Genomic DNA, 113,541 nt, shown 5'->3' with positions numbered 1-113,541 from the left:
ATTGTTCGGCGGCCAGCTCGGCATCGTCGATCTCGATGTCGCCCGCATCGTGCATCGCCGCGAGCAGGGCTGAAAAGGCCTTCTTCATCCGCAACGGGCCGGCAGCGAGGAAGGCTTGGCCGACCGCCGGCTCGTGCTCGGTCTCGGCCGCGATACGCCGTTCGAACTGGACCATCCGGGGGCGCGAGAGGAAGGCGACCATCGCCTCGCCGATCGCGGTTAGGCGGTCACGCAGGCTGCCCGAGGCGATCTCCGGCACTTCGAGGCTACCGCGCAATTGCGCGCATTCCTGCTCCACGGCGGCGGTGAACAGCGCGCGCTTGTCGCCGAAGCGATTGTAGATGGTGACCTTGGAAACCCCGGCGTCCGCGGCGATCTGTTCGATCGAGCTGGCCGCGAAGCCGTGCTCGAAAAAGCTCGCCGCCGCGGCTGCCAGGATCGCCTCGCGCTTGGCCTCGTCCGTCGGGCGGCCACTGCGTTTGGGCGCGCTGCTTGACAATCTGAACGCCTCCGTTCATGTGAACTGCATCGTTCAATAATGAACGAGTCGAGGGAACAAGGCAAGCGCACGTGCTCTGGATCGCGATCAGGATGCTCACCGGCGATGCCCAGAAGTTCTACGGGCTCGTATTCGGAATTGCCTTCTCGACGCTCCTGATCACACAGCAGCTGACCATTTTCGTCAACCTGATCGAGCGCGGCGCCAGTGGCGTCTACAATGTCTCGAGCGCCGATATCTGGGTGATGGACCCGGTCAGCCGCACCACCGACATCGCCTATGCCATGCCCGCGACCGCGCTCGACAAGGTGCGCAGCGTTGAAGGTGTTGCCTGGGCGGTGCCGCATATCCGCGCGCAGGCCAGCGTCCGCACCGGAGACGGCGATCTCGAGGGCGTGGCCGTGATCGGGGTCGACGATGCGACGCTGATCGGCCTGCCCAAGCGCATGCTCGAAGGATCGACCGAGGTGCTGGAGCAGCCCGACAGCGTCATCATCGACGATGTCGGTGCGACGCGCATGTTCCCCGACCAGTCGCCAATCGGCGAGCGGCTCGAACTCAACGATCAGCGCGCAGTCATCCGCGGGATCGCCGATGCCATTCCCAGCTTCACCAGCACCGTGGTGCTCTACACCAAATACAGCCAGGCGCTGAACTATGTGCCCGGTACGCGCAACCGCCTGTCCTTCGTGCTGGTGGGAGCAGAAGAGCCCGCTCAAGCCAAGGCGTTGTCCGAGCGGATCGAACACGAGACCGGGTTGAAGGCGCAAACACGCGACGAATTCGCCAAGGACGGGATCGATTTCATCATCGAGAACACCGGCATCCCGTTCAATTTCGGGATTACCGTGGCGCTCGGCTTTATCGTCGGCGTGGCGATCGTCGGACTGACCTTCAGCCTGTTCATCCGCGACAACATCAAGCAGTTCGGCGCGCTCAAGGCGATCGGGGTCACCAATGCCAAGATCCGCCGGATGGTGGCGGTCCAGGCGGGGCTGGTCGGGCTGATCGGCTACGGCCTGGGCGTTCTCGGCACGATCCTCTTCATCTGGGGCTTCGCCAGCAATCCGACCTTCAAGGGCTTCTACATTCCCTGGCAAATTCCGCTGATCAGCCTGGCTTCGGTGGCGCTGATCCTGGCGCTGACCGGCTGGCTGGCCCTACGCAACGTACTCCGGACCGAACCCGCATCGGTGTTCCGTTGATGGGAACTTTGCTCGACACCAGCGCCATCGGCGGCTGCAATCCCGAAGCGGCGATCTGCACGCGCGGCGTGACGCGCGATTTCCAGGCGGGGCAGCAGACGATCACCGTGCTCCACGGCATCGACCTCGACATTCGCGCGGGGGAGATGACCTTCCTCGTCGGCGAAAGCGGCTCGGGCAAGACCACGCTGATCTCGATCATGTGCGGAATTCTCTGGCCGACGCTGGGCGAGGTGAAGGTCTTCGGGACCGACATCTACGACCTCGGCGACAGCGAACTGGTCGAGTTCCGCCTCGCCAATATCGGCTTCATCTTCCAGCAGTACAATCTCATCCCCTCGATCGATGCTGCCAGCAATGCTGCAGTGCCGCTGATCGCGCAGGGGATGGAACGCCACGAGGCACGGACGCGCGCCGTCGCCATGCTCGAAAAGCTCAATATCGGCGATCAGGCGAACAAGCTGCCGAGCCAGCTGTCGGGCGGCCAGCAGCAGCGCGTCGCCATCGCCCGCGCGCTGGTGCACGAACCGCGGCTGGTGGTCTGCGACGAACCCACCGCGGCCCTGGACGCTTCCTCTGGCCGGCGGGTGATGGACCTGCTGCGCGAGGTGGCCGTGGCCGAAAACCGTGCCTGCATCATCGTGACGCACGACAACCGCATCTTCGATCTCGCCGACCGCATCCTCGTACTCGAGGACGGCCGGATCACCCATGACGGCAGAGAAATGCCCGAAGGACACTGACATGGCCCTCGACTGGAAAAACCTCAGCTTCCCGCGCCAGATTCTCCCGACGATCGCCGTGGTCGGACTGCTCGGTGCGGCGGCCTTCATCCTTGCGGGCCTGCCCGACCGCACGCTGTCGGACCCTGCGCGCGAGCCGCCGCACGCGCCTGCCGATCTGGCCGCGCAGCCTCGCGTGGCAGGCTCGGGCGTGGTCGAACCGTCGAGCGAGACCGTCCAGATCGGCTCGCCGCTCTCGGGCCTCGTGACCCGCCTCCTGGTCGAGCCTGGCGACCGCGTCGGCGAGGGCCAGCTGCTGTTCGCGCTCGACGACCGTGCCGTCCGCGCGCAGCTGCGCGAGGCGCAGGCCGCGATCCTCGAGGCCCGCGCTGCGATCGCCGAGGCGCAGAGCGCGCGCGCCACGGCCGGCCGCCAGCTCGCGCTCTACCGCCAAGTCGAGGATCCCGCCGCGGTCAGCCGCGCCGAAGTGATCCGCGCCGAGGGCGATGCCAATGCGGCGAGCGAACGCCTGCGGCTGGCGCAGGCACGTCTGCAGGCGGCCGAGGCGCGCGCCGGATCGGCACGGACCGAAATCGATCGCCTGTCGATCCGCGCGCCGATGGCGGGCGAGATCCTGGCAGTGAACATCCGCAAGGGCGAATTCGTCAGCACCATGGGCGGGGGTGGATCGCAGCCCTTTATCGAAATGGGCCAGACGAGCCCGCTGCATGTCCGGATCGACATCGACGAGGAACAGGCTCCAAGGCTCAGGCTGGGCGCCCCGGCCACTGTCAGCCCGCGCGGCGCGGCGGACCGGCAGGTCGAGGCGGTCTTCGTTCGCGCGGAGCCGCAGGTGGTGCCCAAGCGCTCGCTCACCAACAGCGCGGCCGAACGCGTCGATGTGCGCGTCCTGCAGGTGATCTACCAGCTGCCCGAAACGAACGGGCTGTTCCGCGTCGGCCAGCAGGTCGATGCCTATATCCCCGCGAAGGGTGACGAAGAGTGAGGCGGCGCGCTCTGCTCCCGGCCGCCAGCGCGCTGGTGCTCGCCGCCTGCACGGCGGGCCCGCCGCCCGAGGTGGCGACGCCGTTGCCGGAGCTGCCCGAAAGCTTCCTCTTCGCGCCCGATGCCGGGACCGGGACGTCGCTGGCCCGGCTCATGCCGACCGAAGATGCGGGTTTCGCCGCGCTTGCGAGACAAGCGCTCGCATCCTCCCCCACGCTGGGCGAGGCGGCCGCGCGCGTCGAGCAGGCCCGCGCGGGTGCTGACCGGGCCGGGGCCGAGCTCCTTCCGTCGATCGGCGCCAATGCCTCGGTGACCGGGCAGCGGACCAACCCCAACTCCTTCGGCGGGAACCTGCCCGCGGGCATCGCCTTCGAGGCCGAACGCGTGTCCTATGCCGCCAATCTCACAGCGCGCTGGGACCTGGATCTTTTCGGACGCCTCAAGGCGAGCGAGCGCGCTGCGCTGGCCAAGGTCGATGCCGCCAGTGCGCAGGCGCAGGCGGTGCGGATTGCGCTGCTGTCCGAAATCGCCGCGAGCGTCATCGACTGGCGCACCCTCGAGGAGCGCGAGCGTGAAATCCGCAGCGATCTGACCGCGGCCGAAGAGCTGGCGCGGCTCGCCGGCGTCCGCGAACGCGCAGGGCTGGCTCCGGGGTTCGACCGCGTCCGTGCCGAAAGCTCGGCGGCGAGTTCGCGCAGCCGGCTGGCGGCGCTCGAGAGCGAGCGGACGCGGTTGCTGGGCCGCCTCGTGACGCTGACCGCGCAGGGCGGCACCGATGTCCGCGCCGCGCTGGCAACGGGTGCCACGACCGGCGAGATCCCCGCGCCGCCCGCGACCCTGCCATCCACGCTGCTCGCCAACCGCCCCGACGTGCTTGCCGCAGCGGCCTCGCTCGCCGCAGCCGATGCGCAGCTCGCGGCAACCGCGCGCCAGCGCTTCCCCACTTTCAGCCTGTCGGGCGCGATCGGCTTGCTGGCCTTCGGCCTGGGCGATTTGTTCGACGGCGACTCGCTGGTCGGATCGCTCGCCGCCGGCATCGCCGGGCCGCTGCTCGACTTCGGGCGGATCGCCGCCGAGATCGACGGCGCGGCGGCCGAGAAGAAGGCCGCTTTCGAGGCCTATCGCGGCGCCGTCTATACGGCGCTGGGGGATGCGGAGGCGGGCTACGGCCTCGTCTCTGCCGCCGATGCCGAGGCTGCGGCCGCGGCGAGCGAGGCGGCCAACCTCCAGCGTGCCGCGCGGCTGGCGGACACGCGCTATCAGGCCGGCCTCGCCGATTTCCTCACCGTGCTCGAGGCGCGTCGCGCTGCCGATGCCAGCGGCGAGCGCGCTGCGGCGGCGCTGGGACGGGCACGGCGGGCACGCGTGCTGCTGTGGCAGGCGTTGGGCGGGAGCGAGCTTCCCTGAGCTGCACGCCTAGATCGTCGCTCCGCCGTCGACCACGATGGTCTGGCCCGTGGTCCATTTCGCCGCGGGCGAGGCGAGATAGACCGCCGCCCCGGCGATATCCTCGGGCTCGCCGATCCGGCGCATGGCAAGCGCCTTCTCGGTTGCTGCGAGCGCCTGCGGATTGTCCCACAGCGCCTTGGCGAAATCGGTCTTCACCAGGCCCGGCGCGATGCCGTTGATACGGATACCATGCTTGCCGTTCTCCGCGGCGTAGTTGCGCACAAGCTGGAAATCGGCCGCCTTGGAAATGCAATAGGCGCCGATCGTGGTCGAGGCGCGCAGCCCCCCGATCGAGCTGATCACCACCACCGCCCCGTCGCCCTTGGCGCGCATGTCGGGCAGGGCGAGCTGGATCAGCCAGTGGTTCGAGATGACATTGTTGTCGAGGATCTTGCGGAACTGCTCGTCGGCGATCCCGTCCATCGATCCGTAATAGGGATTGCTCGCGGCATTGCAGACGAGGATGTCGACGGGGCCGAGCGCGGCCTTTGTCTGCGCGAAGAGGTCCTCGAGCTGTGCCTTCTCGGAAATGCTGGCGGCAATCGCCACGGCGCTGCCTTCGCCATGTTCAGCATTGATCGCGGCGGCGACCTCCTCGCAGGCATCCTGCTTGCGGCTCGAGATGACCACGCGCGCGCCCTGCGCGGCAAGCTCCTCGGCAATGGCGCGGCCGATCCCGCGGCTCGATCCGGTGACGATGGCGACCTTTCCGGTCAGATCGAATGACGACATGGCTGTTTCCCCTGGTTCAATGACGAGGGCCCGAAGCTTGCGCCCCGGGCCCCCCCGTTTGGTGTTGGCTCCGCTGCCCCTAGAAGCGGGTGCGCAGGCCGAGGCGGAAGTTGCGCCCGATGCCATTGCCGATGAAGGGATTGTATCCCAGCGGCAGATAGGCCTGGGCCGGTTCCTCGTCGAAGATATTGAGCACCGCCGCGGTCAGCTGGACCTCGGCGAACTGCACCGGCAGCGTGTAGTTCAACACCAGATCGTGCTGGGTATAGCTGCCGCTTTCGACGCCGTAATTGCTCCCTGCCGGAACACCGGCGATGGTGAAGCACGGGTCGATCCGGGCGCCCGATGCATCGAAGCACCGTTCGTCGGTGACGCCATCGATATAGTTGATCGAATAGCGGGCGTTGAGACCACCGGTGCGCAGGTTGACGTAGCCGTTGGCGCGCCATTCGGGCAGTGTGCCCGGATCGCGGAAGTAGTTGCCGAAGCCGACTGCATCGTAGGCCGAGCTGACCAGCACGTCGTTCACGAAGAAATCGTCGGTCTTGTAGGCCAGGTTCCAGGTGGCATTGGCGCCGATCGAGATCACGCCGAAGCCCGCCTCGATGTCGTAGTTCGTGGCAAAGTCGATGCCGCGGACCTTGACGTCGGGGCCATTGACGAACTGCGTCCGCACGCGGGCGATGTCGAGCCCGGTGGAGGTTGCCGTGCAGGCATTGCCCGACAGCGTGATCAGCCCGATCAGCGCGGCATTGCAGTCGATCAGCTGGGTCCCGTTGGCAGTCAGCGCCCCGGTGGCAACCGACGATGCGATCGCGTCGGCCGGGGTGATGACGATCTGGTCCTTGAAATCATAGGTCCAGTAGTCGGCGCTGAAGGTGAAGCCGCCGGTCTCGACGATGAAACCCAGATTGTAGGTCAGCGCGGTTTCGGGATCGAGGTTGGGATTGCCGTAGATATCGACCGACTTGTAGTTGCCCCCGGCCGCCGTGAGCCCCTGGAGCGCGGTGACGAAGTTGGAGTCGACATTGCTGGCCAGCGGCCCGCGGAAGGTCGTGCCGATCGAGCCGCGCAGCGTCAGCCAGTCGGTTGCCTCGAAACGGACCGCGGCCTTGGGGTTGATCGTGGAGCCGATCGGACTGCCGTAATCCTCGAAGCGCACCGCTGCGGTCAGCTCGAGATTGTCGAGGATCGGCAGCTGCACTTCGCCGAACAGCGCGTAGACGCTCTGGTCGAGCGATACGGGACGCGTGCCGCCAAGGAAGATGAACGGGCCGACACCTTCGGTTGCGGTGCCGACGCAGCTCAGATCGCCTTCGATGAAGCAGGGGTTGATATCGAGGTTCGACTCGTCGCGGAGCGGACGGCTCATGAAGTTGTTCTTGCGGAACTGTGCGCCCAACGCGAAGGCCACTTCACCACCGCCAAGCTCCCACCCGGTTCCACCGGACAGGACGATGTCGCCGACCCACTGTTCTTCCCTCTGGAAGGTGCCATTGGGGATCTGCAACCACGAAACCAGTTCCGGATCGTTCTCGAAGCCAGGCACGTAATAGGGATTGGTGATGCCGAGCGTCGGGTTGCTCGGACCGGCAAGGACGAAGGGGTTGAAGAACTGGCAGCCATTGGCGCCCGGCGTGGTGCCGGTGCAATTGGCTCCGCCCAAGCCGTTGAGTGCCGCCTGCAGGCGCGAACCGACGATGCCCGGGGCATAGGCGGTGCGCGCCGAGCGCCAATAGGTGCCGTCGACGTTCAACACGAGATTTTCGCTGAGGTCGAATTCGAGACCGGTCGAAACGCGCCAGGCGTTGTTCTTGGCGAGGCCGGTGCCCGAGCCGCGTTCCGGATCGAGCGGATTGCCGATGAAGCCGAACGGGCGGTAATAGACATTCGTCACCCGAACGACAGGGCCATTGACGCCGCCCGACGGCGGCAGCCCCTGCTGCGCGAGGAACGCGGCGACCGCCGGGTTGGCGGGCGATGTCGTGAAGGCCGAAACGAAGCCCGATCCGTTGGGGCCCTGCGTCGGCGGGAAGGCCGGCGAATAGTTGAGGCTTTCGAGATCGGTCTTGGCCCACAGCGCGCCGGCGTGCCAGCGGACGGTGTCGGACAGGTCGGCCTCGACCTGGGCATAGACCTGATAGCGGTCCTCATCTTCGGTAATGTTGTCGAAGGGGATGTAGGTGAAGCGGCAGACCGGTGCGGTATAGAAGCCGCCGAGCTCGTTACAGCCCTGGTCGGGTGCGAACACCGTGTTGAGGCCGCCGGCTCCGAGATAGGTCACCGCGAACAGGCCCGGGGTAGCGAGCGCCGAATAGCCCGATGCGTTCACATCGTAGGTCTGCGAGGTGTAGTCGCGGGCAGTGGTGGCGAGTTCCGAGCGGTGCTGCCAGCCGGCCCCGATCATCACGTTGACGTCGCCGAAGTTCTTCCCGATCAGGCCGCTGATGCTGTAATTGCCGTCCGACCCGTCGATGAAGGTCCAGTCGCCGGCGACTTCCACGCCATCGAAATTGGTCCGGGTGATGAAGTTGGCGACCCCCGCGATCGCATCCGAGCCATAGGTGGCGGCGGCGCCATCCTTGAGGATTTCCACGCGCTGCAGCGCGAAGAGCGGGATGAAATTGGTGTCGGTAAAGCCGTCACCGGGAGCCTGGATCATGCGCTTGCCGTTGAGCAGCACCAGCGTGCGCGTCTGGCCGAGGCCGCGCAGGTTGATCGAGCCATTGCCCTGGAACCCCTGCGCCGCGGTGGAAAACTGGTTGGTGTCACCCAGCACCGATCCGACCGAGGGCAGTTCCTTGATCAGTTCGAGCGGTGAGGTGATGCCCTTGTTCTGGAGCTCCTCGGTCGACAGCACGTCGACCGGCAGCGCCGCATCTTCGGGCGTGCCGCGAATGTAGGAGCCGGTCACAACGATGCGGTTATCTTCCTGCGCCGCGGCATCGACTCCCTCGTCCTGAGCGAAGGCCGGAGCCGCGGACAGGGCGGCGATCGCGAGTGCGCCAAGGGCGCAACTGTGACGTAAAGTCAATCTGGTCATGGTTCTCTCTCCCTCGGGAGCACGTCTCGGCGCGTACCCTCCAATCGAAATTCAATGCCCTCTTGCGCTTTATGTCAAGCTTTCGGGGGCATTTTGTTCGTTACTTGCGTGTGAATTCGTACCGCCAGTTCGAATGATGCAGTCCCGTTGAGCCGGGGAGGGAAGGGGGCGTCATCCATCGCGCGGGCGGCGAACGGCAAGAAAAAAGGGCCCGGCATCGTCGATGCCGGGCCCCCAATCGGTCGTTGGCAATGCGTCGTTAGAAGCCAGCGCGAACGGTGACCCCGTAAGTCCGCGGCTCGGCGAGGAAGGCCGAATAGGTCTGCTGCGGCGCCACGAACGGCGTGTTGAATGCGACCTGGGTATAGTCCACGTCGAACAGGTTGTTCGCCCACAGTTCGACGCCCCAACGGCGGTCGGGACCGGTGATGCCGATACGGCCGTTCACGATCGTGTAGCCGTCCTGCTCCTTGCCGTAGAGCAGGTCCGAGCCGGTGTTGTAGTCACCGGTGGTGCGGGCGTTGACGAAGAACAGGCCCGACAGACCAGAATTGCCGATCGGCGGGGTCCAGCTGAGCGAAGCGGTTGCCGCCAGTTCGGGTGCGTTCGACAGATTGTCACCCGGCAGCAGGCGCAGCGCGGGGTCGAGCGGCGAACCGTCATCCCGACCGACGAGATTGCTCTCGTAGCTGGTGTCCGAATAGGTGATCCCCATGGTCACGGTCAGGTCGCGGATCGGGCTGAGCGAGGTTTCGAATTCGAAACCCTGCGCGACGACGCCAGGTGCGACGTTGTCCGCGGCACAGGCTCCGGTTGCGGCACTGGCGTCGCGGTCGGCCCCTCCGAGGTCGGTATCGCAGCCGTTGACGTTCTGGACCAGGAAGACCGAGCCGTTGAAGGTGTTCAGCTGGAAGTTGCTGAACTCCTGACGGAAGGCGGCGACGCTGAAGCCCCATTTGCGTGCGGCGTATTTGACGCCGATTTCATAGGCGTCGACGGTTTCCGCATCGAACTGGAGGTTCGCCGTGTCGAGGTTGGCCGGATTGAGCGCAAGCGGGTTCGCCAGCGCCGAACGGTCGAGGTTGAAGCCGCCGGCCTTGTAGCCCTTCGAATAGGAGCCGTAGACCAGCCAGTCGGGATTGGGCTTCCAGCTCAGGATGGCCGTACCGGTGAATTCGTCCTCGTCGCGGCTATCAGCGACCGAAACGCCATCGAGCTCCGAGGTCGAATTGCCCTGGCACGACAGCGCGATGAGGCCACCCGCAAGGCCGGCCAGCGGCGCAAGGTCGGGAGTACCGTCGCCATCGGTATCGACCGAGGGAACCAGCAGCGGCGAGAGCAGCGTGCGGTTCGCCGGACAATACACGTTGTCGTTGCCGAAGGTGGCATCGAAATCCTTCGTTTCGTTGGTGTAACGAAGGCCGAGCGTCAGATCGATGGTATCGGTGATGTGGACGATGTTGTGGGTGAAGAGGGCGAAGTTCTCGCTTGTCTGGTTGTACACGTCGCCTGTGCCGCCGATATCGCGGATCTGCGCAAGGTTGTTGATGCCTGCAAGGATCAGCGGGGTTGCCGCGCCGAAGGCCGGCGTGCCGGTCAGCGTCCCGTCGAGCGCCGCGACATTGGCGCCGAGGCAGTTGTCCGCCGACGGATTGGCCAGCGCCGGATTGATCGCCAGGGCGATGCGGCAGTTGGCGAACGTGCCGTAGTCGTCGCCGAAGCGCAGGTTGTCGCGGGTCTGGAGCTTCTCGTTGGCGTAATAGGCGCCCACGAGCCAGTCGAGCCGGTCATCGAAGGCCGTTCCGTTGAGGCGCAGCTCCTGCGTGAAGGTCTTGAACTCGCGCGCGCCGGCATTCTCGCCCGGTGCGCGATAGAGGATATCGACCTGCGTGTAGTCGGTGTCCGAGGCCTGGTTGTTCGAATACTGGCGATAGCCGGTGATCGAGGTCAGCGTGACATTGCCGAAGTCCCAGTTGAGTTCGCCCGAGATACCCCAGTCCTCGGTCTCGCCGGCATAGGTGCGGCCGGGGGTGACGTAGATGTCGCGATTGAAGGTCGACTGCGTCAGAGCGCGCGGATCCTGGCCGAGGCCGAGCAGGATCGGAACGATCGGGTTGCTCGTGCTGGTCAGCGCCGGGCCGCCATCGGGGCGGGTGAACGGGTCCAGCCCGGGCGATACGCGGGCCAGCGGGGCGAAGTCGGGCTGCACGAAGGTGGCGGCGCAGCAGGCCTCGTCCTTCTTCGAATAGTCGCCGACCAAGCGGAAGCTGAGGTCGCTCGTCGGTTCGAACAGCAGCTGCGCGCGGACGAGGTAGCGATCGCGGTCGTTGACCTTCACGTCGTTGACCACGTCGTTGTAGAAGCCGTCGCGCTGGAAATAGACGCCGTCGATACGCGCTGCGACGGTCTCGCCGAGCGGGGCGTTGACGCCGCCTTCGACCTTGATCGCGTCGTAATTGCCGTAGGTGAAGGCGCCGTAGCCCGAGAATTCGAACTCGGGCGGGGCGGTGTAGATGTTGATCAGGCCGGCCGAGGAGTTGCGGCCGCCGAGCGTGCCCTGCGGGCCGCGGAGGATTTCGACGCGGTCGAGCGGACCGAGTTCGGACAGCGCATTGCCCGAGCGCGAACGGTAAACGCCATCGACGAAGACCGCGACCGAGCTTTCGAGGCCGGGGTTGTCGCCGACCGTACCGATGCCACGAATACGGGCCGAACCATTGGCTTCGTTGCCGGTCGAGGAGACCAGCAGCGAGGGGGCGACCTGGGTCAGGTCGCGAATGTCGGAGACACCCGATTTCTCGAGCATCTCGCCCGACACGGCCGAGACGGCGACGGGCACGTCGGCCAGAGCCTGGTCGCGGCCCTGGGCGCGAACGATGATGACGTTGCCGGTGTCCGCTTCGGTGTTGTCAACCGATTGAGCTTCCTCGGCATCCGCGCCTGTCGTATCCTGCGCCTGAGCCGCTGCGGGCGCGATGGCAAGCGAGATCGCGAGCGCACCGAAGGCGCATTGGTGGCGTAGACCGAACTTTCTCATAGTTTCTCCTCTCATCCTGGCCCCGGCTCATGCCGGGCCCATTTAAATGCGTCACAAGCGGCCTGCCCGACCCAAGTCAAGCGTAGCCAGACGAACGACTTCCACAGTCGACCGATTTACGTACCGGCGTTTCAAAAATGTCGCAGATCGGGGTCCTTGCTAGTCAAACTTGCCGCTGCCCTCGGCCTTCCCCCGTAGATAGTTGCTGACCGGCAGATCGTGTTTCTCAAGGCCGGCGACGACGGTGTCGAGACCGATCGTCTGCGCCCAGAACATCGGCCCGCCGGTATAGAGCGGCCAGCCGTAGCCGTTGATCCAGACGACATCGATGTCGCTGGCGCGCTGGGCCATCCCTTCCTCGAGAATCTTCGCGCCCTCGTTGACCATCGGGTAGAGCAGGCGCTCGCGGATCTCGTCTTTCGAGATGTCGCGCTGCTGCTTGCCTTCCTTGGCGGCGAAGTCGGCGATGATCTGCTTGACCTCGTCCGATGGCGTGCGCTGGCGCGCCGCGTCGTAATCATAGAAACCCTTGCCGGCCTTCTGGCCGAAGCGGCCGACCGCGCAGAGCGCTTCGCGGATCGTGGTGACCTTGGTCGGGTCGCGGTGCCAGCCTATGTCGATGCCCGCGAGATCTCCCATCTGGAACGGGCCCATGGGGAAACCGAAGTCGAGCAGCACCTCGTCGACCTCCCAGTAGTTTGCGCCTTCCATGATCAGCGCATTGGCTTGTTCCTGCCGCTTGGACAGCATGCGGTTGCCGATGAAGCCCGGACAGACGCCCGACACCGCCGCGACCTTGCCGATTGTCTTGGACAGCTTCATCACCGTGGCGAGCACGTCGTCGCGCGTTTCCTTGCCGCGCACGACCTCGAGCAGCTTCATCACATTGGCGGGCGAGAAGAAGTGCATGCCGAGCACATAGCCCGGCCGCTTGGTCGCGGTGGCGATCTCGTCGACGTCGAGATAGCTGGTGTTCGAGGCGAGGATCGCGCCCTGCTTCACGACTTCGTCGAGCCTGGCGAAGACCTCCTTCTTGACGTCCATGTTCTCGTAGACCGCTTCGATCACGAGGTCGCAATCGGCGAGGTCGTCATAGGACAGCGTCGGGGTGAGCAGGCCCATCGCCTGTTCGACCTGTTCGGCACTCATGCGCCCCTTCTTGGCGGTGTTCTCGTAATTCTTGCGCATGACGCCGGTGCCGCGATCGAGAGCATCCTGCTGCATCTCGAGAATGGTCACCGGGATCCCGGCGGACAGGAAGTTCATCGAGATGCCGCCGCCCATGGTGCCGGCGCCGATCACCCCGACCTTCCTGACCGGGATCAGCGGCGTGTCCCTGGGCACGTCGTCGATCTTGTTGGCGGCGCGTTCGGCGAAGAAATAGTGGCGCATGGCCGCGCTCTGCGTGCCGCTCATCAGCTTCATGAACAGCTCGCGCTCCTTCTTCACGCCGTCCGCATAGGACAGCTCGCCCGCCGCCTTGACCGCCTCGATCGCGGCATTGGGCGCATCGAATCCATGGATACGGCGAGCCTGCGACGCGCGGAAGCGGTCGAACAGGTCGGGATCGCGCACGCCGTCCTCATTGGCCTTGCCTTCCGAGGCGCGCGGAACCGGCTGGCCGATCTTCGATCTGGCGAAAGCGATGGCGTCGGCCTCGAGGCTGTCCTCGCCCACCAGCGCATCGACCAGCCCGATCGCCTCGGCCTTCTTGGCCGGGATCGGATTGCCGCCGACGACGAGGGGGAGGGCGGCTTCCGCCCCCACGAGGCGCGGCAGGCGCTGCGTGCCCGCGGCGCCCGGGATCAGGCCCAGCTTCACCTCGGGCAGACCCATCTTGGCCGAGGGCACGGCGACGCGGTAGTGGCAGGCGAGTGCGACCTCGCAGCCGCCGCCCAGCGCGGTGCCGTGGATCGCGGCGACCACCGGCTTGTCGCTGGCTTCCATCGCGTCGAGCGTTTCGGGCAGGTTGGGGCCGACCGGCGGCTTGCCGAATTCGGTGATGTCGGCGCCGGCGAAGAAGGTCTGTCCGTCGCAGCGGATCACCACCGCCTCGATCGCATCGTCGGACAGTGCCTGTTCGATCGCGTCCTTGAGCCCGGCGCGAACGGCCTGGCCCAGCGCATTGACCGGCGGGTTGTCGGAAATGACGACGAGGACGTTGTCGTGGCGTTCGGTGCGGATGGGGGAGGTCATGGGATTTTCCTCAGGCGTAGGTTTCGGTGAGGGCGGAATAGATCAGCGTCTTCAGCTGGCGCCGGATCGGATAGGTCGACGAGGGATAGACCTGCGTCATGAAGGCCATGGTGATGCGTTCGACGGGATCGACGAAGAAGGCGGTCGAATAGGCGCCGCCCCAGTAGAATTCGCCGAGGCTCGACGGCATCAGCGTCTTCGCCGGATCGATCACCATGGCGAAGCCGAGGCCGAAGCCGGTCCCGGCATTGTTGGCCTCGGAGAACAGGCTGCTCGACATCTCGGTGAGGTCCGCATTGTTCGGCAAATGGTTGGTGCGCATCAGCCGGACGGTCTTGGGGCTGAGGATGCGCGCGCCGTCGAGCTCGCCGCCGTTGAGCAGCATGGTCGCGAAGCGATGGTAGTCGGCGATCGTCCCGACCAGCCCGCCGCCGCCGCTGTCGAATGTGCCCTTCTGGTTGAGCTTGCTGGTCGCGCCGGCATTGATCATCCGCGGGGCCTGGCCCGGCCGATAGGCATAGGCATCGACCAGCCGCTCGCTCTGGCCTTCGGCGACGCCGAATCGCGTGTCGGTCATGCCCAATGGGGCGAAGATGTGCTTCTCGAAGTAATCGCCCAGCCGCATCCCGCTGATCCGCTCGACCGCGATGCCGAGGACATCGGTTGAAACCGAGTAGTTCCAGCCCTCGCCGGGCGCGAATTCGAGCGGTAGTTTCGACAGCTTGGCGATGAACTCGTCGCTGTCGAGATGGTCGCGGGCGAAATCGAAATTGTGCTCGCGATAGACCGCATCGATGTTGTTGCGGTTCTGCAGCCCGTAGGTGAGGCCCGACATGTGGGTGAGCAGATCGACGAAGCGCATCGGGTGCGCCGCCTTGCCCGGCGCGAAGGGGATCGAGCCGCCGCCGCCGGCATAGATCTTGAGGTCGGCGAATTCGGGGAAGACGCGCGTGACCGGTTCCTCCAGCGCGACCTTGCACTGTTCGACCAGCTGCATGAAGGCGACCGAGGTCACCGGCTTGGTCATGCTGGCGATGCGGAACAGGGCGTCGTCGCGCAGCTCGCGCTTGTCGTCGCCCATGCTGCCGAGCCGCGTGTAATGCACCGGCTGACCGTCGCGCGCGACCACCAGTTGCGCATTGGGCAGGCGGCCGCTGTCGATATAGGTCTCGGCCAGGAAGGGGGCGATCCGCGCCAGTCGGTCGGCGTCGAATCCCTGGGTCGCGGCCTCTGCCAGCTCGAACATTCCTCTCTCCTCTCCCGCGCATACCTATGCTTCGGTTTTGCACGAATAGCGATTTCATCTGTTCTTGCCACCCTCATACCTCAGCTTCGAAGGCGGCTTGCGCGGAAGGCGAAAGCAGGGTTAGATCGCCGGTGGAGAGAGTCGCCGGGACGAGCGGCTGCGGATTGGGGGACTGACAATGAACGACCTCGCACGGGCGATCGGGTTCGTGCCGCCGGCAAACTGGCCGGCGATGTCGCGTACCGAATGCGCCGCACGGCTGACCGCGCCGGGCGAACGCTTCGAGATGGAAATGGTCGATATCGGCGGCATATCGACGCGGGTGTGGAAGAACGCCCCGGCCAATCTGCGGCTGGTTGCCATGGCGGGCCGTGCCCACGGCGACCGGCTGTTCACCATCTACGAGGACGAGCGCGTCACCTACGATGCCTGGTTCCGGGCGGTGGCCCGGCTGGCCGCCGAATTCCGCGCCCGCGGCGTGGATAAGGGCGACCGCGTGGCGCTGGCGATGCGCAATCTGCCCGAATGGCCGGTCGCCTTCTTCGCCGCGGTGACGATCGGGGCGATCTGCGTTCCGCTCAATGCTTGGTGGACGGGGCAGGAGCTGGCCTTCGGGCTGGCCAATTCGGGCGCGAAACTACTCGTCTGCGACGATGAGCGCTGGGACCGCATGGCACCCCATCGGGCCGAATTTCCCGAGCTGGAAACCGTGTTCGTATCGCGATGCGATAGCGATCCCGATGGTGCCGAGCGGCTCGAAGAGATCATCGGGAAACCGAACGACTATGCCGCGCTTCCCGAAGGCGAATTGCCCGACTGCGACATCGCACCCGACGACGATGCCACCATTTTCTACACCAGCGGGACCACCGGCGAGCCCAAGGGCGCGCTCGGGACGCATCGCAATCTGTGCACCAATATCCTTTCCAGCGGATACAGCGCCGCCTGCGCCGCGCTGCGCCGGGGCGAACAACCGCCCGAGCCGGTGCAGAAGGTCGGCCTCACAGTCATTCCCCTGTTCCACGTCACCGCCTGTTCGGCCGGGTTGATGGGCTATGTCGTCGCCGGGCACACCATGGTGTTCATGCACAAGTGGGACCCGGTGAAGGCGTTCGAGCTGATCGAGCGCGAGAAGGTCAACATGACCGGCGGCGTGCCCACCATCGCCTGGCAGCTGATCGAACATCCCGAGCGCGAGAATTACGACCTCTCCAGTCTGGAAGCGATCGCCTATGGGGGCGCGCCTTCGGCACCCGAACTCGTGCGGAAGATAAACGAGGTGTTCGGCGCGCTGCCCGGCAACGGCTGGGGCATGACCGAGACGATGGCGACGGTCACCAGCCATTCCAGCGAGGATTACCTCAACCGCCCCGACAGTTGCGGCCCGCCGGTAGCCACCGCAGACGTGAAGATCATGTCCGAAGACGGGAAGACCGAACTGCCCGTCGGCGAAGTTGGCGAGCTCTGGGCGCGCGGCCCGATGGTGGTGAAGGGCTATTGGAACCGCCCCGAGGCAACGGCCGAGACCTTCGTCGACGGCTGGGTTCGCACCGGCGACCTGGCCCGCCTCGACGAGGAAGGGTTCTGCTACATTGCCGACCGGGCGAAGGACATGATCATCCGTGGCGGCGAGAACATCTATTCCTCCGAAGTCGAGAACGTCCTCTACGACCACCCGGCGGTGACCGACGCGGCGCTGATCGGCATTCCGCACAAGACGCTGGGCGAAGAGCCCGCGGCGGTCGTCCACCTCGCTCCGGGAATGTCGGCGAGCGAGGAGGAACTGCGCGCCTGGGTCGCGGAGCGGCTGGCGAAGTTCAAGGTGCCGGTGCGCGTGGCCTTCGTGAAGGATACGCTGCCCCGCAACGCCAATGGCAAGATCCTCAAGAAGGATCTGGCGGCCTTCTTCGCATGAGCCGCCCCGCCGCCACCCGCAAGTTTGGCGAGAAACGCGAGGAAATCATTCATGCCGCTTCGGTGCTGATCAACGAGGTCGGGGTGCAGGCGACCACTCTGGCCGAGGTGGCGAAGGCGATCGGGCTCAATGCGACGAGCGTGACCTATTACTTTCCGCGCAAGGACCAGCTGGTCGTGGCGGTCTACGATCAGACCCTGACGCTGATGGAGGCGATGGCGGAGGAGGCGCTGGAGCAGGCCGATCCGGCCGCACGGCTGCGCCATTTCATCGCCGCACATATCGCGCTGCGCAAGCGCATCCGCGCCGGCGAACGCGGGCTTACCACTGCCCTGTCGGAAATCCGCACGCTCGAACCCGAAGTGCAGGAACCGCTGATGGCGCACTATTTGCGCGTCGTCGACATCGTCCGCCGCTTCTTCGGCGAGTGGCACAACAATGCGCAACGCGCGCTGTTTTCCGCTCGCGCGCACATATTGCTCGAGGCGATGATGTGGTGGCCGATCTGGTCGCTGCGCTATTCGGTGCTCGATTTCGACCGTATCGAAGAGCGCCTGTTCGACATCCTCGCCAATGGCCTGCCGGCCCGGCGTGGGGCCTTCGAACCGCAACAGCTTATCGGCAACTGGCGTACGCCCGATGCCGAGGAACCAGGCCAGATCGAGGCCTTCCTGCGCGCCGCGACGGTGATGATCAACCGGCTCGGCTATCGCGGCGCCTCGGTCAATCGCATCGCCGAGAGCCTCAACGTCACCAAGGGCAGCTTTTATCACCACCACCAGGCGAAGGACGATCTGGTGCTGGCCTGTTTCCAGCAGAGCTACGACCGCCTGTCATCGGCGCAGATCGCCGGACGCGAGATCGGCACCGATTACTGGACCCGCCTGTCGAGTGTGCTCGCCGAACTGGTAGACCTGCAGTTCTTCGATCCGACGCCGCTCCTGCGAACCACGGCGCTGCAAGCCCTCGATGCAGAGCACAAGGTCGATGTGGTAACGCGTTCGAACCGGCTCGCCCGGCGCTTTGCCGGCATGCTGATCGACGGGATCGCCGACGGATCGGTCCGTGCGATCGACCCGCTGGTCGCCGGGCAGGTGATCATGTCGACGGTCAATTCGGCCTATGAGGCGCGGCACTGGGCGGCGCGCTTCGATCCGCCGGGCGAGGCCATCCGGACCTATCTCTCGGCCATGTCCGAAGGGCTGCTCGCGCCGTCAGGCTGAACCGCGCGGTTCGCGCACGCGCCAAAGCATCAACGCGAGGCTGGCGAGCAGCGAGGCGAAGGCGGCGACGATCAGTGGGGCGTAACCCAGCGCCGCGATGCTCAGCCCCACCAGGACCGGCCCGATCGAGGACACACCGCCCTCGACCGTGGTGGTCAGCGCGAGCCGCATCGGGATGTCCTCGTGCTCGCCGAATTCGAGCACCAGTGTGACCGCGGCCATCATCCAGCCAGAGAAGCCGAAGCCGAGGAAGGCGAAGCTGGCGTAAAGCAGCCAGCCGTCGCCGAAGACCAGCAGCAGCATGCCCGCAAGGCTGCTGGCCAGCGCGCCGAGATAGACTGCGCGGAAGCCCATCCGGTCGCCGAGCGAGCCCCACACGAGGTTGGACATTGTGTCGGCGGCCAGGAAGGCGAGGCTGAGCGATCCGATCAGCGCGCCGTCGAGGCCCAGCCGGTCACCGACATAGAGCGTCCAGAAGGGCAGGCCGACCCGGGCGATCGCGGCAAGTCCGTGCGCGAAGAGGAAGGCTCGAAAATCGCGGTGCTGGAGCAATTCGCCGAACTGCCCGACCCGTTCGCGTAAGGGCATCACCGGACGCAATCGCGGCGCATCGGGTTCGCGGATGCCCAGCCGCAGCACGAACAGGCCGACCGAGGTCAGCAGGAAGGCGAGCAGGAAGGTCGTCGCATAGCCGTTGCCGAACCATTTCTGCTCGATGAAATAATGCCCCGCCACCCAGGCGAGCCCGGCGGCGATCAGTCCGCCGGCCATGTTGCGGATGCCCTGCAGCCGTCCGCGGCGGTCGATCGGGATGAGCTTCGCCATCAGCATCTGGAAGGCGACGCGCTGCGCCCCGCTGAAGAAGCCGAGCAGGAGGAAGCTGGCGAGCGTGACGACCAGCAGCGTGGTGCCCTCGAGCGTCCAGGCGGCGATCGCCAGCGCGAGCACCATCACCCGCATCATCGAGCCGACGGCGATCGCATAGGGCAGGATGCGCTTGCGGCTCTCGACCTGCGCGCCCGACAATATGGGCGAGACCGTTCCGCCCAGCTGCAGCAGCGCGGTGCCGAGCCCGACCGCGGCGGCGCTGCCGGTCAGCAGGTAGAGATAGGCGGGAATGATGGTCGGGGCATAGATCAGGCGGAAGCCCGTCATGCCGAAGACGCCATGCGTCAGATTGGTCGCGTAATTGCGCCGGAGGTTCGCCTCCATGAAGGCGCGATGGCGCCCCCAGACATCGCCGTCCGGGGGCCCCGCATCGTCCTCGCCCGATGAGGCGAGCGCTTCGCTCAATAGCTGCCGAGCTTGGCGAAACGGTCCTTGAGATAGCTCGACGAGCCCCAGGCCGCTTCGAGCACGCGGGCGCGCTTGAGGTAGAAGCCGACGTCGTATTCGTCGGTCATGCCGATGCCGCCGTGGAGCTGGATGCCCTGGTTGCTGATCGTGTGCAGCACGCGGTTGGCTTCCGCCTTGGCGATGGTCGCGGCGCGGGCGACGCCGAAGCCGCCATCGACCGCCTGCAGGCCCGCCTCGACTGCGCTGCGCATCTGCGCGAGGTCGGCGAAGAGGTCGGCCATGCGGTGTTGTAGCGCCTGGAAGGTGGCGAGCACCTGGTTGAACTGCACGCGCTGCTTCAGATAGTCGAGCGTGGTGTCGAAGACCTGCTGCGCCATGCCGAGCATCTCGGCCGCGGTCAGTACACGCGCGCGGTCGAGCACATCGTCGAGCAAGGACTCGCCGCCGCCTGCGAGCTTGTCCGCGGCAGCGCCGTCGAAGGCGATGTCGGCATGGCTGCGCTGGTCGGTCAGCTTGCGCGTGGTGAGCGTGACCCCGTCACCCTTCTCGACCAGATAGAGCCCGTCCTTGGCCGCGACGACGAACAGGTCCGCGCCATGTGCCTCGTGGACGAAGGCCTTCTTGCCGCTCAGCTTGCCGTCCGAGACGCTGGTCTCGATCACTGAGGGATCATGATGCGCGCCTTCGTCGACCGCGAGCGTGGCGACGGTCTCGCCGCTGGCCAGCCTGGGCAGCCACTTGGCCTTCTGTTCGTCGCTGCCGCCGAGGATGATCGCGCTCGCCGCGACGGTCGTGGCGACCAGCGGGCTGGCGGTCAGCGTCTTGCCGAGTTCCTCGATCACGAGGCCGGCCGACATGAAGCCGAAGTCCGACCCGCCGTGCTCTTCGGGCACGATCACCCCGGCCCAGCCCATTTCGGCCATCGTGGCATAGGCGGTCGTATCGTAGGCCTGCGGCTCGCCGGCCGCGCGGACCTTGCGGAATTCGGTGACCGGGCTCTCGTTGGTCGCCCATTCGCGCGCCATGTCGCGCAGCATTTCCTGTTCTTCGTTGAGAACTGCCATGTCTGAGTGCTCCCCTCTCTTACTGGTGGTCGAGCATGCCGAGCACGCGCTTGGCGATGATGTTGTTCTGGATTTCGGTCGATCCGCCATAGATCGTCGTGGCCTTGCCGAAGAGCCAGCCGCGCACGGCCTCGAGTTCGCCGTCGGTGAACTCCTTGCCTTCCCAGCCGAGGCCCTGCAGCCCGCGGATCTCGATCAGCAGCTCGCTGCGTTCCTGGCTCAGCTTGGTGCCGACCTTCTTCAGCACAGAGCTGATTTCGGAGACGCCGCCCTGCGCCTTGCTCTCCTCGACCGCGCGGCGCGCGGTGAGCAGGAAGCTGTTCCAGCGGATCTCGAAATCGGCGATCTTGTCGCGCAGCACCTTGTCGGCGAGTTCGCCATCGGCGTCGGTCGTGCCATATTTCTTGGCGATATCGCCGAGGCTCTGGCCCATCATGCTCGCCAGGCGTCCGCCGCCCGAGATATTGGTGCGCTCGTGCTGGAGCAGGCGCTTGCCGATGGTCCAGCCCTGGCCTTCCTCGCCGACGAGATTCTCCTTCGGCACCTTCACATCGGTGAAGAAGGTTTCGCAGAAGGGGCTGGTGCCACTGATCATGGTGATCGGGCGCACCTCCACTCCGGGCGCGTCCATGTCGATCAGCATGAAGCTGATGCCCTTGTGCTTGTCGCTCTTGTCGGTGCGGACGATGGCGAAGCACTTGTCGGCCCACTGGCCACCGCTGGTCCAGGTCTTCTGGCCATTGACGAGATAGTGGTCGCCCTTGTCCTCGGCGAAGGTCTGCAGATTGGCGAGGTCGGAGCCGGCATTAGGTTCCGAATAGCCCTGGCACCAGCGGATCTCGCCGCGGCAGATCGGCGGGATGTGCTCGTTCTTCTGCTCTTCGCTGCCGTATTCGAGCAGCGTCGGGCCGAACATCATCACACCCATGCCGCCGATCGGATTGTAGGCGCCCGCCTTGGCGAATTCCTGCTCGATGATCCGGGCTTGCGCCTTGGTCAGCCCGCCGCCGCCATATTGTTTGGGCCATGTCGGCGTTCCCCAGCCGCGCTCGCCCACCGCCTCGCGCCAGGCCTTCTGCGCCGGCGTTTCATTGGTCGGCCCGTCGACGCCGGCAAGGGCGCTACCCTTGTTCTTGAGCTCGGTGGGGAAATGGTCGGCGAGGAATTGCTGTACTTCGGTGCGGAATGCATCCTCGTCCGCCCGGACATCGGGTTCTAGCTGGGTTGCCATGGGCCTCTCCTTAAAGTCATTCGGGTCCTAGCGGCTGGCGCCGCTTACGGGATTGTTACTCTGCACGCGGGCGTTCGCCTCCGCCTCGCGGGCGCGCAGCTTCTCGACATTCTCCAGGTGCTTCGCTTCGGTAATGGGATAGAACCACAGGACAAGGCAGCCAATCCCCCACAGCGCCATCACCATGGGTACGTAATGCGCGATCAGGCTGTCGGTCATCGCGCGGGTCACCGCCTCGGGCTTGAGGCCGACCGGGAAGCGCGAGGTTTCGAGCACGATACCTGCCGCGAGGATGCCCAGACCGGCCGCGCATTGCACGGCGAAGCTGTTCGCCGCGAAATAGATTCCGGCATTGTGGCGGCCCGATTTGACCGCGTCGTCCTCGACCACGTCGGCGAGCATCGACGAGGTCGTCATCAGGCTGATCGCCACCATCGCGCCATAGATCGCGTTGATGACCAGCAGGGTCGGCACGAGCAGAGGATGGCCGGGTTCGAAGAACAGGTCGAGATAGGTGAGCCACAAGGGGGCCGTGCCGAGCGTGACGCCGAAGAAGGCCATGAACATCGCCGACCTGCGCTTGCCCCACCAACGGGTGAAGCGCGGCGCGAGGGGGAGGGCGATGCATACCGCGAGGAACCCGTCGAGCGTAAGCAGTGCGAGCTCGAGCGCGGTGAGACGATAGACATAGGTCCCGAAATAGAGCGAGGTCGCCCCGTAGAGCCCGATCGCGGTCCATTTGAGTACCGAGAATCCGAACAGCGTCAGGAAGGCGCGATGGGTGAAGGCGGCACCCATCTCCTTCAGGTGGGTGAGCACACCTGCCGCCTCTTCGCGCTCTTCCGTCTGACGCAAATGCGGAATTCGGCTGGCAGTGCCGAAGCCGCAGATGAGGATCGTAACGAGGATCACCGCTGCCGCACTGAGGGCGAAGGGTGTGTAGCCCGCCGGGTTCAGCTGGCCTTGCGGATATTCGGGCGTCGCGCGGAAGAATACCGACAGCGCGAAAGCGGCGAAGGCGAAGGTGCCGGCATAGCCGAACCAATATCTCAGGCCGTAGATCCGGGTGCGCTCGGTATAGTCCTGCGTCAGCTCGGTCCCCATTGCGTTGGCAGGCACCTGGTAGGTGCTGATGCAGGCGCGGGTGAGCGAAGCGAAGGCGAAGATCCAGATGCCCATCTGGAAGTCGGTGAGGCCGGAGGGCGGAAACCAGGTCAGCGCGAAGCACACGGCGGTCGGGATCGCAGCGCCGACAATGTAGGGATGGCGCCTGCCCCAGCGCGAACGGGTGAGGTCCGATATCCGGCCGATCAGCGGGTCGACCACCGCGTCCACCGCCAGCGTCAGCGCAATCGCGGTCGAAACGATTGCCGCAGGCACGCCGAGCACCTGGTTGAAATAGAGTAGCAGATAGGTGGAGAACGCCGCATTCTTGATCCCGTCGGCGATTGCGCCGGTGCCGTAGGCGATACGGGTTGCGGTGGAGAGCTTTGGCGGCGCATTCACAGGCAGGGGATCGGCGCGGTTCACCGCAGATGCTCCCGGCTGGGATACCCGATGTTCGGAAAAGCCGATCGCACGGCGATGATCGCATGCCGGGGCCAGTGTTGCACCCAGTCACCCTCCTCTCTTGCCCCATGCGTTCGGCCATTTTGGGGAATCGCATGCTCTGCGGGCGGTGGGTAGCATACCGCACAACCGAAAGTGGGCAAGCGCAAGCATGTCGACGTTACGGCATCGCGCTTTGCCCTTGACGCGGACGACCGCATTCGCCTCAAGCACGCGGATGAACGAGACATCCAAGCCCCAGATCCGCATGCGCAGCTGGCTGTTCGCGCCGGGCGACAGCGAGAAGAAGATGACCAAGGCCGCCGAGGGCGAGGCCGATATCGTCATCTTCGATCTCGAGGATTCGGTGGTCGAGAGCGGCAAGTCCGATGCCCGCACGGCGATCGCGCAAATCCTCCAGGGCAAGAGCGAGGCCGAACGTGCCCGGCTGTGGGTCCGTGTGAACCCGCTCGACGGGGCGTGGACCGCCGACGATCTGGCGGTAATCATGCCCGCACGGCCCGGCGGAATCATGCTGCCCAAATCGCGCGGACGCCATGACGTCGAGGAACTCGATCGCCAGATGACCGCCCTCGAAGTGGAGAACGGAATCGAGCCCGGCTCGACCCCGGTGATCGCGCTGGTGACCGAAACCGCGGCGGCGATGTTCACCACAGGGGACTATGGCGGGGCCCCGCGGCTGGCGGCAATGACCTGGGGCGCGGAGGACCTCGCGGATTCGATCGGCGCGCAGAGCAACAAGGATTTCGAAGGCGACTTCGCTTTCACCTACAAGCTCGCGCGCAGCCTGTGCCTGCTCGGCGCGGCAGCGGCCGAGGTCGTTCCGATCGAGACCATCGACACAAATTTCCGCGATCTCGAGGCGCTGCGCCACCGCGCGATCGACGTTCGCCGCCAGGGCTATCGGGGCATGCTCGCGATCCACCCGGCGCAGGTCCCCGTGATCAACGAGGCCTTCACGCCGAGCGAGGAAGAGATCGCCGAAGCGCGCGAGATCGTCGATCTGTTCGAGGCCAATCCCGGTGCGGGGACGATCGGCTGGAAGGGCGGCATGCTCGACCGACCGCATCTCTCCCGCGCGCACCAGTTGCTGGCGCAGGTCGAGGGCTAGCTCAGGCCGAGAGTTTCGCGACCTCCGCCAGTACCCGCTCGGCCCATTCGGGGCGGCAGATGAGCAGGTCGGGCATGTAGGTGTCGGCATTGTTGTAGATGAGCGGGCTGCCGTCGATGCGGCTGGCGTGCAGGCCGTGCGCCAGCGCGACGGCTGCGGGCGCGGCGCTGTCCCATTCGTACTGTCCACCCGTGTGGAGGTAGATTTCGGCTTCGCCGCGGACCACCGCCATGGATTTGGCGCCGGCCGAGCCCATACCGACCAGCTCGGCGCCGATCGCTTCGGAGACGGCGACCGCTTCGGCTGCCGGGCGCGTACGGCTGACAACCATGCGCGGCTTGGCGGCGCTCGCGCGCATGTCGATCGGTGCGTCGGTGCGCAGGACGACGCCGAGGCCAGGCAGGGCGACCGCACCGATCTCGGGCCTGCCGTTGACGCAGAGCGCGACATGCACCGCCCAGTCGGTCCGCGCCTCGCCATATTCGCGCGTGCCGTCGACCGGGTCGACGATCCACACGCGCTCCTTCGACAGGCGCTCGTCGGTATCCTTGCTTTCCTCGGACAGCAGGCCGTCCTCGGGCCGCTGTTCGCGCAGCGCGTGGACGAGGAACTGGTTGGCGGTCTGGTCGCCCGCCTTGCCTAGCGCCTTGCCTTCGAACATGCCGCTCTCGCGGACCTCGATCAGGATCCGGCCCGCCACGTCGGCGAGGTGGGCGGCGAGTTCGGCGTCGGTCATGCTGGTATTGTCCCCGGTGTCCAAATGCTTGGGGGTTCGCATGGCAGACCGCAGCCGCCTTGCGAACCCCCGAATTGTTGCAGGTGCGAAATCAGGCGGTGGCGGGCCTGCGCGCGTAGATGCCGAATGCCGCGATGATCGCATAGCAGACGATGGGGAGGATCAGCGCCGTGCCCAGGCTGCCGCTGGCGTCGGCCAGCATACCGGTGAGCAGCGGGATCACCGCACCGCCGAAGATCGCGATGTTGATGATCCCCGACCCGTCGGCTGCCTTGAGTCCGAGCTTTTCGCAGGCGAGCGAGAAGATCGTCGGGAACATGATCGAGTTCATCAGGCCGACCGCTAGCAGGCTGTAGGCTGAGACCGTGCCCGTGGTGTTGGTCGAGATCAGCACCAGCGAGATCGCGCCCAGCGCCACGCCCATCAGGACGAGCCCGGGGCTGACGAAGCGCAGCACCAGCGAGCCGATGATCCGGCCGACGAGGGCACCACCCCAGTACATCCAGATCATGTTGCCTGCCGCCTGTTCGCTCAGCCCCAAGACGCCTTCCTGCATCAGGTAGTTGACGATGAGCGAGCCGATGGCGACTTCGGCACCGACATAGAGGAAGATACAGGCCGCGCCGAAGGAGAAGCGCGTGCGGCTGAGCAGGCTGTTGCCCCACAGCCAGATCGCCGGGGCGGCCACCAGCAGGACGATGCCGGGGATTTCGCTGCCGTTGATGACCAGCCAGCCGCCGATCGCGATCAGCACGATCCCCGCGAGATAGCGCAGCGGGGTGGTCAGCGCGGCGCCCTCCATCGAGGTCGTGTCGTGCGGCAGCTTGTTGCGATTGATCCAGACCACCAGCGCGATCACGGCGAGCGCGACGGCCAGGCCGATATAGGTCGAGACGATCGCCGCGCTCTCGGCGGTGCGATAGGCGTCGAGTTCGGCACCCGAAAGTTCGGCGGCGGAGACGCCAGCGATGCTGCCAAGGATCAAGGCCGAGCCGACGCGCGGGAAAACGGTCGTGCCGAGGCTGTTGAACGCCTGCGCGAAGGTCAGTCGACTGTGGACAGTCTTCTGTGGACCGAGCAGGCTGATCAGCGGGTTGGTCACGACCTGGACGATCACCACGCCGCTGGCGAGGATGAACAGTGCGCCGAGGAACAGGCCGTAGGTCGCCGTCTGGCTCGCCGGGATGAACAGCAGGCAGCCCGCCATCATGGTCAAAAGGCCGGCCACTGCGCCGCGCATGTATCCGATCTTCTTGACCAGTTGCGCGCCGGGAATGCCGATCAGCAGGTAGGCGGTAAAGAAGCAGAACTGCACCAGCATCGCCTGCGTGTAGTTGAGCGTGAACAGCTCCTTCAGCTTGGGCAGGATCACGTCGTTGAGCGAGGTGATGCCGCCGAAGATGAAGAACAGCGCGAAAACGAAATATTGCAGACCCGGCGCATTCACATGGGTGCCTTCGTCCTCGACCGGATAAGGATCGGTGCTCGTCGCAACATCGGGTGCGAGTGCCATGTCAGAATTCCTCCCTGGAGCCGGTGCGATTTATGGGTGCCCGGGCCGTATTTCTTTGTGCGTCGTGTGACACGCCATAACCGCGTCACAAGACGAATACGAATGCATTCGTTCAGAACGAGCAGGCGGTGCCCTCTGGCACGTCCTCGCGCGTTACGCTGGAAATCCGGAAACTTATGTCGCCTTCTGTCTCGAAGCGGATGCGCTGGCCCAGACCCGGCGCGCAGGCCTCGGTGATCAGCATCTCGCGCCAACCTTTGCCGTGGGCGAGCGCGAACTTGTCGGTCAGGTCCACCACGGCGTCCTCGCCGACCCGCAGGGCGATCGGCGCCGTCGGTCGCGTCATCACCTCGTAGGCGATACGATAGGCGCCGCCGCTGTCGCGATCCTGCGCGAGGCCGAAGCGCGATCCGGCACGCATCGAAACCTCGCGCGCGTCCTCCTGCGCATTCCGGTCCACGCTGCGAACGCTCACGCCAGCATCGGTGATGTCGCCGCGCATCTGCGCGAGCAGCTCGCCTTCGCCGGTGATGTTGGGCTTGGTGACGAAAGCGATTGCGCCATCGGCGAGCCGCCCGGATTCGAACAGTGCGCGCGAGGGTCCTTCGAGCAGCGGGGCGCAGGTCTCGTCGAGCTGCGGCGTGGCGGACGTATCCTCGAGCGAGCGGCCGTATCCGACGGGGAAGAGCGCACCCTGCGGACCGTTCAACGGGCCGAAGTCGCAGGTCGCAGGCCAGCTGAAACCGAGCTTGCCGGTCGCGGGCCGCGCGCCGGTCAGCGCGTCGGCGATCCCTTCGCCCTCGCTACCCGGCAGCCACGAGGCGACGAAGGCATCGGCGGCGTTGAGTTCGCGATTGACCCACATCGGCCGGCCCGAAAGGAACACGGCGACGGTCGGGATTCCCTCAACCTTGAACTTGCGCAGCAGGTCGAGCCCTTCCTCGTCGGTGAAGCCGAGATGCTTCCGGTCGCCGGCGAATTCGGCATAGGGCTTTTCGCCGAAGACGACGATCGCGACGTCGGGCTTCTCGCCATAGCTGCCGTCGGCCGAGAGCGTCGCCTTGCCGCCGCTTTCCTCGGTCGCCGCCTTGAGGCCGCTCCAGATCGAGGTCGCCCCCGGGAAATAGCTGTTGTCGAGGTCGCCGCCGCCCTGCCAGGTCAGCGTCCAGCCGCCCGATGCCTGCGCGATGTCGTCGGCGGCAGTGCCCGCGACGAGGATGTTCGCGCCTGCCTGCAGCGGCAGGACACCGTTGTTCTTGAGCAGCACCTGCGATTTCGCCACCGCCTCGCGCGCGATCGCGCGATGCTCGGGCGAACCGAGCAGTTCAAGCTGGCCGGCATTGGGGCGATCGGAAGGCTTCACGGCGCCGTCAAGCAGCCCGGCTCGCAGCTTGACGCGCAGGATGCGAGTGACGGCCTCGTCGAGCGTTGCCATCGGGATCGTTCCGTCTTCGACCTGCCCGACCAGTGTTTCGAGCAGGCCCTTCCAGTCGTCGGGCACCATGTAGATGTCGAGCCCGGCGAGCAGCGATTGCGGGCAATCGGTATTGGTGCAGCCGGCCACCTGGCCGTGTCCGTTCCAGTCGCCCACGACGAGGCCGTCGAAGCCCAGTTCGCCGCGCAGCACGTCGGTCAGCAGTGACTTGTTGCCGTGCATCTTCTTGCCGTTGATCGAATTGAAGCTGGCCATGATGGCCTCGACACCGGCGCCGATCGCGGCGGGGTAGGGGGCGGCGTGGATTGTCTTCAGCGCCTCGATATCGCCGGTGACCTCGCCCTGGTCGACGCCCTGGTCGGTGCCACCGTCGCCGAAGAAATGCTTGGCGGTGGCGATGACATGGCCGGCGCCGAGGCGGTCGGGATCGCCCTTGCGGCCCTGGAGCCCTTCGACCAGCGCCGCGCCCAGCGGAGCGACGATCCGCGGATCTTCCGAATAGCTCTCGTAGGTCCGGCCCCAGCGGTCGTCCTGCGCGACCGCAACCGTGGGCGAGAAATTCCAGTCGATCCCGGTCACTTCGATCTCGACCGCGGTCGCTTCGCCGATCCGGCGGACCAAGTCGGCATCGCGCGTCGCGCCGAGCGCGATGTTGTGCGGGAAGATGGTCGCGCCAACGACATTGGTGTGGCCGTGGACGGCATCGGTGCCCCACATGGTCGGGATCGCCGGCTCGTCGCCGGGGAGCGGCTTGACCGAGGCGAGATACATTTCGTCGGCCAGCCGCAGCCACTCGCTCGCGGGCGCGTATTCGTCGCCATAGGGGCCGCCGTTGCCGCCGTTGAGATAGCTCCCGAAGCGGTAGCGTTCCATGTCGGCGGCGGTGAAGGAATTGATCTGCGGCTGGATCAGCTGCGCGACCTTGCGCTCGAGGCTCATGCGCGAAATGAGATCGGCGACGCGCGCATCCTCGGTGGACTGCGGCGCCTGCACCGCCGGCGCATCCCGCAATTCGGCCGGGGCCGTGGTACACCCGGCAAGGCAGATGGCCGCAGCCGTCGACGTCAGAAACGCTTTCATTCCAATAATCCCCTCAGCGTCCCCGATTTGAATGAGAACGTTATCAATCGTGAGGGGTGCCATGCAATCGGAGGAAAATCAAGCGGTGGATCAACGCTCTTGCTTGTTGCCGTCGCACCCGGCGTAGGGCGGAGGGGGGCGCCGCAGGAAATCGGGCACCGGATGCGGCTCGGATGTGCTCAGTTCTTGCGTTCGCTCGGCGCCCGCGCGGTCGAGCCGCGGACGATCAATTCGCCTTCGACCACCACCGGTGCCTCCGGAATACCGTTGTTGCGCAGGTCGATGAGCAGTTCGACCGCGCGCGCCGCGGTCCGCGCGATGGGCTGGTCGAGCGCGGTAAGGGCGGGGGTGCAGAAGCGCACCACGGGCGTATTGTCGAAGCTGACGATCGAAAGATCCTGCGGCACGCGAAGGCCCCGCTCCTTGGCCACGTCGAGCGTCGCGAGCGCCATCTGGTCGCTGCTGGCGATGATCGCGGTCGGCGGCGTGGCCCGGTCGAGCAGGGCGCGGGCCGCGGGCAGCCCGCTCTCGAAGCTGAAATCCCCCTTTTCGAGCAGGCCCTCGCAATCGAGCTCGGCATTCTCCATCGCTTCGCGCCATCCGTCGACGCGCCAGCCGGCAAGGCTGTATTCGTCGGGACCGGCGATGAAGCCGATCCGCGTGTGGCCGAGTTCGATGAGATGGTCGGTCGCCTTGCCCGCCAGCAATTCGTCGCCCATCGTCATGCGGATGCCGGGGCCTTCCTCGGTCGAACCGATCCGCGCGAAGGGGATGCCGCTTTCGGCGAGGAAGCCGGTGATCTGCGGGTTTTCCGAATGCGGCGGGGTCACGATGACGCCGTCGGGCTGCAGCGCGGCGATCGCCGCGCCGAGCTCGCGTTCGACATGGTCGCTATGCGTGTCGACCAGTTCGAAGATCATGCGATAGCCGCGCTCCGCCGCGGTCAGCATCCCGCCGAGCAGCATCTGGTCGACCCAGTCGCGCCCATCGCGCGCCTGCCAGTCGGCAATCGTGCGGTCGCGGTCGTTGATCGCGAGGATCAGGTAGGAGCGCGAACCGCTCATCCGCCGGGCCGCGATCGAGGGGACGTAGCCGAGCTTGTCGATGCTCGCCTGGACCTTGGCCTTCATTGCCGGCCGCACATTGGGCTCGTTGTTGATCACGCGGCTGACCGTCTGCAGGGAAACCCCCGCATCGGCTGCAACATGCTTGATGGTGACTGACTGGCGCCGCCGTCCCATGAGTGTGACTAATCCCCCGTACTACCCGTTTCGCTAATAGGAACCTGCCGAGCTGAGAACCCCGGCCTATGCGGCCTGCGCCGCTTTTGCCCCGCAATATTGCGCCACATAGGCGTGGTGGTCGGGCAGGCTCGCCACCGTTCGCGCAACATTCTCGCGCAGTGTCTTGAGGAACAGCGCGAGCTCGTCGTCGCTCATCTTCTTGGCCACCGGGTGGAAGGCGCGCGGCATGATACCCTGGCCAAGCATGACCTGGACCCAGCTGTTCTCGACGAAGAGTTCCTCGTTCTTGCGGAACACCCGCCCGGTCTCGCGGAACAGCTCGATCTTCTGGGTCAGGCTGTCGGGTATGTCCATCGTCGCGCACTGGCGCCAGAACGGGCTGTCGCTCCGTTCGGTGGCCTTGTAGTGCAGGATCAGGAAGTCGCGCACCTGGACCATGTCGGTCAGCTGCTGGTCGTTGAATTCGGCCACGTCGCGCTCGCTGACCTCGCCCGCGGGCATCATCCTGAGCAGCCGGATAACGGCGCGCTGGATCAGGTGGATGCTGGTCGATTCGAGCGGCTCGAGGAAGCCCGACGACAGCCCGATGGCGATACAGTTGCGGTGCCACTGCTTGCGCCGCGCGCCGGTGGTGAAGGGGATCGCGCGCGGCTCGCTGATCGGCTTGCCTTCGAGCGTCGACATCAGCCGATCCTGCGCCGCATCCTTCGACAGGTAGCGGCTGCAATAGACGATGCCGTTCCCGCCGCGATGCTGCAGCGGGATCCGCCATTGCCAGCCCGCATCATGCGCGATGGCGCGGGTATAGGGGAGGGGCGGCCCGGCCAGCTCGGTCTGCACCGCGATCGCGCTGTCGCAGGGCAGATGGTGCGTCCAGTCGTCGTAACCGACGTGCAGCGCGCCCTCGATCAGCAGCGCGCGAAAGCCCGTGCAGTCGACGAACAAATCGCCTTCGAGCCGCTGGCCGTCCTCGAGCCGGATCGCGGCGATATTGCCCTTCTCGGCATCGAGTTCGACCTGCGCGATCTTGCCTTCGACGCGGGTGGCACCCGCCGCCTCGGCGATCCTTCGCAGGAAGGTGGCATAGGCGGTGGCGTTGAGATGGAAGGCGTAGTTCAGCCGGTTCTCGGGCAGGTGCGCGAACTTGCCGGCATAGGCGGCGAGCAGTTCGAGGCAATAGTCGTCATAGCTCTGCGTGTGGCCCCTCTGCAGGCCTTCGCCCCAGAAATGCTGGAAGCCGGCCGACCAGTGATCGCGCCCGGTCGAACCGAAGGAATGGAAGTATTTCTCGCCTTCGACCTTCCAGTTCTCGAACTCGATACCGAGCTTGAAGGTCGCCTGCGTCTCGCGCATGAACTCGGCTTCGTTGATGCCGAGCAGCTTGTTGAAGGCGATCAGCGGCGGGATCGTCGCCTCGCCCACGCCGACCGTGCCGATCGCGTCGCTTTCGACCAGCGTCAGCTCGATCGCGTCGCCCATGGTCTTGGCCAGTGCGGCGGCGGCCATCCAGCCGGCGGTGCCGCCGCCCGCCACCACGATCCTGCGGGGCTTGTAGTCGCTACTCATCGGTTCAGTGTCCTCAGGAGGAAGGCGCGGAGCTGGCCCGCGGTCTTGGCCGTCAGTGGGGCGAGCACGCCGCGCGCCTGCTCGGGAATGTGCTCGGCGACGCCGGGCGGGTTTTCGAACACATAGTGATCGAACAGCTTGCGCCACAGCGCGCGCTCCTCGGCGGGCAGGTCGCGGATCGCCAGGATGGCGTGGTTGAGCGCCTCCTGCGGCTGACCGAGAAAGGCGGGCGTGTCGCGCCACCAGTAGTTCACCAGCACGTTGAAGGCGGACAGCCCCTCCACATGGTGCCACCACATCGACGGGATATAGACCGCATCGCCTGGTTCGAGTTCGACCACCTGCGCATGGTCGAGCGCCTCGGCGAAGCGGGGATAGGTTTCGAAATCGGGCTCGTGGAAATCGACCATGCTGACCGCACGGCCCGCCGGGGTGTTTTCGAGCGGGCCGATATAGAGGTTTTCGAACTGCTCGGGCGGGAAGATGGTGAAGCGCCGCCGGCCCACCGCGCAGCAGGCGAGGTTGCGCGGGAAATCATTGTGCGCGGCGACGCGGGTCGAAGTGCCGATCCAGATGCTCTGGAGCGGATCGCGATCGCCGACTGGAGAGGGGTTGTCTTCGACGAGCCCGTCGAAGAACAGCTTCATGTCGACCGAGGTGAGATAGATCGCCGGGGCATCGGCGCGACCTTCGTTGTCGTCGAAGCCGCGGAAGATGTCGCCCAGCTTGCCGCGCGCTTCGCGGAAATTCATCCCGAAATCGTCGTCGTAGAACAGCCGCCCGTCGCGACCGGGCTGGCCGATGGTGACGGTGAAGGGCACCGGCCGCGATCGCTCGAGCAAATATTGCCGCGCGGCACGCGGGGATTCGAGCCCCGCCCGGACCAGCGGCCAGTCCTTGACGAGGCCGCGCACGACGAAGGGCTGCGGATGGCCGTCGAGCACGTCCGACAGGGCAGCCGCATCGGCCACATCGCGCACTTCCACCTGCTTCATCTGCGCGAAGATCGAGGGATCGGCTTCAGCCACGGCTCTCCTTCGCATCCTTGCGTTCGACGAGGGTGGAAAGGTTCGACAACGAGGCGACGGCCATGAAGATCGGCAGCAGGTGACCCTCGGCATGGAGCGCGCCGAGCGCGTCGCCGTCGAGCGCGCGCAGCTTGTCCTCGTCGATCATGTGGAAGCCGACCAGCGAATGCTTCGAGCCGTTCGACAGCGGCACTTCGAAGGTAAAGGGTTCGAGCAGTTCGTAGCGTGCCAGCGCTTCGTAGAAATCGGCGCTGGCCTGATACCCGGCATGGAGCACGCCGAGCTTGCCCGAGATATCCTCGAGGAAGGGCGTCGCCTTGCCGGTCTCGTCGAACAGCAGCGTGCCTTCGCCATCATTGGCGACACGCGGATGGTCCATGTCGATATGGACCTGGCCTTCGCTTTCGCCGCCGGGCGCCTGGCCGACGAGGAAGGGCTGGACCGCGATCGAGAGCGGACGGTAGCGCGCGGTCCATTCATTACCGTCGAGGAACAGGTTCTCGCCATTCTCGAAGCCGAACAGGGCGAGCGCGGTGAACTTGCCGCTCTCGTTGTCGCGCCGGAATACGATCGGATAATGCGCCTGCAACTGCCGGAACTCGTCGGGCACGACCAGCGCCGCCATGGCGGCGTCGCCGAATTGCGCACCGGCACCGGTATGGACCCGCAATTGCGCGTGATCGGCGGTGTTGAGGATCTGGTGATTGCTCATTGTCAGGCGTTTTCTCCTTGCGCGGCGCGGCTGTGGGCGCTCGCGATCAATGCATCGAGATAGGTTCGGTTGGAAGGCAGCGCGGCGGCGAGGGCGCGGCTGCGTTCGGCGATCTCGGCCAGCCGCTTGGCGGCGCCATCGGACGCTGCGCCGTTGCATTCGGCGGGGAGCGGAAAGCCCATGCCGTAGAGGACATATTGCTGGCTGGCGGCGGAGAAGATCTCGTCCACCTGGGGGAAGTCGGCTGGCGCGGGCGGATGGTCGCGCCAAAGTTCGAGCTGCGCCGCCAGCGAGGCGGGTACACTCGCCGCACCGCGCTGCGCCCGCCAATAGGGTTCCTCGCGCCGGCTGAGGACGTAATGCAGCTTGAGGAAATCGACGATCCGGTCCCAGCGATAGCGGAACAGCGCGTTGAAGCGGTCGGCAAGATGCGGAAGCGCGGCGCGGCTGTGCGGGTAGCCATCGGCAAGCGCCTTGGCCGACAGTTCGATCAGCACGATGGCCGAGGCTTCGAGCGGCTCGATGAAGCCGGCCGAAAGCCCGACGGAGAGGCAATTGCCCTCCCAGAACCTTTCCCGATGCCCGGTCGCGAATTGCAGCTTGCGCGGGGCGAGAGCGGCCATATCGGCACCCGGGACCTGCGCGGCGACGTAATCGGCGAGCACTTGCTCGGCCCCGGCGTCGTCGAGGAAGCGCGAGGAATAGACGCAGCCGATCCCGCGACGCGTGGGCAGCGCGATGTCCCACAGCCAGCCCGCCTCGTGTGCGGTGCCGATGGTCTGCGAGGCGATCGCGCTACCGGGCTCGACCGGTATCTGCACCGCGAGCGCGCGGTCGTTGAACGAAACGTCGGAGCGATCGACCCAGCCGACACCCAGTTCCCCGGAGATCAACCGCGCCGCCATGCCGGTGCAATCGACGAAGAAGTCGCCGGCAAGCGGCTCCGCGTCCCGCAGGTCTAGCTGCGTCAGCAGGCCGTCCACATCGCGTTCCACGCCGGTCACTTGGGCGTGCACATGCTTCACGCCGAGCCTGTCAACCGCATGGCCCGCCAGCAGCGCGGCGAGCTTGCCCGCGTCGAGGTGGTAGCCGTAGTTCAATGCCCCGGCATAGGCGGGCATGGCGCGTTGGCGCGGGGCGAGGTCGCGCTCGCAGATCGCGGCCTGCGGGCTGACAGCCGCGGCGAAGGAGGTGCCGTCGCCGCGCTGGGCCCAGGCGCCGAGCACCTCCGCCATCGGTCCTGCGACCGGCGGGGTGAAGGGGTGGTAATAGCTGTCGGAGGGCGCGCCATCGACCCAGCCGTCGAAGCGCGAGCCCTGCTTGAAGGACGCATCGCAGGCCTCGAGGAAGTCTGCCTCGTCGATCCCGATGGTGGCGAGCGTATCGCGCAGCGTCGGCCAACTGCCTTCGCCGACGCCGATCGTCGGGATGTCGGGGGCCTCGACCAGCGTCACATCCAGTTCGGGTCGGCGCGCCGCGAGCACGCAGGCGGTCAGCCAGCCCGCCGTGCCGCCGCCCACGATCACCAGCCTGTTGAATTCGCCAGCCATTATCCCCGGTCCCATACCCTCTCTACGCACGCGAGACAAAAAAGAGAGCCGCACTGCCCGGGCAGCGCGGCTCTCTCTGTCGCGTGGCGGGGGCCGCCGCAGCGGCCCCTGCCATGTCAGAAGGAGAAGCGAACGCCCGCCGCGTAGCGCGGAGCACCGCGGTACGAGAAGAAGGTCGTGTTGTCTCCGCGGCGATGTCCCTTGAGGTTCTCGCCGGTGAGGTTGATGCCCTCGGCGAAGACGGTCAGCCCCATGTCGAACTCGTACGAGATGCTGGCGTCGATCTGCCAGTATTCGTCGCGATAGAACGGGTTGTTGCCGTAACCTGCGAGGTATTCGTCACGCCAGTTCCACGCGGCGCGGGCCTGGAGGCCGCCCTTGTCGTAGAACAGCACCGCATTGGCGCTGTCGGACAGGCCGACCAGCGCGAACTGGGTTGCCGTATAGGGCAGCGTGTTGTCGTAGGTCGCGTCACCGTTGACGATGGTGTAGTTCAGGATGACGCCGAAGCCGGTATCCCAGAAGTTGTGCTGGAGAGCGAACTCCCAGCCCTGGATCGTGCCGGTCTGGTCGTTGTTGATCGGCGTGGTCAGCTGGAACGGGACCAGGGCATCCTCGGGCAGGCCGACAATGCCGAACTGGCCGTTGCCCAGGTCGACCACCGTGTCGGGATAGTTGGCGATGATGTACGCCCGGATATCGTCGAGCGGGGCATCCTGACCCAGTGCCGCCCGTGCCGCATCGGCCCGCGGACCGTTGTACGGATCGTAAAGCGGATTGGTGAAGGGCGTCTCGTTGCCGTCGACCACGACGGTGGACGTCACGCTGCCGATGAAGTTCTTCACGTTCTTGCGGAAGTAGCCGACCGACAGATAGCTCTCCGGACCGTAGTACCATTCCGCCGAAACGTCGAAGTTCTCCGACTTGTACGGCAGCAGGCCGGGGTTACCCTGGTTGGCGGTGCCGCCACCGACACGGAAGAGCGCGTCGAAGGTGCGTCCGCCCTGCAGCTGGGCATAGGTCGGGCGCGCGATCGTGTGGCTGTAGGACGCACGGACGATGACGTCGTTCACCGGCTCGACCTTGAGGTCGATATTCGGCAGCCAGAAGTCGTAGTCTCCCTTCTGGCGAGCGAAGGCACCCGGCGCATAGGTCAGGTTGAATTCGTTCGCCGCGACCCACTGGGTGCCGGTCGGGATCGGAACCAGCGCGCTCGAATCCACCGTGGTGGTTTCGTAGCGAAGGCCCGTGATCAGGCTCGCTTCGCCAGCACCGAGATCGAAGCCGAAGGTCGCTTCCATATAGGGAGCGAGCGTCTTTTCCGTGATGCGGCGATCGGTGTCCTGGACTGCGAGACAGGTTCCGGAGATCGAGGTGCCCGTGGCCGGGTTCGAACAGATACCGAACTGGTCCTCCAGCAGCGTGACCATCCGCTCGAGGTCGAAACCGTAGAAGCTCTGGATGATGTCGGGATTATCCACGCCTTCCATGCCGCGGAACGCTTCGGTGATGCTGATGGGATAGAAGATGTCGTCGGGGATGTCGGCCGCCGTACCCACGCCGCCCCAGGTATCGTTCTGGATGAAGCCGTAGGCCGATTTCACCTTGTTTTCCGTATAGGCCACACCGAAATCGAGGCTTTCGAGGAAGCCGAGGTCGGCCTCCCAGTGGCCGCTCAGTTGCGCCTGCTCGATATCGTCGCGGAAGTAGGCGTTGCGGAACGAGTTGCCGGTGGCGAAGCGTTGCGCGGGATCGTTCGAATCGAACCCGGGCGCGTTCACGTAAGAAATCACCGGCAGGTAGGTCGTGTAATCGATCTTCTGTTCCTGCAGGCCGTAGACCGCAGTGCCGACCGACATGCTCGAGCCGTACTGGTTGGTCGGCTTCGATTCGGCGCTCGAATTGTGGTAGTCGAAGACCCAGGTCAGGTCGCCCGGGGCTTCCCATTCGAGGTTGAAGCCGAGCGACTTGTTGATCGACCGGTTGGCGGTCAGCGAGCCGCTGTAGGAGAGGTCCGAGGGGGCGCCGCCGAAGTTTTCCGAATAGAAGTTCGGCGAAGTGACCGGACCGTCGGTGTAGGAGCTGGCGGTGGTCACGTGGTTGAACCAGATGCCGACCGAGCTCTGGCGCGCTTCGACGGTGTTCTGCGAGAAGGTGTAGTCCACCGTCGCGGTCAGGCCGTCGACGACTTCGTACTGGAGCACGGCCTGGCCGTTGATGCGCTCGCGCGAGACGTCGGTGATGTTGTACGAACCGTTCTGCGGAACGGCGTAGACGTCATCGGCGCCCGGGCGGTTTTCCTGGAGGTTGTAGTTGCCGCGCCAGTCGTTGTTCGGATCGCAGGGGATCGCGCCCCATTCGTTCTCGAAGCCCGAACCGCAGCCGAGGTAGCCGTCGCGGAACTCGCTGAAGAACTGGTTGAAGCTGGAATTGCGCTTCTGGTAGCTGCCGGTCAGCGCGATGCCGATGCGGTCGTCCATGAAGGTGGACGAAAGGATGCCCGAGACTTCGGGTGTGATGTCGACATCGCCGTTCTGCGAATCGTCATAGACGCCCTTGATGCCGATGCTGCCCTTGAAGCCCGGATCGTCGAGCGGGCGCGGCGTGCGGATGTTGATGGTCGAACCGATCCCGCCCGAGGGGATCGTGGCGCGGCCGGTCTTGTAGACCTCGACCGCTGCGACCGCTTCCGAAGCGAGATTGCCGAAGTCGAACGAGCGCGAGGAGGGCGCGCTGGCGCCGTCGCCGAGCGTCGAGGTCGGCATCTGGCGGCCATTGAGCGTGACGAGGTTGTAGTCGGCGCCGAAACCGCGAACGGTCACATTGGTGCCTTCGCCGTTGGTGCGCTCGATCGAGACGCCGGTGATGCGCTGGAGCGATTCCGCAAGGTTGGTGTCGGGGAACTTGCCGATGTCTTCGGACGAGATCGCATCGACGACACCCTGGCCTTCGCGCTTGATGTTCATCGATTCACGCAGACTGGCGCGGATACCCGAAACGACGATCACATTGCCGTCGTCCTGGAGGACCTCTTCGGCTGCTTCCTCGTTCGCCGTCGCGTCCTGCGCCATCGCGGCCGTGGCCGTTGCGCCCATGGCAACGACCGACGCGCCCGCCATGAATTTGATGAGCGAAGGCTTGCTCTTCCACTTCATTGGTGATTCTCCTCCCAGAGACATGCACTTAGTGCGCATGACAATCCAAATGTGAACGTTCACCTATTTGATAACGTTCACTTGGTCAATCGAGCGAGCGCAGGATTCGTCACAAAAATGCACGTGTGTGGCAAGAATGTTGCGATTTTTGCGTCAAGGCGATGGCTGGCGAACGCGCGGGCAAACCGGCACGGTTGCCCAAACGGCGGCGCATGACTAGCTGGAGCGACGATGTTCGACCCCCATGCTTTTCGCGACGCGCTCGGCAGCTTTGTCACCGGCGTCACCATCGTGACCGCGCGCGACGCGGCGGGGCGCCCCTTCGGACTGACCGCGAACAGCTTCAACTCGGTCAGCCTCGACCCGCCGATGGTGCTGTGGAGCCTCTCGCTGCAGTCGGGCTCGCTGCCGGTGTTCCGCGATGCAGAGGCCTGGGCGGTGCATGTCCTGGCGGCGAACCAGCAATCGATGTCGGATCGCTTCGCGCGCGCCGGGGCGGACAAGTTCGCCGAACTCGACGACGTCGACGGGCCCGAGGGTGCACCGCTGATTCCCGGCTATGCCGCGCGCTTCGGCTGCACCGCGCGCTTCGAATACGAGGGCGGGGACCATGCCATTTTCCTCGGCGAGGTCACCGATTTCGACCGCCGCGAGGTCGAACCGCTGATCTACCACGGCGGCCGCTACGGCAGGATCATGCGCAGCCCGACGGGCGAGGACCTGGAGCGCGAAGGACTGGCAGAACGCACCGGTTCGGCGCTTTCCCTTACGGCGAGCGGGGCCGAACTGCTCGCCGCGCTCGAGAGCGTGGCGAAGCGCTAGACTCGGCGCCCACGGGCCGATACCCGTTGCGAAAAGCAACTAGGGAGAGGCCAGGCATGAAGACCCGTATCACCGAAATGTTCGGTATCGAGCATCCGATCATCCAGGGCGGCATGCATTATGTCGGCTTCGCGGAAATGGCGGCGGCGGTCTCCAATGCCGGCGGCCTCGGCATCATCACCGGCCTCACCCTCGGCACGCCCGAAAAGCTCGCCGACGAGATCGCCAGGTGCAAGGACATGACCGACAAGCCCTTCGGCGTGAACCTGACCTTCCTGCCCAGCGTCAACGCGCCCGATTATCCGGGGTTGGTGCGCGTGATCATCGAAGGCGGCGTCAAGGCGGTGGAGACCGCGGGCAACAACCCGCAGGCCGTGCTGCCCTATCTCAAGGATGCCGGGATCAAGGTGATCCACAAATGCACCAGCGTGCGCCACAGCCTCAAGGCGCAGTCGATCGGCTGCGACGCGGTCAGCGTCGACGGCTTCGAATGCGGCGGCCATCCGGGCGAGGACGATGTCCCCAACATGATCCTGCTGCCGCGCGCGGCGGACGAGCTCGAGATCCCATTCGTCGCCAGCGGCGGTCAGGCCGACGCCCGCAGCCTCGTCGCCAGCCTCGCGATGGGCGCCGACGGCATGAACATGGGCACGCGCTTCATCGCCACCAAGGAAGCGCCGGTGCACGAGAACGTGAAGAAGGCGATCGTCGCGGCAAGCGAACTCGATACCCGCCTCGTCATGCGCCCACTGCGCAACACCGAGCGCGTCATGACCAACGACGCGGTCGAACGCCTGCTCGAAAAGGAGCGAAAGCTCGGCCCCGACCTCAAGTTCGAGGACATCATCGAGGAAGTCGCGGGCGTCTACCCGCGGATCATGACCGAGGGCGAGATGGATGCGGGCGCCTGGTCCTGCGGCATGGTCGCGGGGCTCATCAACGACATTCCGACCTGCAAGGAACTGATCGACCGGATCATGAGCGAGGCGGAGGAAATAATCCGCGGCCGCCTGACCGGCTTCCTGAACTGAAGGACGCGACCATGCTCGATACCAGCCAGCGCTTCGCCTATAACGAGGACCACGAGGCCTTCCGCGACACGGTGCGCAAGGTCTTCGCCGAGCACATGACCCCCTATCTCGACCAGCACGAGGAGGAGGGCATCGTCCCGCGCAGCGCATGGAAGGCGCTGGGCGAGGCGGGCATGCTGTGCCCGACGGTCAAGGAAGAGAACGGCGGCCTCGGCCTCGATTTCGGCTTCAACTGCGTGCTGTGCGAAGAGCTGTCCTATCTCGGCAGCTCGGCCGGCTTCACGCTGCAGAACGACATCACCGCCAATTATATCGAGCGGCTCGGGACCGAGGAACAGCGGCAGAAATACCTCCCAGGCATGGTCTCGGGCGACGTCATCTCGGCCATCGCCATGACCGAGCCCGGCGCGGGCAGCGACCTGCAGGGCATCCGCACCACCGCGATCAAGGACGGCAACCATCTCGTGGTGAACGGGTCGAAGACCTACATCACCAACGGCCAGAACGCCGACGTCATCATCGTCGTCGCCAAGACCGATCCCTCGCAGGGCGCAAAGGGCACCACGCTGGTGCTGGTCGATGCCGACACCGAAGGCTTCGAGCGCGGGCGCAATCTCGACAAGATCGGGCAGCACTCGGCCGATACCTCCGAACTGTTCTTCAACGATTGCCGCGTGCCGATGACCAATATCCTCGGCGGCGAGGGGCGCGGCTTCATCCATCTGATGGAAGAGCTGCCGCAGGAACGGCTCGGCATCGCCGTGGGCGCGCAGGCGGCGGCGCAGCGCGCCTTCGACGAGGCGGTCAAGTTCACCAAGGACCGCAAGGCCTTCGGCAAGACGGTGTTCGAATTCCAGAACACCAAATTCGTCCTCGCCGACCTCAAGGCCAAGCTCCAGGTCGGCTGGGCGCATCTCGACTGGGCGATCAAGAAGCATCTCGCCGGCGAGCTCACCACCGACGAGGCCAGCGCCGCCAAGCTGTGGCACACCGACCTCCAGTGGGAAGCCTGCGACAAGGCGCTGCAGCTGCATGGCGGCGCGGGCTACATGAACGAATACGCCATCGCCCGCCTGTGGCGCGACGCGCGCGTCACCCGCATCTTCGGCGGCACCAACGAGATCATGAAGGAAGTGATTTCGCGTTCGATCTGAGGAGGCCGCAGCGATGACCGATCCGCTCGACTTTTCCGGCCAGACCGTCCTCGTCGTCGGTGGCACGAGCGGTATCGGCAATGGCATCGCGCACGGCTTCCGCGAGCATGGGGCATTCGTCCATGTGACGGGGACACGCGGGTCGGCGGACGATTACACCCTGGAAGAAGGCAGCGATCTTGCCGGATTGCACTTCCATACGCTCGATGTGGCGCGGGCGGGCGCGATTGAATCTATTGTGCTGCCCGACAGGCTCGACGTGGTGGTCCTCTGCCAGGGCACGGTGCGCTATCGACGTGAGGAATTCGACCGCGAGGGCTGGGACGCCGTCATGGAGGTCAACCTCAACTCGCTGATGGATTGCGCCCGCGCGGTGCGGCCGAAACTGGCGGAGCAAGGCGGTTCGCTGATCGTCGTCAGCTCGGTCGGCGCCTATCACGCGATGATCGGCAATCCGGCCTATGCTGCCAGCAAGGCGGGCGCAGTCAGCCTCGTCGGATCGCTCGCGCAGGCCTGGGCGGGCGAGGGTATCCGGGTCAATGGCATTGCCCCGGGACTGGTCCCGACCAAGCTCACCAGGGTGACGACCGAAAACGAACAGCGCGCCGCCGGGGCGGTGGCGCGGATCCCGGCAGGCCGCATGGGCACGCCGCAGGACATGGCCGGCGCGGCGCTGTTCCTCGCCTCGCCGCTCGCCGATTACGTCGTCGGCCAGACCATCCGCGTCGATGGCGGCATGACGCTCTCGTGAGCGCAGGTGCCGAACTTTCCTACTCCACAGGCGTCTGCGATGAGGAGCACATGGATCGGGGGGACTCAGGGATTTTGCCGCGCACACCTCGTGTCACTTTTTCGGAATGGTAATGTAAACAGTAAGTTGGCGACGATTTGAAGGTGACGCGCTGTCACCTTTGTCACCCGGACCGGGAATGAAATCGGGCCGTCGCACAGGAAGGACCTAGCCATGGACTACGTCAATCTCGGCCCCAGCGGCCTCAAGGTTTCGCGCCTCTGCCTCGGCTGCATGAGCTACGGCGACACCACCCGCGGCTGGCATGGCGACTGGGTCCTGTCCGAGGACGAAAGCCGGCCCTTCATCCGCGAGGCGCTGGAGGCGGGGATCAACTTCTTCGACACGGCGAACATGTATTCGCTCGGTGCTTCGGAAGAGGTGGTCGGCAAGCTGCTGCGCGAATTCGCGAGGCGCGACGAGATCGTGCTCGCGACCAAGGCCTTCCTCCCCTGGCGGCAGGCGCCCAACGCCGGCGGCAATTCGCGCAAGAGCCTGATGCAGGCGGTGGACGACAGCCTCGTCCGCCTGAAGATGGACTATGTCGACCTGTTCCAGATCCATCGCTGGGACGATTTCACGCCGATCGAGGAGACCATGGAGGCGCTTCACGACATCGTGAAGGCCGGCAAGGCGCGCTACATCGGCGCGTCCTCGATGTGGGCCTGGCAGTTCGCCAAGGCGCAGGAAGTGGCCCGCTCCAATGGCTGGACGCGCTTCATCTCGATGCAGAACCACGTCAATCTGCTCTACCGCGAGGAAGAGCGCGAGATGCTGCCGCTCTGCGAAGATCAGGGGGTGGGGGTAATCCCGTGGAGCCCGCTGGCGCGCGGCAAGCTCGCGCGGGCGTGGGACGAGGCAACCGTGCGCAGCGAAACCGACGGCTTCGGCAAGACGCTCTACCGCCAGCAGGAAGAGGCCGATCGCGCGATCGTCGAGGCGGTCGGGGCGATCGCCGAGGACCGCGGCGTCGCGCGCGCCACGGTCGCGCTCGCCTGGCACTTCGCCAAGGGCGTGACCGCGCCGATCATCGGGGCGACCAAGCCGGGGCATATCGCCGCCGCCATGGCCGCGCTCGACCTGGAACTGAGCGCCGACGAAGTGGCGCGCCTCGAAGACCCCTATGTGCCGAAGGCACCCGTCGGGATCGCCTCGACCGCGCCGCGCAACTGGACGCTTTCGGTGACCGGGGAATAGGAAAATTCGCCTTTCGGCGCGAAGTGTTACAAACGCGGAGAACGGGTCACAAACAAGTCACATGGCTGCGGCAACGCTTCCCCCGACAGGGTGGGGTGACAGCCGCGTGCGTACGATCAACATTTTTCTGACGGACCCGATTGCCGGCGAGCTCGCCGATTTCGACAATGGCGATCTGCGCTATGCCTTCGCCCGCCTCTATCCCGATGGCCCGCGGCGGCTGGTTGAAGGCCCGGTCTATGCCTTCATCGACTGGGTCATGAACGATCTTTCGGGGCTGGAGATGTGCCGCCGCCTGCGGTCCGATCCGCGCATGGTCGAGGCGCATATCGCGATCGTGCTCGAGGAAGACGATGCCGAGGACAAGCGCAGGGTCCTGCGCGCCGGGGCCGACGACTACGTCATCGGCCCGCTCGACCGCAATGCGATCCTCGACCGGGTCATGGCGCTCCAGGCCGAGGCCGGGCAGGCGCGCATCAACGAGCGGCTCGAACTCGGCAACCTGCTGGTCGATCTCGCCGCCCTGCAGGCGCGCTGGGGCGGCAGGGCGCTCGACCTCAGGCCGAACGAGTTTCGCCTGCTCCATTTCCTCGCGCAGAACCCAGACCGCGTGCTTTCGCGCGGCGATCTGATCGCGGCGCTGGGCAAGCAGGAACCGCCGATCGACGAACGCACGGTCGACGTCTGGATCGGACGCCTCCGCCGCGCGCTGCGCATGGTGGGGGCGGGCGAACGCGTCCGCACCGTCCGCTCGCTGGGGTATGTCTACGACAGCTACGACTGAGCATTGCCGGCCAGACAAAAGAGGGCCGCCCGGAGGCGGCCCTTAGGATGGTGGGGCTGAGACGTCTCAGAACTCGGCCGAGACCGACAGGCTGAAGCTGCGGCCCACGTCGTAGCTGTTGTTCTCGATCCGGGTCGTGCCGGTCGTCTGGTATTCGAAGTGGTCGCGTCCGGTCAGGTTGCGCGCCTCGAACTTCACTTCGAGATCGGCCCCGGCCAGCGTGAAGCCCTGCCGCGCGACGAAGTCGATCGTCAGGCCGGGGTTCTCGAGGATGTCGGGACGCGACAGCGTGCTGCGGCTGATCACCCGCTTGCTGCCGTAGTTGAACAGGAAGGTGAACTGGCTGACCCGGTCGAGGTCTTCCAGGCCCAGCTGCACGTTGGCGATGTGATCCGACTGGCCGGTCAGCGAAGTGCCGTCGGCGAAGAAGTTGGTCGCCGCCTGCAGGCCGCCCAGTTCGGGGACATTGACCAGGTCGCCCGACTGCACGCTGATGTCCGACTGGGTGTAGGTGTAGTTGGCAATCGCCACGAAGCGCTTGCTGTCCCACCATTCGCCGAGATCGTAGAGGTCCTTGTTCCACTGCACCTCGACCTCGGCCCCGTAGAGCATGGCCGACGGCGCATTGGCGAACCGGCTGATCACCGAGTTGTCGTTGAAGCTCGAGAAGACCTCGATCGGGTTCTTGATGTCCTTGAAGAAGCCGGCGGCGCTCAGCTTGCTGCCCGAACCCCAGTAATATTCGAAGCGGGCTTCGTAATTGGTCAGTTCGCTGTCGACGAGGCCCGGGTTGCCGGTAAACTGGCGGTTGGTTTCGGGATCGTAGTAGGTCTGCAGGATCAGTTCGCGGAACTGCGGCCGAGCGATGGTCTTCGACGCGTTCAGGCGGGCCTGGAGGCTGTCCGATATCTGGATCGTCATCGTCGCTGCCGGCAACCAGTAGTCGTTGTTCAGCAGCGTCGCATTGGCCGAACCGCTGGGCAGTCCGTCGAGCCCCAGGGGCACGACTTCCTGTTGGGCATCCTCATAACGCACGCCGAGATCGAGCGAGATATCGGTGACCGGTTCGATCCGGGCCTGGGCGTAGCCGGCCTTGATCTCGAGACCGGCCGAGAAGGCCGGGTCGGCAGCAGTCGTTTCGATGATCGTGTAAGAGAACGGGCCGATCCCGGCCGCCGCCTGTGCGGCGCTATCGTAGCCGAGCGCGATCAGCGCATCGCCGAGCAGATTGTCGGGGCGGAATGCACCGAACACGAGCGGATAGGAACCGGTCGTGCGGATGTCGAATTCACGACGACGCGACAGGCGGCTGGTGTCCGTATAGGCACCTCCCACGGTCACGCCGAGCCAGTTGGCCAGCTGATAGCTGACGTCGAGGCCGCCGTAATAGAGATCCTCGGTGAGGTCGGAGAAGGCAACCGTCGTCCGACCGCGCTGTCCGCCGTTCTGGAGGTTCAGATAGACACCGTCGAGGCCGCCCGACGGATTGATGTCGCGCGAGTAGACGAATTCCCACTCGTTCGGCGCTTCACGCTGCGTCTGGGCGTAGCCGGCGCGCATGTCGATCGAGAGGTCGCCGAATTCGAGTTCGCCGACGAACTGCGAGTCGATGAGCTGGCGTTCGTACCAGCCGGTATTCTGGAACAGATCGTCGTCGTCGTCGGTGAGGTCGTCGATCTGGGCGAGCGATGAACGCTTGAGCGAGTCGCGGATGAAGAGGTTGGTCAGGCGGAAGCGGTGCTCGCCCACTTCGAGACCCAAGCCGAGCATCGCATTGGCGAGAATGCGCTGGTCGGTCTGGAACTGCGAACCGGTCTGGTCGAGATCGAGATCGCCGTTCAGCGCCGACTGGCGGGTGATGAAGCGGTTGCGGTACTTGTTGCTGAGCGAGGCGGTCGCGATCACACCGAACCGGCCGTCGGAGAAGACGTCGAAGCTCGTGCCCGCGGTGATGCCCGCCGACCAGTTTGCAGGCAGCTTGTCGATGCTCTGCAGCAGGATCAGGTTGGGATCGCCCAGTTCCGTCAGGATCGCCTGCTGGTCGACGCCCGGATCGGTCATCGCCTGGCCGCTGTCGAGGAACGACTGCAGCGCGGGGCCGGGTTCGCGGCGTCCGTCGTCGAAGCCGAACCAGTCGTAGTCCGAACCGTAATAGGTGTAGCCGGTGCCGAAGGTGGTCTCGGTATCGCCCGAGATGCCGGCGCTGACCTTGAGGAAGCTTTCCTCGGGCACGGCGCGGGTCGTGAGGTTGATCACGCCGCCGCCGAACTCACCGGGGAAGTTGGCCGAATAGGTCTTCTGCACCAGGCTCGAGGCGATGATGCTGGTCGGGAAGATGTCGAGTGGCACGACGCGGCTGAGCGGCTGCGGCGAGGGCAGCGGAAGACCGTTGAGGAGGGCGAGCGAATAGCGATCGCCGAGGCCGCGGACGTAGACGAGGCCGTTGCCGACGGTCGAGAGGCCGGTGACGCGGGTCAAGGCGCCGGCGATGTCGCCTTCGCCGGTGCGCGCGATGCTGGCGCTGTCGAGAACCGAGACGACCTGCGAGGATGCGCGGGTGACGTCCTGCCGGCGACGGCCGGTGACGACGATCGCGCCGCCCGGAACCGAGATTTCGGGCTCCTCATACTCTTCTTCCGCAGGCATTTCGTCGATGCCTTCGACCTGCTGCGTCGTTGCGGCATCGGTCGCGGGATCTTCTTGGGCGGGGACGCCTTCGGCGCCGGTGCCAACTCCCGCATCCTGGGCGAATGCGGCCCCGGGAACGGTGAGCGCGGTGGTGAGCAGGAGCAGCGCTGTAAGCTGCTTGCCGGTCGACATGGTTCGAGACCCCCTCATGATCAGGCCTTAAAAACTGTGGTGGAGCCCTGCGTTGGCTCCCGGGCGAAAAAGCGAGGGGGCCGCGGGACGCGCATTCTGCGCACGCCCCGCGGCCCCGCTGTCCGATTAGTAGACCGGCAGGGTGGTGCAGTCGGTCACTGCGCTGTCGAAGGTCACTGCCGCCGAGTTGCAGGTCCAGCCCTGAACCCAGGTATCGTTGCCGGCATAGACGGCGCCGATATTGGTCGGCAGCGTGAAGAACGAAGACAGGGCAGTGGGGTCGAACACCGCGACCGCATTCTCGTTCGTGCCGTTGACGAAGGTCATCGTCAGCGTGTTGGTGAAGGCCGCATTATTGTTCGAACCGGCACTGAAGCGCGATTCGATCGCCGCGGCGGTCACGCCGCCCGAACTGTCGCGGAAGTCGACCGCACAGTCGAGCACGAAGGAGTTGAACACCACCGGACCGGCTTCGTCGATGCTGGCATCGGCGGCGCGGTCGAGCGTTTCGGTGTTGTCGATGCGCAGGCATGGCGTCGAACCCGACTGGTCGACCAGGATCGAGTTGACGATCGTGTAATCGGCAAAACCGCGGATGCGGATTGCCTGGTCGCCCACGCCGCTGTTGGCGAGGAAGGTCGCGTTCGAGATCTTCGTGTTCTGGCGCGGGGTGTTTTCTTCGAGACCGTTCGAGGAGTCGGCTTCGATGATGGTGTCGCCGACACCGGGGCGCTGGGCCACGATGACGTTCTGCATGTTGACCTTGACGCCGGTGTCGGTGTCGAGGCCGTCGTCTTCGGCGCCGACCACGATCAGATTGCGGACGTTGAAGCGGCCGCCGAAGAACTCGACGCCGTCATCCGAGCTGTTGAAGCTCATGATATTTCTCAGCGAGGTGCCCGAGCCGACGCCGCCGGTGGTCAGCGACTGTAGTTCGTTGTCGCCCGACAGGACGAAGCCCGAATAGCGGATCTGGACGTAGCTCATGCTGCCCGAGCTGTCGCCTGGCGTCGCGCCGCCGAAGAGTGCCGGCTGGGCGGCGCCTTCGACCTGGCGCTCGCAGGCGGCGGTGCCCGGCGTTGCGCCCGGAGCGATACAGTCGGTCACCGGTGCGCGGCCCGACAGGACGACGCCGCCCCACTGGCCCGACGAATTGCCGGTGTTCAGGCCCTGGACGTTGTCGCGGCTGGTGAAGACGATCGGACGGTCGGCGGTGCCGTTTGCCTGGATCGTGTTGCCGCGGTTGACGTTGAGCCAGCCCGAACCCTGCGAGAACAGGATCACGCCCGGTTCGATGGTCAGTTCGACATTCGTGTCGGCGCCCGACGCCGTCGGACCGCCGTCGGTGCCGACATCGACGCGGCCGTTGATGCGATACACGAGACCTTCGATGTAGGGCAGCGTCGACGACGCCGCGAAGACCGCAGGCAGAGTGCAAACGCGATAGGTGCCGGTCGGGCCCGAGATGGTGTTGCTGTCGGTCAGGCCGACGGGGTCCGAAATGGTCGGGCAGCCTGCGGCCGGCGTCACAAGCGACGAGGTCGGAGTGGGCGTCGGGGTCGGAGTGGGCGCCGGGGTGGCCGGCGGGTTGATGATGATGTCCCCGCCGGTGCCCGGCGAGACGATTTCGTCGGCACCGCAGCTGGCGAGAGCCAGAGCGGAGCAGCCGAGGACGAGCGAACGATGGAAATTGGTCACGGGTAACGGTCCCCTCAAAAACCGGAATGAATCGAGTTGCGAATTCGTTGATCGCGACTCGTCCGCTAGGGACCGTTCGTGACAGTTTTTGTCGGCGCATGACCGTTATGTTGCAGTTTCGACAGCTAATACGACGAACTGCGGCACAATGAAAAAGTGGTGCCGAAATGCATCAGATTGCAGATTTGTGACAATGTTACGGTTTTGTTGCAGTTCGCGGCGGCGCGGCGCATTCTCCCGCTAGAAACAGATAAGGGAGAGCAGTCATGACCATTCTTACGAGCGTTGCGCTGGCCATCCTCGCGCAAGCGCCGGTTGCGGCGGTTCCTGGGCCCCAGGCGGAATACGACGTCGGCTATGAAGAGCTGGTCGCCCACCGGGACGCCGAGGCGCGCAAGGCGATCGAGGCTTGCGACGAACTGGCGCAGGACGATCCCGCCCGCCTCATCAATCACGCCATCGCGCTCGCGCGCACGGGAGAGTATGACGCGGCGCGTGCAGCCTTCACCACCGTCGCCGAGGCGCGCACGAGCGTCGAACTCGAGACCGCGACGGGGGCCTGGGTCGATTCACGCCGCCTTGCCCGCAAAGGGCTGGCGATGCTCGATCGGGGCGAGTTCTCTCGCTACTACGCACTTTCGCTCCGCTAGTTCTCCGCGAGAAGGCCGAGCCGAGCCGGCCCGTCTCCCTTTCTTCGGGCGGCGGGCCGTTTTGTATCGCGTTGCGACAGTTTCTTACTGTATTCAGCTTTTTGTCACCCGCCTGTCATGTAGTATGCCCAATGGGACCGCACGGAGGGTGCAATGATTCTCGCACGCTTGGCGCTGGTAACGGGGTTGTCCTGTGCAGCGCTGACTGCCTTCCCGGTGAAGGCGGATGTCATGGAGATCGACGTGGACGGAGCGCGCTGGGTTGCCGGCGGAGGCACCGCACTAGCTGCCGCCCCGACCGATCTTGCTCCTGCCGAACCCTTTGCAGAAGTCCCGCCGGAGATTTTCGTTCCCGACATCGCCGTTGCCGATCCCGATGCGCATGCACGGCTGGTTCCTGAAGGTTACAAGACCAAGGTCGCCGAACTCGCCGCGCGCTTCGATCTCAGCCCGACGCTGATCGAGGCCTTGGTGTGGCAGGAAAGCCGCTGGCGCGCGAACGCCGTTTCACCCGTCGGTGCGCGCGGGTTGGCGCAGCTGATGCCCGGCACCGCGCGCGATCTGGGCGTCGACCCCGACGATCCTTTCGCCAACCTCGAAGGCGGGGCGCGCTATCTGCGCGAACAGCTCGACCGCTTCGACGGCGATCTCGAAAAAGCCCTGGCCGCCTATAACGCGGGTCCGGGGCGTGTCCTTCAGGCTGGGGGCATTCCCCGCATTCGCGAAACGCAGACCTATGTGGCAGCGATCATGGGTCGCCTGTCCGATCATTCACGGGAGTAAATTACTTGAGTCGCAAGTTCACTGTTCCGGCAGCTCTGGCCGCGCTATTCTCGCCCACCTCAGCATTCGCGCAGGCCGCCGACCCCGCCGGCTCGGGACCGATCGTCGCTGCGCTCGGCTGGCTCCAGGGCACGCTGCTCGGCAATGTCGCCACCGCGGTCGCGGTGATGGCGGTCGCCGCCGTCGGCTTCATGATGCTGACCGGCCGCCTCAACTGGCGTTTCGGGGCGACCGTGATCATCGGCGTCTTCATCCTGTTCGGCGCCGCTTCGATCGTCGCCGGCATCCAGGGCGTGGCTGGCTGACATGACCGCGCTGGTCCGCCATCCCGTTCACCGCGCCCTGACGCGCCCGCAGATGTTCGCGGGAGTGACATATAACTATTTCATCATCAACGGGATGGTGACCACCGAGGCCTTCCTCATCACCGGCAGCTGGCTGGCACTACTCGTCTTCGCCGTGATGCACGGCGTGGGCTATTTCGCCTGCCTGCGCGAACCGCGCATCTTCGACCTGTGGATCACCAAGGTCAGCAAGTGCCCGCGGGTGAAAAACTACAAGCGCTGGGGGTGCAACTCCTATGCCGCGTAACGCAAAATGGATAGGTGCCGCCGCCTGGAGCGCCAAGGAAGCACGCGCCGGCGATCGCCTGCCGTATCTGCGCCTGATCGACGAGAGCACGCTGCTGCTGCGCGACGGTTCGGTGATGACCGCGATCCAGGTTCCCGGCCTCCTTTTCGAAACCGAGGATAGCGAGGCGCTAAACGCGCATGCGGCGACCCGCGAAGTGGTGCTGCGCTCGACGCTCGACGCGCGTTTCGTGCTCTATCACCACGTCATCCGCCGGCGCGTTTCGGTCGAGCTCGAAGCCGAGTTTCCCGATCCGATCAGCCGCCATATCGACACCCGCTGGCGCGAGCGGCTCGGCTCTGGCCAGCTGTTCGTCAACGACCAGTTCATCACGCTGATCCGTCGCCCTGCGCGCGGCAAGGCGGGTCTAGCCGAGCGTGTGGGCAAGAAATTCCGCCGCAGGGGCGGTGACGACCGGCTTGAAGCCGATCCCAAGGACCTGCGCACCCTCCGCGCCGCCTCGCAGGGACTGGTTGCCGCACTGCAGGCCTACGGCGCAACGCCGCTGGGCGATTACGTAGGACCGCAGGGCAATACCAATTCCGAAATGCTCGAGCTGCTTTCGGCGCTCTACAATGGCGAGATGCGTCCGGTCAGGAAGCCGACCGATGATGTCGATCTTGGCCATATGCTCCCCTATCGCCGCGTCAGCTTCGGGCTCGATGCGATCGAGATGCGCGGCTCGGGCTCACCCGATTTCGCCGCTATCCTCGGCCTCAAGGACTATCCCGAAGCGACCAGCCCGGGCCTGCTCGACAGCCTGCTGCGGCTGCCCTTCGAAATGGTGGTCAGCGAAAGCTACGCCCCGACCGAACGCCAGACCGCGCGCGAGCGCATGGACCTTGCCATCCGCCGACTGAAGTCGGCCGACGAGGAAGCCGCCGCCGAGCGTGCCGACATGATGGCTGCGCGCGATGCACTGGGCAATGGCGCGGTCGGCTTCGGCGACCATCACCTCACCGTCATGGTCAAGGAGCGCGACCTCGGCCGCCTGGACGATGCCATGGCCGCCTGTGCCGCCGCACTTGCCGACACGGGCGCGATCGCGGTGCGCGAGGATACCAATTGCGAACCCGCCTTCTGGGGCCAGTTCCCGGGCAACGAGGGCTATCTCGTCCGCCGCGCGCTGATCTCGTCGGCCAATATGGCGAGTTTCGGCAGCCTGCATGGCTTCGCACTCGGGCAGGCGCAGGGCAACCACTGGGGCGAGGCGGTGACTCTGCTGGAAACCACCAGCGCGACGCCCTTCTTCTTCAATTTCCACCACGGAGACTTGGGCAATTTCTCGGTTATCGGGCCGTCGGGCTCGGGCAAGACCGTGGTGATGAACTTCCTAGCCGCGCAGGCGCAGAAGTTCAGCCCGCGCACGATCCTATTCGACAAGGATCGCGGTGCCGAGCTGTTCGTGCGCGGCATCGGCGGGCGTTACGACAGCATTCGCGCGGGTGAGCCGACCGGCTTCAATCCGCTCGCGCTGCCCGATACACCGGGCAACAAGGCCTTCCTGCGCGACTGGCTGGGTGTCCTGCTCAAGGCTGAAGGGCCCGAGGAGGAACAGACAATCGCGGGTGCGGTCGATGCGGCCTATGCCAATGACGCGTCGCTGCGCCGCCTGCGCCATTTCAAGGAGCTGCTTTCGGGCAGCCGTCGCCCGCAGCCGGGCGATCTCGCCGACCGTCTCGGTGCCTGGATCGGCGCCAATGATGGTCAAGGGGGCGAACATGCCTGGCTGTTCGACAATGCCGAGGACCGGCTCGACCTGACCGCCCGCGTGCTTGGCTTCGACATGACCGCGCTGCTGGAGAATCCGAAGCTGCGCACGCCGACCATGATGTACCTCTTCCACCGGATCGAGGAACGGCTGGACGGTATGCCGACCATGATCCTGATCGACGAGGGCTGGAAGGCGCTCGACGACGAAGTCTTCGCCGCGCGTATCCGGGACTGGCTCAAGACGTTGCGCAAACGCAACGCCCTGGTCGGTTTCGCCACCCAGTCGGCGCGCGATGCCCTCGAAAGCCGCATTTCGACCGCATTGGTCGAGCAGACGGCGACCATGGTGTTCATGCCCAACAGCCGCGCGCGGCCCGAGGATTATTGCGACGGCTTCGGCCTGACCGAGCACGAGCTCGCGCTGATCCGCACGCTGCCGGCGCACAGCCGCTGCTTCCTCGTCCGCCAGCCCGACGCCAGCGTCGTGGTGCGCCTCGATCTCTCTGGTGCGCCCGAAGTGCTGACGCTGCTTTCGGGTCGCGAGAGCTCGGTACGTCGGCTCGACCTGCTGCGCGAAGCGCTGGGCGACGCGCCAGCTGACTGGTTCCCCGCGCTTACCGGCAGCAAATGGCCCGGCGGCGCGAACGATGAAGGGGGGGCTGGGGTCGAAGCCCTCGGCCTTGCCGCGGAATGAGCGCGAACTGCGAACAGGCTGCTGCCGGCGTCGGCAATGGTGTCGCGGCCGCGCTGCACGGGGTGGATTGCATCGCCGGCGAAGCGAGCGCCGCGGCGTTCGGGCGTCTGTTCGCGCCGGGCGGCTCGCTCGGCATGGTGCTCACGCTCGTCCTCACGCTGTTCATCGCGCTGTTCGCCTTCGCTCTGCTGACTGGGCGGACCAATGTCGGCGTGCGCAATCTCGTCCCGCGCATGATGACGCTGGGGCTGGTCCTGACCTTCGCGACCAGCTGGATCGCCTACCAGAGCGTGGTCTGGAATCTCGCGGTCGCGACGCCCGATTATCTCGCCGGCATCCTTACGGGGACGCAGGGCTCGGCTACCGATACGTTCGCGCAGAAGATCGACGTGGTCTTCCTCGCCATTCAGGAAGCAAGCGGTGGCAGCGAGGACTTCTCCGCATTCTCGCCCGAGGGCATGATGTGGCTCGGCGCCATGCTGTTCATGCTCGGCACGGTCGGCTTGCTGGTGACGACCAAGATCGCGCTGGGCGTGCTTGTTGCGCTCGGGCCGATCTTTGTGGTCATGGCGCTGTTCAACGGGACACGCGGCCTGTTCACCGGCTGGGTCAAGGGCGTGACCCTATGCGCGCTCGCGCCGCTCTTCGCGGTGCTCGGCGGCAGCGTGATGCTCGAACTCGCGGTGCCGATCCTCGGCGCGCTCACTGCGACCCCCGGACAGGTCGACCCGCAGGCCGGCATGGCCTTCTTCATGATCGGCGCGGTGCATGTCGCGCTGATGGTGCTGGTGCTCAAGGTCGCCGGGACGATGGTCTCGGGCTGGAGCGTGTTCGGCCTGGTTTCGGACAAGGACGAGCGGGCCGCGCCTGCAGCTACGCCGCAACCGGCGGTTCCCGCCATGGCGCTTGCCCAGGCGCAGGCCGCCAACCAGGTGAGTTCGCAGGCGCGCCGGATCGATGTTTCCGCCGTTCCCACCGCCTATGCCGCCAACGACAGCGGCGCAGCGGGCGGTAGTGGCGGGACCCGGGTGACCAAGGTCTACGCCACGTCTTCGACGTCGGCTTCGCAATCCCCTTCCAGCAAGGCCCGCATCCGCGGCTCCGGCATCGGTAGCCGGTTCAAGTCCGCGACGCCCAAGGCCCTCGACCGTTCCATGGAGAAACACGCATGACCCGCGCCCTCATTCCCGCGCTCGCTCTCGCCCTGCTGGCCGCGCCGGTTGCGGCACAGGATTCACGCCTCGTCGAGGTGATGTACGACGAGGCCAAGGTGGTCCGCGTCGAAGGCCGCGTCACGGTGCAGGCCAGCATCATGTTCGGCGAGGACGAAGTGATCGAGAATGTCGCCATCGGCGACAGCTCGAGCTGGCAGGTGACGCCCAACAAGCGGGCGAACATCCTGTTCGTGAAGCCGCTCGAGGCGCGCGCCGCGACCAATCTCACAGTGATCACCAGCAAGCGCACCTATCTGTTCGACCTCGTCGCCAACCCCAGCGCCAAGCCGCTCTACCTGATGCGCTTCGCCTATCCGGATGAGCCCGAGGAGGAAGAGGTGCAGATGGCGGCGGCTCCGAATGCCGTCGAACGCCAGGCCGCAAACGATCCCTATGCGGTGGTCGATCCGACCGATCTCAATTTTGCATGGAACGCGTCGGGTGACCCTGAACTTCTGCCCGAGAACACCTATGACGACGGCACCGCGACCTTCCTCACCTGGCCACGCGGCAAGGATGTGCCCGCCATCCTCGTAACCAATAGCGAGGGTACCGAAGGGCCCGTCAACTTCACCGTGCGCGGGGATACCATCGTCGTCGACGGGGTGCCGCGCACGATCGTCCTGCGTTCGGGCAAGGATAGTGCCCAGCTGGTCAATACGGGGCCCGAACGGCCCGCTACCAATGCGAGCGGCAAGGCCGCTCTCGCCTCGAAGGGGAGGTAATTATGCGTCTCGCCATGCGACTGCCCGAAAAGAAGCCGGGCGATGCAGGGATCGCGAACGATGTCGATCCGCGCGATGAAACCGATGCCGAGGTGATCGACCTCGCGCAGCGCAACGCCTTCCCCGCCGTCGCGCGGCCTGCGGGCAAGTCCGATGCGCTCGGCATGGTTGCAGGTATTGCAATCGTCGCCGGTCTCGGTCTCGTGACTCTGTGGAGCATGAATTCGGCCCGGATCACCCCGCCCGAAGGGGTCGGCGGCAAGCAGGCGCCGGTCGAGGTGGCTCCGCCCGTACCTGCCGCGGCGATTACGCCTCCTGCTCCCGCCCAGGTCGCCGCCCCGGCGGCGCGCCCGGACCCCGCGCCGCAGCCGGTGCTCGCTGCGCAGCCGCAGCCGGGTCTTTCTGCCAATCCCTATGCCAATCCCACGGTGGTGTTCGATTCCGGGGCATCTCCCGCCACGCTCGCGATTGCCGAGCCGGGCGCCGTGGAGGCGGCAAGCGCCGGATCGTCGGGCAATTCGGCTAATGATTTCGCCAGCCGCATCGGCGGCGTCGGTGGCGCGCCGGCGCAGGCCAAGGCGATGGTCAATCCCGCGACCACGGTGACCCAGGGCACGCTGATCCCGGCAATCCTCGAAACCGCGATCGACACCAATGTGCCGGGCTATGTCCGCGCGGTGGTGAGCCAGGACGTGCGCAGCTTCGACGGGACCAAGATCCTCGTCCCGCGCTCGAGCCGGCTGATCGGCCAGTACCAGTCGGGCCTGCAGAACGGGCAGAAGCGCGCCTATGTCATCTGGACGCGCCTGATCCGGCCCGATGGTGCCTCGGTCAATCTCGCCTCGCCCGCAATCGGCTTCGACGGGACCACCGGCCTCGCCGGCAAGGTTTCGGGCAACAGCTTCTTCAAACGGTTCGGCTCGGCCATGCTGCTCTCGGTCGTCGGCGGTGTCGGTTCGCTTGCGACGGGTGGCGCAGCTGGCGTCCTCATCGGCGGTGCCAGTTCCTCCGCGGCCGCGACCGCGGCGCAGCAGGACGGCCAGCGCGGCCCCACCGTGCGTGTGCGGCAAGGCGAACCGATCCGTATCTTCACCGCGCGCGACCTGGATTTCTCCTCGGTCAGCTGAGGCGGAACGATACCGTGAGCGCAGACATCCATCCCTTCCAGCCGGATACCCATCCGGAAACGGACGCGCCGAACGTGGATCTCCACGGCGAGCGCAGCGTCTATCTCGACGCCTATCTCGCCCCGTTCCGTGAATGGCTCGAGCGCGATACGGTGACCGAGATCCTCGTCAACCGGCCTGGCGAGGTCTGGATCGAGGATGCCGCCGCCGGCGGCATGCAGAAGGTCCTGCGTCCCGAAATCGACGACCGGCTGGTCCAGCGACTGGCCGAACAGGTCGCCCGCGTCAGCCACCAGGGGATCAATCGCGAGCATCCGCTGCTCGGCGCGACGCTGCCTGGCGGGGCGCGTGTCCAGTTCTGCGGGCCGCCAGCGGCACGCAAGCACTGGGCCATGGCGATCCGCCGCCACCGACGCCTCGACCTGCCGCTCGATGCCTACGACACCGGTCCGCTTACCCCGCCGCAGCACGGCGCCATGCCCGATGCGCAGGCCGAGCCGGTGGCCTTCCTGCGCGAGGCTATCCGCCAGCGGCGCACCATCCTCGTCTCGGGCGGTACCAGCACCGGCAAGACCACCTTTCTCAACGCCATGCTCGGTGAAATTCCGAAGCACGAACGCGTGGTGCTGGTCGAGGACACGCCCGAACTCAAGCTGCCCGGTGAGAACGGTGTCGGCCTCGTCGCGGTCAAGGGCGAGTTGGGCGAGGCCAAGGTTACCGCCAACGAGCTACTCCAGGCGGCCCTTCGCCTGCGCCCCGATCGCATCGTGCTCGGCGAATTGCGCGGTGCGGAAAGCGTCAGCTTCCTGCGTGCCATCAACACCGGCCATCCGGGCAGTTTCTCGACCATCCATGCGAACAGCCTGCACGGGGCGCTCGAGCAGCTTTCGCTGATGGTGATGCAGACGGGAATCGGCCTCACGCGCAGCGACACGATCGCCTATGCAGCCAGCGTCATTGACGTGCTGGTACAACTCGGACGCGATGTTTCGGGCAAGCGCGGCATAACCCAGATCGCCGAAAGCCACACGCTCGTCTAACTGCGGTAAATATGCCGCAATCCGCGAACGGCAGCATTCCGTAGCGTCAATCCCGCGGGCGAATGCGTCCGCGGAACAACACATGCCAAAATTCGCCCGTCTTTTGCGCAACAATCATGCGCAATCCCTTGCGTGCATACGAATGTGTGTTAGCAATGGAGGATAGGCCGCAAAGACGGCCACATGGAGAGGAGAGGGTTAATGAGGGTGAGGGCTTCCCTGCTCGCGGGTATCTGCGCGAGCGCGATTGCGTTTCCGGCGTTTGCTCAGGAAACCGAAGACGACCAGCCGCGGCTTGGCGGCAATGTAATCATCGTTACCGCCCAGCGTCAGAACCAGTCGCTGCAGGAAGTTCCGATCGCGGTCAGCGCCTTCGACGCCGAAGCGCTCGAAGCCCAGCAGATCGAGAATGCCAGCGATCTCCAGCTGACGCTGCCCAACGTCTCCTTCACCAAATCGAACTTCACCGGTTCGAGCTTCACCATTCGCGGCATCGGCGACCTGTGCGTCGGGACCTCGTGCGACGCGGCCACGGGCATCCACACCAACGGCTCGCCGCTGTTCGGTACCCGCCTGTTCGAAACCGAATATTTCGATCTTGAGCGTGTTGAGGTGCTGCGCGGACCGCAAGGCACGCTGTTCGGCCGCAACGCCACGTCGGGCGTCGTCAACGTCGTCACGCACAAGCCCGAACTCGGCATCTTCGGTGCCTCGGGCGAGTTCGAATACGGCAATTTCAACAGCATCAAGGCGAAGGGCATGATCAACGTGCCCATCGGTGACACGCTGGCCCTGCGCGCGGCGGGCTTCTACCTCAACCGCGACGGCTACACGACCAACATCTACGACGGCAATGACCTCGACGATCGCGACATGTATGCGATCCGCGGTTCGCTGCGCTGGGAGCCGACGGCCAACACCACGCTCGACATCATGGGATACTACTTCCGTGAAGACGACAAGCGCATGCGTATCCAGAAGCAGCAGTGTCAGCGCGATCCCACGGGCGTGCTCGGCTGTCTCAACAACCGCCGCGACTTCGACAATACCAATACCAACTCGACCTTCACCGGGACGCTCGGTTCGGTCGAATTCCTGACCACGCAGCTGGGCGCCGCCCTGGGCAATTCGTTCGGTCTCAACAGCCTCTACGGCCCGGACCTCTATTCGACCTTCGATGAGCCCGATGACGTCCGCACCGTCGGGACTTCGTTCACGCCGGAATATTTCGCCGACGAACTGCAGGTTCAGGCTCACCTCGACCAGCGTTTCGGCAACATGAACCTGTCGCTGACGGGGATGTACCAGGAAACCTCGGTCGATTCGCGCCAGGATTACAACCTTGGTATTCCCGGCCGCAACTCGGTCCAGTTCCAGACGGCCCTGAACAGTCTTGCGTTCTTTGCCGCGAATGGCGTTCCGACGGGCCTGCCGGCTCCTTTCCCTGCTTTCGTGCCGGGTTCGTCGGCCTATTTCTCGCCGGTATACAACGCCCTGACGCCCAATGGGCCGAACGGAACGCTGTGTACTTCGGATACCCTGCTGAGCAATCAGGGCGCCTTCGAAGGGCAGTCGATTTGCTCTGATCTGCCCGGCGCGTTCGACCGGTCGCGTTCGAACGGTAAATCATGGTCGGGTGAAGCGATCCTGTCGAGCGACTTCGACGGCCCGTTCAACTTCCTGATCGGCGGCATCTATGCCGAGGCCGAGGCCTTCAATACCGACTACTACGTCAACGCTTTCGCGATCGACTACATCACCGGTATCCTGGGGTCGTTCACGAGCTTCGGCTCAACCGTGGATGCGGATCCGACCAACGATCTTCCGCCATCCTATCTGGCGACCTCGTTCTACCGGAACAACACCGACTACTTCAAACTGAAGAGCTACGGCCTGTTCGGGGAAGTCTATTTCGACGTTTCCGACCGGCTCAAGCTGACCGCCGGCATCCGCTACAACAACGACAAGAAGGCACTGACCGCGCGGACCACGCTCGCCAACTTCCTCAATCCCTACAGCAACAACGGCGATCCCTTCGATTCTCCGTTCGTCGGCAGCTTCGATGCCGATCCGGGTACCGCCGGGAACCAGCTGTTCCAGGCCCGCCAGGTCGGTTTCGACAAGATTACCGGCCGCGTGGTGCTCGACTTCGAGCTCTCGCCTGACAATTTGCTCTACGCATCCTATTCGCGCGGCTACAAGTCGGGCGGCATCAATCCGCCGCTGTCGCCGGTCTTCTCCGTGTCGGAGAGCTTCGGTCCCGAAGCGCTGAACGCGTTCGAAATCGGTTCGAAGAATACCTTCTTCAACGGTGGTCTGCAGGTCAACCTGACCGGCTTCTACTACGACTACTCGAGCCTCCAGCTCAGCCGCATCATCGCGCGGACTTCGGTCAACGATACGATCGATGCCAAGATCTGGGGCCTCGAACTCGAATCGATCATGCGTCCCTCGGACAACTGGCTGATCAACATGAACCTCAGCTACCTCAATGCGAAGGTCGCCGGGGATCAGTTCTTCAGCAACCCGCGTGACCCGGGTGGCGGCGATCCGACGGCGGTGATCATCAAGGACATCACCAATGGTGCGCTGTGCGCGGTGACCGGCGGCAATGCCAATGGCTACGTTGCCCAGGTCAACAACCTGATCAACGCGGGCCTTGTTCCGGGTCTCCAGCCCGGTGCAAACCTCCAGGCCCCGGCACCGTTCCCGAGCGATGGCGGCATCGCTTCGAATGGCGCCTTCAGCATTTGCGGCGCGCTCGATGCCCTGACTGCGGCTCCGGCCGCGCCCGGCGTGACGCTCGGCCAGGCCTTCGGCGGGATCCAAGTCCTCAGCCCGGGGGTCGAGGTCAATCTGAAGGGCAACAAGCTGCCGCAGGCGCCCGAGTTCAAGGCCTCGATCGGTGTCCAGTACACGGCCGAGTTCGGCAACGGCATGAGCCTTGTCCCGCGCTTCGATCTGGCCTTTACCGGTGAACAGTACGGCAACGTGTTCAACGGCCGCGTCAACCGCGTCGCTCCGTTCGTCCAGGCGAATGCGTCGATCCAGTTGAACGGCACCGATGATCGCTGGTTCGTCCGGGGCTTCGTGCAGAACATCTTCGACAGCGACTCGGTCACGGGGCTCTACGTCACCGACGCATCGTCGGGCCTGTTCACCAACATCTTCACGCTCGACCCGCGGCGCTACGGCATCGCGGTGGGAGCGAAGTTCTAAGCAATAGACCCACTCAGATGGGGAGAGGGGGAGGGGCGGCCCGTCGGGTCGCCCCTTTTTCCGTGCCTTCAGTCCCTGGTCGAGGCGAAGGGCGAAAAATCGGTCTCCGTGTCGAAGAGATCGATGCCCTCTGCGCGTTTCAGCGTACCGACCACGGCATAGGTCACCGGGGTCAGCAGGGCTTCCCAGGCGGTCTTGATCGCCCATTGCGACAGTACGACTTGCCACAGCAGTTCGACCGGCCAGCCGGCGAGCCCCCAAAAGGCGAGCGGGTAGAAAATCAGGCTGTCGAGCCCCTGGCCGATCACGGTCGAACCGATCGTGCGCATCCACAGGTGGCGCCCTTCGGTCCACACCTTCATCTTAGCGAGGACGTAGCTATTGGCGAATTCGCCCGCCCAGAAGGCAATCATCGAGGCGAACACGATGCGCCAGGAATTGCCGAACACGAACTCGTAGGCCTCCTGTCCGGGCCAACCCGCCGCCGGCGGCAGATGCACGACCACCCAGGCCATGAAGGCCATGAACAGCAACGCGGCAAAGCCGGTCCAGATCACCCGCCGGGCGCGGGCATAGCCGTAGACCTCGGTCAGCACGTCGCCGATGATATAGCTCACCGGGAAGAACAGGACGCCCGCCCCGAAGGACCATTCACCGATCCCGGGAAGCGTCACGTAGCTGGGCTTGGAGGCTCCGATCAGGTTCGACAGCAGCAGGATGGTGACGAATGCCGCCATCACCAGGTCGTAATAGCGGAAGCGATGCTCGGCTGCGGTCTGCGGTGCGTTTTCCATCGCTAAGAGGGTTACTGCCGATTGGCCCACCGGAAAAGGCACGTTATGGCGGGCACGGAGCGCGCCCGTAGTTCAACTGGATAGAGCACGAGCCTTCTAAGCTTGGAGTTGCAGGTTCGAGTCCTGCCGGGCGCGCCAATTCCCGCGCCATGGTGTTGGGACAACCTTACCGTGACCCCATCGCAACCTTGATGTGACCTTATCCAAGCACCGCGTGAGGCAAAGCGTTCTCATTTACGTCCCCGAGACCAGTAGAGCTGCCTTGAGCCCCATTTCGGTCATCGCGGCATCGTCACAATGTTGACGAACGCGGTCTCGGCCACGAAATTCAGTGCGAGGCCCTATCGCGGTTCGACTGGAAGATCGCATAGATGATCAGCGAGAACGCCAGCAGTCGCACGAGAAACAACGGGCTCCGCTCTTCCACCGGGATCTGAGTCAGCGCCAGCCAAGCGTAGTTGATCGACAGAAGCAGGAAGCTGGCGGCGAAGGTGATAAAGAGCTTCTCGCGAGTACGACGATAATACTTGAGGAAGAGCAGGCAGGCGATGGCAAAGGCCATGACCACGGCCCCGGACAGGAATTGCTCGATCATCAGTCCTTCTCCCCTTCCCAGATGAAGCCGAACAGCAACACCGACACCGCGAGCAGCGTCAGCATCAGCCGCGCCAGCTTTAGATTGATATCGGGGAAAACGATCTGGTCGATGACGACCAGCAGATTGGCCAGCGCCAAGAACACGAAACAGGCGCTGCTCCACAGCAGCACGGGGGATGCCACCCTGCCATACTGGCGCAGCAGCAAGCCGGCGCATAGCGCGCTGGTGAGGAAACACAGCAAATAGACAAGATCGGGTATCAAGCCAGCCATGCTCAGTCCTTTCGCAAACGGAAAGCGTCGGCGAAAGCGTTGAGGCCCGGTGCCTGGCGGGAGATCATCAGCCTTCGGGCGCGGCCCGGGAATCTCTGGTAAAAATTGTTGGCGCGCATCGCACTACGTTCGACGTCTTCATTGACTGGGCGGAATTGCAACCGCCCGTCATGGTCCAGCGACGCGATGCCGGCGGCTACGAGCGATGCAACACCCTGTTGCACGACCAGTTCGCTGGCCCTCATCCGCTCGACCAGTTCAACCGCGGTGAGGCCTTCTTGCGGCATGGCGATCACCGTGGCGAGCAACTCCAGGTCCCAGATCGACGTGAAACTGTCGCAAATGAATTGTTCGATATCTTCGTCGGTCGCCATCCTCGACCTTGTGCTCCCGCTTACCCGTCCGCGCATGCCTTAGAAGGGGTTTTCCGAGCAAGCAAACCCTCAAAAATGCCACACCTTCCCAGCGAATGAATTGGGCCGGAACCTTCAGTGCGGGAAATGATTTCGCCGGGAGGGGGTGGTTTTGGAACTATTCGAGACGCCCGGTGTCGCACCTCAAGCCGCAGAGAGGCAGCCAGTGGCAAAAGAACAGAACAATGAATGTGATACGCTTCGGGAAGGCCTGATCGATGCGCTGACAAAACTGCGTGACGGGGATTTTTCCGCGCGGCTCAAACTGGACTCCAAACATCCTGCCGACCGCCACATTGCCGATCTTTTCAACGAGGTCGTCTCGCTCACCGAGAACATTACCGGCGAATTCGGTCGCCTTTCCCAGACCGTGGGTAAGGAGGGCAAAATAGCCTATCGCGCTGGTGTGAAAGGGGCTTCGGGCGGCTGGCAAGCCAAGCTCGACGCGGTCAACGAACTGGTCGACGACATGGTTCAACCGACCACAGAAGTTGCGCGAGTCATCGGCGCGGTCGCCAAAGGCGACCTGTCACAGCACATGGCAACCGAGATCGACGGTCGCCAGCTGAAGGGCGAGTTCCTGCGCATTGGCAAGGTGGTGAATACCATGGTCGACCAGCTCGGCTCCTTCGCCTCCGAAGTGACGCGAGTTGCGCGCGAGGTCGGTACCGAGGGCAAGCTTGGTGGCCAGGCCCGCGTGAAGGGTGTTGCCGGCACTTGGAAGGACCTGACGGACAATGTGAACCTGATGGCCGACAATCTCACCGGCCAGGTGCGCAACATCGCCGAAGTGACAACCGCAGTGGCCCGCGGCGACCTCTCGAAGAAGATTACCGTCGATGTGAAGGGAGAAATCCTCGAGCTGAAGGACACGATCAACACCATGGTCGACCAGCTCAACGGGTTCGCCTCCGAAGTGACGCGTGTGGCGCGCGAAGTGGGTACGGAAGGCAAGCTCGGTGGTCAGGCCGAAGTGCCCGGGGTTGCCGGCACCTGGGCTGACCTGACCGACAACGTGAACCTGATGGCCGACAATCTCACCGGCCAGGTGCGTAACATCGCCGAGGTGACGACCGCCGTGGCCCGCGGTGATCTTTCGAAGAAGATTACCGTGGAAGTGCGCGGCGAAATCCTCGAGCTGAAGAACACCATCAACGTCATGGTGGACCAGCTTTCCAGCTTCGCATCGGAAGTGTCGCGCGTGGCGCGCGAAGTGGGCACCGAGGGACGCCTCGGCGGTCAGGCGAAAGTCGACGGCGTCGCGGGCATCTGGAAGGATCTGACCGACAACGTGAACGAGCTGGCGGCCAATCTCACCGGTCAGGTGCGCAACATCGCGGAAGTCACGACGGCCGTGGCATCGGGCGACCTTTCGAAGAAGATCACCGTCGACGTGAAGGGCGAGATCGCCGAGCTGAAGAACACGATCAACACCATGGTCGACCAGCTCGGCTCCTTCGCGTCGGAAGTGACCCGCGTGGCGCGCGAAGTGGGCACCGAAGGCAAGCTCGGCGGTCAGGCCAAGGTTGAAGGCGTCGCCGGGACATGGGCCGACCTGACGGACAATGTGAACGAGCTGGCGGCCAATCTGACCGGTCAGGTGCGTAATATCGCGGAAGTCACCACTGCCGTCGCGTCGGGCGACTTGTCGAAGAAGATCACCGTCGATGTGAAGGGAGAGATTGCGGAGCTGAAGAACACGATCAACACCATGGTCGACCAGCTCAACTCCTTTGCGTCGGAAGTGACGCGTGTGGCCCGCGAAGTCGGCACCGAAGGAAAATTGGGCGGACAGGCCCGCGTACCGGGTGTCGCAGGCACGTGGCAGGACCTTACCGAGAACGTGAACCTCATGGCCGACAATCTTACCGGTCAGGTGCGCAATATCGCCGAAGTGACCACCGCCGTCGCGCGCGGAGACCTATCCAAGAAAGTCACCGTGGATGTGAAAGGGGAAATCGCCGAGCTTAAGAACACCGTGAACACCATGGTGGACCAGCTCAACGGATTCGCCTCGGAAGTGACCCGCGTGGCCCGTGAAGTGGGCACCGAGGGCAAGCTGGGCGGACAGGCCATGGTGCCGGGCGTTGGCGGCACATGGGCCGACCTCACCGACAATGTGAACCTGATGGCGACAAACCTCACCAACCAGGTGCGCGGCATCGCCGATGTCGTTACGGCGGTGGCGCAGGGCAATCTCAACCGCAAGTTGACGCTTGAGGCCAAGGGCGAGATCGCGGCACTGGCGGAAACGATCAACGGCATGATCGAGACGCTCTCCACCTTCGGCGACCAGGTCACCAACATGGCCCGTGAAGTGGGCGTCGAGGGTAAGCTGGGGGGACAGGCACGCGTACCAGGTGCTGCGGGCCTGTGGCGCGACCTCACCGACAACGTGAACCAGCTGGCCGAGAACCTTACCAACCAGGTGCGCTCGATCGCCGACGTGGCGACCGCCGTGACCAAGGGCGATCTTACCCGCTCGATCTCCGTCGAGGCCTCGGGCGAAATGGCCTCGCTGAAAGACAACATCAACGAGATGATCCGCAATCTGAAGGATCAGACGCTCAAGAACGCCGAGCAGGACTGGCTGAAAACCAACCTCGCACGCTTCGCCCGGATGCTGCAGGGCGAACGCGACCTCGCCACGATCTCGAACCTCATCATGAGCGAGCTCGCCCCGCTGGTGAACGCGCAATATGGCGTGTTCTACGTCGCCAAGGAGAACGAGGGTCAAGACGCCACGCTCGATCTCGTCGCCAGCTATGGAGCGGGTAATCCGCAGGAAATGAAGCCGCGCTTCGTGCTGCGCGAAGGCCTCATCGGTCAGGCGGCAGCCGACAAGTCTCCAATCCGGCTGGACAAGGTGCCCGATGGCTATCTTCGCGTTAGCTCAGGCCTCGGCGATGCCAAGCCCGCGCATCTCTTCATCCTTCCCGCCCTGTTCGAAGACGAGGTCAAGGCAGTCCTCGAACTCGGCAGCTTCGAGGGCTTCAGCGATACGCATCACGGCTTCCTGATCCAGCTAATGGAAACAATCGGCATCGTTCTTAACACGATTGCCTCAACCATGCGGACCGAGGAGCTGCTCAAGGAATCGCAGACGCTTACACAGGAATTGCAGGCGCGCCAGACCGAGCTGACGACCAAGCAGAAAGAGCTCGCCCAGACCAACGAAGAGCTGCAGGAAAAGGCACAACTGCTCGAATACGAGAAGCGCCAGGTCGAAGCGAAGAACCTTGAAATCGACATGGCCCGCCGCGCGATCGAGGAGAAGGCCGAACAGCTTGCCCTCACTTCGAAGTACAAGAGCGAGTTCCTTGCCAACATGAGCCACGAACTGCGCACGCCGCTCAATTCATTGCTGATCCTGTCCAAGGTCCTCAACGACAACGAGGAAGGCAATCTCAGCCAGAAACAGACCGAATTCGCCAAGACGATCCATTCCGCCGGTTCGGACCTGCTGAACCTCATCAACGACATCCTCGACCTCTCGAAGATCGAATCCGGTACCGTCTCGATCGAACTCGACGACATGCGCCTGTCCTCGCTCAGCAAGCACGTGGAGCGTACCTTCCGCCAGTTGGCTTCGCAAAAGGGCCTCGGCTTCGAGGTCGAATTTGCGAGCGACCTACCCAAGACGTTGCGAACCGACGAACAGCGGTTGCAACAGATCCTGCTCAACCTCCTGTCCAATGCCTTCAAGTTTACTTCCGAAGGCAAGGTCTCGCTCGATGTGCGCATGGCGACGTCGGGGTGGAACCGCGAGCATCCACAACTGTCCGACGCCAGCCGCGCGCTGGCCATTTCGGTCACGGACACCGGGATCGGCATTCCCGAGGACAAGCAGAAGCTCATCTTCGAGGCTTTCCAGCAGGCCGATGGGACGACGAGCCGCAAGTACGGCGGCACCGGCCTCGGCCTTTCGATCAGCCGCGAAATCGCAGGGCTGCTTGGCGGCGAGCTTCAGGTCTCCTCCACCTATGGCAAGGGATCAACCTTTACTCTCTATCTCCCGCTCGACCCTCCGAAGGTCGACAAGTCATCCGACGATACCTCGACACGCGGCCAGTCTAGCCATCGCCCCCTCCACCTCGATCGTGAGCACGACCAACTGGCGCCATCGGCCGAGCCATTCGTCCTCGTTGTCACGGGCGATTCGGAACTTGCCGACCGCTTGACGGAGGAAGCGCTGGCGCAGGGAATGGCCACCAGCGTTGCGAACAGCGGCGCCGCGGCCATTTCGACCGCGCGACGCACGCCGCCTGTGGCTGTGGCCGTCGACACTACCCTGGACGACATGGATGCAATGGTCCTGGTTGATATGCTGGCCAACCAGGAAGGGTGCGCCCACCGCCCGATTTGGATAATCGAAGAGAGCGGCAATGAGGACGGGCGGCATGTCAGCCTGCATTCAAGGTCGAATGTTCTCACGAGCCCGCGTGGCGAGGCACCGGAAGCGTTCCGCAAGCTGAAGCGGGGAATTGACGAAGCCGGCAATCAGACCAGCGTCGATTGCAGTGACGAATGGACGCTTGACGGCCGGCACATCCTCATCGTCGACGACGATATCCGCAATATCTTCTCGCTCGCCAGCGTGCTCGAATCGCGCGGCGCCTCGGTGGTCTATGCCGAGCGAGGCGCCGACGGTATCGAGATGCTGCGGGCGAAGTCCAGCATCGACGCCGCGCTCATCGACATCATGATGCCTGAAATGGACGGATATGAGACAATGCAGCGCATTCGCCAGGACGATGACCTGGCCGGTACCCCGCTCATCGCCGTTACCGCGAAAGCGATGCGGGGAGACCGGCTGAAATGTCTCGAAGCCGGCGCGGACGACTATATCTCCAAGCCGGTCGACATAGAACTCCTGATGGCGGTTCTCAGGGTTGCCTTTGATCGCGCTGCAAGACAGCCCGCCGAAGCGGCAGATGTCGAGGCCGTCAAATGATCGACAAGGAAGAAAATGGAGAAGCTGGGCGAGGACGCATTCTCATCGTCGATGATGACGAGCGCAATCTTCTCGCGCTTTCGGAAACGTTGAAGTCGCTTGCCGAGGTCACCTGCGTTTCGTCAGGCAAGGAGGCCTTGCGCGAATTGCTGCAGGATGAATTCGCGGTCATTCTGCTCGACGTCTACATGCCCGAGATGGACGGATACGAAACTGCCGCGATCATCAGGGAGCGCAAGAAAACCTCGCAAGTTCCGATCATCTTCCTGTCGGCGGTGAACAAGGAAACGTCGCACTTGATGCGGGGCTACGAGATGGGCGCGGTCGACTACGTATTCAAACCTGTCGATCCGGTGGTGCTGAAGACCAAGGTCGGCGTCTTTGTGGATCTGTTCGAAACGCGTCAGCGCATGGAGGAGCAAGCGAAGCTTGAGAGCAGCCTGCGCGAAGCGCATTTGCGCGAACAACTCGACAGGATTGCGGTGGAGCGCGAACTCGAACGCAGCGAACGCCGCCAGGCATCGATCCTCGCGACGCTTCCGATGGCGATATACGAAAGCCGGAGCGGTAAGGGCCGGATGGAGCGCCGCTTCGTTGGCGGCGACCTGGGCTACTTCATCGGCGAGAATGCGGCGGACGTGATCGCGGGCGTTCGTCGCTTCGACGAATGGGTGCATCCGGAAGATCTTTCGTCCTACGAGACCAGTGAAGGCGATGATTCGGATGCGGTGACGATTGAATACCGCTTCGTGGGACCCGATGGTCGCAAGCGTCACCTGCTCGACCAGCGTATCAAGCTGGTCGGGAAGGACGATGATCCGCAATGGGTCGGCACGATCCTCGACGTAACCGAACGTCGTGAACTCGAGGAACGTCTAGTCCACGCAGGCAAGCTCGACGCCCTCGGCCAGTTGACCGGAGGCGTCGCGCACGACTTCAACAACCTGCTCGCTGCCATGCTCGGAGGCATCAACGTGCTCGACCGAAGGCTGGAACTCGGCGCGTCTGAGAAACGCGTCATAGACCAGATGCGCTACGCGGCAGAACAGGGCGCCGACCTCGTCAAGCGCATGACGGCGTTCGCGCGCAAACAGGACCTCACGCCCGCCAGCATCAATCCACAAGAGCTTTGCGATGCGGTCTCCGGCCTCGCCGATCATGCGCTTGGCGATGGCGTGTCGACCTCCTGGAACTGCGCCGATACCGGGCTCCACATCTACGCCGACCGCAACCAGTTGCAGCTCGCGATCATGAACCTCGTGATCAATGCCCGTGATGCTATGCCCGAAGGCGGCAAGATCGACGTTTCGATCGATGTTGCCGATACGACCGCTAAGGGCGATCAGCGCCTGAGGATCGTGGTCAGCGACACCGGCCACGGCATGACCGAGAAGGTGCTGAAGAAGGTAACCGAACCTTTCTTCACGACCAAGAGCGCCGGAAAAGGCACCGGGCTAGGGCTGTCGATGGTCGCCGGTTTCGTCGATCAGTCTGGCGGTGAGCTTCAGATCACGAGCGTCGTTGGCAAAGGCACGAGGGTCGAAATCTTGCTGCCCGCCCGCCTGCCGTCTGCCGAAATGGATAATTCTCGCAGGGCGCGCGAACTCTCGTGGTTCAAGGGCAGGAAAATCGCACTGGTCGATGATGATGAAGGCGTCCGCATCGTACTCTCGGAGCAACTGCGCGATGCGGGCGCTCTTGTGGAAGAGTTCGAAAGGGGCACTGACATAATCGAGGCGGTCGACGAAGGACGAAGCTATGATGTCGTAATCTCGGATTTCGCCATGCCCGGTCTCAACGGTATGGAAACGCTCGAGAGCCTGCAAATTGCAGCCCCTCGTATGGGCAAGGTGCTGATAACGGGCAACATCGCCGACGAGCGACTAAGCGATTTGAAAGACGTGTTGCTCGTGCACAAGCCAATCGACCCGAAGGCCTTGGCTTCCGCTTGCGCGAAATCGTTGGAAATCGGGGTCGCGTGAACCGAAATTACGAATTCGCCTCGCGCGGAGCCATGCGCTGACCGACTGCTTCGAAACCTTTCCGGACTAAAGGCAGACAATCTGCATACGGCGCCAGAGGCGCTGACTGCCTTCATCGGCGTTACCGGCAGCGATTCGCGTCAGCTCGGTCCGCGCGAGCAGCCGCCGAAGATCTCGGATTGTCGCCCGAGGATGCGGTCCGGCTGCAACAGGTCGCCTCGCCAATGGGCGCGGCGAATCCTGCCACCGGTTCCCCAAGACCGATCCCGCTCACCGCGCACGCGAGCATCTCGGCCGGTCGATCCCCGCAGTGGAAGGCCTCCGTGGCTAGCCGCGCGCGACGCTCTCCAGCGGTTCGCCGGTGACGGGATAACCCAGATCCTCACCGATCTCGAGCCAGGTCTTGCCGCTGCGTTCGCCCATGAACGGCGTAATCGTGCGCACGGGTATTGCCTCGGCCTGCGCCTTGGCCTCGGCGAAGCTGCCGAACAGCGCGAGCCTTTCGAGGTTGCGGCGCGTCGGGAAAATGACCTTGATGTCGCCTTGTTCCGCGGCGTCGAGCGCGCCTTGAGCGGTGGTCCAGAACAGATGCGTGTTTTCGGACAGATCGGCTTCGATCTCGACCGCACCCGTGCCCAGATCGGCGAGATAGAAGCGCGTGTCGTAAACGCGCGGGATGCGCTCGTTCTTCGGGAACCAGCGGGCGAAGGGGACGAGCTGGCCTAGATCGAGCTCCCAGCCGAAATGGTCGAGTACGGGGGCAAGCTCGCCGGTCTGCTGGAGGAAGGCGCGTGCGGCGCGCGCGCGGTCGGCATCGATATCGCCCGACAGGCCGATGGCGAGCCCCGTCTCCTCGAGCGTTTCGCGCACGACCGCCACCTGATGCGCCGCTTCATCGGGATCGAGCGGTCCGCCCATGCTTGCGCCCAGCTCGAAATCTGCCGGATCGACCCGTCCCCCCGGAAACACTGCCATGCCGCCGGCGAATACCATCTCGCGCGAGCGGATCGTCATCAGGATTTCAGGCGGTCCACCCTGCGGCGCGTTGCGGAAGATGACCACGGTGGCGGCGGGTATGCCGTCGGCGCCTTTGTCGGAGAATTCGTTCATTGATGCTTTGTGCCGAGGGGCAAGGGGCTTGCCAAGCGCAAAGGCGGCGTCGCGCCGTCGGGAATTTTTACACTAAGCGATACGACGAAGTTGCCGTTAACCATCGTAGTGGCAGAAATCCATGGAACGATAGTCGTTTGGCACGGCGCATGCAGATAAGGCTGCGTCCCGTTCAAGTCTTCAACGGGAGTCGGACCAAGGTCTCCCGGTTCCGGCCCCCAGACGAACAAAGGCCCGCCAGGTTTGTCGCCTGGCGGGCCTTACCCGTTCTGGACAGATGTTCCGGTACGCCCCGCGAGGCGACCGGAAAGGATCTACGAAGCCGCCTTGGCGACCTGTTTCTCGTCCATCATCTGCTGCAATTCGCCGGCCTCGAACATTTCCATCATGATGTCGCTGCCGCCGACGAATTCGCCCTTTACGTAGAGCTGAGGGATTGTCGGCCAGTCCGAATAGGCCTTGATCCCCTGTCGGATTTCCATGTCCTGCAGCACGTCGACGCTGTCATAAGCGACGCCGCAATGGTCGAGAATGGCAACCGCCCGGCTCGAAAAGCCGCATTGCGGGAAGAGGGGGGTGCCCTTCATGAAGAGCACGACGTCGTTGCCGCCGACGATATCGGCGATGCGCTGGTTGGTATCGGACATAACGGCCCGTCCTTTGTCAGAATTCGGTTTGCGAGAGATCAGGTGGGGGCTTGGGTGGTCAGTTGCAAGGCGTGCAGTTCGTCGCCCATGCGCCCGCCGAGCGCCTCGTAGACCAGCTTGTGCTGCTGCACCCGGCTGAGCCCCGCGAATTGCGGCGCGGTGACCTTGGCCGCCCAGTGATCGTTGTCGCCGGCGAGGTCGCGCATCTCGACTTCGGCACCCGGAAGCGCCGCCTCGATCATGCCCACGATGTCTTCGGCTTGCATCGGCATGGATCAGGCCTGGTCGCTCATGAACTGGCGCCGTGCCTCGACGCCGCATTCTTCCAGCTTGGCGCGGATGTCTGCTTCGCTAACATCGCATTCGGCCGCTGTGAGGTCGCCGAGCAGCTTGCGGATCACGTCCTCGTCGCCCGCTTCCTCGAAGTCGGCCTGCACGACGGCCTTCTTGTAGGCGTCGGTTTCCTCATTGGTCAGGCCCATGAGATCGGCGGCCCATTCGCCGACCAGCCGGTTGCGGCGCGCGGCGATCTTGAAGGCGTTTTCCTCGTCGAAAGCGAACTTGGCTTCTTCGGCCCGTTCGCGATCCTTGAAATCGGTCATGTCAGTCCTCTCGGGATGGAATCTCGGGAGCCGGAATAGGCGCGGCCCCCAAGCCCTGCAAGGCTGCTTATTCCATCACTACGACGAGCTTGCCGATGGCCCCGCGGTTTTCGAGCTTGGCGATCGCTTCGTGCGCCCGTTCGATCGGATAGGTCTCGCTGACCAGCGGATCGATCTTGCCCGCCTTCCACAGGTCGAACAGCTCTTCGATGTTCTTCTGGTTGCGCTCGGGTTCGCGTGCAGTGAAGGCGCCCCAGAAGACGCCGCGGATGTCGCAGCTCTTCAGGAGCGTGAGGTTGAGCGGCATCTTGGCGATCCCAGCCGGGAAGCCGATCACCAGGAAGCGACCTTCCCAGGCGATCGCACGCAGCGCGGGTTCGGAATAGTCGCCGCCGACGATGTCGTAGACGATGTCCGCGCCATCGGGGCCGACCGCCGCCTTGAAATCATTCGCCAGCTGCTTGGAGGTATCCTTGTCGAAGGGCGCACGGGGGTAGATCACGACCTCGTCGGCACCGTGCTTCTTCGCGACTTCGCCCTTTTCCTCGGTCGAGACGGCGGCGACCACGCGGCAGCCATAGGCCTTGGCGAGTTCGACCGCGGAGAGGCCGACGCCGCCTGCTGCGCCCAATACCAGCACGGTCTCGCCTTCCTTGATGTCGCCGCGATCCTTGAGGCCGTGGATCGTGGTGCCATAGGTCATCAGCAGCGCGCTGGCCTTCACCAGGTCGATCCCTTCGGGCACCTTGAACAGCCGCGCGGCGGCCACGGCCACCTTCTCCTGCAGCCCGCCATTGCCGACCCCGCACATCACGCGGTCGCCGACCGCGAAACCGGTGACGCCTTCGCCCAGTGCCTCGATCGTGCCCGAGATCTCGCCGCCCGGCGCGAAGGGGCGGGGCGGCTTGAACTGGTACATGTCGCGGATGATCAGCGTGTCGGGGAAGTTGATCGCGCAGGCGGCGACCTTGACCAGTACTTCGCCCTTGCCCGGGGTGGGCTCGTCGATATCCTCGACGACGAGGGTTTCGGGGCCACCGGTTTCCTTCGAAAGGACTGCCTTCACGCTGCTGCTCTCCTGTTGGGTTTGTCGAGCCAGGGCAGAGTGCCCTCGCGCATCTGTTCGTGGGTCGCAATCGCGCTTTCGCTCCCGAGTGTCAGGCCAATCTCGTCGAGCCCCTCGAGCAGGCAGCGCTTGCGGAACGGATCGATGGGAAACTCGAACCGGTCCTGGAACGGGGTGGTGACGACCTGGTTTTCGAGGTCGATCGTGATCGGGGCTTCCTGCGCCACCTCCAGCAAGCGGTCGACCTGCTCCTGCGGCAATTCGACCGCGAGGATCCCGTTCTTGAAGGCGTTGCCGGCGAAAATGTCGGAGAAGCTCGGGGCGATCACCGCGGTCACGCCCATGTCGAGCAGCGCCCAGGCGGCGTGCTCACGGCTCGAGCCGCAGCCGAAATTGTCGCCCGCAATCAGGATTGGCGCATCGGCGAAATCCTCGACGTCGAAGGGGTTGCCGGGCGTCTGCCGGATCGTCTCGAAAGCGCCCTTGCCGAGACCCTCGCGGCTGATCGTCTTGAGCCAGTGCGCGGGAATGATGACGTCGGTATCGACGTTCTTGAGGCCCAGCGGGATGGCGCGTCCCTCGATGGTAGACACGGGTCTCATTATTTGGCGCTTTCGGGAAAGGCAGGGAGGCGACCGATGTGACGCGGATCGTGCTGGATCACGATCGTGGCGTCGAGATTGTCGGCCATTTGGTTGAAGCGGTGGAACGAGGCGAGCGTATCGGCACGATCGGTGTTGAACTGCGGCACGCCGCGGTTCTCGATCTGCTCCTCGAAATGATAGAGATCGCCGGTCAGCATCATCGTGCCCATGCGTGGCAGCCTGACCACGAGCGAACGGTGGCCCGGAGTGTGTCCGGGCATGGAGACCATAATCACCTTGCCGTCACCGAAGACGTCCCTGTCCCCTGCCACGGTTTCGACCTTGCCGCCATCGTTGAGCCAGTGCGCGAAGGGCCTCGGATCGACATTGCCAGTACCGTCGGCGGCCTTCACCGCGTCGAAATCGCCCTGTCCGATCAGCAGTGTGGCATCGCCGAAGCCGGCCAGTTGCCCGATATGGTCGAAATGATAGTGGCTGACGCCGACGTAGTCGATGTCCGCGGGGGTCAGGCCGAGATCGCCCAGCTGGTCCTCGATCGAGCGCGCGACGCTCACCGTATAGACCCCCGAGGTCTGGGTGCGACCGACGAAATCGCCCGGCAGGCCGGTGTCCCACAGGAGGTACTTGTCCCCGTCGCGGATGACATAGCAGCTGTCGGTCATCTCGCGCGGTTGCCCGTCGTAGAGATGGGTGTCGGAGAAGGATTCGCTGTCGCTCAGCTGCAGCGTGCCGCAGTCGAGGCGCCACAGCTCGATTGCCGGCGCATCCTGCGCGACCGCGGGCGCTGCGGCGAGCGCCGCTGCGGCAATCGTCAGGTGAAATCTCATGCGTACTCTCCCCCAGTGGCATGCGATCCTAGTCGGTTTCGGGCTTCTCTCCCGAAGGAATCGGGCCAGGCTGCGCGGGCCCCTTCTTCTTCTCGCGGCGCTTGTTCGCATAAAGCATGGCGGCGGCGATGGCGGCGGAGCCGATCGCCCCGGCGATGGCGGCTTTTCCGGAAAGCTTCTTGGTCATGCCCTCTCAATGGTCAGCCCCCGCCCGCTTGGCAAGGGGCGAGCTTGCGGACGTCGGTCAGGCGCCCGGTCACTGCGGCGGCCGCCGCCATGGCCGGGCTGACCAGATGCGTGCGCGCGCCGGGCCCCTGGCGGCCGACGAAATTGCGGTTGCTGGTCGATGCGCAGCGTTCGCCGGGAGGGACCTTGTCGGGGTTCATCGCGAGGCAGGCCGAACAGCCCGGTTCGCGCCATTCGAAGCCGGCATCGGTGAAGATGCGGTCTAGCCCTTCGGCCTCGGCCTGTCGCTTGACGAGCCCCGAGCCGGGCACGGCGATCGCCCAGCGCACATTGGCTGCCTTAGTGCGTCCCTGCAGCACAGCGGCCGCGGCGCGCAGGTCTTCTATCCGCGAATTGGTGCAACTGCCGATGAAGACGTTCTCGACCTCGATCTCCTCGATGGGGGTGCCGGGTGCGAGGCCCATGTAGTCGAGGCTCTTCCTTGCCGCTTCCCGCTTGGAGGGGTCGGCGAAGCTTTCGGGCGCGGGGACGGCACCACCCACAGGGACGACGTCTTCCGGGCTGGTTCCCCAGCTCACCGTGGGCTCGATATCGGCGGCGTCGATCACGACCGACTTGTCGAACATCGCGCCTTCGTCGGTGGACAGCGATCGCCACCATTTCACCGCGCGATCCCAGTCCTCGCCCTTCGGCGCGTAGCGACGGCCTTCGAGATAGGCGAAGACCTTGTCGTCGGGCGCGATGATGCCCGCGCGTGCCCCGCCCTCGATGCTCATGTTGCAGACGGTGAGACGGCCTTCGACGCTCATCTCCTCGAACACCCGCCCGCGATATTCGATCACGTGGCCGGTGCCACCGGCGGTGCCGATCACGCCGATGATGTGGAGGATCAGGTCCTTGGGCGTGACCCCGGGGCCGAGCGCGCCGTCAACGCGGACTTCCATCGTCTTCGAGCGTCGCAACTGCAGCGTCTGCGTCGCCAACACATGCTCGACCTCGCTGGTGCCGATGCCGAAGGCGAGTGCGCCGATCCCGCCATGTGCGGCGGTGTGGCTGTCGCCGCAGACGATCGTGGCGCCGGGCAGCGAGAAACCCTGTTCGGGCCCGACGACATGGACGATCCCCTGCTCGGGCGCGACCGCGTCGATATAGGCAACGCCGAATTCGGGCGCATTGCGTTCGAGCGCGGCAAGCTGCTGCGCGCTCTGCGGATCGGCGATCGGCAGCCGCGACCCGTCGGGCCCGAGCCTGGGCGTGGTCGGCAAATTATGATCGGGCACCGCCAGCGTCAGGTCGGGGCGCCGCACCTTGCGTCCGGCAAGTCGCAGCGCCTCGAAGGCCTGCGGGCTGGTGACCTCGTGCACCAGGTGCCGGTCGATGTAGAGGAGGCAGGTGCCGTCCTCGCGGCGCTCGACCACATGGGTGTCCCAGATCTTCTCGTAAAGCGTGCGCGGTTTGCTAGCCATGGCGGCCATGTCTGCGGCAGCTTTCGGGCTTCGGCAAAAAGGCAAATGCAGAGTCTTCCAAACTTAACCTTTCTCTGCTTTATTGACACTCATGTCAGCAAAGCCGTTTTCCTTTCCGATCACAGTCCTGCCCGACGACATCGATTTCATGGGCCACGTCAACAACGCACGCTACCTTAATTGGGTGCAGGACACGGTGCTCGCGCACTGGCGCAAGCTGGCCCCGGCGGAAGAGGTGGCGAGCAAGGCCTGGGTCGCGCTCAAGCACGAGATCACCTATCGCCGCCCGGCCTTTCTCCATGACGACGTGATCGCCGAGACGGTGCTAGAGAAGATCGCCGGCGCGCGCAGCTTCTACAACACGGTGATCCGCCGCGGCGAAGAGGTTCTGGCCGAGGTCAAGAGCATGTGGTGCTGCATCGACGCGGAAAGCCTGCGTCCGGCCCGCATCAGCCGTGACGTGGCCGAGAATTTCTTCGGCCTTCCGCGCAAGCAGGAACGCTACACTGGCGAGTGATCGGGAGGACAGCGGGCTTTGCCTGCGCTGCTAGCGGGCCTATATTCGAACCATGGATTTCCTGCTTCCCGCATTGATCGTGCTCGCCACCGTCGTCGCGATGGAACTGGTCGCGTGGTCGAGCCACAAGTACATCATGCATGGTTTCGGTTGGGGGTGGCACCGCGACCATCACGAGCCGCATGACAATCTGCTCGAGCGCAACGACCTTTATGCGCTGGTCGGCGCCGCGGCGAGCATCTCGATGTTCCTTATCGGCAGCCCGATGATCTTGGGTGATGGTGCCTGGTGGCCCGCCACATGGATCGGCCTCGGCATCCTGTTCTATGGCATCATCTACACGCTGGTACACGACGGCCTGGTCCACCAGCGCTATTTCAAATGGGTGCCGAAGCGCGGTTATGCCAAGCGGCTGGTGCAGGCCCACAAGCTCCATCATGCGACGATCGGCAAGGAGGGCGGGGTCAGCTTCGGCTTCGTCTTCGCGCGCGACCCGGCGAAGCTGAAGGCCGAACTCAGGCGCCAGCGCGAGGCGGGCATCGCGGTGGTACGCGAAAGCGCCGGAGCCTGAGGCCCCGGCGCTTCGATTGTGCGTCGCGGGAACGCTACTTGGCGTAGTTCACAGAGAGCCCGTGGATGAGGCCGGGGATGTAGCCCAGCAGCGTGAGCACGAGATTGAGCAGGGCGGTACCGCCCAGGCCATGCTTGGCGGCAACGCCCAGCGGCGGAAGCAGTACGGTGGCGATGAGGATGAGAATCGGCATCGAGAATTCCTTTGGTCTGCCCTCCCGTCGTTCGATAATCCAACGCGTCGGGGCTAGGGCCGTTCCGAAATTCACTCGTTGCGGGTCGCGATCCAGCTGCCGCAAGTGACGAGAATTGCCAGCGAAATCCAGTACCAGGGATGGCCTAGCGTGTACCAGGTGAAGACCACGCCGGTTGTCATGGCACCGATCGCCATGGTCTTGGCCCGGCGGCTGATCGCGCGGCGCTCGCGCCAGTCATGGACCTGCGGCCCCCAATGCGGATGGTCGAGGATCTTCTGTTCCCACTCGGGATTGCTGCGGGCGAAGAAATAGACCGCCAGCAACAGGAAGGGGACCGTGGGCATGATCGGCAGGAAGGCACCGACCGCGCCGAGGGCCACGCTGAGGAGGCCAAGCGCGGAATAGAGCGGGCGCTTCATTTGGGCTATCCCGCCGCGATCCGCGCGGCATGTTCGCGGACCAGCGCAATCATGTTGGGAACGCCCTGCGTGCGGTTGCTCGAAAGCTGGTTCTTGAGATCGAAGGGTTCGAGCGCGGCCGCTATATCCATGTCAGCCACTTCACTCGCTGGCTTGTCCTGCACCGCGGCGATGACGAGCGCGACGATGCCCTTGGTGATCGCGGCATTGCTGTCGGCGAGAAAATGCAGCCGATCCGCATCGGTGGTGGGATATACCCAGACCTGCGCGCTGCAGCCGCGCACCAGCGTGGCGTCGGTCTTCAGCGCCTGCGGCATCTCCTCGAGTTCGCGACCCAGTTCGATCAGCAGGCGATAGCGTTCGTCGCCCTCGAGGAATTCATATTCTTCGGCAATGTCGGAAAGTGTGCGCATGCCGCGCCCTTAGCGGGCGGGCCGGCGGGCGTCCATCGGGCTCAGCCCGCCAAGCCGCCGGGGCGGGTGAAGGCGTAGTAGATGACATAGAACCAGCCGAAGAAGCCCTGGATGGCTGCCCAGACGATCGACTTGTGCAGACTCCAGCTGATGGCGACTGCGATCGCACTGCCGAGACCGATCCCGGCGCGGGCGGCGTCGGTCCGCGCCGCGGTCACAGGTCGACCCCGCTGGCGATCGCTTCGAGCTTCTTGATCCGTTCCTTGAGGTCGGCGAGCTCGATCCGCGCCGCTCCCATGGGAGAGCCGGCTTCCTGCGTTTCAGCACCATGGTGCCGTTCGAGCTCTTGCCGCTTCAGTGCCAGCCAGCCGTGCCAGGCCCGCAGCAGCGCCGTTGCGACGATGGTCAGTCCGACCAGCGCTGCGCCTGCTATGATCACTGTCGGTTCGAACATAATTCCATGTCCTCCTTGAACCTTGCCGCCTTCAGTCGGCCTGCTTGTCGCGCAGGGCTTCGATTTCGGCGGCGATCCGCTTTGTTTCGCGCGCATCGAGCGAATTGCCGTCGGTGGCGATCCTTTCGAGCACCTTGATCCTCTCGCGCAGATCCTCGATCTCGCGCTGGGCGCCCGGATCCGTGCGGCTGACGTAATTCTCGTTGCCATGCCGGTCGGCTGTGATGCCGTGCTGTGCGCGATAGCGGGCGGTCAGCACTTTGGTGACCGATCCGATCAGCACCAGCAGGACGATGGCGGTCCAGAAACTCATAGCGCACGCTCCCCTTGGGCGGCGGTGTTCTCGATCTCCTGCAGGTCGCGCAATTGCTCGATCTGCAGGGCGAGGTTGTGGTTGCCGTCGGTCGCGATCCGCTCGAGTACGCGCAGGCGGTCCTCGAACTTGCGGTAGTCGGCGCTGCCGCGGCTGCCCATCGCTGCCTCCGCTTCGGCCTTGCGCGCCAGCAGTTCCAGCTTGCGCTCTTCATGCTCGGCGGCACGCTTCTGGAACAGGTAGGCCATCGGCATGACGATCATCAGGATCGTCAGGATGAAGCCGAAGATCAGCAGAAGGTCCGGATCCATCAGTTGGCCTCCTTCGCGTCGCGCAGGCGATCGATCTCGTTCGTGAGATGATAGCCACTGTCGGTGACGATCCGCTCGACATTGCCGAGCCGATCCTTGAGCGAGCCGAGTTCGGCGCGCAGTTCGGCATTCTCCTGCGTCAGCAGCTTGACCCGTTCGACCGCCTGGTCGTTCCGGGGATAGACCGCTTTGCCCCAGCTGTTTTCGAGCGGGTATCCGTTCTTGATCCGCATCCAGGTGGTTGTGACCCAGGCAATCGATATCGAGACGACGCCGACGGCGAGGAGGGGGGCGAGAGCCTCGACCAGTACGATCTTTTCCATGTCAGATACGCTCCCGGTCCTTGATGTTCAGCGGCGTGCCGGCTTCGCTGGCGGTCGGCTTGTCGCGCAGCGCCTCGATCTCGTCGCGCAGTGAGTAGCCGCGATCGGTGACGATCTTCTCGAGTACCACCATGCGGTCTTGCATTGTGTCGAGCTTGTCGTGCAACTCGCGGTTCTCCGCTTTCAGAGCCTTGGTTTCGGCGCTGTCGCTGCGCTCGGTCTTGCCGCCCCACTCGTCTTCGAGCGAGTAGCCGTGTCGGGCGCGGATCCAGTTGTTGACCAGCCAGCCGCCGGTGCTCAGCGCGACGATGGCGAGCACGAATTCAGGGCTGCCGAAATTCATTGCGCCGTCTCCCCCTGCTTGATGTTGAGCGGTGTGCCGCTGTCGCTTCCCTCGACGGTGCGCTGGTCGCGCAGCGCCTCGATCTGGGTGGCGACATTGTAGCCGCTGTCGGTGACGATGCGTTCGAGAACGCGAACCCGGTCTTCCAAATCGCCGACGCGACTGGCGTATTGCGCGGCCTTTTCGGCGGTGCTCTCGGCGGTCGCATTCAGCTGCATCTCGGCCATCTTGTGCTGGTGCCGGGTCCAGATCGCCAGGCCGCCGATCATGAACGGCGCCAGCGGGATGAGATAAGCCCAGTCGAACATGGTCGTCTTCCCCCTTCGTTGTGCGCCGGCTCAGCGCAGGCGTTCGATTTCGGCGTTCAGGCGCGGATTGCTGCTGACGTAGAAGGTCTCGACTTCGGCCAGACGGCGATCGACATCCTTCATCTTGGCGCGGATCTCGCGCGCCGTGCGCTTCGGGTTCTGTCGTACGCCTTGCCAGTAGCGCGTCTCGTCATGATCGACGTAGAGATGCGGCGGCTTCTTGTTGAGCAGGATACCGGCGACGAAATAGGCCGGAAGCGCGAAGCCGGTGGCGAAGACCAGGATGATCAGCGCAAGGCGGACCCACAGGACATCGACGCCGGTATAGTCGGCGATGCCCGAGCAAACGCCCATGAGCTTGGCATTCTGCTTGTCGCGGTAAAGCGTGGTGCGGGGCGTGTTCACTTGGCGGCTCCTTTCTTCTCGGCGAGCAGCTGTTCGAGTTCGCGGAGCTGCTGGTTGTCCTGCTCGCTGTCGTGGACAAGGCGGGCGGGGCGGAATTCGGGGTTGTCGCTGGCAACCAGGCGCTCGACCGTATCCATCCGGTCGTCGAGGCGCTTGGCGAGGTTGTAGAGTTCCTCGAGCAGGACTTCATCGTCGGTGGTGATCGTCGCCGAGGTCTTCCACTTGGTGATGTAGTGGAGGATCAGCCATGGAAGCCCGATGAAGATCGCGGGGATGATGATGATCTCTTCCATGGGTGTCAGTCCTCCTTGTCGGCGCTGCCCATTCCGAGCGCCTTTTTCATTTGTTCAAGTTCGTCGTCGATCGCATCGGCGCCTTCGAGCGCGGCGATCTCGTCGGCCAGGCTCGGCTTGTCCGATTGGTCGGCGATGCTCAGCGCATCGGCGCGCCCCTCGGCATAGTCGACACGGCGCTCGAGCTGGTCGAAGCGGGTCAGCGCATCATCGACGCGCTCGTTGGTCATCAGGCTGCGCAGCTTGACGCGGTTCTCCGCGCTTTCGAGCCGGGCGGCGATGGCGGTCTGGCGGCTGCGCGCTTCGCGCAGGCGGTTCTGCAGCTTCTGGATGTCCTGCTCATAGGCGCGCAGCGCATCGTCGAGCACCGCGATTTCCTGCTTGAGCTGATCGCTCATGTCGGCCGCCTTCTTCTTTTCGACCAGCGCGGCGCGGGCGAGGTCCTCGCGATCCTTCGACAGCGCGAGCTGCGCCTTCTCGTTCCAGTCGGCCTGGAGCTTGTCGAGCTTGACCGTGTGGCGGTGCATTTCCTTCTGGTCGGCGATGGTGCGCGCCGCGCTTGCGCGGACTTCGACCAGCGTCTCCTCCATCTCGAGGATGATCATGCGGATCATCTTCTGGGGGTCGTCCGCCTTGTCGAGCATGTCGTTGAAATTGGCGGCGATGATGTCGCGGGTGCGGCTGAAAATGCCCATTAAAGGTGCTCCGTTGGCAAAAAAGTCCGATCCCTTGGGCCGACCGCCGTCGCGGGTCGGAGTCGGCGAGCGGCGCAACCGTTCTACCTCTTCCTCTATCCGCGACAAGCGGGGGCGGGCCGAAGCGCCTTCGGCATCGCTGCCGCGGGGACTGTCGGGGGAGCGGCGCTCCGGCCCAAGGGGATCGTGGTCGGGAGGCAGGGTCATGCGATCTCGACCTGTTCATAGGCGGCCAGCGCCGGGCTGGGGGCGGTCACCGCGATCTGCGTGCTCAGCAGGACGAAAGTGACCATCGCGGCGATGCTGGCGATGGCGGCCTGTCCGAGCTGGCTTCGGAAGAAACTGCGGTTGTACATCTGGGTTACCTCCCTGGGGGCCATCCGGCCGATTGCTGTTGTCTCCTGTTCAGCAAGCGCCATGCCAAACCCGAAAAACGGGAGAAAAGCTGGGGTCCCAGGCTATTCGACCAACGACATGTTGGTTTCTATTGCCAAGTATCGGGGAAAATTCCTATCTCTTGGTCATGGAGCGGGAAAACCAGTTCATCGGTCAGTCCGGGGCCTTCCTCGACGCGGTCGAGCGGGCTAGCCGCGCCGCGCCGATGCGCCGCCCGGTATTGGTCATAGGCGAGCGCGGGACCGGCAAGGAACTGATCGCCGAACGCCTCCATCGTCTCTCCACCCGCTGGGACGAACCCCTGGTGATCATGAACTGCGCCGCGCTGCCCGAAACGCTGATCGAGGCCGAACTCTTCGGGCATGAAGCCGGCGCGTTCACAGGCGCTACCAAACAAAGGGTCGGAAGGTTCGAGGAAGCCGACAAGGGGACGCTTTTTCTCGACGAACTGGGCACTTTGTCGATGGGCGCGCAGGAGCGCCTGCTGCGCGCGGTCGAATATGGCGAGGTCACGCGCATCGGGGCGAGTCGCCCGATCCGCGTCGACGTCCGCATCGTCGCGGCCACGAACGAGGACCTGCCGGCCAAGGCCGATCGCGGCGATTTCCGCGCCGACCTGCTCGACCGGCTGAGTTTCGAGGTCATCACTCTCCCGCCCTTGCGCGTGCGCGAGGGCGACGTGCAGGTCCTGTCCGACTATTTCGGTCGCCGCATGGCCGCCGAACTCGGCTGGGAAGGCTGGCCGGGTTTCGCCGCGCATGTCGCCGAACAGCTCGAGAAGCACGACTGGCCGGGCAATGTCCGCGAACTGCGCAATGTCGTCGAGCGCGCGATCTACCGCTGGGACGACTGGAGCCAGCCGATCGGCCATGTCGTCTTCGATCCCTTCGACAGTCCGTGGAAGCCGGCCGACCTGCCCTCGCGCCAGGCCGACGCGCCCGCGCCTCGTGCCGCAGTGGCTCCGCAAGGGCCCGATTTCGAGAGCGTCGACGACCTGCGCGCCGCGGTCGATGCGCATGAGCGCTCGATCGTCGAATTCGCCCTCGGCAAGCATCGCTGGAACCAGCGCCAGACCGCCAAGGCGCTGGGACTGACCTACGACCAGCTGCGCCACTGCATCAAGAAGCATGCCCTGACCGACGACGAGTGATCTGTCCGGGGATAGGGGCGGCTATGCCCTCTTGCCTTTCTCGGGACTCGCGCCTATCTGGCTCTCCATCCCGACATTGTCGCGACACTGGAGGGGCTGGCGCCGCGAGGGGCCGGCCACAAAGACCTGTCGCAATCGCAGTGTCGCATGGGACCTGTATTTGGAGACCGAATGGCCGATCTTGCACGCTTGACCGAAGTGATCGAACCCGAGGCGCAGGCGCTCGGATTCGAGCTCGTGCGCGTCAAGATGATGCCCTCCGAAGCCGGCGACGGCGGGCAGGCCTTGCAGATCATGGCCGAGGACCCGGCGACGGGGCAGCTGGTCATCGACCAGTGCGCCGCGCTCTCGCGCCGCGTCTCGGACCGCATCGACGCGCTGGAAGAGCAGGGTGAGGTGCTGATCGACGGCGCCTACCACCTCGAGGTCAGCTCGCCCGGCATCGACCGCCCGCTGACCCGCGCCAAGGACTTCGCCGACTGGGCGGGCCACGAGACGAAGATTGCGATGACCAAGGGCTGGGACGGCCAGCGCAACCTGCGGGGACTTCTCAAGGGCATCGATGGCGATATGGTCACCATCGAGGACCGCAAGGCGGGTGAAGTATCCGTTCCCCGCGACCAGATTCATTCGGCACAGCTTGTCCTCACCGACGAACTGATCGCCGCCACCCAGCCGCTCGATACGAGCGGTGCCGACGAAATCGTCGAAACTGAAGAAAAGGCAGACGACTGATGGCCAGTGCCATTTCCGCCAACAAGGCAGAACTCCTCGCGATCGCCAATTCGGTCGCTTCGGAAAAGATGATCGACAAGGCCATCGTCATCGAGGCGATGGAAGAGGCGATCCAGAAGTCCGCCCGCAACCGCTACGGTGCGGAAAACGACATCCGCGCCAAGCTCGACCCGCAGACCGGCGACCTGCGCCTGTGGCGCGTCGTCGAAGTGGTCGAGGAAGTCGAGGACTACTTCAAGCAGGTCGACCTCAAGGCTGCCGCCAAGCTCGACGCCAATGCCAAGGTCGGCGACTTCATCGTCGACCCGCTGCCGCCGGTCGATCTCGGCCGCATCGACGCGCAGAGCGCCAAGCAGGTGATCTTCCAGAAGGTCCGCGATGCCGAGCGCGAGCGCCAGTACGAAGAATTCAAGGACCGCGCGGGCGAGGTCATCACCGGCGTGATCAAGTCGGTCGAATTCGGTCACGTGATCGTCAACCTCGGCCGCGCCGAGGGCGTCATCCGCCGCGACCAGCAGATCCCGCGCGAAGCCGCCCGCGTCGGCGAGCGTGTGCGTGCGCTGATCACCAAGGTCGAGCGCAACAACCGCGGCCCGCAGATCTTCCTCAGCCGCGCACACCCCGACTTCATGAAGAAGCTGTTCGCGCAGGAAGTACCTGAAATCTACGACGGCATCATCGAGATCAAGGCCGCCGCCCGCGACCCGGGCAGCCGCGCCAAGATCGGCGTCATCAGCCACGACAGCAGCATCGACCCGGTCGGCGCCTGCGTCGGCATGAAGGGCAGCCGCGTCCAGGCCGTCGTGCAGGAACTGCAGGGCGAGAAGATCGACATCATCCCCTGGTCGGAAGACGGCGCGACCTTCATCGTCAATGCGCTCCAGCCGGCCACCGTCAGCCGCGTCGTGCTCGACGAGGAAGATGGCCGCATCGAAGTCGTCGTTCCCGACGATCAGCTGTCGCTCGCCATCGGCCGCCGCGGCCAGAACGTGCGTCTCGCCAGCCAGCTGACCGGCAACCAGATCGACATCATGACCGAGGAAGAAGCCTCGGAGAAGCGCCAGAAGGAATTCGCCGAGCGCTCGAAGATGTTCGAAGAAGAGCTCGACGTCGACGAAACGCTGTCGCAGCTCCTCGTCGCCGAAGGCTTCGCCGAGCTTGAGGAAGTCGCTTATGTCGAGCTCGACGAGCTCGCCGGCATCGAGGGCTTCGACGAGGAACTCGCCGAGGAACTCCAGAGCCGTGCGCAGGAAGCGATCGACCGCCAGGAAGCCGCGCACCGCGAGGCGCGCCGCGAACTGGGTGTCGAGGACGATCTCGCCGAGCTGCCGCATCTCACCGAAGCCATGCTGGTTACGCTGGGCAAGGCGGGCATCAAGACGCTCGACGATCTTGCCGATCTCGCGACCGACGAGCTCATCCAGAAGAAGCGCGAAGCTCCGCGTCGCCGCAACAATGCCGATGGCCCGCCGATGCGGCGCCCCTCGATGCGCGAGCAGGACAAGGGCGGCGTGCTGGGCGAGTACGGGTTGACCGAAGAGCAGGGCAACGAGATCATCATGGCTGCTCGTGCACATTGGTTCGACGACGAAGAGGAAGCTCCGGCCCCCGCCGAGACGACCGACACGCAGGAGGCCGCCGATGCGGACTCCACCCAATGAGCGCCTGACGTCCGACATCGCTGACCCGCCCAAGGCACGGAAAGCTTCCGAGCCCGAACGGCGCTGCATTCTTTCGGGTGAGACGGCCCCGCGCGAGATGCTCGTGCGGCTGGTAGCCTCGCCCGCAGGCCTCGTGCTGCCCGATGCACAGGAAAAGGCGCCCGGCCGCGGTGCCTGGATCGGCGTCACGCGCGACGAACTGGCCGAGGCGCAGGCCAAGGGCAAGCTGAAGGGCGCACTCGCGCGGGCCTTCAAGACCGGCGAACTCGAAGTGCCGGAAAACCTGCCGCAGATGGTCGAGGACGCGCTGACCCGCGTGCTGCTCGACCGGCTGGGGCTCGAAATGCGCGTCGGAAGCCTTATCTTGGGGACGCAGCGCATCGCCGAAGCGGCGCGCGGCGGAGCCGTGGCGCTCCTGCTGCATGCCCGCGACGCGAGCGAAGACGGCCGCAAGAAGCTCGATCAGGCCTGGCGCGTGGGGCGCGAGGCGGAAGGATCGGGCGAACGCGGGCTCGAACTGCCTCTGGACCGGAACGCTTTGTCTGTGGCATTGGGCCGCGACAATGTCGTCCATCTGGCCGTTGCGGGCTCCGGGGCCGATGATGCTGCGGCCGCGAGGGTGATGAAACCCATGACGCGCCTCATGCACTATCTGGGGCAGGCTTAGCCGACCAAGGATGGCCGCGCTTGTGCGCGGGCCGGATGACGAATTGAACGATACGAAGAAGAGAAACGAGCAAGAATGAGCGACGACGACAAGAAACCAGCCCGCAAACCGCTGACCCTGAAGGGCGCGCAGCCGGGCGAGGTCAAGCAGACCTTCAGCCACGGCCGCACCAACAAGGTCGCGGTCGAGGTGAAGCGCCGCCGCAAGCTCGTGAAGCCCGGCGAGGCGCCTCCGCCTCCGCCCCCTCCTGCACCCGTGGTGGAGGCCGCGCCTGCTCCGGCGCCTGCGCCCGCGCCCAAGCCTGCCGCGCCCAAGAAGGCCGCGCCCGCCGGGGAAACCCCGCAGGAACGCGTTGCTCGCCTCCAGCGCGAGGCCGAGGAAGATCGCCTGCGGCAGGCCGAGGAAGCGCGCAAGCGCGAGGAAGAGCAAGCCAAGCAGGCTGCCGAGGACGAGAAGAAGCGCGCCGAGGACAACAAGAAGGCCGAAGCCGAGGCTGCCCAGAAGGCCAAGGAAGAGGCCAAGCAGGCCGCGGAAGCGCCCGCTGAGGAAGCTCCTCCTGCCGAAGATACCGACAGCGCCACGCCCGCGCCCGCGCCGCGTCGCTTCACGCCTGTCGCGCGTCCCGAGCCCAAGAAGCCCGAGCGCAAGAAGAAGGAAGAAAAGCCCGCGCGCGGTGCGGAAACTCCAGACAAGCGCCGTTCGGGCAAGCTCTCGGTGAAGAAGGCGCTCAACGAGGACGAAGGCCGTCGTGCCCGCAGCCTCGCGGCCCTGAAGCGTGCGCGCGAAAAGGAACGGCGCCTGCAGGGCGGCGGTTCGAACAAGCCGCGTGAGAAGCAGGTACGCGACGTCGTGGTGCCCGAGGCGATCACCGTTGGCGAACTGGCCAAGCGCATGGGCGAGAAGGGCGCCGACCTGGTCAAGGAACTCTTCAATCTCGACATGATGGTCACCGTCAACCAGACGATCGACCAGGATACGGCGGAGCTGCTCGTCGAGCAGTTCGGCCACAATATCCAGAAGGTGTCCGAAGCCGACGTCGATATCTCGGCCGAACAGGATGTCGATCCCGAAGAGACGCTCAAGCCGCGTCCCCCCGTGGTCACGATCATGGGCCATGTCGACCACGGCAAGACCAGCCTGCTCGACGCGCTGCGCGGTGCCAATGTCGTCAAGGGCGAAGCCGGTGGCATCACCCAGCACATCGGCAGCTACCAGGTGAAGACCAAGGGCGGTGACACGATCACCTTCCTCGACACGCCGGGCCACGCCGCCTTCACGCAGATGCGCCAGCGGGGTGCCAACGTCACCGATATCGTGGTGCTGGTGGTCGCGGCCGACGACGGCATCATGCCGCAGACGATCGAGGCCATCAATCACACCAAGGCGGCGGGCGTCCCGATGATCGTGGCGATCAACAAGATGGACAAGCCCGAGGCCGATCCGGACAATATCCGCACGCGCCTGCTCGAACACGAGATCATCGTCGAGAAGATGTCGGGCGACGTGCAGGACGTCGAAATCTCGGCCAAGACCAAGGCCGGGCTCGACGACCTGCTCGACAAGATCGCGCTGCAGGCAGAACTGCTCGAGCTGAAGGCCAATCCCGACCGGATGGCCGAAGCGACCGTGATCGAGGCGCAGCTCGACAAGGGCCGCGGCCCCGTCGCGACCGTGCTCGTCACGCGCGGCACGCTCAAGCGCGGCGACACCTTCGTCGTCGGGACCGAGAGCGGCCGTGTCCGTGCGGTGGTCAACGACCAGGGCAAGCAGATCAAGGAAGCGGGCCCGTCGATGCCGGTCGAGGTCCTCGGTCTCGGCGGCGTGCCGAGTGCCGGCGACACGCTGACCGTGGTCGAAAACGAGCAGCGCGCCCGCGAAGTCGCCTCCTACCGTCAGGAAAAGGCGACCGAGAAGCGCACCGCGCTCGCGCCGACCAGCTTCGATACGATGTTCAACAACCTTGCGTCGAACGTCATCGAATTCCCGGTCCTCGTGAAGGCCGACGTCCAGGGGTCGGTCGAAGCGATCACCACCGCGCTGCACAACCTGTCGAACGACGACATCAAGGTCCGCGTGCTGCATGCTGGCGTGGGTGCGATCACCGAAAGCGACGTCCAGCTGGCCTCGGCCTCGAAGGCGCCGATCATCGGCTTCAACGTCCGCCCCAACGCCAAGGCGCGCGAGCTGGTCAAGCGCGACGGCGTGGAGATGAAGTATTACGACGTCATCTACCACCTGACCGAGGAAATCGCGAAGGAGATGGCGGGCGAGCTGGGTCCGGAACGGATCGAACACGTCGTCGGCCGTGCCGCGGTCAAGGAAGTGTTCCGCTCGGGCAAGAAGGACAAGGCCGCCGGCCTGCTGGTCGAGGAAGGCGTCATCCGCAAGGGGCTGCACGCCCGTCTCACGCGCGACGACGTCATCGTCTCGGCCACCACCATCGCCAGCCTGCGTCGCTTCAAGGACGACGTGGACGAGGTCCGCGCGGGTCTCGAATGCGGTGTGGTCCTCGCCGATACGAACGACATCCAGCCGGGCGACCAGCTCGAGGTCTTCGAAGTCGAGGAGCGTGAGCGCACGCTGTGAGCGAGCAATCGGAGGAAGGCGAACCCGAGGACTTCAAGGCATTCGACAAATTGAGCGGATGCGGTTTTGATTTTTCTTGGGGGATGCCTGCCTCTGGTAGCCGCAGTTCTTGTGCCCATGATGCTGCTGGCGAGCCGATGAAATGAGTGATCCCACCACCCATGCTCTTGGTCATGCCCATGCCGATCTGATGGGCGTTAAGTTCGAGAGCTTCGACCGGGGCCGCGAGGAAATCACCTTGCGCTTCCATGCCCCCGATGCCTTCATCACCCCGCGCGGGAGCGTGCAGGGCGGGCTGGTTGCGGGCTTCCTCGACGAGGTGATGGGCTGGGCGCATGTCTGGGCTACCGACCAGGCCGAGGCACCGCTCAACCTCGAGATCTCGATGAGCCTCCTGAAGCCCGTTCTCGCCGGTCCGCTGGTGGGCAAGGGGCGCGTGGTGCGCCGCGGGCGCAAAGTCATCTTTCTCGAGGGCGAGCTGTTCGACGAGGCGGGCAATCTGCTCGCGCGTTCGACGAGCACAGCCCTCCCGACACCGCGCCCGGTGGCGAAATAGTGGCGCGCTACGCCGCGCTGCTGGGCTCGATCAACGTCGGCGGAAATCGGCTCAAGATGGCCGATCTCGTCGCGGCGATGGAGAAACGCGGGTTCGCCAATGTCGAGACGGTCGTCGCCAGCGGCAATGTCCTGTTCGATCATGATCGTGCGCCCGACGCCGAGTTGCAGGACATGATCGCGGAGCTCGTCAAGGCGGATTTCGGAATAGACACCTTCGCTGCGGTCCGGACCCGGGCTGAACTCGAGGCCGCATTGGCGGAGAGCCCCTTTGCCGGCAAAGGCGAGGACAAGTTCGTGCATGTCCACTTCCTCACCCGCCAGCCGTCGAAGGCGCAGTTCGACGCGCTGATAGCCGATCACGAAGGCCGCGGCCCGGAAAAGCTTGCTCCGGGCAGCCGCGCGCTGCACATCGATTACGTATCGGGCGTGGGAAACAGCAAGCTCACCGGTCCCTTCATCGAGCGTCGTCTGGGGTGCAAAGGAACCGCGCGCAACGTTCGTTCGCTCAAGAGAATTATCGAGAAGCTTTCCTGATGGCCAAGCACCAGCAATCCACCCCCGAACAGCAATCGGTTCGCGTCCTCAAGGTCGGCGAGCGCGTGCGCCATATCCTGTCCGAGCTGCTCGCGCGCGGCGAGGCGCATGACGAGGTCCTATCGGCGAGCAATATCGCGGTCACCGAAGTGCGCATGACCCCCGACCTGCGCAATGCGAAGGCCTATGTGAAGCCGCTGCTGGGCGAGGACGAGAATGTGGTGCTTAAGGCGCTGCGGACAAATACCGCCTTCTTCCAGAAGGAGGTCGCGCAGCGGCTCGGCCTCAAATTCGCGCCGCGACTGAGCTTCCAGCCCGACGAGAGCTTCGACGAGGCCGACCGGATCGAGCGCCTGCTCAACGATCCCAAGGTCGCGCGCGATCTCGACGACGAGGCGTGATCAGCCGGGTCGCATCCGGCTCCTGATCTTGATGTCGACCATCTTCCCGACGATCAGTGAGTACGATTTCATCCCGAAATCCCGGCGGTTGATCCGCGTGGTCGCGGTCAGCCCCAGCGTTTCGCCCGATTTCGCCAGCGCCGGCGGATCGTCGAACACGACCTCGAGTTCCACCGGCCGCGTCACCCCGCGCGCAGTGAGGTTGCCCGAGACCTTGCCGGCCCGCGCGTCCCGCATGGTCAGGCCCTGACCGCTGAAGGTCACCGTCGGATATTTCTCGACCCAGAAGAACTTCGGCCCACGCAGGCGCGACAGCGTCACCCTGTCGGGGGCTTCGAGCGCCCGCGCATCGATGGTGACGTCGAGCGTCATGTTCGCGGGATCGCCCGCGGGAATGAGCGCGGTGCCGCTGATCTTGGGAAAACGGGCGGTCTTGCTCGCCAGGCCGAAGAAGGCGACCTTGGCGGAGACGTCGCTATCCTCGCTTTGCAACAGGTAGCGCTCGCTCAAGGGCGCAGCCGCGAGCAGGATCAGGGCGGGCAGCGCAAAAAGGTATCGACCCATGGCCATTCTCCATGCCCCGAAACGCATTGTCCTCCTTTCACGAACAGTCGTCAAACCTTGGGATTGGCGGGACGGGGCTCTCCCACATGCGTGCGGGTGCGGCTAACGCTTGTCGCATGGCCAAGCTCTACTTCTACTATGCCAGCATGAATGCGGGGAAGAGCACCACGCTGCTGCAGACCGCCTTCAATTACGGTGAGCGCGGCATGCGCGTGTCGCTCTGGACCGCCGCGCTAGACGACCGGCCCGGCTTCGGCGCGATCTCGAGCCGCATCGGCCTGTCCAGCGATGCGCATCGCTACGAGCAGGACACCGACATCGAGGCGCGCGTGCTGGCCGACCATGCCGAGGACCCCATCGCCTGCGTGCTCGTCGACGAGGCTCAGTTCCTCACCGACGAGCAGGTCTGGCAACTGGCGCGGCTGGCCGACGATGCGGGCATCCCCGTGCTCTGTTATGGCCTGAGGACCGATTTCCAGGGCGAGCTCTTCCCCGGATCGGCCGCGCTGCTCGGCATTGCCGACTCGCTGGTCGAGATGAAGGCCGTATGCGACTGCGGGCGCAAGGCGACGATGAACCTGCGCGTCGATGCCGACGGCAAGGCAGTGAGCGAAGGTGCGCAGACCGAGATCGGCGGCAATGATCGCTATGTCGCCATGTGCCGCAAGCATTTCCGCGAAGCGCTGGCGGGCTGAGGCCGCGCCCCCTATCTAGCCGCCATGACCGAAACGCTCCTCCTCGCGGTGATCCTGATCCCGTGCCTGATCGTCGCCATCGTCTTCCACGAAGTCGCGCATGGCTGGACCGCGCTCGCCCTCGGCGATCCGACAGCGAAGGAACAGCGCCGCCTGTCGCTCAACCCGCTGCGTCACGTCGACCCTGTCGGTACACTGCTGGTGCCCGGCGCTTTGGCGCTGTTCGGCGGACCGGTGTTCGGCTGGGCCAAGCCCGTGCCGGTGCGGTTCGACCGCCTTCGCGATCCACGTTTCGGCATGGTCGCGGTCGCGGCAGCGGGGCCGGGGACCAATCTCCTGCTCGCGCTGGTTGGATCCGTTGTGTTGGGCTTAAGCTGGCCAGATGCGGGCCAGAGTTCCGCTAGCTCGGCAGGCTTACCCATTGTGTTGAATAGCGTTGGTGATCTGACAATCCTGCCAACAGCGATGCTGTTCTTCGTTTTGCTCAACTCCTTCCTGGCGCTTTTCAATCTCCTTCCGATCCCGCCATTCGACGGATCGCACATCGTCGGCGGCCTCTTGCCGCGCAAATGGGCGGCTAGCTGGCAGAAGCTGCAATCTCTCGGCATGCTGTTTTTCATTGTTCTCATCGCAGCAACTTGGGCGTTCCCGAACAGCGGACTGGTGGAACACGTAGTCATGCCCCCGGTCTACTGGCTGCTTGAACGCTACTTTTTGATCGTCGATTGGATCGCCGGATGAGCGATCCGAAACCCGCGCCCCACGGCTGGCTGATCCTCGACAAGCCGCGCGGGCTCGGCTCGACGCAAGCGGTGTCGGCGGTCAAGCGCGTGCTGCGCCAGGGCAGCTATGCCAAGACCAAGGTCGGCCACGGCGGCACGCTCGATCCGCTCGCCGAAGGCGTGCTGCCGATCGCGCTGGGCGAGGCTACCAAGCTCGCCGGGCGCATGCTCGACAGCGACAAGATCTACGCTTTCACCATCCAGTTCGGTGAGGAAACCGATACGCTCGATACCGAAGGGGAGGTGATCGAGCGCAGCGACCGGCGACCGCCCATGGCTGCGGTTGCGGCGATGCTCGAGCATTTCACCGGCGAGATCGAGCAGGTCCCGCCGGCCTACTCGGCCGTGAAGGTCGACGGCAAGCGGGCCTATGATCGAGCGAGGGCAGGCGAGGAAGTCGCCATGAAGACCCGCGCCGTGACCATCCATTCGCTTGGTTTCGCGGGCGAACGCGAGGACGCCGAACTGCGCTCGGCCTTCGCCACCACGGCCGGACGTCCCGATCCCTACGATCCGCAGACACCGCTCGAAATGGCCGACAGCGTCACGCTGGTCGCGCATGTGTCGAAGGGTACCTACATCCGAAGCCTCGCACGGGATATCGCACATGCCCTTGGGACCGCGGGCCACGTCACCTATCTCAGGCGCATCAAGGCTGGCCCGTTCCGCGAGGGACAGGCGATTTCGCTGGACAAGCTGGAGGAAATCGCTAAGGGCGCGGCCATCGAAAACCTCCTCCTGCCGCTCGAGGCGGGGCTGGACGACATCCCGGCCTTGCAACTCGATCCCGACAGCGCGCAGGCGGTCCGCCAGGGCCGGGTATTGTCGGGGCTGCCCCATGCCGACGGGCTCCACCTTGCGACGCTGGACGATGTGCCGGTGGCCCTGATGGAACTCAGCGGAGGCACGGCCAAGGTCGTGCGGGGTTTCAACCTACCGGATGTCGCGGAGTAGAATACATGTCGGTTACCGCCGAGCGTAAAGCTGAAATCATCAAGGACAATGCCGTCGCCAAGGGCGACACCGGCTCGCCCGAAGTCCAGGTCGCAATCCTCACCGAGCGCATTCGCAACCTGACCGAGCACTTCAAGTCCAACCACAAGGACAACCACTCGCGCCGGGGCCTCCTGATGATGGTCAACAAGCGTCGCAACCTGCTCGCCTATCTCAAGAAGACAGACGTCGAGCGGTACAACGCGCTGATCCAGAAGCTGGGTCTTCGCAAATAAGAGTTTCTCGAAGGGGCGGCTCAGGTCGCCCCTTCGTTTATCCGGCATCCGCGCAATCCGGCGCGGAAGCGGAAAATGGAGGCGAGAAACGCCTCGAACCGGACCGGGACGGCATACCCGGCACTGTAGGCCCCGCCCGGCAATCAGGCCCGGCGGGTTCATAAGGAAACTTCATGTTCGACACGAAAACCGTATCGCTGGAGTGGGGCGGAAAGACCCTCACTCTGGAAACCGGCCGCATTGCCCGTCAGGCTGACGGCGCGGTCCTCGCCACTTATGGCGAAACCGTCGTTCTGTGTGCGGTCACAGCCGCCAAGAGCGTCAAGGAAGGTCAGGACTTCTTCCCGCTGACCGTCCACTATCAGGAAAAATTCTCCTCGGCCGGCCGCATCCCTGGCGGCTTCTTCAAGCGCGAGCGCGGTGCGACCGAAAAGGAAACGCTGACCAGCCGCCTGATCGACCGTCCGGTCCGCCCGCTTTTCCCCGAAGGTTTCTACAACGAAATCAACGTAATCGCGCAGGTCTTCAGCTATGACGGCGAGTGCGAGCCCGACGTGCTGGCGATGATCGCCGCCTCGGCCGCGCTGACCATTTCGGGCGTTCCCTTCATGGGCCCGATCGGCGCCTGCCGCGTCGGCTTCAAGGATGGCGAGTACATCCTCAACCCGAAGCAGACCACCGCGCTGGCCGATGACGGCCGCCTCGACCTCGTCGTCGCCGCCACCGGCGACGCCGTGATGATGGTGGAATCGGAAGCCAAGGAACTGACCGAAGCCGAAATGCTCGGCGCGGTCGCCTTCGCCCACGACAACATCCGCCCGGTCGTCAACGCGATCATCGATCTCGCCGAACAGGCCGCCAAGGAACCTTGGGACGTCGCCTCGCAGGACGGCAACGACGACATGAAGTCGGCCATCAAGGCGATGATCGGCAAGGACATCGCCGAAGCCTACAAGCTGACCGACAAGTCGGCCCGCTCGGACGCGCTCAACGCCGCGCGCGACAAGGTCAAGGCGCACTACGCCAGCGAGGAATTCGACGGCCAGGCGCGCATGACCGCGATCAAGCTGACCAAGAAGCTCGAAGCCGAAATCGTCCGCGGCGCCATCCTCAAGGACGGTACCCGCATCGACGGCCGCAAGCTCGACCAGGTTCGCCCGATCGAGGCGATGGTCGGCGTGCTCCCGCGTGCGCATGGCTCCTCGCTCTTCACCCGCGGTGAAACGCAGGCGCTGTGCTCGACCACGCTCGGCACCAAGGACAGCGAGCAGATGATCGACGGCCTCGAAGGCCTGTCGTACGAACGCTTCATGCTGCACTACAACTTCCCGCCCTATTCGGTCGGTGAAGTGGGCCGTTTCGGTGCGCCCTCGCGCCGCGACACCGGCCACGGCAAGCTCGCCTGGCGCGCGCTGCACAACGTGCTGCCGACGCATGAGGACTTCCCCTACACCATCCGCGTGCTGTCGGACATCACCGAGTCGAACGGCTCGAGCTCGATGGCGACGATCTGCGGTGGCTGTCTGTCGATGATGGACGCCGGCGTTCCGATCGAACGCCCGGTGTCGGGCATCGCCATGGGCCTGATCCTGGAAGGCAGCGACTTCGCGGTCCTGTCGGACATCCTCGGCGACGAGGACCACCTCGGCGACATGGACTTCAAGGTCGCAGGCACCGAGGCCGGCATCACCACGATGCAGATGGACATCAAGGTCGCCGGGATCACGCAGGAAATCATGCAGAAGGCGCTCGAACAGGCGAAGGCCGGCCGCGCGCACATCCTGGGTGAGATGAACAAGGCTCTGACCGGTTCGCGCACCGAGGTTTCCAAGCACGCTCCGCGCATCGAGACGATCCAGATCGACAAGTCGAAGATCCGCGACGTCATCGGGACCGGTGGCAAGGTGATCCGCGAGATCGTCGCCGAAACCGGCGCCAAGGTCGACATCGACGACGAAGGCGTGATCAAGATCAGCTCGTCCGACAGCGCCCAGATCGAAGCCGCCAAGGCCTGGATCCAAGGCATCGTCGAAGAGCCCGAGGTCGGCAAGATCTACAACGGCAAGGTCGTCAACATCGTCGACTTCGGTGCCTTCGTGAACTTCATGGGCGGCAAGGACGGTCTCGTCCACGTCAGCGAAATGAAGAACGAGCGCGTCGAGAAGCCGACCGACGTCGTGTCGGAAGGCCAGGAAGTTAAGGTCAAGGTCCTCGAGATCGACCAGCGCGGCAAGGTCCGCCTGTCGATGCGTGTGGTCGACCAGGAAACCGGCGAAGAGCTGGAAGACACCCGTCCGCCGCGCGAACCGCGCGGTGACCGTGGCCCGCGTGGCGACCGTGGCGGCGACCGCCGTGGCGGCCGTGGTGGCCGTGGTGGCGACCGCGATCGTGGCCCGCGCCGCGACCGTGGCGACCGCGACGGTGGTGGCGAAGCCCACGTGCCCGACTTCCTGAAGGACTGATCCTTCGCTAATCAATAACGGAGGGGTCGCAGGTCCGCCTGCGGCCCCTTTGCTTTGGAGACCATGCAATGCTGCCCCGCGAAACGCTTGCCACTGCCGAAGTACCCGACGGAGAGACGTTGACGCTCGTCAGCCACGGGCGCGATTTCATCATCATGCTCGGCCGTGACGAGCTGATGGGCACACGCATGCAGTTTTCCGAAGAGCAGCTCGCGATCCTGACGCTGGCCGAGCTCGATGCGCCGCGCCCGCGCGTGCTGATCGGCGGCTATGGCATGGGCTTCACCTATCGCGCTGCGCTCGCCAATCTGCCCGAGGGCGGCTCGGTGACCGTGGCGGAGATCGTCCCCGAGATTCTCGAATGGGCGGAGGGTCCGCTCGCCCACCTCACGGGAGACAGCCTCGCCGATCCGCGCGGAGAGGTCGTCATCTGCGACGTCGCGGCGCTGATCGACGATGCCAATGACGGCACTACCGCCAAATACGACGCGATCCTGCTCGACGTCGACAACGGCCCCGACGGAATCGTGCGCGACGCCAACTACCGCATCTATTCGAAGACCGGCCTCGGCAAGGCGCGCGACGCGCTGAAGCCCGGCGGCATCCTCGCCGTGTGGTCGGCGGCGCCGGACCACAAGTTCACCGTGCGGCTGAAGGAAAGCGGCTTCGACGTCGAGGTGCGCGAAGTGCGCGCGCGGCCCAACAACAAGGGGCCACGCCACACGATCTGGTTCGCCCGCAAGCGCTAGGCAGCCGGCGTCAGGGCTTGATCCGCAGGCGCCCCATGAAGTCGCGCTTGCCCACCGGCACGCCTTTCATCCGCAGGATGTCGTAGGCGGTTGCGCAGTGGAAATAGAAATTGGGCTGGCTGAAGCTGAGCAGGAAATCCTCGGCGGTGAAATCCATGCGCGAATCCTTGAATTCGAAGCGCATGGGCTGGCCGATGAAGCCTTCCATCTCCTCTTCGGTCAGCGCTTCCATCGCCGCCACCGCGCCGCCCAGCTTGGCACGCAGGTCGTCGAAGCTCGTCGGGGGCGGGTTGAGATCGGGCGAGTAGACGCCCTTGCGCACGCCCTCGATCGAGCCCTGCGTGTGTTCGGCCACGCATTTGATCTGGTAGCACCAGGGCAGCATGTCCTCGTAGACGCGGGCGCCGATGAAATCGGCGTGTTCGGCGCCGTGCTCGGCGCACCATTTTTCCGCCGTATCGATCAGGTGATTGGCGGTGCCGAGCATCTGCAGCGCGCTCGGGACATAGGCGGCGTGAAGTGACAGTGGCATCGGGTTCCTCCCTCGGTGTCTCGGTTCCGACATAGCTTGCCGGCGCGCGCTTGCCAGAGCAAATACCCGGTTCGCCCGGCGCTCAGGCGGTTCGGAGCAGGTGCGGGCCCACCGTCCCGCAGGGCGAATGCACCAGCAGCGTGTCACGCCCCGCATCCTTGGCGGCATAGAGCGCGATATCGGCGCGCTTGATCGCCGAATCGAGCGTGTCGTCTTCGGTCACCTCAGCGACGCCCGAACTGGCAGTAATCGGGAAGGGCAGCTTGGGCACCTGTTCGAGCACGGAGATCGAAATCCGGCGGCGGATGTTTTCCGCGAGGTTGAGCCAGTTCGGGCCATAGAGCAGGGCGACGAACTCTTCACCGCCGTGCCTCGCAACGAACACGTCTTCGTGCTTCAGTCCCTGTGCGACCGCGCATAGAACCTCATCCCCGACGTCGTGGCCGAACATGTCGTTGATGCGCTTGAAATGGTCGCAGTCGATGACCGCCAGTCCTCGGGGCCTGTCCCGCTTCGGATTGGCGAAGGTATCGACCAGCCCGCGCCGGTTGGCGATCTGCGTCAGCGGGTCGAGCGCGTTGGCCTTGACTGCCGCCCGCATGCCCGCGCGGGCCTCGTCGCGCTCCTGCTCGATGCGGACGAGGCCGTCGCCGATACCCGCAGAGGTGACGACGAATTCGATGGAGAAAGCAATCAGCATCGCCTGGGCGTAGAAGGGCATGGCCTCCATCCGGACCAGTTCGAAATAAAAGGCGACGAAACCGATCGCCAGCGATGGTGCCCAGGCGCCAGCCTGGAACGCCGCACGCCGGCTCCCGGCGCGAACAGCATTGGTAAGCCCCACGACCAGCGCGAGGACCAGGCTGGCAAGGATGAGGTCGTGCAGCCAGTCGAGTGCCCGCGAGTCGGCTATCGGGCCCGCGAACAGCGAAATGAAGACGCCGATCGGGAGCATCGACCACAGCAGGATCCGGGTCTTCTTCAGCCCGAGCTCGGCGCCGATGTAAGTCGCGAGAAGCGGGCCGGTGATCGACACCATGAGGTCGGTGGCGAAGACGCGGGCTGCATGCCACTGGACCGGATTGTCGTAGAGTGCCCCCGCAGCGGGCTCGAAGGTCAGGGCGAGCAAACCGATCGTGAGGCAGCGCGCCGCCATCCACAGCAGGAATTGCTGTCGCATGATGATGGCCAGCGATAGCGACGAGGCGGCAAAGACCACGACGAGCGCCAGGAAGGCCCCGAAGGTGATGCTCGTCCAGTCCATGTTTCGCCCACACCCCTCTTCGCGGCCTCGGTCGAGGCCGTTCCCCCACAACAATGGCGGCCCCGCGAATCCGCAGGGCCTGCCGTCGTATCTAGCAATGCTGCCGCCGCAATATCTTGCTGGAGGCTGGAGCGATCCAAAGGGACTTTAAACCTTGATCAGCGTACCCGCGGGCCGCCGAAGGGCAGCGGCGGAGGGGGACGGCGCGCGCCGCGCGGCAGCTGTGCCTGATAGGCCCGGCCGCAATGTTCGACGCAATAGGGGAAGCCGGGGTTCACGGCCTCGCCACAGAAATGGAAATCGGGTTCGCCCGGGTGGCCCATCGGCCAGCGGCAGACCTTGTCCGACAAGTCGAGCAGGCTCGTCTTGTCGGCAATCTCGGGGCTCGGCTTGGCCGGCACCAGGCGGCGCGGCGGCGCGGGCGGGATCGGCGCCTGCTGGTCGCCCGGACCCTGGCGCAGGAAGCCGCCCGGGCCGACCGAGACGATCTTGGGCAGATCGGCGTTCTTGTTGGGCAGCGGCTGCGAGGGGATCGCGGCATCGGCCTTGGGCGCGGTCGCCGCGGCGGGCTTTGCCGGCGCCGGAGCGGGTGTCTTGGCGGCGGGCTTCGCGACCTTCTTGGCCGCCGGCTTGGGCGCGGCGGGCTTGGGCTTGGGCGCGGGCTTTTTCTCGTTCGCCTTGACCGGCGAGGGACGCGACTTGAGGCCGAGGCGATGCGCCTTGCCGATCACGGCATTGCGGCTGACGCCGCCCAGTTCGTCGGCGATCTGGCTGGCGGTCGAGCCGCCCTCCCACATCTTCTTCAGCGTTGCGATCCGTTCGTCGGTCCAGCTCATTGCGCAGTCCTGTTAGTCGTGTCTCGACGCCACGGCTTGCATGCCGCGGCGCTAGGGCCTAGTCGCGCCCCCATGGTCGATCAAGCCCAGCCCGCGTCGCCCGGAAGCGATCACCCGGACGCATCCTTCATCGAAGAAAATGCCGGAGGGAAGGGCCGGTTTCCGCCGCGGGGACGCCCGGTGATCCGTGGGATCAACGGGATTGGCCTGTGGAGCCTCTATATGAAGGAGGTACGCCGGTTTCTCAAGGTCCAGACGCAGACAATCTGGGCTCCGGCGGTCACTACGCTGCTTTTTCTTGTGATCTTCTCGGTCGCGCTCGGGCGCGGCGGGCGCGAAGTGCTGGGAGTCGGCTTCCCGACCTTCGTCGCCCCGGGGCTGATCGCAATGGCGATGATGCAGAACGCCTTCGCCAATTCCAGCTTCTCGCTGCTCTCGGGCAAGATCCAGGGCACGATCATCGACCTGCTGATGCCGCCGCTGTCGGAAGGCGAGTTGATGGCGGGTATCGTCGGTGCGGCGATGACGCGCGCGGTGGCGGTCGGCTTCGTCGTGGCCGGGGCCATGCTGCTCTATCCCGGGATCAGCCTGGCCATGGCGCATCCCTGGGCTGTCGCGTGGTTCGGGCTGATGGGCGCCGCCATGCTGTCGCTGCTCGGTCTGCTGGCATCGATCTGGGCGGAAAAGTTCGATCACAACGCCGCGGTCACCAATTTCGTCATCGCGCCGCTGGCGATGCTCTCGGGCACCTTCTACGTGATCGACCGGCTCGCGCCCCTCTTTCAGGCGATCAGCCATGCAAACCCGTTCTTCTACGTGATATCGGGCTTCCGCTACGGCTTCCTCGGTCAAAGCGATATCGGTGACGGGGGCGCCGGCGCGGTGGCGCTGGCCGGCGCGGGCCTGCTGGCGCTCAACGCGCTGATCGCTCTCGGCGCCTATGCGCTGCTCAAGTCCGGCTGGAAGATCAAGAACTGAGCGGACGCGGCGCTCAGTGCGTCATGCTCCGCCGCAAGCGATAGCGGCCGTTCTCGAAATGCTCGAAATACTGGTGCACGTCGGGGTGCGAGACGGGGCCTGAAATCGAGTCCGTCACCAGGTTCTGCTGGCTGACATAGGCGACGTAATCGCTCTCGTCGCTCTCGGCGAGCAGATGGTAGAAGGGCTGGTTGCGGTCGGGCCGGATGTCTTCGGGGATCGCCTCGTACCATTCGTCGCTATTGGCGAAGACCGGATCGATGTCGAAGATCACCCCGCGGAAGTCGAACACACGGTGTTTGACCACGTCGCCGATGGCGAAGCGGCTCTTGACTCGGCGGGGGGCATCGATGGTGCGACCGGCCTGGGCTGAGAAATACTGTGCTCGATCCATGGGAAGCAAGGATATGGGGCGTGGGGCCGCGCTTACAATGGGCGCAGGGCGATGTTCCCCCGAATTCTCGCGAAAAGGGGCTTGGCAAGGCAGGGGTGCTCGGCTAATCGGCGCGCCTCGCTTCGACCGGGGCCTCTGGCCCGCAAGCGCACCCGACAGAGCGGAGAGGTGGCAGAGTGGTCGAATGCGCCGCACTCGAAATGCGGTATACGGGCAACCGTATCGAGGGTTCGAATCCCTCCCTCTCCGCCAGTCACCCCCAGCACTAGTCTCTGTTTGCAGGGTCGATTTCCAAGGCCGCAGAATAGGCGCGTTTGCGCGCCTCAATCCGAACTCGCCCAATCATTCGGGGCGTCTCCCAGGCCGTATCAGGGTCGAATTGCGTCGACCGTCTCTCGCCTGACCGCCATCGGTTCGGTTTCCCTGTTTATCAGGCAGGAACAGGGAAAAACATCGGTTTGGGGTCCAAAACAGGCTGATTCCGGTATAATTTTGCGGCCTCTCCGGTAGAAAATATTGCTAAATCAGTGCCTTAGTGGGCTCAAATTCCCGTTTCCCTGTTACTCGCCGTAACAGGGTATTAGTTCGCCGGAACAGGGAGCTCAATCGACCTGAACAGGGGGCGCATTCGCCATATCAGGCATCTTCGCGGGCCGGGTATCCCAGCGCTGCGGGTTGCGCCGACCAGGCCAGGGGAACGGTGATGCGCCTGAGCTTTTCGAGACTGAGATCGACGGGCTGTCGGCCCTCGAGGATGTCGCGCTGGATCGAAGGTGCGAGCAGCGCGAGTTGCAGGATAAAGCGATCATAGGGTGAGGAGGGAGCTGCGCTCAGCGCGGGAAGCCCTCGCTCACGCTCGATCATCCGATGCGCGCGACGCAACGCGGCGATAAGGATGGGGTCGGGCGAACAACTTCTCTTGCCCTGCTGAATTTGCCGGCTACCGCCGCGCAGCGGAAATCGTACCGGCAGTAATACCATACAGGATGTCTTGCCGGAGTTGAGGATGCGCTCGTCGCCTGACAGGCGAAGTGCAATGTGGGCCGGATCAACCTCTTGCAGCCTGACCGCCAGGCCCTGATCGCAGATACGTGTTTCACGGACGGTTCGGAAGGTGTCTGCCTCTCTATCGGTCCACCGCTCCACGGCCAATCGCAAGAGCCGCTCAATAGCTGCTGCCGGAATACGCCTGACGCGATCGGAACCGGATGCCGCGACACCTTGCTGAAGCGAGGTCGATACATAGTATCGATAGGCCTTGCCCGATTTTCCTTGTGAAAAGGTCGGGCTCATCGGCTCGCCGGCGGCATCAAACAGTTTTGCCGTAAGCGGTGCCTTCGCCATGCGTCGGTCACTCTTCCCGCGATGCCGACGCGCATTGGCAGCGAGGCTGCGTTGGACACGCTCGAATAGGTCGAGATCGATTATCGCCGCATGCTCTCCTTGGTAGACCTGGTCCTTGTGGACGATCTCCCCGCGATAGATGCGATTGCGAAGTAGGTGGAACAATGCGCCGCGGCTGAAGGGCAGGCCGCCCAATCTCTTTCCTGTGCGCGTCACGTGCACCTTGGAGATCATCCCTCGATCGCAGAGCTCGCGACGAAGCGCGTGCACCGAGCCAAGCAATAGATAGCGTTCGAATATCTCGCGCACCATCTCTGCTTCTGCATCGTTCACGCGAAGAGTTCGGCTCCCATCATTGGGCAGGTCATAGCCGAGCGGCGGCCGACCACCCATCCACATGCCGCGCGCCTTCGATGCAGCAATCTTGTCGCGGATGCGCTCGCCGGTGACCTCGCGTTCGAACTGCGCGAAGGACAGCAGCACGTTGAGCATCAGCCGCCCCATCGAGTTGGTGGTGTTGAACGACTGGGTCACCGAGACGAAGCTGCAATCGGCCTTCTCGAATATCTCGACGATCCTGGAGAAGTCGCTGAGCGATCGGGTCAGGCGGTCGATCTTGTAAACGACCACCACATCGATCTTCCCTGCAGCGATGTCCTCAAGCAGAGCCTGCAATCCGGGTCGTTCCATGGTGCCGCCCGAATAGCCGCCGTCGTCATAATGCTTGGGAAGAAGCGTCCACCCTTCGCTTGTCTGGCTTAGGACGTAGGCTTCGCTAGCGGCGCGCTGCGCATCGAGGCTGTTGAAATCCTGGTCGAGACCTTCTTCCGAACTCTTGCGCGTATAGATCGCACAGCGCAGAGGCTTGGTCCGCTCGGCCATCAGCTGTCCCTCAGGCCAAAGAAGCGCGGACCGTTCCAGCGCGTGCCAGCAATCGCTGTGGCTGCTGCCGACAAGCTGGAAAAGCGCTGATCGTTCCAGCTGAAGCCATCTTCCTCGACGACCACGACAACCTCACGGCCTTTCCAGGTTCGGCTCAGTCGCGCGCCGACTCCGAATTGCCGACCTTCGGCTTCGACCGGGCCAGAGCGTCGAAGCGCCTTGCGCGTAGCTGCGTCGAGACCCCAAGCACCTCGGATTGAATTCGCCAGGAGAGCAAGCGGCGAAGCAGCGACATCGAACGCAGCGGGGGAGGGGCGCCATAGCGCCGCCTCCATTCTGCGCGTAGGTCTTCGAGATCCATGAGACCGATCTCGGCAACGACGTGATCGAGGTTCTCACTCATGCCGACTTCTCGACACTGTAGCGGCGGGTTCCGTCCAGCTTCTGGGAGATAATCGTAAGCCCGCGCTTCTTTAGTGCCCCGGCAAGAGCGCCTCGAACCGAGTGCTGCTTCCAGCCGGTCGCCTTCATCATCTCGGCGATGCTCGCGCCGTTCTTGCGCAGGATCATCTTCTCGAGCTGGTCGAGCTTGGTCGGGTTTTGCTTGGTCATCTTGGTTCTCCGGTTGTGCGGCGTGAATTATCCCGCCGCTACCGGCACGAGCCCGGCTCGCCGGGCGTGGGAGACAGCAATGCTCGGCTTCGCGGGACAGTCCAGTCGAAATCTGTCCACAGAGATTCCCCGGAGAAAACGCATACGCGACCTTGGCCCGCAATTTTCGTTCCTGTATTGTTCCTGCCATGGCAACCGACCCCATGACGGCAGCCCCGACTGCCGACCGCCGGCTCGAAGTGCGCTATGCGCCGACCGCGAGCCTCGTCCCCGATACGCGCAATGCGCGTACGCACCCAAGGCGGCAGATCGAGCAGATCGTCGCTTCGATCCGTGCCTTCGGGTTCACCAATCCCATCCTCGCCGATCCGCAAGGCAATCTCATCGCCGGACACGGGCGCCTACGCGCGGCAAAGGAGATGGGGCTCGAGCAGGTGCCGGTCATCGACCTCGATGGTCTGAGCGAAGCCCAGAAAAAGGCGCTGCGGCTTGCCGACAACAAGATCGCATTGGATGCGGGTTGGGACCTGGAGATACTCAAGCTCGAGCTGGCCGATCTCTCGCTCCCGGACATCGACCTGGACCTGTCCCTGACCGGGTTCTCGGCCGGCGAGATCGACGTGGTCCTTTCCGAGAGCGAGGATCCCGATGACGAGGTCATTCCTGCGATACCGCTCCAGCCGCGGGTCCAGACAGGAGATATCTGGCAGCTCGGCGAGCACCGGATCGGCTGCGGCGATGGCCGCGATGTCTACTTCCTTCGCAGCGTGATCGGCGAGGACACGGCGATCGACTGCGCCTTTCTCGATCCGCCCTACAATGTGAAGATCAATGGCCATGCCAATGCCAAAGGCCGGCACCGCGAGTTCGCGATGGCATCAGGCGAGATGAGCGAGGACGAATTCCGCACCTTCCTTGCGGACACGCTCGGAGCTTGCGCCAAGGTCTCGCGAGACGGAGCGGTTCATTTCGTCTGCATGGACTGGCGCCACATGGACGATGTGACCGCCTCTGTCAGCGACATCTACGACACGCTGCTCAACATCTGCGTGTGGAACAAAAGCAATGCCGGCATGGGCTCTCTCTATCGTTCGAAGCACGAGATGGTGTTCGCCTATCGGGTCGGCGATGCACCGCACACGAACTGCGTGGAGCTCGGAAAGCACGGCCGCAATCGCACCAACGTCTGGGACTATCCTAGTGTTAACTCGATGAAGGGCTCACGCCGTGAGGACCTGGCGCTTCATCCGACCGTCAAGCCGGTAGCGATGGTCGCCGATGCGATCTGCGACGTGACGAAGCAGGGAGAGCTGGTGCTCGACATCTTCCTCGGCTCTGGCACCAGCCTGATCGCTGCGGAGCGAGTGGGGCGCAGGTTCAGAGGCGTCGATATCGATCCCGTCTATGTCGATCTGGCGATGACGCGCTGGAGGGAGATTACCGGCAAACAGCCCGAACTCATCCACCGTAAGGCCCGGATGGAGGCAGCCGAATGAGCAGGGCAGAGAATGGTCGCTTCAAGAAGGGCCAGTCGGGCAATCCAAAAGGGCGCCCCAAGGCGCGGCGGCCCCATGTCTCGGCCTTCGATATCATCTTCGACAAGTCGCTGAGCGTCACCCAGAACGGTGTGGAGCGCGAGCTGACCGTCGATGAAGCGCTGGAGTGGCAGACCTACCAGGCAGCACTAGGGGGCAGCCGCATGGCGATCCGCAAGGTCTTGAAGATGATCGAAGGGCGAGAGGCGGCGCTCGCCAGGAAAGCTCCGCAAGTGCTTCACAAGATCAGGACCGAGGCTCACCACACTTCGGACAATGCCAACGAGGCTTTGCGCATTCTCAATATCGCCCGTCCGGATCCTGGAATGGAGGGCAAGCGGTGGTTTCTCGAGGCCTGGGCGACGCAGGCGGCGCTCAGCCGCCCGGGACGTCGTAAGTTCGAGAAAAAGGAAATCGAAGGCACAAAATTCTTCACTGCCGATTCCGACACTCTGCGCTGGCCAAAGAGGACCGGCCAATGAGAACGGGGGAATCGATCGGCTACGGTAGGCCGCCAAGCTCCACCCGTTTTAAGAAAGGCCAATCCGGCAATCCCCGCGGGCGCCCCCCCAATCGCCATCGCGGTATCCCGCATGATGTCGTGCTCGGACAGATGGTCACGATACGCGAGGATGGACGCAAACGTCGTGTCACTGCGGCCGAAGCCTTTCTGCTTCAACTCACTCAGAAGGGCCTCGCCGGGGACAGCGCCGCTGCTCGATCATCTCTCGAGGCAATCGAGAAGGCGCGATCTAGCCGTGGTGATGATCAGGACAGGCTCAAGCTTATCGTTCTTAACTGCGTCGGGCTTGGTATGGATGCCATCCTCGAACCGCTCGGCATTGCCATCAAGAAATACCCGACGGACAAAGATCGCGTTCGATGGGAAATCAATCCGTGGATCGTGGAGAAAGCTCTCAATCGCCTTGGCGACCGACAGCTCTCAGTGGCGGAGCAGAAGACTGTCTGGAACGCGACGCGGACGCCGCGGAAGGTGAGCTGGCCGGAATGGTGGAGTTGCTTCGGCCAATGACTGCTTTGCGCCCTCAGACTGGACGTTCGTCCACTGATCAGAAATGCCTGAGAACAGCCAGTCCGCTCGTCCGGCCGATCTTGCCACTGCAGAATTGAAATCAGGGCCTTTCAGCGCTCGACGACGTCACCCTTCATCGGCGCAAGCTTCGCGAGCAAGCGATTTTGCGCCGCAAATGGCACGCCTTCTTCGTGCATCGCCTGCTGGAGGTTCTCAACGACGGCGTTGAGATCCGCCTTGCGGCTGCCGAGCCCCTCGTGCGAACTGCGCATGTCGCGGCCGGTATAGTCGCAACCCGCATTGAGAATGTAGCAGAATTGCTCGAACAGCGTTCGGCGCAATCGCACTTCGTCATGGCCCTCGAAGATCGCGGCGATCCGCGGGTCGGCGAAGTTCAAATCGACGAAGCGCTCGACGATACGCCGGATGCCGTCCTGACCTCCAAACCGTGCAGCCATCGACTCACCCTCGAAGGGAACAGCCCCGGCATTGGCGTTGCTCTGGTCGTAAGGGTCGGTTGGCACCTCGCCAGTGGACGGATCGCGCTCCACCGTTTCGACACTGAACTCCTCGTCCCAGTCGATAGTGTCCGCGGGGGGCTGTTGCATGAAAAACAGGGCAAGGATGGCGCTACACAACATCGATCTCTCCGTCAGAAGGCAATTTGCGCTTGCAGGAAAGCGCCGCGCTGACCGCCGAAGGTCGCGATCGATCCCAGATCGGCATAGGCAGCCGTCAGTGTCAGATTGTCGGTTGGCGCGTAGGCGGCAAAGATGTCCAACCAGTCATCCTCCCCAAGGCCGAGATTATCGGGCTTGCTGCGGAATTCACCCCCCAAGACGAACCGTCGCGAAAACTGATAGGCAACCGCTCCTTCAAAGTGCAGCGCATAGCCATCGTTTGCGTGGCTGCCGAAGCCGAGCAATCCGTTCTGGTTCGATTTTGTCAGCCTTGCAGTCGTGTTGACCAATATGCTCCTACTGAGGAACAGCTTGGTCGCACTGAGGGTGAAATCGAGGCCGTTGTCATGCGCAGCGCCCACTGCGTTTACGATGGGGCCATCGAGGCTGCGCTTGTATTGCGCTCCGGCGGATACCTGCGGAAGCAGTTCATCACCGTAAACGACATCGCCGAAGAGCCGGACCTTGGCGCCGAAGATATCCTGATTGAACGTGTAGCCTCGGCCGAGCCCAAGTGCGGCCCCGACCTCCCGCGTGTCAAAATTCTGCCGCGCATAGGATAGTTCGAGCCGGTCGGCGATGCCCACCGAGAGGCCGTGCGACTGGTAAAGATAGTCGGGCAAGAGGACTGCCGTGACATGCGCCTGAAAGCCCACACCACGGCTTTCCTGCCGGCCGGCGATTGTGGCCCAATCGGAGATTCCACCGCCGCTGGCGCCGTCAATCGCGCTGACCCCGTTGGTGAGCAACAGCTTGGCGTTGTAATCCGTGAAGGATCCGATCGACGAAGGCTGAGGCACCGCCTCCTTCTCAGGCAGAGCGTCTTGCGCGGCCACTGGTGCATGGGAGATAGCCAGCGCCACCGGTAACGTCGCATATCTCAGGAGCTGATTCATAGCGGTAGCTTCTTGCAACATATGATGGAAAAGCGGTTAACCCTCTGCGGACGTTTTATTAACCGGCTTCTGTGTATGCGCAGGTGGTGTCCTTACGCGCATTCGCCTTACTCGCCGCTTTGCTAGCCGTGCCCGCCTCGATCGCAGGCGCAGCCTCTGCTGGGTCCATCAAGGTGCAGGTGGTCGACGAAAGAGGCGTTCCGGTGCGTGACGCCGTCATAGAACTTGACAGTCCGTCGGCTAGGAACACGCGGATCACTTTTCCCTGGCGGATGGCCATGGCCCAGAAGGACGAAGCCTTCGTACCCGGTACGCTCGTGGTCGCTCGCGGCAGTACCGTAGCCTTCCCGAACCTCGATCGGGTGCGTCACTCGATCTACAGTTTCTCAAAGCCTGCGCGGTTCGAAATCGATCTCTATGGTCGTGACCAGTCGCGCACGCACACTTTCCCCGTCAGCGGATCCGTGGCTCTGGGATGCAATATTCACGACAAGATGCGTGGCTATATTCGCGTCGTCGACACCCCATTTGCCGGCAAGACCGACGCGAATGGCTATGTAACGCTTTCGGGAGTGCCGGCGGGAACCGCGAGGCTAACCGTCTGGCATCCCCGTATCCGTACGCCTTCCGGTGAGGTCGTAAAGCAGGTGAATGGCGCAACGGACCAGAAGATTTCGGTGCGCTTGCGGTGAGAACCGTCTTTCCGCGCCTTGCCCTGCCGAGTTTCTCTTCGCTCAAGCTGCGCATAGCCGTGCTTTATGCGGGGCTCTTCGCCGCTGTCCTCGCCGTGGTCATGGTCGTAGTGAACGCCAGCATAGAGCGGTTCGGCGAGAGTTCCGCCAGCCGCGACATGGCTGCCAGCGCTCGTGTCTTCGACGAAATTGTCGATCTGCGGGCAAGGCAGATGCGCGCAGCAACCGACGTGTTGGCGCGCGACTTCGGCTTCCGCGAGGCACTCGCGACCGGAGACGAGCCAACGCTTTCAAGCGCCCTGCGAAACCTGCGGGACCGGTCGCAGGCCGCGAGCGCGTTCGTGGTCGGCCTCGATGGAACCATCATCAGCGACGGGTCTAGCCGCCTGCCCCCGGTAGAGGACATCTGGGGCGAACTCGATTCCGGCAAGAACAAGGGCGTGATCGAACTCGGCGGCAAATTGGCGCTGGCGACTGCATCTCCGATCGAGGTCCCCGATCTTGCCGGCTGGCTCGTGCTTGCTTCACCCTTGGACAAGGCAGCCATGGCCCGTTTGGCCGAACTCGCCGCTGTCGATTTCGGAGCCAGCGTCCAGCTCCAGGAAGAACTTCCCGCTATCGCGACGTCGGGACCGCCGGGGACTGTAGTCGAGGCGAACGATGCCGCGCGCAATCTCTATTGGGTGAGCAGCCTGCCAAGCCTGCAGGATGGGCTCGCACCGCGCCTCGTCTTGCGACACTCGCTCGCCAAGGCACTCGCGGAATATGCAGTCTTGAAATACCTGCTTGCACTGGTCGGAACGACCGGATTGGTACTGGTCGTGGCATTGGGCTGGCGTATTGCGCGAGGTATCACCCGTCCCTTGTCAGCACTCGACGATGCGGTCCGCCGCTTCGGTCGGGGCGAAGACATCATCGTCCAGGTCGAGACCGACGATGAAGTCGGACGACTGGCGTCGAGCTTCAATGCTATGGTGGAGGCAATCGAGGAGCGTGAGCGGCGGATCATTCATGTCGGCCTGCACGATGGGTTAACCAATCTGCCCAATCGCAAACTCTTCATCGAACAGCTCGACCAGGCATTGATCCGTCGCAAGGGGAACGAGCGAGTGCTGGTGGCCTATTGCGACCTCGATGACTTCAAGGTCGTGAACGACACGCTCGGCCATCCTGCCGGCGACGCGCTGCTGCGGTTCGTGGCGCAGTGCCTCGTCGATGAACTCGCAGAGGCCCAAGTCGCCCGACTGGGTGGCGACGAGTTCGCAGTCCTCATGGTTGTCGAGGACGAGGAGGAGAGCCTGCTTCCCATCGCACAGCGTGTGCAGGAATGCTTCGAGCGACAGATCAAGATCGATGGGCAGACGGCTGACTGTTCGGCCAGCGTGGGCGTCGCCGTAGCCCCGATGGATGCCGAAAACGGCGTCGATTTGCTGAAACACGCCGACCTCGCGCTCTATCGCGCGAAGAAGGAAGGAAAGTCGGATTTTCATTTCTTCGAGCCCTCGCTCGACGAACAGGCGCGTCGGCGGCGAGAGATGGAGCTGGACCTTCGCTTGGCGATCAAGGACGGTGGATTCGAGCTCTATTTCCAACCGCTCTATTGCCTAAGAAAGGAACGGCTCGAGGGCTTCGAGGCACTGATACGCTGGAACCACCCAAAGCGGGGCTTGATCAGTCCAACCGAATTCATCCCGCTCGCCGAGGAAACAGGCTTGATCCTCCAGATAGGTGACTGGGTTGTGCGCGAAGCCTGTCGCGCGGCATGCGAGTGGCCAGACCATTTGACGGTCGCTGTCAATATTTCACCGAAACAGTTCTCCGCTCCCGGACTTGCGTCCACGATTCTCCAAGCCCTTACGAACTCAGGGCTCCAGCCCAACCGCCTCGAGCTCGAGATTACGGAGAGCGTCTTCATCGTGGATGTCGAACGGACGCTCGGCATGCTTCACAGCCTTCGCGAGCTTGGCGTGCGGATCGCCCTCGATGATTTCGGAACGGGATATTCATCGCTTAGCTACTTGCGCAGCTTCCCATTCGACAAGGTCAAGATCGATCAGAGCTTCGTGCGGGACCTTACCGCAAAGGGAACCAACGCCAACGCGGTAATCCGCGCCATCACCACTTTGGCCGAGGCGCTCGGGATGGACACGCTCGCTGAAGGGGTGGAAAGCCAAGAACAATGCCAGATATTGCGCGATGAGGGATGTGGTTTCGTACAGGGTTACCTCTTCAGCAAACCTCTCCCCGCATACGCCATACAAGAGCTTTTCGAGCAGCCCTGTTTCGCCGCGAGAGAGGCCACAGGGTAATCGAATTTGCAGCAGCGCCGCCCGCACAAGCAGAAAGTTATGAGGGCCTAGCCGTCGACGATGGACCAATCTTGACGCGCCCTTGTAGTCACCGCGAAACTCAGAATTGATCGGCAATCCGTTCGGCCGAATTTGAAGATCGACGGACGAAAGCAGACGGTCCGCTAGCGGACCAACAAAGGACTTTGCAATGGGACCAGCCCCTGCATAGGCCCCCGTTTTGCTAATCACCCAGTTGCAGTATTATTTCGAGTGCTAGATGCTCGTTGCATCCAGTATCACGCGAACGGTCTCCTCTGGCTGATCCCACATTGGGAAGTGTCCGCTACGTTCGAACCAGTGCAGCATCGCTTCAGGAAAGGCTTGCATCGCGCGATCCGCCTGCTGCGGAAGACATAGCCGATCCTTGCGTCCCCAGCCGATGACAACGGGCGCATCCGTTGCCGCAGGGCCCTTTTGCATCGCGCCGTTGGCGAGGTCCTTCACAAGCGGATTGACGGTGCGCGTATTGGCCAATGACTTTAGCTCACGCGCAACGAACGCCGGATCGAGCGCCCACGGCCTTGCAGAGAGCTGTGCCATGAGCGCGGTCCGGCCTGCGACATTTCCGGTGATGGCAGAAAGCGCCGGTCGCAGCGCGCGAACCAGAGCAACCGATGGCGTTATAGTGGCCTTGAAGAAGGTGCGCTCCCACCCCTGCCAGAAGCCGCCCGGATCCAGTGCGACGACCGCGCCCGCTTGGCCGCGCCGCGCCATCTCGAGCACCAGGCGAGCGCCCATCGAACTGCCCACCATATCGACCCCGATGAGATTTTCGGCTCCGAGCCAGTCGTCCAGACTGCGCGCGAGTCCGCCGAACGTGCCGCTATCGGCCACTTCGGGTGTCTGCCCATGGCCGGGCAGGTCTACGGCAATTACCTCCCTGACTTGAGAAAGCGCAGGCGAGATCGTGTCCCACGAGCCGCAGGTCGCCCCCAGTCCGTGGACAAGGAGGAGGGGTTTTCCGCGCCCCGTGCGCGTGTAGTGCATGGTCATGGAACGGTAACGTCTCGCAACGACGTATGGGCCCGTGGATGTCTATATTGCCGAAGGTGAAGCCAAGAGCGGACGGTCCGCTATCGGCCCCAAAACCGCAGCGCGTAAAAAGGACGGAATCTTCGCCAGCCCCGTAACCAAAGGAGCGTGATGTTGCGAAGATTCTCGCCGCACTTCGGCATGAAGAAACTGACCCGCCAAGGCATGATCTTTTTCTCCAGATCGCGAGGGGCGCCGATCTTGATAGCCTGGTCGCTGGCAATTTTGAGGGCTGAGGACACCTTCGCCCTTCTGTTTGTTGTTGGATAGAGGAGGCGCTCTTGTCCGATATCATTTCCGTCAACGGTACCCCGCAGCGGTTGCCCGACGATCCGCGTACATCGCTGCTCGATTTCCTGCGGCAGCACATCGGCCTCACCGGCACGAAGAAGGGCTGCGACCATGGCCAGTGCGGGGCTTGTACGGTGATCGTGAACGGAATCCGCATCAACAGCTGCCTGACGCTGGCTGCCATGCACGACGGCGACGAGGTGACTACGATCGAGGGGCTGGGCACGCCTGACCGGCCGTCCGACCTGCAAAAGGCTTTTCTCGAACATGATGGCTTCCAGTGCGGGTATTGCACCCCGGGCCAGATATGTTCGGCCACCGCCATGTTGCAGGAGATTGCAAACGACTGGCCAAGCGATGCCAGCGAAGACCTCGAAGGCCCTCCGCAATTGACCGGCGAAGAGATACGCGAGCGCATGAGCGGCAATCTGTGCCGCTGCGGGGCCTATGCCAATATAGTCGCCGCAATCCGCGAAGTGGCGGAGAAGAGCGCATGAGACCCTTCGCTTATGGCAGGCCGCGGACGATTGAGGAGGCGACCCGCGTCGTCGCAGACGACGGCGCGATGGCGATCGCCGGGGGCACCAACCTCCTCGACCTGATGAAGCTGCAGGTCGAAACGCCGGAAAAGCTCGCGGACATTAATCGGATCGGTTTCGGCGAGATCGAGGACACGCAGGCTGGCGGACTTTCTCTCGGAGCCTTGGCAACAAACACCGCCACCGCCGTCCATCCCCGCGTTCGTGCCGATTATCCGGTCCTGGCACGCGCAATTCTTTCCGGCGCGACGCAGCAACTCCGCAACAAGGCGACGAACGGGGGGAACCTGTGTCAGCGAACGCGGTGCTTCTACTTCACCAATGTCGATCAGCCCTGCAACAAGCGCGATCCGGGCAGCGGCTGCGGCGCGATCGATGGGGTCGCGAAATTGCACGCCATCCTTGGCACGAGCGAGCAATGTATCGCGACCTATCCCGGAGACATGGCGGTCGCGCTGAGCGCCCTGGACGCCAGCGTCGATATTGCGACGGCCAATGGGGAGAAGCGGACGGTACCGGTCCGCGAGTTCCATTGCCTGCCGGGCGATACGCCCTGGCGTGAGAACGTCCTCGAAGAGGGCGAAATCATTACGGCTATCACCCTGCCGCCTCCGGTGGGGGGCACCCAGATTTACCGCAAGGTGCGCGAGCGGTCGTCTTATGCCTTTGCCTTGGTCTCGGTCGCCGCCATCGTCGAGATGGAAGACGGTCTGTTCACGCGGGCGGACCTTGCTTTCGGCGGTTT

Annotated in this window: 108 protein-coding genes, 2 tRNA genes and 1 pseudogene (2 of these 111 cut by a window edge); 52 read left to right on the top strand and 59 right to left on the bottom strand. The window is 64.4% G+C overall.

Annotated features, from left to right (window positions below; translation table 11 throughout):
• A protein-coding gene (locus K3181_RS03630) for a TetR/AcrR family transcriptional regulator (protein ID WP_221600887.1) crosses the window boundary here: on the bottom strand, nt 1-499 show its 5' portion. The gene continues 128 nt to the left of window position 1, outside the view; 499 of the gene's 627 nt are visible here — the first part of the coding sequence; it begins with the start codon at nt 497-499; the stop codon falls past the left edge of the window.
• Between the two features lie 71 nt (nt 500-570).
• On the opposite strand from K3181_RS03630, the gene K3181_RS03625 reads away from it, so the two are divergent.
• From K3181_RS03625 to K3181_RS03610, 4 genes are read left to right on the top strand one after another with little or no spacing between them, the layout of a single operon-like run.
• Nucleotides 571-1,704, top strand: a complete 1,134-nt coding sequence (locus K3181_RS03625) for an ABC transporter permease (RefSeq protein ID WP_221600885.1) — start codon at nt 571-573, stop codon at nt 1,702-1,704.
• Complete coding sequence (locus tag K3181_RS03620; protein WP_221600883.1) at nt 1,704-2,447, top strand: ABC transporter ATP-binding protein; 744 nt, start codon at nt 1,704-1,706, stop codon at nt 2,445-2,447. Before K3181_RS03625 ends, K3181_RS03620 begins: the two co-directional genes overlap by 1 nt.
• 1 nt (nt 2,448) lies before the next feature.
• Nucleotides 2,449-3,432 carry an efflux RND transporter periplasmic adaptor subunit gene (locus tag K3181_RS03615; RefSeq protein WP_221600881.1) on the top strand — a complete coding sequence of 328 codons (984 nt, stop codon included), beginning with the start codon at nt 2,449-2,451 and terminating at the stop codon, nt 3,430-3,432.
• Nucleotides 3,429-4,838, top strand: a complete 1,410-nt coding sequence (locus K3181_RS03610; protein WP_221600879.1) for an efflux transporter outer membrane subunit — start codon at nt 3,429-3,431, stop codon at nt 4,836-4,838. The genes K3181_RS03615 and K3181_RS03610 overlap by 4 nt, the downstream gene beginning before the upstream one ends.
• Before the next feature lie 9 nt (nt 4,839-4,847).
• On the opposite strand, the gene K3181_RS03605 is transcribed toward K3181_RS03610, so the two are convergent.
• From K3181_RS03605 to K3181_RS03585, 5 genes are all read right to left on the bottom strand, one after another.
• On the bottom strand, nt 4,848-5,612 hold the full coding sequence (locus K3181_RS03605; protein ID WP_221600877.1) for an SDR family NAD(P)-dependent oxidoreductase: 765 nt from the start codon (nt 5,610-5,612) through the stop codon (nt 4,848-4,850).
• A gap of 79 nt (nt 5,613-5,691) precedes the next feature.
• Nucleotides 5,692-8,655 (bottom strand): TonB-dependent receptor, encoded by a 2,964-nt coding sequence (locus K3181_RS03600; protein WP_221600875.1) that lies wholly within the window; start codon nt 8,653-8,655, stop codon nt 5,692-5,694.
• A 259-nt stretch (nt 8,656-8,914) separates the two neighbouring features.
• Entirely contained in the window at nt 8,915-11,692 is a 2,778-nt protein-coding gene (locus K3181_RS03595) for a TonB-dependent receptor (RefSeq protein WP_221600873.1), read from the bottom strand.
• Between the two features lie 159 nt (nt 11,693-11,851).
• A complete protein-coding gene (locus K3181_RS03590) occupies nt 11,852-13,888 on the bottom strand; it encodes a 3-hydroxyacyl-CoA dehydrogenase NAD-binding domain-containing protein (protein WP_221600871.1) in 2,037 nt (678 codons plus the stop codon).
• Between the two features lie 10 nt (nt 13,889-13,898).
• Nucleotides 13,899-15,134 carry a serine hydrolase domain-containing protein gene (locus K3181_RS03585; protein ID WP_221600869.1) on the bottom strand — a complete coding sequence of 412 codons (1,236 nt, stop codon included), beginning with the start codon at nt 15,132-15,134 and terminating at the stop codon, nt 13,899-13,901.
• A gap of 178 nt (nt 15,135-15,312) precedes the next feature.
• On the opposite strand from K3181_RS03585, the gene K3181_RS03580 reads away from it, so the two are divergent.
• Entirely contained in the window at nt 15,313-17,049 is a 1,737-nt protein-coding gene (locus tag K3181_RS03580; RefSeq protein WP_221600867.1) for a class I adenylate-forming enzyme family protein, read from the top strand.
• Nucleotides 17,046-18,272 (top strand): TetR/AcrR family transcriptional regulator, encoded by a 1,227-nt coding sequence (locus K3181_RS03575; RefSeq protein ID WP_221600865.1) that lies wholly within the window; start codon nt 17,046-17,048, stop codon nt 18,270-18,272. Before K3181_RS03580 ends, K3181_RS03575 begins: the two co-directional genes overlap by 4 nt.
• Here the strand turns inward: K3181_RS03575 and K3181_RS03570 are convergent.
• Genes K3181_RS03570 through K3181_RS03555 form a run of 4 tightly spaced genes read right to left on the bottom strand, consistent with a single transcriptional unit; the run spans nt 18,264 to nt 23,393 of the window.
• The gene (locus K3181_RS03570; RefSeq protein ID WP_247714852.1) at nt 18,264-19,565 is read right to left on the bottom strand and encodes an MFS transporter; all 1,302 of its coding nucleotides are present in this window, start codon (nt 19,563-19,565) and stop codon (nt 18,264-18,266) included. The two genes, K3181_RS03575 and K3181_RS03570, sit on opposite strands and share 9 nt — an antisense overlap.
• Nucleotides 19,562-20,632 (bottom strand): acyl-CoA dehydrogenase family protein, encoded by a 1,071-nt coding sequence (locus tag K3181_RS03565; protein ID WP_221600863.1) that lies wholly within the window; start codon nt 20,630-20,632, stop codon nt 19,562-19,564. The genes K3181_RS03570 and K3181_RS03565 overlap by 4 nt, the downstream gene beginning before the upstream one ends.
• 19 nt (nt 20,633-20,651) lie before the next feature.
• The gene (locus tag K3181_RS03560; RefSeq protein WP_221600861.1) at nt 20,652-21,863 is read right to left on the bottom strand and encodes an acyl-CoA dehydrogenase family protein; all 1,212 of its coding nucleotides are present in this window, start codon (nt 21,861-21,863) and stop codon (nt 20,652-20,654) included.
• A gap of 27 nt (nt 21,864-21,890) precedes the next feature.
• The gene (locus K3181_RS03555) at nt 21,891-23,393 is read right to left on the bottom strand and encodes an MFS transporter (RefSeq protein ID WP_345725439.1); all 1,503 of its coding nucleotides are present in this window, start codon (nt 23,391-23,393) and stop codon (nt 21,891-21,893) included.
• A gap of 256 nt (nt 23,394-23,649) precedes the next feature.
• Here K3181_RS03555 and K3181_RS03550 point away from each other — a divergent pair, with 256 nt between their 5' ends.
• A complete protein-coding gene (locus K3181_RS03550) occupies nt 23,650-24,543 on the top strand; it encodes an HpcH/HpaI aldolase/citrate lyase family protein (protein ID WP_221600858.1) in 894 nt (297 codons plus the stop codon).
• A gap of 1 nt (nt 24,544) precedes the next feature.
• Here K3181_RS03550 and K3181_RS03545 read toward each other — a convergent pair whose 3' ends face one another.
• From K3181_RS03545 to K3181_RS03505, 9 genes are all read right to left on the bottom strand, one after another.
• Nucleotides 24,545-25,279, bottom strand: a complete 735-nt coding sequence (locus K3181_RS03545) for a 3'(2'),5'-bisphosphate nucleotidase CysQ (protein ID WP_282099750.1) — start codon at nt 25,277-25,279, stop codon at nt 24,545-24,547.
• A 91-nt stretch (nt 25,280-25,370) separates the two neighbouring features.
• Nucleotides 25,371-26,792, bottom strand: a complete 1,422-nt coding sequence (locus K3181_RS03540) for a sugar MFS transporter (RefSeq protein ID WP_221600855.1) — start codon at nt 26,790-26,792, stop codon at nt 25,371-25,373.
• A 112-nt stretch (nt 26,793-26,904) separates the two neighbouring features.
• The gene (locus K3181_RS03535; protein ID WP_221600852.1) at nt 26,905-29,307 is read right to left on the bottom strand and encodes a glycoside hydrolase family 3 protein; all 2,403 of its coding nucleotides are present in this window, start codon (nt 29,305-29,307) and stop codon (nt 26,905-26,907) included.
• 179 nt (nt 29,308-29,486) lie between these two features.
• Nucleotides 29,487-30,548, bottom strand: coding sequence for a LacI family DNA-binding transcriptional regulator (locus K3181_RS03530; protein WP_221600850.1), 1,062 nt, complete (start codon nt 30,546-30,548; stop codon nt 29,487-29,489).
• A 66-nt stretch (nt 30,549-30,614) separates the two neighbouring features.
• Entirely contained in the window at nt 30,615-32,117 is a 1,503-nt protein-coding gene (locus K3181_RS03525) for a tryptophan halogenase family protein (RefSeq protein ID WP_221600848.1), read from the bottom strand.
• Entirely contained in the window at nt 32,114-33,145 is a 1,032-nt protein-coding gene (locus K3181_RS03520; RefSeq protein WP_345725438.1) for a cupin-like domain-containing protein, read from the bottom strand. Before K3181_RS03520 ends, K3181_RS03525 begins: the two co-directional genes overlap by 4 nt.
• Complete coding sequence (locus tag K3181_RS03515) at nt 33,138-33,857, bottom strand: SapC family protein (RefSeq protein WP_221600844.1); 720 nt, start codon at nt 33,855-33,857, stop codon at nt 33,138-33,140. Before K3181_RS03515 ends, K3181_RS03520 begins: the two co-directional genes overlap by 8 nt.
• A 2-nt stretch (nt 33,858-33,859) precedes the next feature.
• Nucleotides 33,860-35,407: a tryptophan halogenase family protein gene (locus tag K3181_RS03510; protein ID WP_221600842.1), complete on the bottom strand. Its 1,548-nt coding sequence runs from the start codon at nt 35,405-35,407 to the stop codon at nt 33,860-33,862.
• Between the two features lie 116 nt (nt 35,408-35,523).
• A complete protein-coding gene (locus K3181_RS03505) occupies nt 35,524-38,562 on the bottom strand; it encodes a TonB-dependent receptor (protein ID WP_247714851.1) in 3,039 nt (1,012 codons plus the stop codon).
• Nucleotides 38,563-38,793: 231 nt separating this feature from the next.
• Between K3181_RS03505 and K3181_RS03500 the strand changes: the two genes are divergently transcribed.
• From K3181_RS03500 to K3181_RS03475, 6 genes are all read left to right on the top strand, one after another.
• On the top strand, nt 38,794-39,384 hold the full coding sequence (locus K3181_RS03500) for a flavin reductase family protein (RefSeq protein WP_221600840.1): 591 nt from the start codon (nt 38,794-38,796) through the stop codon (nt 39,382-39,384).
• A 56-nt stretch (nt 39,385-39,440) separates the two neighbouring features.
• The gene (locus tag K3181_RS03495) at nt 39,441-40,415 is read left to right on the top strand and encodes an NAD(P)H-dependent flavin oxidoreductase (RefSeq protein WP_221600838.1); all 975 of its coding nucleotides are present in this window, start codon (nt 39,441-39,443) and stop codon (nt 40,413-40,415) included.
• 11 nt (nt 40,416-40,426) lie between these two features.
• Nucleotides 40,427-41,569: an acyl-CoA dehydrogenase family protein gene (locus K3181_RS03490; RefSeq protein WP_221600836.1), complete on the top strand. Its 1,143-nt coding sequence runs from the start codon at nt 40,427-40,429 to the stop codon at nt 41,567-41,569.
• 13 nt (nt 41,570-41,582) lie between these two features.
• Nucleotides 41,583-42,320 carry an SDR family NAD(P)-dependent oxidoreductase gene (locus K3181_RS03485; RefSeq protein WP_221600834.1) on the top strand — a complete coding sequence of 246 codons (738 nt, stop codon included), beginning with the start codon at nt 41,583-41,585 and terminating at the stop codon, nt 42,318-42,320.
• A 213-nt stretch (nt 42,321-42,533) separates the two neighbouring features.
• The gene (locus K3181_RS03480) at nt 42,534-43,556 is read left to right on the top strand and encodes an aldo/keto reductase (RefSeq protein WP_221600832.1); all 1,023 of its coding nucleotides are present in this window, start codon (nt 42,534-42,536) and stop codon (nt 43,554-43,556) included.
• 106 nt (nt 43,557-43,662) lie between these two features.
• On the top strand, nt 43,663-44,340 hold the full coding sequence (locus K3181_RS03475; protein WP_221602815.1) for a response regulator transcription factor: 678 nt from the start codon (nt 43,663-43,665) through the stop codon (nt 44,338-44,340).
• Between the two features lie 66 nt (nt 44,341-44,406).
• On the opposite strand, the gene K3181_RS03470 is transcribed toward K3181_RS03475, so the two are convergent.
• Both K3181_RS03470 and K3181_RS03465 read right to left on the bottom strand, forming a co-directional pair.
• Nucleotides 44,407-47,160: a TonB-dependent receptor domain-containing protein gene (locus tag K3181_RS03470; protein WP_221600830.1), complete on the bottom strand. Its 2,754-nt coding sequence runs from the start codon at nt 47,158-47,160 to the stop codon at nt 44,407-44,409.
• 126 nt (nt 47,161-47,286) lie between these two features.
• Nucleotides 47,287-48,858, bottom strand: coding sequence for a hypothetical protein (locus K3181_RS03465; protein ID WP_221600829.1), 1,572 nt, complete (start codon nt 48,856-48,858; stop codon nt 47,287-47,289).
• Nucleotides 48,859-49,124: 266 nt separating this feature from the next.
• Here K3181_RS03465 and K3181_RS03460 point away from each other — a divergent pair, with 266 nt between their 5' ends.
• The 10 genes from K3181_RS03460 to K3181_RS03415 all read left to right on the top strand — a co-directional run bounded on the left by K3181_RS03460 (nt 49,125) and on the right by K3181_RS03415 (nt 60,653).
• A complete protein-coding gene (locus tag K3181_RS03460; protein ID WP_221600827.1) occupies nt 49,125-49,508 on the top strand; it encodes a hypothetical protein in 384 nt (127 codons plus the stop codon).
• Between the two features lie 153 nt (nt 49,509-49,661).
• On the top strand, nt 49,662-50,291 hold the full coding sequence (locus K3181_RS03455) for a lytic transglycosylase domain-containing protein (RefSeq protein ID WP_425594534.1): 630 nt from the start codon (nt 49,662-49,664) through the stop codon (nt 50,289-50,291).
• A gap of 5 nt (nt 50,292-50,296) precedes the next feature.
• On the top strand, nt 50,297-50,596 hold the full coding sequence (locus K3181_RS03450; protein WP_221600825.1) for a TrbC/VirB2 family protein: 300 nt from the start codon (nt 50,297-50,299) through the stop codon (nt 50,594-50,596).
• Nucleotide 50,597: 1 nt separating this feature from the next.
• Entirely contained in the window at nt 50,598-50,882 is a 285-nt protein-coding gene (locus K3181_RS03445; protein ID WP_221600823.1) for a VirB3 family type IV secretion system protein, read from the top strand.
• Nucleotides 50,872-53,328 (top strand): VirB4 family type IV secretion/conjugal transfer ATPase, encoded by a 2,457-nt coding sequence (locus tag K3181_RS03440; protein WP_221600821.1) that lies wholly within the window; start codon nt 50,872-50,874, stop codon nt 53,326-53,328. The genes K3181_RS03445 and K3181_RS03440 overlap by 11 nt, the downstream gene beginning before the upstream one ends.
• On the top strand, nt 53,325-54,500 hold the full coding sequence (locus K3181_RS03435) for a TrbL/VirB6 family protein (RefSeq protein WP_221600819.1): 1,176 nt from the start codon (nt 53,325-53,327) through the stop codon (nt 54,498-54,500). Before K3181_RS03440 ends, K3181_RS03435 begins: the two co-directional genes overlap by 4 nt.
• Nucleotides 54,497-55,267 carry a TrbG/VirB9 family P-type conjugative transfer protein gene (locus K3181_RS03430; protein ID WP_221600817.1) on the top strand — a complete coding sequence of 257 codons (771 nt, stop codon included), beginning with the start codon at nt 54,497-54,499 and terminating at the stop codon, nt 55,265-55,267. Before K3181_RS03435 ends, K3181_RS03430 begins: the two co-directional genes overlap by 4 nt.
• A 2-nt stretch (nt 55,268-55,269) precedes the next feature.
• Nucleotides 55,270-56,394 (top strand): TrbI/VirB10 family protein, encoded by a 1,125-nt coding sequence (locus tag K3181_RS03425; RefSeq protein ID WP_247714849.1) that lies wholly within the window; start codon nt 55,270-55,272, stop codon nt 56,392-56,394.
• Nucleotides 56,395-56,408: 14 nt separating this feature from the next.
• Entirely contained in the window at nt 56,409-57,434 is a 1,026-nt protein-coding gene (gene virB11, locus K3181_RS03420) for a P-type DNA transfer ATPase VirB11 (protein WP_221600816.1), read from the top strand.
• Nucleotides 57,435-57,635: 201 nt separating this feature from the next.
• On the top strand, nt 57,636-60,653 hold the full coding sequence (locus K3181_RS03415) for a TonB-dependent receptor (protein ID WP_221600814.1): 3,018 nt from the start codon (nt 57,636-57,638) through the stop codon (nt 60,651-60,653).
• A gap of 68 nt (nt 60,654-60,721) precedes the next feature.
• On the opposite strand, the gene K3181_RS03410 is transcribed toward K3181_RS03415, so the two are convergent.
• Nucleotides 60,722-61,447: a queuosine precursor transporter gene (locus K3181_RS03410; RefSeq protein WP_221600812.1), complete on the bottom strand. Its 726-nt coding sequence runs from the start codon at nt 61,445-61,447 to the stop codon at nt 60,722-60,724.
• A 61-nt stretch (nt 61,448-61,508) separates the two neighbouring features.
• On the opposite strand from K3181_RS03410, the gene K3181_RS03405 reads away from it, so the two are divergent.
• A tRNA-Arg gene (locus K3181_RS03405) sits at nt 61,509-61,585 on the top strand.
• A gap of 190 nt (nt 61,586-61,775) precedes the next feature.
• On the opposite strand, the gene K3181_RS03400 is transcribed toward K3181_RS03405, so the two are convergent.
• From K3181_RS03400 to K3181_RS03390, 3 genes are read right to left on the bottom strand one after another with little or no spacing between them, the layout of a single operon-like run.
• The gene (locus K3181_RS03400) at nt 61,776-62,042 is read right to left on the bottom strand and encodes a DUF5985 family protein (protein ID WP_221600810.1); all 267 of its coding nucleotides are present in this window, start codon (nt 62,040-62,042) and stop codon (nt 61,776-61,778) included.
• Nucleotides 62,042-62,317, bottom strand: a complete 276-nt coding sequence (locus K3181_RS03395) for a DUF5985 family protein (protein ID WP_221600808.1) — start codon at nt 62,315-62,317, stop codon at nt 62,042-62,044. The genes K3181_RS03400 and K3181_RS03395 overlap by 1 nt, the downstream gene beginning before the upstream one ends.
• Before the next feature lie 2 nt (nt 62,318-62,319).
• Entirely contained in the window at nt 62,320-62,691 is a 372-nt protein-coding gene (locus tag K3181_RS03390; protein WP_221600807.1) for a hypothetical protein, read from the bottom strand.
• A 205-nt stretch (nt 62,692-62,896) separates the two neighbouring features.
• Here K3181_RS03390 and K3181_RS03385 point away from each other — a divergent pair, with 205 nt between their 5' ends.
• Complete coding sequence (locus K3181_RS03385) at nt 62,897-67,684, top strand: HAMP domain-containing protein (RefSeq protein ID WP_221600805.1); 4,788 nt, start codon at nt 62,897-62,899, stop codon at nt 67,682-67,684.
• A complete protein-coding gene (locus tag K3181_RS03380) occupies nt 67,681-69,666 on the top strand; it encodes a response regulator (protein ID WP_221600803.1) in 1,986 nt (661 codons plus the stop codon). The genes K3181_RS03385 and K3181_RS03380 overlap by 4 nt, the downstream gene beginning before the upstream one ends.
• Before the next feature lie 327 nt (nt 69,667-69,993).
• Here K3181_RS03380 and K3181_RS03375 read toward each other — a convergent pair whose 3' ends face one another.
• The 9 genes from K3181_RS03375 to leuC all read right to left on the bottom strand — a co-directional run bounded on the left by K3181_RS03375 (nt 69,994) and on the right by leuC (nt 76,175).
• Complete coding sequence (locus K3181_RS03375) at nt 69,994-70,776, bottom strand: NUDIX hydrolase (protein ID WP_221600801.1); 783 nt, start codon at nt 70,774-70,776, stop codon at nt 69,994-69,996.
• A gap of 314 nt (nt 70,777-71,090) precedes the next feature.
• Nucleotides 71,091-71,423, bottom strand: a complete 333-nt coding sequence (gene grxD, locus K3181_RS03370) for a Grx4 family monothiol glutaredoxin (RefSeq protein ID WP_221600799.1) — start codon at nt 71,421-71,423, stop codon at nt 71,091-71,093.
• Between the two features lie 38 nt (nt 71,424-71,461).
• Nucleotides 71,462-71,695, bottom strand: coding sequence for a BolA/IbaG family iron-sulfur metabolism protein (locus tag K3181_RS03365; RefSeq protein ID WP_221600798.1), 234 nt, complete (start codon nt 71,693-71,695; stop codon nt 71,462-71,464).
• A gap of 3 nt (nt 71,696-71,698) precedes the next feature.
• Nucleotides 71,699-72,025, bottom strand: coding sequence for a DUF1476 domain-containing protein (locus K3181_RS03360; RefSeq protein ID WP_221600796.1), 327 nt, complete (start codon nt 72,023-72,025; stop codon nt 71,699-71,701).
• Between the two features lie 67 nt (nt 72,026-72,092).
• Nucleotides 72,093-73,091, bottom strand: coding sequence for an NADPH:quinone oxidoreductase family protein (locus K3181_RS03355; protein ID WP_221600794.1), 999 nt, complete (start codon nt 73,089-73,091; stop codon nt 72,093-72,095).
• On the bottom strand, nt 73,088-73,693 hold the full coding sequence (gene leuD / locus K3181_RS03350; protein WP_221600792.1) for a 3-isopropylmalate dehydratase small subunit: 606 nt from the start codon (nt 73,691-73,693) through the stop codon (nt 73,088-73,090). Before leuD ends, K3181_RS03355 begins: the two co-directional genes overlap by 4 nt.
• Nucleotides 73,693-74,523 carry an N-acyl homoserine lactonase family protein gene (locus tag K3181_RS03345; RefSeq protein ID WP_221600790.1) on the bottom strand — a complete coding sequence of 277 codons (831 nt, stop codon included), beginning with the start codon at nt 74,521-74,523 and terminating at the stop codon, nt 73,693-73,695. The genes leuD and K3181_RS03345 overlap by 1 nt, the downstream gene beginning before the upstream one ends.
• Nucleotides 74,524-74,551: 28 nt before the next feature.
• Nucleotides 74,552-74,710 (bottom strand): isopropylmalate isomerase, encoded by a 159-nt coding sequence (locus K3181_RS03340; protein ID WP_221600788.1) that lies wholly within the window; start codon nt 74,708-74,710, stop codon nt 74,552-74,554.
• A gap of 13 nt (nt 74,711-74,723) precedes the next feature.
• Nucleotides 74,724-76,175 (bottom strand): 3-isopropylmalate dehydratase large subunit, encoded by a 1,452-nt coding sequence (gene leuC, locus K3181_RS03335; RefSeq protein ID WP_221600786.1) that lies wholly within the window; start codon nt 76,173-76,175, stop codon nt 74,724-74,726.
• A gap of 91 nt (nt 76,176-76,266) precedes the next feature.
• Here leuC and K3181_RS03330 point away from each other — a divergent pair, with 91 nt between their 5' ends.
• Complete coding sequence (locus tag K3181_RS03330) at nt 76,267-76,692, top strand: acyl-CoA thioesterase (RefSeq protein ID WP_221600784.1); 426 nt, start codon at nt 76,267-76,269, stop codon at nt 76,690-76,692.
• Between the two features lie 52 nt (nt 76,693-76,744).
• A complete protein-coding gene (locus K3181_RS03325) occupies nt 76,745-77,263 on the top strand; it encodes a sterol desaturase family protein (RefSeq protein ID WP_221600782.1) in 519 nt (172 codons plus the stop codon).
• A gap of 34 nt (nt 77,264-77,297) precedes the next feature.
• Here K3181_RS03325 and K3181_RS03320 read toward each other — a convergent pair whose 3' ends face one another.
• The 14 genes from K3181_RS03320 to K3181_RS03255 all read right to left on the bottom strand — a co-directional run bounded on the left by K3181_RS03320 (nt 77,298) and on the right by K3181_RS03255 (nt 82,116).
• Nucleotides 77,298-77,456 (bottom strand): YqaE/Pmp3 family membrane protein, encoded by a 159-nt coding sequence (locus K3181_RS03320; protein WP_221600780.1) that lies wholly within the window; start codon nt 77,454-77,456, stop codon nt 77,298-77,300.
• A 71-nt stretch (nt 77,457-77,527) separates the two neighbouring features.
• A complete protein-coding gene (locus K3181_RS03315; protein ID WP_221600778.1) occupies nt 77,528-77,878 on the bottom strand; it encodes a YbaN family protein in 351 nt (116 codons plus the stop codon).
• 5 nt (nt 77,879-77,883) lie between these two features.
• Nucleotides 77,884-78,291, bottom strand: a complete 408-nt coding sequence (locus K3181_RS03310) for a SufE family protein (RefSeq protein ID WP_221600776.1) — start codon at nt 78,289-78,291, stop codon at nt 77,884-77,886.
• A 41-nt stretch (nt 78,292-78,332) separates the two neighbouring features.
• Nucleotides 78,333-78,509 carry a hypothetical protein gene (locus K3181_RS03305; protein ID WP_221600774.1) on the bottom strand — a complete coding sequence of 59 codons (177 nt, stop codon included), beginning with the start codon at nt 78,507-78,509 and terminating at the stop codon, nt 78,333-78,335.
• On the bottom strand, nt 78,506-78,745 hold the full coding sequence (locus K3181_RS03300) for a hypothetical protein (RefSeq protein ID WP_221600772.1): 240 nt from the start codon (nt 78,743-78,745) through the stop codon (nt 78,506-78,508). The genes K3181_RS03305 and K3181_RS03300 overlap by 4 nt, the downstream gene beginning before the upstream one ends.
• A gap of 31 nt (nt 78,746-78,776) precedes the next feature.
• Nucleotides 78,777-79,058 (bottom strand): hypothetical protein, encoded by a 282-nt coding sequence (locus K3181_RS03295; protein WP_221600770.1) that lies wholly within the window; start codon nt 79,056-79,058, stop codon nt 78,777-78,779.
• Complete coding sequence (locus tag K3181_RS03290; RefSeq protein ID WP_221600768.1) at nt 79,055-79,369, bottom strand: hypothetical protein; 315 nt, start codon at nt 79,367-79,369, stop codon at nt 79,055-79,057. The genes K3181_RS03295 and K3181_RS03290 overlap by 4 nt, the downstream gene beginning before the upstream one ends.
• Nucleotides 79,369-79,692, bottom strand: coding sequence for a hypothetical protein (locus K3181_RS03285; protein WP_221600766.1), 324 nt, complete (start codon nt 79,690-79,692; stop codon nt 79,369-79,371). The genes K3181_RS03290 and K3181_RS03285 overlap by 1 nt, the downstream gene beginning before the upstream one ends.
• 1 nt (nt 79,693) lies before the next feature.
• Complete coding sequence (locus K3181_RS03280; protein ID WP_221600764.1) at nt 79,694-80,035, bottom strand: hypothetical protein; 342 nt, start codon at nt 80,033-80,035, stop codon at nt 79,694-79,696.
• A complete protein-coding gene (locus K3181_RS03275; RefSeq protein ID WP_221600762.1) occupies nt 80,032-80,343 on the bottom strand; it encodes a hypothetical protein in 312 nt (103 codons plus the stop codon). Before K3181_RS03275 ends, K3181_RS03280 begins: the two co-directional genes overlap by 4 nt.
• Before the next feature lie 30 nt (nt 80,344-80,373).
• Nucleotides 80,374-80,748: an envelope stress response membrane protein PspC gene (pspC, locus tag K3181_RS03270; RefSeq protein WP_221600760.1), complete on the bottom strand. Its 375-nt coding sequence runs from the start codon at nt 80,746-80,748 to the stop codon at nt 80,374-80,376.
• The gene (gene pspB / locus K3181_RS03265) at nt 80,745-81,041 is read right to left on the bottom strand and encodes an envelope stress response membrane protein PspB (protein WP_221600758.1); all 297 of its coding nucleotides are present in this window, start codon (nt 81,039-81,041) and stop codon (nt 80,745-80,747) included. The genes pspC and pspB overlap by 4 nt, the downstream gene beginning before the upstream one ends.
• 5 nt (nt 81,042-81,046) lie before the next feature.
• Nucleotides 81,047-81,844 carry a phage shock protein PspA gene (pspA, locus tag K3181_RS03260; protein WP_221602812.1) on the bottom strand — a complete coding sequence of 266 codons (798 nt, stop codon included), beginning with the start codon at nt 81,842-81,844 and terminating at the stop codon, nt 81,047-81,049.
• Between the two features lie 95 nt (nt 81,845-81,939).
• A complete protein-coding gene (locus tag K3181_RS03255; protein WP_221602905.1) occupies nt 81,940-82,116 on the bottom strand; it encodes a hypothetical protein in 177 nt (58 codons plus the stop codon).
• A 143-nt stretch (nt 82,117-82,259) separates the two neighbouring features.
• Between K3181_RS03255 and pspF the strand changes: the two genes are divergently transcribed.
• The 9 genes from pspF (at nt 82,260) to rbfA (ending at nt 90,424) form a co-directional block, all read left to right on the top strand.
• A complete protein-coding gene (gene pspF / locus K3181_RS03250; RefSeq protein WP_221600756.1) occupies nt 82,260-83,282 on the top strand; it encodes a phage shock protein operon transcriptional activator in 1,023 nt (340 codons plus the stop codon).
• A gap of 171 nt (nt 83,283-83,453) precedes the next feature.
• A complete protein-coding gene (gene rimP / locus K3181_RS03245; protein ID WP_221600754.1) occupies nt 83,454-84,017 on the top strand; it encodes a ribosome maturation protein RimP in 564 nt (187 codons plus the stop codon).
• The gene (nusA, locus tag K3181_RS03240; protein ID WP_221600752.1) at nt 84,017-85,678 is read left to right on the top strand and encodes a transcription termination factor NusA; all 1,662 of its coding nucleotides are present in this window, start codon (nt 84,017-84,019) and stop codon (nt 85,676-85,678) included. The genes rimP and nusA overlap by 1 nt, the downstream gene beginning before the upstream one ends.
• Nucleotides 85,659-86,345, top strand: coding sequence for a DUF448 domain-containing protein (locus K3181_RS03235; RefSeq protein ID WP_221600750.1), 687 nt, complete (start codon nt 85,659-85,661; stop codon nt 86,343-86,345). The genes nusA and K3181_RS03235 overlap by 20 nt, the downstream gene beginning before the upstream one ends.
• A 75-nt stretch (nt 86,346-86,420) precedes the next feature.
• The gene (infB, locus tag K3181_RS03230) at nt 86,421-88,931 is read left to right on the top strand and encodes a translation initiation factor IF-2 (RefSeq protein ID WP_221600748.1); all 2,511 of its coding nucleotides are present in this window, start codon (nt 86,421-86,423) and stop codon (nt 88,929-88,931) included.
• Entirely contained in the window at nt 88,928-89,077 is a 150-nt protein-coding gene (locus K3181_RS03225; RefSeq protein ID WP_221600746.1) for a hypothetical protein, read from the top strand. The genes infB and K3181_RS03225 overlap by 4 nt, the downstream gene beginning before the upstream one ends.
• Nucleotides 89,074-89,487, top strand: a complete 414-nt coding sequence (locus K3181_RS03220) for a PaaI family thioesterase (RefSeq protein ID WP_221600744.1) — start codon at nt 89,074-89,076, stop codon at nt 89,485-89,487. The genes K3181_RS03225 and K3181_RS03220 overlap by 4 nt, the downstream gene beginning before the upstream one ends.
• Complete coding sequence (locus K3181_RS03215) at nt 89,487-90,023, top strand: DUF1697 domain-containing protein (RefSeq protein WP_221600742.1); 537 nt, start codon at nt 89,487-89,489, stop codon at nt 90,021-90,023. The genes K3181_RS03220 and K3181_RS03215 overlap by 1 nt, the downstream gene beginning before the upstream one ends.
• Entirely contained in the window at nt 90,023-90,424 is a 402-nt protein-coding gene (gene rbfA / locus K3181_RS03210) for a 30S ribosome-binding factor RbfA (protein WP_221600740.1), read from the top strand. Before K3181_RS03215 ends, rbfA begins: the two co-directional genes overlap by 1 nt.
• Here rbfA and K3181_RS03205 read toward each other — a convergent pair whose 3' ends face one another.
• Nucleotides 90,425-90,988, bottom strand: coding sequence for a YceI family protein (locus K3181_RS03205; protein ID WP_247714847.1), 564 nt, complete (start codon nt 90,986-90,988; stop codon nt 90,425-90,427). It abuts the gene before it with no gap.
• Nucleotides 90,989-91,104: 116 nt separating this feature from the next.
• On the opposite strand from K3181_RS03205, the gene K3181_RS03200 reads away from it, so the two are divergent.
• From K3181_RS03200 to K3181_RS03175, 6 genes are all read left to right on the top strand, one after another.
• Nucleotides 91,105-91,683: a thymidine kinase gene (locus K3181_RS03200; protein WP_221600737.1), complete on the top strand. Its 579-nt coding sequence runs from the start codon at nt 91,105-91,107 to the stop codon at nt 91,681-91,683.
• Nucleotides 91,684-91,707: 24 nt separating this feature from the next.
• Entirely contained in the window at nt 91,708-92,424 is a 717-nt protein-coding gene (locus tag K3181_RS03195) for a site-2 protease family protein (protein ID WP_221600735.1), read from the top strand.
• The gene (gene truB / locus K3181_RS03190; RefSeq protein ID WP_221600733.1) at nt 92,421-93,419 is read left to right on the top strand and encodes a tRNA pseudouridine(55) synthase TruB; all 999 of its coding nucleotides are present in this window, start codon (nt 92,421-92,423) and stop codon (nt 93,417-93,419) included. The genes K3181_RS03195 and truB overlap by 4 nt, the downstream gene beginning before the upstream one ends.
• 5 nt (nt 93,420-93,424) lie before the next feature.
• Nucleotides 93,425-93,694, top strand: coding sequence for a 30S ribosomal protein S15 (rpsO, locus tag K3181_RS03185; protein ID WP_221600731.1), 270 nt, complete (start codon nt 93,425-93,427; stop codon nt 93,692-93,694).
• A gap of 173 nt (nt 93,695-93,867) precedes the next feature.
• Complete coding sequence (pnp, locus tag K3181_RS03180) at nt 93,868-96,156, top strand: polyribonucleotide nucleotidyltransferase (RefSeq protein WP_221600729.1); 2,289 nt, start codon at nt 93,868-93,870, stop codon at nt 96,154-96,156.
• Between the two features lie 68 nt (nt 96,157-96,224).
• The gene (locus K3181_RS03175; protein ID WP_221600726.1) at nt 96,225-96,905 is read left to right on the top strand and encodes a spermidine synthase family protein; all 681 of its coding nucleotides are present in this window, start codon (nt 96,225-96,227) and stop codon (nt 96,903-96,905) included.
• Between the two features lie 10 nt (nt 96,906-96,915).
• Here K3181_RS03175 and K3181_RS03170 read toward each other — a convergent pair whose 3' ends face one another.
• The 3 genes from K3181_RS03170 to K3181_RS03160 form a co-directional block, all read right to left on the bottom strand.
• Nucleotides 96,916-97,437: a DUF1993 domain-containing protein gene (locus K3181_RS03170; protein ID WP_221600724.1), complete on the bottom strand. Its 522-nt coding sequence runs from the start codon at nt 97,435-97,437 to the stop codon at nt 96,916-96,918.
• An 82-nt stretch (nt 97,438-97,519) separates the two neighbouring features.
• Complete coding sequence (locus K3181_RS03165) at nt 97,520-98,701, bottom strand: GGDEF domain-containing protein (protein ID WP_221600722.1); 1,182 nt, start codon at nt 98,699-98,701, stop codon at nt 97,520-97,522.
• Between the two features lie 158 nt (nt 98,702-98,859).
• Entirely contained in the window at nt 98,860-99,537 is a 678-nt protein-coding gene (locus K3181_RS03160; protein ID WP_221600720.1) for a GcrA family cell cycle regulator, read from the bottom strand.
• Nucleotides 99,538-99,609: 72 nt separating this feature from the next.
• Between K3181_RS03160 and K3181_RS03155 the strand changes: the two genes are divergently transcribed.
• Complete coding sequence (locus K3181_RS03155) at nt 99,610-100,515, top strand: ABC transporter permease (protein WP_221600718.1); 906 nt, start codon at nt 99,610-99,612, stop codon at nt 100,513-100,515.
• Between the two features lie 13 nt (nt 100,516-100,528).
• Here K3181_RS03155 and hspQ read toward each other — a convergent pair whose 3' ends face one another.
• Complete coding sequence (hspQ, locus tag K3181_RS03150) at nt 100,529-100,909, bottom strand: heat shock protein HspQ (RefSeq protein WP_221600716.1); 381 nt, start codon at nt 100,907-100,909, stop codon at nt 100,529-100,531.
• A 162-nt stretch (nt 100,910-101,071) separates the two neighbouring features.
• On the opposite strand from hspQ, the gene K3181_RS03145 reads away from it, so the two are divergent.
• Nucleotides 101,072-101,161 (top strand) — tRNA-Ser (locus tag K3181_RS03145).
• A 384-nt stretch (nt 101,162-101,545) separates the two neighbouring features.
• Here the strand turns inward: K3181_RS03145 and K3181_RS03140 are convergent.
• The 3 genes and pseudogenes from K3181_RS03140 to K3181_RS03130 all read right to left on the bottom strand — a co-directional run bounded on the left by K3181_RS03140 (nt 101,546) and on the right by K3181_RS03130 (nt 103,747).
• The gene (locus tag K3181_RS03140; RefSeq protein ID WP_221600714.1) at nt 101,546-103,135 is read right to left on the bottom strand and encodes a recombinase family protein; all 1,590 of its coding nucleotides are present in this window, start codon (nt 103,133-103,135) and stop codon (nt 101,546-101,548) included.
• Nucleotides 103,135-103,496 (bottom strand): annotated as a pseudogene (locus K3181_RS03135) (DUF2924 domain-containing protein). The gene K3181_RS03140 and the pseudogene K3181_RS03135 overlap by 1 nt, the downstream one beginning before the upstream one ends.
• A gap of 38 nt (nt 103,497-103,534) precedes the next feature.
• On the bottom strand, nt 103,535-103,747 hold the full coding sequence (locus tag K3181_RS03130; protein WP_221600710.1) for a DUF3489 domain-containing protein: 213 nt from the start codon (nt 103,745-103,747) through the stop codon (nt 103,535-103,537).
• 188 nt (nt 103,748-103,935) lie between these two features.
• Here K3181_RS03130 and K3181_RS03125 point away from each other — a divergent pair, with 188 nt between their 5' ends.
• Genes K3181_RS03125 through K3181_RS03115 form a run of 3 tightly spaced genes read left to right on the top strand, consistent with a single transcriptional unit; the run spans nt 103,936 to nt 106,315 of the window.
• A complete protein-coding gene (locus K3181_RS03125) occupies nt 103,936-105,243 on the top strand; it encodes a site-specific DNA-methyltransferase (protein WP_221600708.1) in 1,308 nt (435 codons plus the stop codon).
• On the top strand, nt 105,240-105,764 hold the full coding sequence (locus K3181_RS03120; RefSeq protein ID WP_221600706.1) for a DUF5681 domain-containing protein: 525 nt from the start codon (nt 105,240-105,242) through the stop codon (nt 105,762-105,764). The genes K3181_RS03125 and K3181_RS03120 overlap by 4 nt, the downstream gene beginning before the upstream one ends.
• Complete coding sequence (locus tag K3181_RS03115; protein ID WP_221600704.1) at nt 105,761-106,315, top strand: DUF5681 domain-containing protein; 555 nt, start codon at nt 105,761-105,763, stop codon at nt 106,313-106,315. Before K3181_RS03120 ends, K3181_RS03115 begins: the two co-directional genes overlap by 4 nt.
• A gap of 110 nt (nt 106,316-106,425) precedes the next feature.
• Here the strand turns inward: K3181_RS03115 and K3181_RS03110 are convergent, their stop codons facing one another.
• The gene (locus K3181_RS03110) at nt 106,426-106,923 is read right to left on the bottom strand and encodes a group I truncated hemoglobin (RefSeq protein ID WP_221600702.1); all 498 of its coding nucleotides are present in this window, start codon (nt 106,921-106,923) and stop codon (nt 106,426-106,428) included.
• A gap of 44 nt (nt 106,924-106,967) precedes the next feature.
• A complete protein-coding gene (locus tag K3181_RS03105) occupies nt 106,968-107,891 on the bottom strand; it encodes a DUF3034 family protein (protein WP_221600701.1) in 924 nt (307 codons plus the stop codon).
• A 278-nt stretch (nt 107,892-108,169) separates the two neighbouring features.
• Here K3181_RS03105 and K3181_RS03100 point away from each other — a divergent pair, with 278 nt between their 5' ends.
• Nucleotides 108,170-108,583, top strand: a complete 414-nt coding sequence (locus K3181_RS03100; RefSeq protein WP_247714846.1) for a cupredoxin domain-containing protein — start codon at nt 108,170-108,172, stop codon at nt 108,581-108,583.
• A gap of 101 nt (nt 108,584-108,684) precedes the next feature.
• Nucleotides 108,685-110,892 (top strand): putative bifunctional diguanylate cyclase/phosphodiesterase, encoded by a 2,208-nt coding sequence (locus K3181_RS03095; RefSeq protein ID WP_282099783.1) that lies wholly within the window; start codon nt 108,685-108,687, stop codon nt 110,890-110,892.
• Nucleotides 110,893-111,147: 255 nt separating this feature from the next.
• On the opposite strand, the gene K3181_RS03090 is transcribed toward K3181_RS03095, so the two are convergent.
• Nucleotides 111,148-111,927, bottom strand: a complete 780-nt coding sequence (locus tag K3181_RS03090; RefSeq protein WP_221600697.1) for an alpha/beta fold hydrolase — start codon at nt 111,925-111,927, stop codon at nt 111,148-111,150.
• A 329-nt stretch (nt 111,928-112,256) separates the two neighbouring features.
• Between K3181_RS03090 and K3181_RS03085 the strand changes: the two genes are divergently transcribed.
• Both K3181_RS03085 and K3181_RS03080 read left to right on the top strand, forming a co-directional pair.
• Complete coding sequence (locus tag K3181_RS03085; protein WP_425594543.1) at nt 112,257-112,754, top strand: 2Fe-2S iron-sulfur cluster-binding protein; 498 nt, start codon at nt 112,257-112,259, stop codon at nt 112,752-112,754.
• Nucleotides 112,751-113,541 carry the 5' portion of an FAD binding domain-containing protein gene (locus K3181_RS03080; RefSeq protein ID WP_221600693.1) on the top strand. The gene runs 196 nt beyond the window's last position, so the window shows 791 of its 987 coding nt (coding positions 1-791); the start codon lies at nt 112,751-112,753; the stop codon falls past the right edge of the window. The genes K3181_RS03085 and K3181_RS03080 overlap by 4 nt, the downstream gene beginning before the upstream one ends.

Origin of the sequence: Qipengyuania mesophila, assembly GCF_019711655.1 — a bacterium.
Classification (GTDB): Bacteria; Pseudomonadota; Alphaproteobacteria; order Sphingomonadales; family Sphingomonadaceae; genus Qipengyuania; species Qipengyuania mesophila.
Note: the sequence above shows the minus strand (reverse complement) of the source record. Positions and strands in the feature narration are given on the sequence as shown.

Bases quoted from the DNA above. Each gene is read 5' to 3' on its own strand.
- K3181_RS03620 (WP_221600883.1), top strand. From the start codon at position 1,704: ATGGGAACTTTGCTCGACACCAGCGCCATCGGCGGCTGCAATCCCGAA.
- K3181_RS03615 (WP_221600881.1), top strand. From the start codon at position 2,449: ATGGCCCTCGACTGGAAAAACCTCAGCTTCCCGCGCCAGATTCTCCCG.
- K3181_RS03605 (WP_221600877.1), bottom strand. From the start codon at position 5,612: ATGTCGTCATTCGATCTGACCGGAAAGGTCGCCATCGTCACCGGATCG.
- K3181_RS03600 (WP_221600875.1), bottom strand. From the start codon at position 8,655: ATGACCAGATTGACTTTACGTCACAGTTGCGCCCTTGGCGCACTCGCG.
- K3181_RS03595 (WP_221600873.1), bottom strand. From the start codon at position 11,692: ATGAGAAAGTTCGGTCTACGCCACCAATGCGCCTTCGGTGCGCTCGCG.
- K3181_RS03590 (WP_221600871.1), bottom strand. From the start codon at position 13,888: ATGACCTCCCCCATCCGCACCGAACGCCACGACAACGTCCTCGTCGTC.
- K3181_RS03585 (WP_221600869.1), bottom strand. From the start codon at position 15,134: ATGTTCGAGCTGGCAGAGGCCGCGACCCAGGGATTCGACGCCGACCGA.
- K3181_RS03580 (WP_221600867.1), top strand. From the start codon at position 15,313: ATGAACGACCTCGCACGGGCGATCGGGTTCGTGCCGCCGGCAAACTGG.
- K3181_RS03575 (WP_221600865.1), top strand. From the start codon at position 17,046: ATGAGCCGCCCCGCCGCCACCCGCAAGTTTGGCGAGAAACGCGAGGAA.
- K3181_RS03565 (WP_221600863.1), bottom strand. From the start codon at position 20,632: ATGGCAGTTCTCAACGAAGAACAGGAAATGCTGCGCGACATGGCGCGC.
- K3181_RS03560 (WP_221600861.1), bottom strand. From the start codon at position 21,863: ATGGCAACCCAGCTAGAACCCGATGTCCGGGCGGACGAGGATGCATTC.
- K3181_RS03550 (WP_221600858.1), top strand. From the start codon at position 23,650: ATGAACGAGACATCCAAGCCCCAGATCCGCATGCGCAGCTGGCTGTTC.
- K3181_RS03545 (WP_282099750.1), bottom strand. From the start codon at position 25,279: ATGACCGACGCCGAACTCGCCGCCCACCTCGCCGACGTGGCGGGCCGG.
- K3181_RS03540 (WP_221600855.1), bottom strand. From the start codon at position 26,792: ATGGCACTCGCACCCGATGTTGCGACGAGCACCGATCCTTATCCGGTC.
- K3181_RS03535 (WP_221600852.1), bottom strand. From the start codon at position 29,307: ATGAAAGCGTTTCTGACGTCGACGGCTGCGGCCATCTGCCTTGCCGGG.
- K3181_RS03530 (WP_221600850.1), bottom strand. From the start codon at position 30,548: ATGGGACGGCGGCGCCAGTCAGTCACCATCAAGCATGTTGCAGCCGAT.
- K3181_RS03525 (WP_221600848.1), bottom strand. From the start codon at position 32,117: ATGAGTAGCGACTACAAGCCCCGCAGGATCGTGGTGGCGGGCGGCGGC.
- K3181_RS03515 (WP_221600844.1), bottom strand. From the start codon at position 33,857: ATGAGCAATCACCAGATCCTCAACACCGCCGATCACGCGCAATTGCGG.
- K3181_RS03510 (WP_221600842.1), bottom strand. From the start codon at position 35,407: ATGGCTGGCGAATTCAACAGGCTGGTGATCGTGGGCGGCGGCACGGCG.
- K3181_RS03505 (WP_247714851.1), bottom strand. From the start codon at position 38,562: ATGAAGTGGAAGAGCAAGCCTTCGCTCATCAAATTCATGGCGGGCGCG.
- K3181_RS03500 (WP_221600840.1), top strand. From the start codon at position 38,794: ATGTTCGACCCCCATGCTTTTCGCGACGCGCTCGGCAGCTTTGTCACC.
- K3181_RS03495 (WP_221600838.1), top strand. From the start codon at position 39,441: ATGAAGACCCGTATCACCGAAATGTTCGGTATCGAGCATCCGATCATC.
- K3181_RS03490 (WP_221600836.1), top strand. From the start codon at position 40,427: ATGCTCGATACCAGCCAGCGCTTCGCCTATAACGAGGACCACGAGGCC.
- K3181_RS03485 (WP_221600834.1), top strand. From the start codon at position 41,583: ATGACCGATCCGCTCGACTTTTCCGGCCAGACCGTCCTCGTCGTCGGT.
- K3181_RS03480 (WP_221600832.1), top strand. From the start codon at position 42,534: ATGGACTACGTCAATCTCGGCCCCAGCGGCCTCAAGGTTTCGCGCCTC.
- K3181_RS03470 (WP_221600830.1), bottom strand. From the start codon at position 47,160: ATGTCGACCGGCAAGCAGCTTACAGCGCTGCTCCTGCTCACCACCGCG.
- K3181_RS03460 (WP_221600827.1), top strand. From the start codon at position 49,125: ATGACCATTCTTACGAGCGTTGCGCTGGCCATCCTCGCGCAAGCGCCG.
- K3181_RS03455 (WP_425594534.1), top strand. From the start codon at position 49,662: ATGATTCTCGCACGCTTGGCGCTGGTAACGGGGTTGTCCTGTGCAGCG.
- K3181_RS03445 (WP_221600823.1), top strand. From the start codon at position 50,598: ATGACCGCGCTGGTCCGCCATCCCGTTCACCGCGCCCTGACGCGCCCG.
- K3181_RS03440 (WP_221600821.1), top strand. From the start codon at position 50,872: ATGCCGCGTAACGCAAAATGGATAGGTGCCGCCGCCTGGAGCGCCAAG.
- K3181_RS03435 (WP_221600819.1), top strand. From the start codon at position 53,325: ATGAGCGCGAACTGCGAACAGGCTGCTGCCGGCGTCGGCAATGGTGTC.
- K3181_RS03430 (WP_221600817.1), top strand. From the start codon at position 54,497: ATGACCCGCGCCCTCATTCCCGCGCTCGCTCTCGCCCTGCTGGCCGCG.
- K3181_RS03425 (WP_247714849.1), top strand. From the start codon at position 55,270: ATGCGTCTCGCCATGCGACTGCCCGAAAAGAAGCCGGGCGATGCAGGG.
- K3181_RS03415 (WP_221600814.1), top strand. From the start codon at position 57,636: ATGAGGGTGAGGGCTTCCCTGCTCGCGGGTATCTGCGCGAGCGCGATT.
- K3181_RS03410 (WP_221600812.1), bottom strand. From the start codon at position 61,447: ATGGAAAACGCACCGCAGACCGCAGCCGAGCATCGCTTCCGCTATTAC.
- K3181_RS03400 (WP_221600810.1), bottom strand. From the start codon at position 62,042: ATGATCGAGCAATTCCTGTCCGGGGCCGTGGTCATGGCCTTTGCCATC.
- K3181_RS03395 (WP_221600808.1), bottom strand. From the start codon at position 62,317: ATGGCTGGCTTGATACCCGATCTTGTCTATTTGCTGTGTTTCCTCACC.
- K3181_RS03390 (WP_221600807.1), bottom strand. From the start codon at position 62,691: ATGGCGACCGACGAAGATATCGAACAATTCATTTGCGACAGTTTCACG.
- K3181_RS03380 (WP_221600803.1), top strand. From the start codon at position 67,681: ATGATCGACAAGGAAGAAAATGGAGAAGCTGGGCGAGGACGCATTCTC.
- K3181_RS03375 (WP_221600801.1), bottom strand. From the start codon at position 70,776: ATGAACGAATTCTCCGACAAAGGCGCCGACGGCATACCCGCCGCCACC.
- grxD (WP_221600799.1), bottom strand. From the start codon at position 71,423: ATGTCCGATACCAACCAGCGCATCGCCGATATCGTCGGCGGCAACGAC.
- K3181_RS03365 (WP_221600798.1), bottom strand. From the start codon at position 71,695: ATGCCGATGCAAGCCGAAGACATCGTGGGCATGATCGAGGCGGCGCTT.
- K3181_RS03360 (WP_221600796.1), bottom strand. From the start codon at position 72,025: ATGACCGATTTCAAGGATCGCGAACGGGCCGAAGAAGCCAAGTTCGCT.
- leuD (WP_221600792.1), bottom strand. From the start codon at position 73,693: ATGAGACCCGTGTCTACCATCGAGGGACGCGCCATCCCGCTGGGCCTC.
- K3181_RS03345 (WP_221600790.1), bottom strand. From the start codon at position 74,523: ATGAGATTTCACCTGACGATTGCCGCAGCGGCGCTCGCCGCAGCGCCC.
- K3181_RS03340 (WP_221600788.1), bottom strand. From the start codon at position 74,710: ATGACCAAGAAGCTTTCCGGAAAAGCCGCCATCGCCGGGGCGATCGGC.
- leuC (WP_221600786.1), bottom strand. From the start codon at position 76,175: ATGGCTAGCAAACCGCGCACGCTTTACGAGAAGATCTGGGACACCCAT.
- K3181_RS03330 (WP_221600784.1), top strand. From the start codon at position 76,267: ATGTCAGCAAAGCCGTTTTCCTTTCCGATCACAGTCCTGCCCGACGAC.
- K3181_RS03325 (WP_221600782.1), top strand. From the start codon at position 76,745: ATGGATTTCCTGCTTCCCGCATTGATCGTGCTCGCCACCGTCGTCGCG.
- K3181_RS03320 (WP_221600780.1), bottom strand. From the start codon at position 77,456: ATGCCGATTCTCATCCTCATCGCCACCGTACTGCTTCCGCCGCTGGGC.
- K3181_RS03315 (WP_221600778.1), bottom strand. From the start codon at position 77,878: ATGAAGCGCCCGCTCTATTCCGCGCTTGGCCTCCTCAGCGTGGCCCTC.
- K3181_RS03310 (WP_221600776.1), bottom strand. From the start codon at position 78,291: ATGCGCACACTTTCCGACATTGCCGAAGAATATGAATTCCTCGAGGGC.
- K3181_RS03300 (WP_221600772.1), bottom strand. From the start codon at position 78,745: ATGTTCGAACCGACAGTGATCATAGCAGGCGCAGCGCTGGTCGGACTG.
- K3181_RS03295 (WP_221600770.1), bottom strand. From the start codon at position 79,058: ATGAGTTTCTGGACCGCCATCGTCCTGCTGGTGCTGATCGGATCGGTC.
- K3181_RS03290 (WP_221600768.1), bottom strand. From the start codon at position 79,369: ATGGATCCGGACCTTCTGCTGATCTTCGGCTTCATCCTGACGATCCTG.
- K3181_RS03285 (WP_221600766.1), bottom strand. From the start codon at position 79,692: ATGGAAAAGATCGTACTGGTCGAGGCTCTCGCCCCCCTCCTCGCCGTC.
- K3181_RS03280 (WP_221600764.1), bottom strand. From the start codon at position 80,035: ATGAATTTCGGCAGCCCTGAATTCGTGCTCGCCATCGTCGCGCTGAGC.
- K3181_RS03275 (WP_221600762.1), bottom strand. From the start codon at position 80,343: ATGTTCGACTGGGCTTATCTCATCCCGCTGGCGCCGTTCATGATCGGC.
- pspB (WP_221600758.1), bottom strand. From the start codon at position 81,041: ATGGAAGAGATCATCATCATCCCCGCGATCTTCATCGGGCTTCCATGG.
- K3181_RS03255 (WP_221602905.1), bottom strand. From the start codon at position 82,116: ATGGCCCCCAGGGAGGTAACCCAGATGTACAACCGCAGTTTCTTCCGA.
- pspF (WP_221600756.1), top strand. From the start codon at position 82,260: ATGGAGCGGGAAAACCAGTTCATCGGTCAGTCCGGGGCCTTCCTCGAC.
- rimP (WP_221600754.1), top strand. From the start codon at position 83,454: ATGGCCGATCTTGCACGCTTGACCGAAGTGATCGAACCCGAGGCGCAG.
- nusA (WP_221600752.1), top strand. From the start codon at position 84,017: ATGGCCAGTGCCATTTCCGCCAACAAGGCAGAACTCCTCGCGATCGCC.
- K3181_RS03235 (WP_221600750.1), top strand. From the start codon at position 85,659: ATGCGGACTCCACCCAATGAGCGCCTGACGTCCGACATCGCTGACCCG.
- infB (WP_221600748.1), top strand. From the start codon at position 86,421: ATGAGCGACGACGACAAGAAACCAGCCCGCAAACCGCTGACCCTGAAG.
- K3181_RS03220 (WP_221600744.1), top strand. From the start codon at position 89,074: ATGAGTGATCCCACCACCCATGCTCTTGGTCATGCCCATGCCGATCTG.
- rbfA (WP_221600740.1), top strand. From the start codon at position 90,023: ATGGCCAAGCACCAGCAATCCACCCCCGAACAGCAATCGGTTCGCGTC.
- K3181_RS03205 (WP_247714847.1), bottom strand. From the start codon at position 90,988: ATGGGTCGATACCTTTTTGCGCTGCCCGCCCTGATCCTGCTCGCGGCT.
- K3181_RS03200 (WP_221600737.1), top strand. From the start codon at position 91,105: ATGGCCAAGCTCTACTTCTACTATGCCAGCATGAATGCGGGGAAGAGC.
- K3181_RS03195 (WP_221600735.1), top strand. From the start codon at position 91,708: ATGACCGAAACGCTCCTCCTCGCGGTGATCCTGATCCCGTGCCTGATC.
- truB (WP_221600733.1), top strand. From the start codon at position 92,421: ATGAGCGATCCGAAACCCGCGCCCCACGGCTGGCTGATCCTCGACAAG.
- rpsO (WP_221600731.1), top strand. From the start codon at position 93,425: ATGTCGGTTACCGCCGAGCGTAAAGCTGAAATCATCAAGGACAATGCC.
- pnp (WP_221600729.1), top strand. From the start codon at position 93,868: ATGTTCGACACGAAAACCGTATCGCTGGAGTGGGGCGGAAAGACCCTC.
- K3181_RS03175 (WP_221600726.1), top strand. From the start codon at position 96,225: ATGCTGCCCCGCGAAACGCTTGCCACTGCCGAAGTACCCGACGGAGAG.
- K3181_RS03170 (WP_221600724.1), bottom strand. From the start codon at position 97,437: ATGCCACTGTCACTTCACGCCGCCTATGTCCCGAGCGCGCTGCAGATG.
- K3181_RS03165 (WP_221600722.1), bottom strand. From the start codon at position 98,701: ATGGACTGGACGAGCATCACCTTCGGGGCCTTCCTGGCGCTCGTCGTG.
- K3181_RS03160 (WP_221600720.1), bottom strand. From the start codon at position 99,537: ATGAGCTGGACCGACGAACGGATCGCAACGCTGAAGAAGATGTGGGAG.
- K3181_RS03155 (WP_221600718.1), top strand. From the start codon at position 99,610: ATGGTCGATCAAGCCCAGCCCGCGTCGCCCGGAAGCGATCACCCGGAC.
- hspQ (WP_221600716.1), bottom strand. From the start codon at position 100,909: ATGGATCGAGCACAGTATTTCTCAGCCCAGGCCGGTCGCACCATCGAT.
- K3181_RS03140 (WP_221600714.1), bottom strand. From the start codon at position 103,135: ATGGCCGAGCGGACCAAGCCTCTGCGCTGTGCGATCTATACGCGCAAG.
- K3181_RS03130 (WP_221600710.1), bottom strand. From the start codon at position 103,747: ATGACCAAGCAAAACCCGACCAAGCTCGACCAGCTCGAGAAGATGATC.
- K3181_RS03125 (WP_221600708.1), top strand. From the start codon at position 103,936: ATGGCAACCGACCCCATGACGGCAGCCCCGACTGCCGACCGCCGGCTC.
- K3181_RS03120 (WP_221600706.1), top strand. From the start codon at position 105,240: ATGAGCAGGGCAGAGAATGGTCGCTTCAAGAAGGGCCAGTCGGGCAAT.
- K3181_RS03115 (WP_221600704.1), top strand. From the start codon at position 105,761: ATGAGAACGGGGGAATCGATCGGCTACGGTAGGCCGCCAAGCTCCACC.
- K3181_RS03110 (WP_221600702.1), bottom strand. From the start codon at position 106,923: ATGCAACAGCCCCCCGCGGACACTATCGACTGGGACGAGGAGTTCAGT.
- K3181_RS03105 (WP_221600701.1), bottom strand. From the start codon at position 107,891: ATGAATCAGCTCCTGAGATATGCGACGTTACCGGTGGCGCTGGCTATC.
- K3181_RS03100 (WP_247714846.1), top strand. From the start codon at position 108,170: ATGGCCCAGAAGGACGAAGCCTTCGTACCCGGTACGCTCGTGGTCGCT.
- K3181_RS03095 (WP_282099783.1), top strand. From the start codon at position 108,685: ATGGTCGTAGTGAACGCCAGCATAGAGCGGTTCGGCGAGAGTTCCGCC.
- K3181_RS03090 (WP_221600697.1), bottom strand. From the start codon at position 111,927: ATGACCATGCACTACACGCGCACGGGGCGCGGAAAACCCCTCCTCCTT.